This window comes from Streptomyces malachitofuscus (assembly GCF_055571035.1).
In genome coordinates this window covers 1-97,777 of record NZ_JBVIGA010000031.1, presented here as the reverse complement: position 1 = coordinate 97,777, position 97,777 = coordinate 1, and the positions used below count along the sequence as shown (strand labels likewise).

Here is a 97,777-nt window from a genome sequence, read left to right as displayed (position 1 = left end):
GCCCGCAGTGGCTGGCGCGTCCGCACCCCGCACCCCCACCAACAAGCCCCATCGCGCCAGTCCGAGGACGGACACCCCCGCCCCGGCCCCGCACCACCCACCCACCGTGGGCGCTACGCGCACCCCCACCCCACCCGCAGCTGCGCCGCAGGCGTAGGACGCACACCCCCACCCCACCCGCGGCTGCGCCGCAGGCAGCCGTGCTACTCCGTCACGTCGATCGTGTAGCGGTTCGTCTCGACGCCCGCCGCCGTGACGACCTGGACGTCCACCCGCCCCGGCTCCACCTCCGCCGGCACCGGCACCGTCAGCAGCGCGTCCGTCGGGTTGTCGAACCCGCCCGTGACCGGCACCAGCGGCACATGTACGTTCACCGCTCCCACCCGTACCACCATCCGCGACAACCGGTCGGCCCCCTGCGCACCCACCGGCACGAACCCGGCCCCCCGGATCTCGATGTCGTCCCCGGTGCGGATCGGCGCGTCCAGGTCGCCCGCCTCCCGCGCCCGCACCACCGACAGAATCACCGGACGCCCGCCCTCCGCGTACTTCCCCGCGAGGTACGTCCCGGCCGACACCAACACCACCACCGCCAGCCCCCACGGCAGATCCGGCAGCTGATCCGGCCGCCGGGCCAGCCGCACCGCCGCGAACGCCAGCGCCACACCGCTGATCACGACGTACTGGATGTCGGCGAAGCTCCCCCGCCCCCCGTCGTCGGTCAGCAGATCCGCCGCCCTGGGCCGGTGCGCGCGCACCTTCTGCAGCCGCTGCCCCTGCACCCGCAGCCCGACGACCCGCCGCACCAGCACGGCGATCCCGCAGACCACGGCGAGCACGGTCACCACACCCGCGCCACGCGCAAGCTCGAGCCCGTCGATCAGCGCGTCCCGCTCCCGCTTGCCGGAGGCGGCCGCGAGCTGCCCCACCAGCACGAGCACCGCGAACGCCAGGAACAGCACCCAGCACGCAGCCACCGCACGGGACGTGGAGAGCCGGTTGTCCTCACCGATCACCGGCGCCAGCGCGCCACCACGGGCCCGGTGGAACCACGAAGCGGCGGTGAGCGCGCCGGCCACCACCACCGCGGCCAGCAGCCCGGCGCTGCGCGCCGCGGTCCAGTCCGCGCCGATCGCCGTGAGCGCCTGTCCCAGGAGCAGCAGCACCACGGCCGCCCACACCACGACGGCGGTCCGCTGCCACAGCCGTTCCAGCCAGGCCGCGCCCTCGGCCCGTCCCCGCTCGGCGACGGCTTCCGCGGCCTGCGTCAGTTCCTCCGACACCCACTGGCGGGAGGCGGACGCGGAGTGGGCCACTGCGGCCGGCACTCCCTGCCCGGCCGCGAACTCGTCCCGCTTCAGCAGGAAGGCGGCAACGGCCCGCCGATGCCCCTCACGTGCCCCGTGCGGACAGTCGCCGCAGGTGCAGCCGCCCTCGTGCGGGCCCGCGTCCACGCCGCCCTGCCTCGCCTCCTGCACCGCCACGCCCGAAGCCGCCTTCCCCACCATCAACGATCACGACACAAGTCCCCGGTGACGCAAGCGAATTGTGCCCTACCGCACACCCTCGCCGTCCGGCAGCCCCGGTCAGTGCGAGTGAACTTCACGCCACCGGGTTGACCCGCACCCGACACCGGCCTTCGGCCCTCACTCCAGCAGATCCGGCTCGCTCCTCACTCCAGCAGATCCGGCTCGCTCCGGCTGATCTCCTGCCACATCGGCTGGTAGTTGATCCACGCCACGAGGTCCCCACCGAGCTGCTCCCGCGTCGCGACCGCCTGCCGGTGGTCGATGAGGACGGGCCGGCCCGCGGCCCTCGCCGTGAGCTGCACCTGGCAGGACCGCTCCATCGTCACGAACCACCAGGCCGCCGCGTCCACCGAGTCCCCCACGGTGAGCAGCCCGTGGTTGCGCAGCACCAACGCCTTGTGGGAGCCGAGCACCCCGGCGATCCGCCGCCCCTCCTCGGCGTCGACGGTGACGCCGCTGTAGGCGTCGTAGAGGGCGTGGTCCTCGTAGAACGCGCAGCTCTCCTGGGTGAGGGGGTCCAGCAGGTCACCGAGGGCGGCGAGGGCCCGCCCGTGCAGGGAGTGGCAGTGGGCGACGGCGACGACATCGGGCCGGGCCGCGTGCACCTGGGCGTGCACGGTGAACGCGGCCTGGTTGACGTGGTGGCCGCCCTCGACGACCTGCCCGTCCCGGTTGGCGAGTACCAGATCGCTCACGGTGACGTGCCGGAAGGGCATCCCGAACGGGTTGACCCAGAAGCAGTCGCTGAACTCCGGGTCGCGTGCGGTGATGTGTCCCGACACGCCGTCCTCGAAGCCGAGCCGCCCGAAGATCCGCAGCGCGCCCGCGAGCCGTTCCTTGCGGTGCCGGCGTTCGTCCTCGACCGATTCGTGCATGGGGGGCATGGCGAAACGCAGCTTGTCGGTGGGCAGCGGCATGGGCGGCGTGGGCCCGTGCATAAGTCCTCCCGCGGGGGGTTTGCGTACGGGGCGGAAGTTACCGGCGGGACGTCCCGGACGACAGCTCTGTTCCGTAACACCAGGCACCCACCACGCCCCGAACCGAACACCCTGACACGAACGGGGATACCCGACACAGGATGTCCGATATCAGCGCCACACTCACCCCATGAGTACGGACACGGGCACGAACTGGGCGGCCTTCACCGCGGCCGAACCCGAGCTGGCGAAGACCGTCGAGGACCGCTTCGCCGCGTACACCCACCACGTCCTCGCGACCCTGCGCAAGGACGGCTCACCGCGGACCACCGGTCTGGAGGTCCGCTTCACGAACGGGGAGCTGTGGTTCGGCATGATGCCGGACTCGCTCAAGGCACTCGACCTGCGCCGCGACCCGCGCTTCGCGCTCCAGGCGAACCCGGGTGAGGGGACGGGCATGGGCGGCGGCGACGTCCGTATCGGCGGCCGGGCGGTCGAGGTCGCCGATGACGACGCCGCGACCCGGGCCCGGTACGCCGAAGAGGTGGAACCGCCGGAGCCGTTCCACCTCTTCCGCACCGAGCTGACGGAGGTCGTACGGACCTGTGTCGAGGACGAGAAGTATCTGGTCGTCCAGGTCTGGAAGCCCGGAGAGCCGGTGCGCACCCTCAAACGGACCTGAGCCCCGCCGAAGCCGGGACTACTCCCACTCGATGGTCCCCGGCGGCTTGGAGGTGACGTCGAGGACGACCCGGTTGACGTCCCGCACCTCGTTGGTGATGCGGGTCGAGATCTTCGCGAGGACGTCGTACGGCAGCCGCGACCAGTCGGCGGTCATGGCGTCCTCGCTGGAGACCGGGCGCAGCACGATCGGGTGACCGTACGTCCGGCCGTCGCCCTGGACGCCCACCGAACGCACGTCTGCCAGCAGCACGACCGGGCACTGCCAGATGTCCCGGTCGAGACCGGCCGCCGTCAGCTCCTCGCGGGCGATGGCGTCTGCCTCGCGGAGCAGGTCGAGCCGCTCCTTGGTGACCTCGCCGACGATGCGGATGCCGAGGCCGGGTCCGGGGAAGGGCTGGCGCTGGACGATCTCGTCCGGCAGCCCGAGTTCCTGGCCGACCATCCGGACCTCGTCCTTGAACAGCTTGCGCAGCGGCTCGATCAGCTGGAACTCGAGGTCCTCGGGGAGGCCGCCGACGTTGTGGTGGGACTTGATGTTGGCGGTGCCGGTGCCTCCGCCGGACTCGACGACGTCCGGGTACAGGGTGCCCTGCACCAGGAACTCCACCGCCGGGCCCTCGTCCGCGATGATCTCGGCCTGGGCCTGCTCGAAGACCCGGATGAACTCGCGGCCGATGATCTTCCGCTTCTCCTCCGGGTCGGAGACACCCTTCAGCGCGGTGAGGAACCGCTCCTCTGCGTCGACGACCTTCAGTTGCACGCCGGTCGCGGCGACGAAGTCCTTCTCGACCTGCTCGGTCTCGCCCTTGCGCATCAGGCCGTGGTCGACGTACACGCAGGTCAGCTGGGAGCCGATGGCCTTCTGGACGAGGGCGGCGGCGACCGCGGAGTCCACACCGCCGGACAGACCGCAGATGGCGCGCTTGTCGCCGACCTGCTCGCGGATGGCGGCGACCTGCTCCTCGATCACGTTGCCCGTGGTCCAGTCGGGGGTCAGGCCCGCGCCCCGGTACAGGAAGTGCTCCAGCACCTGCTGTCCGTGCGTGGAGTGCATCACCTCGGGGTGGTACTGGACGCCGTAGAGCTTCTTCTCGTCGTTCTCGAACGCGGCGACCGGCACCACGTCCGTGGACGCCGTGACCGTGAACCCTTCGGGGGCCGCGGAGCAGGCGTCGCCGTGGGACATCCACACGGCCTGCTCCTTGGGGGTGCCCTCGAAGAGGGTGGAGGAGTTCCTGGAGACGTGCAGGTCGGTCCGGCCGTACTCGCGGGCGCCGGTGTTGTCGACCTGGCCGCCCAGGCTCTGCGCCATGAGCTGGAAGCCGTAGCACATGCCGAAGACGGGCACGCCGGCCTCGAAGATCTCGCGGTCGAGGCGGGGGGCGCCCTCCTCGTACACGGACGAGGGGCCGCCGGAGAGGATGATCGCCGCCGGGTTCCTGGCGAGCATCTCGGTGACCGGCATGGTGCTGGGCACGATCTCGCTGTAGACCCGCGCCTCGCGGACGCGACGGGCGATGAGCTGGGCGTACTGCGCGCCGAAGTCGACGACCAGAACGGTGTCGGGCGCGTTGGCAGCGGGAGACGCTGATGACACGAGGTGCCTTCCGGCGGTGGGGCGGGGGTCTTGTGCCTCCCGATTCTACCGAGGCGGTGGAGGAGCACGCCCCGGGCCGGGGCGCAAGGACCGCCCGGGAGGCCGTCTCAGCATCCGGCCCGCGTTGGACAGCCGCGGCGGACCGGGCATACTTGCCCCATGCTCACGCACCAGACCTTCGTCTTTACCTATGGCAACCGGCCCGCCGGCTGCCATGGTCGTGCTGCTTGAGCAACTGACAAGCGACTTCCCAGGCGCCCCGGGCCGACAAGGTCCGGGGCGTCTGTCGTTCTTTCTCCGGACCTCGCCGCTCCGGGGCACCTCACCCGCCCACTCACCGAGGAGCCCCGACATGACCGCCACCACGACCACGCCGCCCACCGCCGCGCCGGCCGGCACGCAGCCCGGCGAGAGGACCGGCGCCCGTACCACCGAGGCGGCCGAGCTGATCACCGGTGCCCGCGAGCGGATCGACGCGCTCGACGACCGGATCATCGGCCTCGTGCAGGAACGGATGGCCGTGTCGGCCGTCATCCAGAAGGAACGGATCGCCTCCGGCGGCCGGCGCGTGAACCTCTCCCGCGAGATGGAGATCCTCGCCACCTACCGGGACGCCCTGGGCAAGCCCGGCACCACGCTCGCGATGACGCTGCTGGAGCTGTGCCGGGGCAGGATCTGAATCCGCGTTCCCGGTACAGACGTACGCACCGCCTCTCACCCGTCCGGCGCGTGACCGGCGTCCGGGCCGCTTCGTTGGTACCGGTGTCCGTGCCAGCCAGGGGCGGGCACGAGAGAACCACGCGTGGCTCACCGGAGCGTTGAGGCGTACGGCTGGTGTCGTACGTCGTGGGACTTCGTTCCGGACGCGTGACCGGGCGGCAGGGGACAGCCGGCCCGGTCACCCGAGAGAAGGCCGGCTCCGGGGACGCCCGGAGCCGGCCGTCGCCTCAGACGCGCCTCACCACGCCGCAGTCCTCGCGGTCCGCGCCCGCCTGGGGCCGCTTCAGTTCCTTGCTGCGGTCGTACGGATCGCGCGCCTCGCCGGACGGCTCCGGACCCTCCTGCCGGTCGGTGAGGAACTGGGGACGGATGACGCCGTCGCCCTCCCGGCAGTCGTCGTTGGCTATCTCGGCGTTCTGGTCGGCGATCCAGAGGTGTCCCTCCGTGAACCGGAACCTGGCGGGATCCATGGCCGCCACCTCGATCGTGCGCCGCACGATGGCCCGGGTCACCTCGTCGCCGCCGCCGGCCCGCGCCACCGGATACACGAACGTGTAGTCCGCCTTGATCACGGCCTTCCCCGCGCTGCCACGCCCGGCCTCGACGGTCATACGGCCCCGGACCCGCACCTCCCCCACGAGTTCGACCTCGTCGGGGTCGAATCGGGTGAAGGTCCACGTCGGGTCGTTCTTCACCGTGGGCCTGCTCAGCGCTGCGCGCAGTTCCGCGAGGAGGTCCTTCTCCGCCGGGTCCACCAGGGCCAGCGCCTTCGCCGGCCGGCCGCCCTTCAGCACCGCGGGGTCGAGGTTGGCGGCGACCAGGAACTGTTTCGTCCTCTTCAGCGCCGCCTCGACCCGGGTGGCGGACACACCGCCCACGGCCTTCGCCTCCGGAAGCCGGATGGCGTCCGCCCCCGATTCCCACCGCGCGGCCGGGGAGCCGGCGTACGGGTTCTCCCGTGTGGGCACATCGGCGGGGGCGTCGGAGGGCGCGGCGCTGGGGCGGGCGGTCTCGGGGGCCAGCGGCGGGGCGGTGGACGAACCCGCCTCGTCCTGAGTGCCCCACCCGTCACCGAGGCCGCCGGGCAGCCAGGACAGCGCGGCGGACGGATTGAGGGCGACCACGGCCAGCGCGGCGGCCAGCACCACGCCCCCCGCGCTCCACACCCGGCGGCGACGCGAGGCGCGTCCGTTCATCTCCTGCCAGGCCGGACCCGTACGCCAGCCCTCGGGCTGGGCGGGTTGCGGAGCCGTCCGCTTCCTGCCCCAGCGGCGTTTCCGGCCGCCGCCGCCCGGCCTGGCCGCCTGTGCCTCGTCCATGGCCCGCAGCCGCTCGGTCACCATGCGCGCCCGCGCGGACGGCTCCTTGGGAGCGGACGCGCGAATGTCGCGCTCACTGTCCTGGACGAACTTCTCCCAGACGTCGTCCGGCAGGGACGAGGACTCCAGTGGGTCCTCCGGTCCGTTCTCCGGTCTCTTCTCTTCGGACGGCTGCTCGGCCACGGGATAGCGGACTTTCTCTCAAGGGACGGTCGTCGGCGGCCGAGCGTACGGCAGAGATCACTTCCTCCCACCAGTGATCCACCTCACATAAGAATCCTGTGAGATCCGGGACAACCATTCACAGGCTTCATTGATCAAACCACTGGAACCAAGGGCACCCGCGCCCCCGGCGCGGAGGCTTTCCCTCACTCGTTCGTGCCGCGGCCACGCGGCACACCGGACTTCCCGAGGTCTTCATGAAGCTTCGCCGTGCCATGGCCGCAGCGGTCGCGACGGCAGCGATAGCACCGGTCGCACTGCTCGCCGCCCCGGCGGCGTACGCGACCGACCCCGCGCCGACCGTGTCCGCGACCGAGTCCGCGGCCGGTGAGGACACGACGGCCACGTCCCCGTCGCCGTCCGCGACCGAGTCGGCCGACTCGACGGAGCCCGAGGCGCCGGCGGACGACACCAAGCCGACCTCCTCGACGAGCGGACCGGCCACGTCCACCTCGCCGTCCGCGACCACCTCGCCGTCGACGAGCGCCCCCGCGCCGAGCACGTCCGCGCCGGAGGAGACCCCGGACCCCGAGCCGTCCTTCTGCGAGGACACCAAGGTCGACGTCTCGATCTCCGGTCTGCCCGGCAAGATCACCGCCGACGGCAAGTGGCGCAAGTTCTCGCTGAACATGCAGAACAACTCCGACTCCGTGCTCCAGGACCTCGATTTCCTGGCCGGCGCGTCCGCCGACGCGGACGGCGCGGAGCTGTTCGAGATGGAAGAGATCTTCCTGGAGGCCTGGGACCCGGACGCCAAGGTGTGGGACCGCCTCGACGAGGGCGGCGAGGCGCTGGGCTACGTCGGTTTCACCGACGAGCTGGAGCCCGGCTACGAGGTCAACATCCCCATGCGGATCATGGTGACGAAGGCCGCCCCGATCGGTGCCGGGTTCTCGTTCGGCGCGAGCATCTACGGCGACATCGACGGCGAGTGCCTCGGCCTCGGCTACGCGTCGTACAAGTTCCAGATCGTGGCCCCCGGCACGGACACCGACGGCACCAAGCCGCAGGAAGGCGGCAAGGCGCCCGTGACGGACAAGAAGCCCGCCTCCAACACGCCGGAGGTCACCGGCAGCCTCGCCGAGACCGGTTCGAGCTCCGCCCTGCCGATGATCGGGCTGGTCGGCGGCGTCGCCGTCATGGCCGGTGCCGGTGCGGTGTTCGTGGTGCGGCGGCGCAAGGCCGGTGCGGAGGCGTAACACCGCCTGACCGCGCCCCGCGCGGCAACCCAGGACAAGGGAAAAGGACCTGAGCTCGGAGGGGGGCACAGGTCCTTTTTCCTCTTCTTCGCCGCTTCCTCTGCTCCGCCGGGCCGGCTACTTCTTCGGCGGCACCGCCGGTATCCCCAGGAAGGGCAGCTTCAGCGCACCGAACGCGTCCGCCGGGACCGCCGGGGACTTCGGCTCGACCGGCTGGAGGCGCCGGTACGGCTCACCCTGCTGCGGGCGCGGATCGGTGTCGCCCTTGTTCGGCCAGTACGACATCGCCCGCTCGGCCTGTGCCGTGATGGTCAGGGAGGGGTTGACGCCCAGGTTGGCCGAGACCGCCGCCCCGTCCACGACCGAGATACCGGGGTGGCCGTAGAGCCGGTGGTACGGGTCGATCACCCCGGTCTCACGGGAGGCGCCGATCGGGCAGCCGCCCAGGAAGTGTGCGGTCAGCGGCATGCCCGTCAGCTCGCCCACGTTGGAGCCGGCGAAGCCGTTGATCTCCGCCGCCAGCGCGGAGGCGCCGTCCGTCGCCGCCTTGATCTGCTTGGGGTTGGGGGCGCCGTGGCCCTGCCGGGCCGTGAGCAGCCCGCGGCCGATCCCGGACGGCTTGAGGTACGTCGTCAGGGAGTTGTCCAGCGACTGCATCACCAGCCCGATGATGGTCCGTTCCGACCAGCGCCGGTTGGACAGCGAACGCGCCGTCATCACGGGGTGCTTCGCCGCGTTGCCCAGCCAGCCCAGTACCCGTGCCGCACCCGAGCCGCCACCCGCGTACGGCACCTGGAGGATGGACAGCCCGCCCATCGAGTTGGAGCCCCTGCCGTAGCGGACCGGCTCGATGTGGGTGTTCTCGTCGGGGTGGATGGAGGACGTGATGGCCACACCGCGGGTGAAGTCGACCTTCGTCGCGCCGGTGGCCTTGCGGTAGCGGCGGTTGTCGGTCTGCGCTCCGACGAGGGCCTCGGAGTTGGTGCGGGTGAGTTCGCCCAGCTTGTCCGAGAGATGCGGCAACTGCCCCCCGGCCCGCATCCGGTGCAGCAGCGTCTGGGTGCCGTACGTACCCGCCGCCAGGACCACCCGTCGGGCACGGAAGGTACGGCCCTTGCCCTTGCGGCGTCTGTCGGTCGGGAGCGTGGCGATCGCGTACCCGCCCTGCGAGTCCTCCGTCACCGACACCACCGTCGTCATGGGGTGCACGACCGCGCCCGCCTTCTCGGCGAGGTGGAGGTAGTTCTCGTTGAGGGTGTTCTTCGCCCCGTGCCGGCAGCCCGTCATGCACTCGCCGCACTCGGCACAGGCCCGGCGTGAGGGACCCGCCCCGCCGAAGTAGGGGTCGGGCACCTCCTGCCCCGGCTTCGCCTTCACCGTGCCGTCGGCGTCCTCGCCGTCGCCGAAGAAGACGCCGACGGGCGCCATGTGGAAGGTGTCGCCCACGCCCATCCGCTCGGCCGCCGCCTTCAGATGCACGTCCGACGGGGTCATCGTGGGGTTGAGCCGTACGCCGAGCATGCGCCGTGCCTGGTCGTAGTACGGCTTCAGCTCGTCCTGCCAGTCGGTGATGTGCCCCCACTGCGGGTCGTCGAAGAACGGCTTGGGCGGTACGTAGAGGGTGTTGGCGTAGTTGAGGGAGCCGCCGCCGACGCCCGCACCGGCCAGGACCATGACGTTGCCCAGCAGATGGATGCGCTGGATGCCGTACATGCCGAGCTTCGGCGCCCAGAGGTAGTTCTTCAGGTCCCAGGAGTTCTTCGGCAGGGTGTCGCGGGTGAAGCGGCGGCCGGCTTCGAGGACGCCGACACGGTAGCCCTTCTCCGTGAGCCTGAGCGCCGAGACGGAGCCGCCGAATCCGGACCCCACGACGATGACGTCGTAGTCGTAGTCCTCCTGAGGCACGGGTGTCTCCTCTTCGAGTTTCGCGTGCGGGTGGTCCGTGGTGTCTCGCGCGGTTCCCCGCGCCCCTGCGTCGGTCACCTGAACCGGAACGCCTTCATCAGGCGCAGGCTGCGGCTCATGAAGGCCGCGTACTTCTCGTCGTCCATGCCCAGCGAGGGCGCCATCGGCAGCAGGCGCTGGTGGGCGACGGTCTGGGCCTCGGTGTACTTGAGGATGCCCTCGGAGCCGTGCCGGCGGCCGAGGCCGGAGTCCTTCATGCCGCCCATCGGCGACTGGACGCTGCCGTACGCGGGCGCGTACCCCTCGTTGATGTTCACGGTGCCGGTGCGCAGCCGGGCGGCGATCTCGCGGCCGCGCCGGGCGTTGGCCGTCCAGACGGAGGAGTTCAGCCCGTACGGCGTGGAGTTGGCGCGTTCGACCGCCTCGTCGTCGGAGGAGAAGCGGTAGACGGAGACGACCGGGCCGAAGGTCTCCTCGGAGCAGACGCTCATGGGGGCCTCGACCCCGTCGAGGATGGTCGGCTCATAAAAGTAGGGTCCGATGTCGGGGCGGGCCGTGCCGCCCGCGAGGACCGTGGCGCCCTTGGCGACGGCGTCCTCGACGTGCCGGGTGACGGCGTCCAGCTGGCGCTGTCCGACCAGGGAACCCATGTCGGCGCCGTAGGCGAGGGACGTGCCGAGGCGTATCGCCTTGGTACGGGCGGCGAAGCGCTCCAGGAAGGCGTCGGCGACGGACTCGTGGACGTACAGCCGCTCGATGGAGATGCAGAGCTGGCCCGCGCTGGAGAAGCAGGCGCGGACGGCGCCCGCGGCGGCCTTGTCCAGGTCGGCGTCGTCCAGGACCAGCATGGCGTTCTTGCCGCCGAGTTCGAGGGAGACGCCGACCAGCCGGGCGGCGGCGCCCTGGGCGACCTCGCGGCCGGTGCGGGTGGAGCCGGTGAAGGAGACGTAGTCGGCGTGCCGGACGACCTCGGGGCCGACGACCGGGCCCTCGCCGAGGACGACCTGGAAGACGTCGGCGGGCAGTCCGGCCTCGATCAGCAGGTCGCGGGCCCACAGCGCGGTGAGGCAGGTCTCCGTGTCGGGCTTCATCACGACCGCGTTGCCCGCGACGAACGCAGGGAGCGCGTCGCCGACGGAGAGTTCGAGGGGGTAGTTCCAGGGGGCGATCTGGCCCACGACCCCGCGCGGGTGGCGCAGTTCGGTGACCTTCGTCAGCGTCGGCATCGCGCCCGCGTGCCGCTTGGGCCGCAGGTAGGCGGCGGCCCGGCGGCCGTAGTGGCGGGCCGCGACGGCGACGGCCTGTACTTCCTCGTGGGCGTGCAGCCGGGCCTTGCCGGTCTCCAGCTGGATCAGGTCGAGCACCTCGGCCTGGCGCTCCAGCACCAGGTCGTGGAAGCGGAGCAGGACGGCGGCGCGCCGGCGCACCGGGGTCTGTGCCCAGACGACCTGGGCGGCGCGGGCCGCCTCGAAGGCCTTGGCCACGTCCTCGGGGGTCGACTCGGGCAGGTCGGCCAGCTTCTCGCCGGTGAACGGCGTGTGGTTGGCGGTCCGGCCGGAGCCGGCCACACCCTTGGTGAGCTGGGCGACCAGCTCCGGCGTGACCACGTCGGCGGCGGTACGGACCCCCTCCGGGGAGGGGGCGAGGGGGTTGGTACCGGTGATGTCCCGGGTCTGCGCGTCCGTCATGAGGCGCAGGGTATGCCCGGGCGAACGCTTTGTGTACCCGTCGGTAACAGATTCCCGCAGGGCTCACACAACGCCAGTGAACGCTGGCAACAAACGCCCTGATCAGGGCGTTGACGATCGGAGCGGCCCGGGTCGACTGCGTTTCGATCTCGAGCCGGCCCCCGCGCCCCCGAACGCCGCCGTTCGCGGCGTGGGCGGTTCAGAGCTTGTGGACGTCCCAGCTCTCGAAGACCGTGCGGGCGATCTCCCGGCCCTCCTCGGCGAAGTAGCCCTTGCCCGGGTAGACGACCCAGAGCCGGTACATGTCGCCGTCCTTGTTCCGGTAGTACATGACCTGCGCCTCGCGCACCAGGGCCGGCGTGGTGGTCGTCGTGTAGACGATGGTGTTGGTGGCCGCGTCGTGCTCCTTGTACGTGGTCTCGCGCGGCTGCCCCTCGGGCGCCGGTGAGTCGGCGATGCCCCAGCCGTACTCCCCGTCCTTGAGCTCGTTCCAGTGCGCGAAGGCCCGCTCCGACGCCGAGGCCTCGAGCTCGCCGTTCTTGTCCTCGGACTTGAGGTCGCGGTCGGTCTCGACGCGCACCATGCCGCTCGGGTCGGTGAAGGAGGCGACCGTCTTGTCCGAGTCGTCGGCCGGCTTGTCCTTCACGAAGTCCTCCGGCACGGCCAGCGCCACGCCCACCCGGTCTCCGAGATCGTGCGTCTTCCAGCCGTCGGGCAGCGGGCCCGCGAACGGTTGCGCGACCACGAGGTACACCGCCACCGCTCCCGCGACCACCGCGGCGCCCAGCCCGGCCAGCGTCCTGCGGCCGATCCGGATGCCCTTGCCGTCCCCGCCGGGGGCCGCCATCGGGGTCACCTGCGTGGGCGCCGGGGCCGGCGGGTTCGCGGCGGCCTCCAGCACGGCGCGCACCTGTGCGGCGTTCGGCCGCCGCGCCGGGTCCTTCTGCAACAGGGCGGTGATGATGTCGGCCAGCGGCCCCTGGGCGGAGGCGGGCGGTGCCGGGGTGGCGTTGAGGACGGACTGGAGCGTGGCGGGGGTGTTGCTGCGACGGAACGGCGAGACGCCCTCCGTCGCCGTGTACAGCACCACACCGAGCGACCACAGGTCGGAGGCGGGGCCGGGGCGCTGGCCCAGCACCCGCTCCGGAGCGATGTACTCGGGCGAACCGACGAAGCCGCCGGTGTCGGTCAGGTTGGTCTCGCCCTCGATCTGGGCGATGCCGAAGTCGGTGAGGACGACCCGTTCGTGCCGGCCGAGCAGCACGTTGTCCGGCTTCACGTCCCGGTGCAGCACGCCCGCCGCGTGGGCGGCCTCCAGCGCGCCCAGCACCTCCAGGCCGACCCGGGCCGCCTCGCGCGCGGAAAGGGTGCCCTCGTCCTGCAGCACGGCGCCCAGCGAACGGCCCTGGACCAGCTCCATCACGATCCACGGCCGGTCGTCGACGACCGCGACGTCATGGACGTTGACCACCGCCGGGTGGTCGAGCCGGGCGGCGGCGCGGGCTTCGCGACGCATGCGCTCGAAGGCGTTGGAACGTTCACGCTCGGGAAGGTGGTCCGGGACGCGCGGCTCCTTGACGGCGACCTCGCGGTCCACCGTCTCGTCCTTGGCCCGCCACACCGTGCCCATGCCGCCGTGGCCGAGCTTGGCGAGCAGCCGGTAACGTCCGGCGATCAGCCGCCCCGTTCCCGGGTCGGACGCCGGGGGCTGCTGCGCGACGACCTGCGTCGGTGCCGCGTAGGGGTTCCCGGGGTGCGGCACCCCCGTCCGAGGATGCGGGCTCGGCGGTTGCAGACCAAAACTGGTTGGCTCGTCGGCCCCGTTGCGGGCTCCCCCGTTGCTGCTCATGGTCCATCCATATCGCGCGAGACCCCCGCGTATCCACCGCGGACGGCCACCGGTCACAGACCCGTGACCGTCGCCGGAACTTATCTACCTTTTATTGCCCTTTGACGCCGGTCCGTGGTGAGGAACCCGACACCGAGGGCGTGGCGGCGGTCGGAGTGGCCGTCGTGGAACCGGACTCCGACGGCAGCGTCCGCTGCGGGCTCGTGGTGGGGACGGAGGTCGTGGGCGGCCGGGGCCCGGGCGCGGGCGACCGGCCGGCGGGGGTCTCCGGCGCCGTGCTCGTCGGCGTACCGCCTCCGTCGCCGTCGCGGTCCTGCAGTAGCAACGCCGCCGCGGACAGGCCCGCTCCCGCCATCGCGGCGACCGCCAGCGCGGCCACCAGCACGCCCTTCGTGGGCTGCCGCCGGACGGGCCGCTCCCCGGGGAGAACGGCCGTCGTTCCCACCGTCTCCGTGCGCCGTGCCGGGAACCGCCGGCGGGGCGGGTCCCGGTGCGGCGTCAGCGGCTCCAGGGGCGCCGTCTCCGGTGTGCGGCCCGTCACGAGGAACGCGCGCAGCATGCGTTCGGCCCGGTCCGCGTCCAGCCGGCGGTCCGGGTCGCGTTCCAGCAGACCGCGGACCACGGGGAGGATCGGCCCGGCCTCGGCGGGCGGCCGGATCTCGTCGACCACGACCGCGTGCAGCACCCCGCTCAGGGAGTCGCGCCGGAACGGCGACTCGCCGCTGAGCGCCGCACACAGCAGCGCACCCAGCGACCACAGGTCGGACTCCGGGCCCGTCCGCGCGCCGGACATCCGCTCGGGCGCGGTGTACTCGGGGGAGCCCACGAAGGAGCCGGTCTCGGTGAGCGTGGTGGAGCCGGGCATCTGGGCGATGCCGAAGTCGGTGAGGAGCACCCGGTCGGTGCCGTCCTCGAGCAGGACGTTGGCGGGCTTGAGGTCGCGGTGCAGCACACCCGAGGTGTGGGCGGCGCGCAGCGCGCCGAGCAGGTCCACACCGATCCGCGCGGCCTCCGCCGCGTCGACCGGGCCCTGCTCGGCGATGCGGTCGGCGAGGGACGGCCCCTCGATCAACTCCAGGACGATGTACGGGCGTTCGTCGTCCTCGACGACATCGTGGACGACGATGATGTTCGGGTGGCTCAGCTGGGCGAGGGCCCGCGCCTCGCGCAGGGTGCGCTCCCGCCGGCGGCGGGCCTCGGCCGCGGACAGCGTCTCGTCGACGGGCAGTTCCTTCACGGCCACGCCTCGTCCGAGCAGTTGGTCGGTGGCCCGCCAGACCACGCCCATACCGCCGCGTCCGATCCTCGCGTCCAGACGGTACCGGCCCGCGACGACACGGACTCTGTGCCGGTCGGTCCCGTTCTCCGGCTCCCCCTCGGTCACCATGGGCCCATCATGCCCCACCGGATGTGTCCGCTCCGGTACGGCGATTCGGCCAAGCGGCGCGCATTCGCCCACGCCACGGGCGTCAGGGCTCGCGCCACCCCTGAAGGATCGTCCGGAACTGCTCGCGGGTCGTGTCCCAGTCGGCAGCCGGCGAGGACATGTAGAGCGCGTACTCGACGCCGTCGCGCGAGAGGTACATCTGGTCGACCGCCCGGCGCGGTCCCGGAAACTCCGTGTCCTTGGCCAGCGCGGTCCAGCTGTACTCCAGCCGTGCGCTCTCGCGGTCGCGGTAGGTGAGGCGTTGCAGCCCCAGCCGCTGGTAGTCGACCAGACGTCCGCCGATCTGCTGGTCCAGATCGCTCAGGTGCTGGTACGGGTCGTCGAAGTCCGGGGAGTCGTCGACGGCGATGCGCAGGAAGTGCTTGCCGCCGTCGGGCGTGTAGTCGACCTGCCCGGTCGCCTCGTCGAACACCACGCGCTCCCAGTCCTCGCCGGGCAGCACGACGGTGAAACCGAGGGGGTCGTCACGGCGCACCCAGCCCTCGGGGAGACCGCCCGTCTTCTCCGTCTCGCCCGTCTTGGTGGGGCTCGGCGTCGGGCCGGTCCCGGACGTGGCGCCGCCGCGGTCGCGGTCCCACTGCTGGAGCACCACCGCCGTACCGCCGCCGATGACGGCGGCCAGGGCGACGACCAGGGCGACGCCCCGCATACGCATCTTCCGGCGCGGCGCGCCGACGGGCGGCCCGTACGGCGGCTGAGCGGTCGTGGCGCCGCCGGCCTGCGGGTACGGCGTCTGCGCCGCCGTGGGTGCCGTCTGCGGCCCGGTCCGGTACGGCGACGGCGCGGGGGCGTCCACGACCTGGGTGGGCACGTATTCCTGCGCCGCCTGCGGTCTGCGCCCCTCGGCGGCCTCGGCGAGCATCTGCTCGGCCTGCGCGGCGTCGGGCCGGGTGGCCGGATCCTTGCGCAGAAGTGCGCTGATGACGGGCGCGAGCGGGCCGGCGTGCCGCAGTACGTCGGCCTCCTCCTCGACGACGGCCTGCATGGTCGTCAGCGGCGAGGTGCGGCGGAACGGCGACCGGCCCTCCACCGCCGTGTAGAGCGTCGCGCCGAGCGCCCACAGGTCGGAGGACGGGCCGGGGTCGTGGCCGCGGACCCGCTCGGGCGCCAAGTAGTCGACCGAGCCGACGACTTCGCCGGTGCGGGTGATGGCGGTGTCGCCGTCGATCTGGGCTATGCCGAAGTCGGTGAGCAGCACCCGGCCGTCGCGGGCGAGGAGAACGTTGCCGGGCTTGACATCACGGTGCAGTACGCCGGCGGTGTGCGCGGCGCGCAGCGCGCGCAGCACCCACAGACCGATGCGGGCGGCCTCGCGGGGCTCGACGCGCTCCTGCTCCTTCACCGCGTCGGCGAGGGAGTGCCCCTCGACCAGCTCCATCACGATCCACGGACGGCCGTCGTGCTCCAGTACGTCGTGCACCGTGACCACGGCGGAGTGGTTGATCCGCGCGGCCGCCCGCGCCTCCGCACGCGTGCGCGCCAGCAGCCTGGCCTGTTCGCTGTCGGAGACGTAGAGTGCCGCCGTCAGTTCCTTTATGGCGACCGCACGGTGCAGCACCTCATCGTGTGCGCGCCACACCCGGCCCATGCCACCGCTCCCGATGGAGTCCCCGAGCCGGTAGCGGCCCGCGACGAGCGAGCCCTGCATCTGATTCACGTTGCCCCGCAATGGTCTTGACAGGGTCAGAGTAGGTACCCCCGCCCTTCCTGGGAACCGACGGCGTGCCATGGAGACCGCACTGTGATGGATGTCGCTGTCCGCGCCCGGAAAGCAACCAAAACGCCTGCGCCGACGTACGGATGTCTCGGGCCGCGCGTGTGCCGGCCGGCGTGCCCGACCGCGGTTCAGCCCGAGTACCGGTAGGTGGCCGCCGCCTGCTCGTACAGCCGTGTCACCTCGTCCCGTTGGGCCTCCGGTCCGCGCACCTGGACCACGTGGTAGCGCCCGTCGATCAGCGCCGCGAGATTGCGCACGTACAGCTCACCCGCGCTGCCGGTCCAGGTGAACTGACCCTCGGCCATGGTCCGTCCGCCCACCTCGATGGTCTTGAGGCCGGTGGAGGTGGCCCAGCTGGAGTCGCGGTAGGGCTGGAGCTCACGTTCGTCGTCGCGCTGGTAGGCCATCGGGTCGCTGCCGTACCGGTCGGCGCTGTCCCGGCCGGGTACGACGATGAGCTCGAAGTCACCACGGGAGTAGACGACCTGGCCGCTGCCGTTCTTCGCGGTGCGCTGCCAGTTCTCGGCGACGGCGACGCTGAATCCCTCCGGGTCCTTGCGCAGGGTGAAGCCGTCGGGGACCTCGGGGCCGGTGGTCTGGGTCTCGTTGGAGGCCGCGGACTCCTCGGGACGCGCCGGGGGGCTGTCCGCCGGCTTCGGCGCCTCGTCGTCCGTCCCCGGCTCGCTCGGTGCGGCGCCGGCCCTGTCCGCGGCGCCGGTGCGGTCGGCGGATCCCGCGCCCGTGTCCTGCTCACCGGCCTTCGGCATGAACAGCATCGCGTAGGCGATGGCCGCCGCCATGGCGAGGAGCACCAGCAGGAGCAGGGTGCGGCCGAGCCGGCGCGGAGACCCGGTCTCCGGTTTGGCGCGCTTGTGCCGCCCGTGGTGTGCGGGCAGCCCGGCCCGTCGCCTGCGCACCAGCTCGCCCCGGCGCCGTATGACGGGCAGCCTGCTGGTGTCGACGGCGGGGGGTGCCGCTATCACATGCACGCCGGCCTCGGGCTCGGGCGCCGACCGCACCAGCGAACGCAGCCAGCCGCGCAGTTCCTCGAAGTCGGGCCGCTCGGTGGGGTCCTGACGCAGCAGTGACTCCACGACCGGGCGGAGCGGTCCGCACTCCTCGGCGAAGGCGGGCGGCTCGGCGCACACCATCTGCACCAGCTCGGCCGTCGACTCCTCCGGGTAGGGCGCGTGCCCTTGTACGGCCCTGAACAGCAGTGAGCCCAGCGCCCACAGATCGGTGGCGGGCCCGATCGGCGCGGCCAGCTGCCAGTTGTCGTGGACGGGGCCGGCCTGCTCCGGTGCCCATCGCTCGGTGACCGGTCCGACGACGGCCATCCGCGCCTGCCGCGCCCGCTCGGCAGCCAGCGCGGTGGTCGGGCCCCGGCGCGCGGGGGCGTGCGCCACGAGGTCGTCCCAGCGTGCGCGCGGGGCGGGCGCCCCGGGGACAGCGGCGGCTTCGAGGGCGCCGGGTCCGGTGGGCCCCGTGGCTTCCCCGGGGGCGGTGCGTCCGCTGCCGGCGGCGATGGCCGGGGTGCCGCCGGTGCCGGTGCGAGGGGCGGCGCCGTTCCATCCGGTGGCGCCGACACCGTAGGGGTCGGCTATCTGTCCGGGCGGGGCCGCGGCGGGCGCCGGTCCCTCGCCCTCGGGGGCGGGCCGGGCGCCGGGCAGGGCGGCGCGGTTGCTCTGCTGGGCCTCCTGCACCCGGGCGGCGGCGCGGGCGCCGGCCCGGTAGGCGGCGATGGCGCCCGCACGGGCGGCCCGCACATCCCCCGCGCTGTCGAGGGCCCTCGGGGCCGCGGCGGGTGTGAGACCGCCCGGGGCGTCCGCCCCGCCGCCGGGCAGCCGGCCGGCCCGTGCCTCGATGGCGGCCCTGCGCGCGGCGTCCGGACCGTGGCCGGGACCCGAGTCGGCGGTGAACCCCGGCGGCCAGGAGGGGCCACGCCCGGGGCCGGGCGTTCCCGGCGCTTCCGTGCCCTGGCCCGGGTCGGCGTCCTCTTCCCTTTCCGGCACCGGGTCGTAGCCGCACAGTGCCTCCTCGGCCGCCCCGACGGCGAGACCGGTGAGCATGACCCGGCCGTCGTCGCAGACGAGGACCGTGCGCGCGGTGATGTTGCGGTGCACCCAGCCGTGGGAGTGCAGCACCCGCAGAGCCGTCAGGACGTCGGAGGCGACCTCCGCCGCCCGGTAGGGGGACAGCGGTTCCTCGGCGAGCAGTGCGGCCAGCGGACGCGCGGCGACGAGCTCACTGACGATCCACAGCGAACCGCCCTCGGCGAAGACGTCGAAGACCTGGTCCAGGCGCGGGTGGTCGGGAAGGGCGGCAGCGGCCTGCGCGGCCTCGACGGCACGCCGGACCACCGGATCGGTGGGCCGCCGCGTCCCGCTCCGCGCCGCTCCCGGCCCCGTTCCGCCGCGTCGTGCGGTCCCGTCCCGTGCGGTGAAGCCGTCGGGCAGGCCCTCGGCGTCGAGCACTTCGGCCTCGACGACCTCCGGCAGGGGAACCTGCCTGACCAGGACCTCCTGCCCGCTGTAGGTGTCGAAGGCGCGGGTCTCAGTCAGTTCGTACTCGTCGGAGGGCGGCAGCGGCAGGCGGTAGCGGTCGGCGAGAACCCGTCCCGCATAGTCGTCCACATTGCCTCCCCCGGCACTACGGTCGGTCAGTTCCGTTCGCCCTGCGGGCCGTTCCGGCTGCGTACGGTCCGCAAGCATTCACGATACGTGCCGGAGGCAACCCGCAGAGAGGGGATGCCACATCTGACTCCCCATTCCGGGAACCGCTCATGCTCAGGACTTCGGCCGGAACGTCTGCGTCAGCGTCCGCCAGGTGTCCTTGCGCTGCTCGCTGCCCCACTTGGCGGCCTTGGCCGTGTACATGAGCCCGTACCCGAGACGGTCGCCGACGACGGTTCCCCGGTCGACGGAGCGGTACTTGGTCCCGCCCTGCACATAGGTGAACTCCCAGTCGGCCGTGTTCCAGCCCCGGTACTCCACCGACTCGATACTGATCCGCTTGTACTGAGCACGCACCATGGCGCGCTCCTGGTTCTTCCAGTCGGCCACCGGGTCGTCCTTCGGCGCGGTCGTCCAGCCGATCAGCAGCTTCTGTCCGTCGGGCCCGGTGAACCGGTCACCAGCCGCCCCCGACGACTGGAACTTCCACCCTTCGGGCAGTCCGATCGCGTACCCCTGGCTCCCCCGGTACGTCTTCACGGCCGACGTGCCACCGCCGTCCCCGGACGGCTCCGCCGCCCCGCCGGCGCCCGCGCCGTCCCCTCCGGCGCCCGGTGCCGTTTCCTTCTCCGCCGGTCCGGACGCCTCGCCGTCGGTGCGGGTGCCGCCGTTCTCGTCGCCCTTGGTGTCGGCGCTGGGCGCCCCACTGGCGGCGGTGCGGTCGCCCCCGCCCGGCTTGGCGCCGGTGGCGCCCTCGTCGTCACCGCCGCTGAGCACGACGGCCAGTACGGTGCCGAGCACGGCGAGGGCCACGACCACCGCGATGACGACCAGCGTCCGCCGCGGCACCACATCGGTGAGCGACGCCCGCGGCACGGGCCTGGGCGGCAGATCCGGCGGTGTCATCACCGGCCACCCGGAACTGCGTCCGCCGGACGACGGCTCCTGCCGCCCGGTCCCCGACGCGGCCGCCCCCGATACCGGAGCCGGGTCGGTGGCGGGTGCTGAGGCGGGCGCGGAGGGGGAGGCGGCGGCCGTGGCGCCGGCCGGTGCCCCGGAGGTGCCCGCCGCCGTGGCCGAGGTCCCGGCGGCAGCGCTCGACGCCGAAGGGGCCGTGCCGCCTGCGGATTTGGCGCGTGCCGCCGCTGCGGCGCCCGCCGATCCCGCCGCCACCGCGGCCTTGCGCACGGAACGCAGCGCGCCCCGCAGCTTCTCCCCGGCCTCCTCGCCCCGCTTGCTCCGGGTGTCGCGCTCGCCTGGCTGCTCGGGCAGGGGCACGACCTTCGTCGCGTCCGCCGGCTCCGGGTCGTCCTCCCGTCGCTCGGGCGCGTGGATCACCGTGTTCAGCATGGCCCGGGCGCCGCTGTCGTCGAGCCGCTGGGCGGGGTCCTTGGTGAGCAGCCCGTGGATGACGTCCCTGAGCGGTCCGGCGTTCTTCGGCTCCTCGAGCGGCTCGGTCATCACCGCCGTGAGCGTCGCGATCGCGGACCCCTTGTCGTACGGCGGGGCGCCCTCCACCGCCGCGTACAGCAGGCCGCCCAGCGACCAGAGGTCGGCCGCCGGCCCCGGCTTGTGCCCGCGCGCCCGCTCCGGGGAGATGTACGAGGGGGCGCCGACCAGCATGCCGGTCGATGTGATGGACGGGTCGCCCTCGACCTGGGCGATGCCGAAGTCGGTGAGCACGACCCGGCCGTCGTCGGCGATCAGCACGTTCGACGGCTTCACGTCGCGGTGCAGGATGCCCTCCCGGTGCGCGGAACGCAGCACGTCGAGCACCGCGAGGCCCACCTCGGCGGCACGCCGCGGCTCCAGCAGACCGTCCTCCCGGATGACCTCGGCGAGGGACTTGCCCTCGACGAGTTCCATCACGATCCAGGGCCGGTCGTCCTCCTGCACCACGTCGAAGACGGTCACGGCGCTGTTGTTGCGGATCCGCGCGATGGCCTTGGCCTCACGCAGGGTCCGCGTGATGAGCCGCCGCTTCTCCTCCTCGTCGATGCTCGACGGGAAGCGGAGTTCCTTGACGGCGACGGTTCTTCCCAGGGTCTCGTCCTGGGCACGCCAGACCGTCCCCATGCCGCCGCGGCCGAGCACGTCTCCCAGCCGGTACCGCCCGGCGAGGAGACGTGCGCTCTTGTCCTGACGGGATGTCCCCGCCCGCTCCGCCTCCGACATGCGTCCCCTCATGCAACCCGCCCTGACAGAGCCTTCATTGTCCCTCACCCGACAAGTGCTCGACGCCCAGGGTGCCTCTGGCCGCACCTCGGGGCCGACGCCTGCGGAACCCGGGTGAAGGACGCCTTCCGCCGCCCTGCATGATGGGCCCCCGACAAGGAAGGAACCGGGATGCCGCCGCTTCGGACACTACTGGCCGTTCCTGTGTCCCTGGCCCTGCTCGCCCTGACCCCGGCCGCCTCCTCGTCCCCTGCCGCCCCGTCCGCGGACGCGCTCCTTCCGCTGCTGGTCACGCGGGGTGGCGCCCCCGCCGCGGCCCTGCTGGCCCTGGAGGGATCCGGCCCGCGCTATGCCCATGCCGGCCCGGGCATCGAGCGCGCCGATCACTTCCGCGCCGGCAGCATCACGAAGACGTTCATCGCCACGGTCGTGCTGCAACTGGCCCAGGAGGACCGCCTGTCGCTGTCCGACACCGTCGAGGAGCACCTGCCCGGCCTGGTGCGGGGAGCCGGCAACGACGGCCGCGCGCTGACCCTGCGGTCCCTGCTCACCCACACCAGCGGACTCCCCGACTTCGCCGCGGACACGCGGGGCGCCCTTCCGGTGACGCCTCTTCAAGCCGTACGCATCGCCCTCACCCACCCTCCGGCCGACCGCGGCCGCTTCTCCTACTCGAACACCAACTACGTTCTGCTCGGCATGGTCGTCGAACAGGTCACCGGCCGCTCGTACGCCGACGAGACCGAGCGTCGCGTCATCACCCCACTGGGTCTGACAGGCACCTCCTTCCCGGGTTCCCGAACCTCCCTGCCCCTGCCGCACGGCCGCTCCTACGCCGCCGACGGAACCGACGTCACCCGGCTCGACCCGCGGGTGGCCGGGGCCGCGGGCGAACTGGTGACCACGCTCGCCGATCTGGTCCGCTTCTACTCGGCCCTGCTCGGCGGTGAACTGCTGCCCCCGCACCGGCTGCGCGAGATGCTCGACACCCGCACCGCACACGGCTCGTACGGCATGGGTCTGTTTCCCCTGACGCTTCCGTGCGGCACCACGGTGTGGGGGCACAACGGGCGGATCTCCGGCAGCTACGTGCGCACCGCAGCCACGGTCGACGGCCGCCGTGTCCTCACCTTCCGGGTGAACACGGACGCGATGGCGGATCCCGGTCTCGAGTCCGCGGTGCTCGCGGCCGAGTTCTGCCCTGGCACCGAGTAGAACGAGCGGGCTTCGAACGAAGATCCCGGCACCCGCCACCCGTTCGAGTGATTCGGGGCGGCTTCGCCGGCTACAGCGGCACGATGTCCGGTGCGCCCAGCCGTGCCGCGTCCGCAGTCAGGTCGTCGGGCTGCCGCTGGGACTCCCGCTCGGCCTCCACCCGCTTCTCGTAGTGCTGCACCTCGCGCTCGATCTGGCCCTTGTCCCAGCCCAGCACCGGTGCCATCAGCTCGGCGGCCTCCCGTGCGCTGCGCGTGCCCCGGTCGAACGTCTCGATCGAGATGCGGGTGCGCCGGGTCAGTACGTCGTCGAGATGCCGTGCCCCTTCGTGCGATGCGGCGTAGGTGATCTCGGCGCGCAGGTAGTCGTCGGCGGCCCCCAACGGCTCGCCCAGGGAGGGGTCGGAGGCGATGAGGTCCAGGACCTCCTCCGCCAGGGCGCCGTACCGCTGCAGCAGGTGCTCCACCCGCACCGGGTGCAGTCCGGTGCGCGCGGCCGTCCGGGCGCGCCCGTTCCACAGCGCGTGATAGCCCTCGGCGCCCACCAGCGGTGTGTCCTCGGTGACGCAGTCGGCGACGCGCACGTCGAGTCCGTGCACCGCCGCGTCCACCGCGTCCTTGGCCATCACCCGGTACGTGGTGTACTTGCCGCCCGCCACCACGACCAGCCCCGGGACGGGGTGGGCCACGGTGTGCTCGCGGGACAGCTTGCTGGTGGCGTCCGACTCGCCGGCCAGCAGCGGCCGCAGACCGGCGTACACGCCCTCGACGTCGTCCCTCGTCAGTGGCACCGCGAGGACCGAGTTCACATGCTCGAGCAGGTAGTCGATGTCGGCGCTGGAGGCGGCCGGGTGGGCCTTGTCGAGGTCCCAGTCGGTGTCCGTGGTGCCGACGATCCAGTGCCGGCCCCAGGGTATGACGAACAGCACGGACTTCTCGGTGCGCAGGATGAGCCCGGTCGTGGAGTGGATGCGGTCCTTGGGGACGACCAGGTGGATGCCCTTGGAGGCCCGGACGTGGAACTGTCCCCGCTCGCCGACCATCGCCTGGGTGTCGTCGGTCCACACTCCGGTGGCGTTGACCACCTGCTTGGCGCGGACCTCGTACTCGCCGCCGCCCTCGACGTCCTGCACCCGGGCGCCGACGACCCGCTCGCCCTCGCGCAGGAACCCGGTCACCCGGGCGCGGTTGGCGGTCTTCGCGCCGTATGCCGCGGCCGTGCGGACGAGGGTCGCCACGAAGCGGGCGTCGTCCATCTGGGCGTCGTAGTACTGCAGCGCCCCGACCAGGGAGTCCTTCTTCAAGCAGGGGGCCGCCCGGAGAGCGTGACGGAGGGTCAGGTGGCGGTGCACGGGCAGGCCCCGGCCGTGCCCGTGGGTCATGGCCATGGCGTCGTAGAGCGCGACGCCCGCTCCCGCGTACAGCCGCTCCCAGCCCTTGTGCTGCAACGGGTACAGGAAGGGCACCGGCCGCACGAGGTGCGGGGCCAGCTTCTCCAGCAGCAGGCCGCGTTCCTTCAGCGCCTCCCGCACGAGGGCGAAGTCGAGCATCTCCAGATAGCGCAGACCGCCGTGGATCAGTTTGCTGGATCTGCTGGAGGTGCCCGACGCCCAGTCACGCGCCTCGACCAGGCCCGTGGACAGGCCGCGCGTCGCGGCGTCGAGCGCCGTGCCCGCGCCCACCACTCCGCCGCCCACCACCAGCACGTCCAGTTCGTGCTCGGCCATGGACGCGAGTGATTCGGCGCGCTGCGCCGGCCCCAGTGTCGCTGTCCTCACCGCTGCCTCCCGCTCATCGGTCGCGTCGGCCGCACCCGTCCGGCGAAGCCCGGTCTCCCACCCTCATGCCCAAATTCTGACCGGGTTGCCCGACTTCAGCCACCACGCGCCCCCAGCCTGTGGACAACGTCTGCGGAACGACTCACCGAAAACCAACCGATCAATCCCGCATATCGGTCATATTTACTCCTAGTCTGACATTGCGCTCGCCTGTCCAGTCCACAGAGCTTGCGCACCTGTCGCACTCCGGCTATTGGGAAGGACGGCCCACGCCATGCCCGCAGATCTCGCCGTCATCGGACTCGGCCCGTACGGACTGCCGCTGGCCCAGGCCGCCGTCGCCGCCGGCATCCCCACCATCGGTTACCGGACCGGCCCCGAGGCGGGTTCCCTCAGCGCCGCCGAACAGCGCCGGATGCTGGCGCAGGGCTTCCGGGTCACGGCCAACCCCACCGAGCTGGGCCGGGTGCGCACCGCCGTCATCTGCGCCCCGACCCCGCGCGGGGCGGACGGCGGCCTGGATCTCGACCAGATCGAGACCGCCGCCCGCACACTCGCCGCGCGGCTGCGCCCGCACACCACGGTGATCCTCGAGTCCCCCGTGCCACCCGGGACGACGGAGGGGCCGCTCCTGCGCCTGCTCGAGTCGGGATCGGGCCTTCGCGCGGGGCGCGATTTCCACCTCGCCCACTCCCCCAGCCGCGTCGACCCCGGCAACCGTGACTTCACCCCCGCCAACACCCCCAAGGTCATCGGGGGCCTCACCCCCGCCTGCACGGAGTCGGCCGCGGCCTTCTACGGCCGCATCACCGACAAGGTGGTGCGCGCGCGGGGCACCCGCGAAGCGGAGACCGTCCAGCTCCTGGAAACCAACTTCCGGCACGTCAACATCGCCCTCGTCAACGAGATGGCCGCCCTCTGCCACGACCTGGGCATCGACCTGTGGGACGTGCTGCGCTGCGCGGAGACCAAGCCGTTCGGCTTCCACGCCTTCCGCCCCGGTCCCGGCGTCGGCGGCCACGCCGTCCCCCAGGACCTGACCGCCCACGCGGGGCGCACCCTGCGCATGGCGGAACTCGCCCAGGAGGTCAACGGCCGTATGCCGCGCTACGTCGTGCAGCGCGCCGCCGCCCTCCTCAACGAGCACGGCAAGTCCGCGCGCGGCGCACGCGTGCTCCTCCTCGGGGTCACCTACAAGGCCGACCTCGCCGACCAGCAGGGCAGCCCGGCCCAGGAGATCGCCGTCCGGCTGATGGAGCTGGGCGCCTCGGTCAGCTACCACGACCCCCATGTGTCGTCCTGGAACGTCCTCGACCGGCCCGTCCCCCGCGCAGATTCCCTCTACGAGGCCGCCGCGGAGGCCGACCTGACGATCCTGCTCCAGCAGCACCGTACGTACGACCTTCAGGGACTGTCGGTGAAGGCCCAGCTGCTGCTGGACACGCGGGGGGCGACGCCCACGGGGGCGGCGCATCGGTTGTGAGAGGGGCGCGCGAAGGGCGGTGTGCCACGGGGGTTGGTGGTGGGCGGGACGCCGCGCGGGTACGGTGGAGGACAGGTCGAGCCCGCCCCAGAGGGCACTGCGGCAGGCTCCGGGATGATGCACGGGTGTCCGCGCCCTAGTCCTCTTGGGGGCGGCCGCTCACAGCCCAAGAGTGGAGCCCGCCGCAGCGGCTACTGCGACAGGCTCCGGGATGGTTCACGGGTGTCCGCCCCTACTTCTTCTGGGGGCGGCCGCTCACCATCCGAAAATCCGCAAGATCCACCTCCTCCGGCACTTCACCGTCCACAGACGGATCCGGTCCCAGCGAGTGGGCCTGCGGTGGCGTCCCATGGGCGCCCCCTTCCACGACACCGCCCAGTAGCCCGGTGGACGGTCCGTCGGAATCGGGCCGGGCCCCGAGGGCGGGGTCCGGACCAGGTCCTTGGAAGGGGGCTCCCAGAAGAACTGGGGCGCCGTTGAGGACACTAGCGGCCTCAACCGGGTGCACCAGCGCGAACAGGGCCCCAGTGCAACCGCGCGCCCCTACGTCGCCACACGCGCTCCCGCAGATCTCCTTCAGGCACGCGAAAGGGCCGGTCACCTTCCGGGTGACCGGCCCTTTCGTCTGCCGTGAGAGGCTCGCGCAGCGGTTACCGCCGGTGCTGCGAGTCCGCCACCGTCACCTCGACGCGCTGGAACTCCTTCAGCTCGCTGTAGCCGGTCGTGGCCATCGCGCGGCGCAGGGCGCCGAAGAGGTTCATCGAGCCGTCGGGGGTGTGGGACGGGCCGGTGAGGATCTCCTCCAGCGTGCCCACCGTGCCGAGGTCCACCTTCTGGCCGCGCGGCAGCTCCTCGTTGACGGCCTCCATGCCCCAGTGGTTGCCCCGGCCCGGACCGTCCGTCGCGCGGGCCAGCGGGGAGCCCATCATCACGGAGTCCGCACCGCAGGCGATCGCCTTGGGCAGGTCGCCGGACCAGCCGACCCCGCCGTCCGCGATGACGTGCACGTACCGGCCGCCGGACTCGTCCATGTAGTCACGGCGGGCGGCGGCCACGTCGGCGACCGCGGTGGCCATGGGCACCTGGATGCCCAGCACGTTGCGCGTGGTGTGCGCGGCGCCGCCGCCGAAGCCGACCAGGACGCCCGCCGCACCGGTGCGCATCAGGTGCAGGGCGGCCGTGTAGGTGGCGCAGCCGCCGACGATCACCGGGACGTCGAGCTCGTAGATGAACTGCTTCAGGTTCAGCGGCTCGTGCGAACCGGAGACATGCTCGGCGGAGACCGTGGTGCCGCGGATGACGAAGATGTCCACGCCCGCGTCGACGACGGCCTTGGAGAACTGGGCGGTGCGCTGCGGGGAGAGCGCGGCGGCGGTGACCACGCCCGAGTCGCGCACCTCCTTGATGCGCTGCCCGATCAGCTCCTCCTTGATGGGCGCGGCGTAGATCTCCTGCAGACGGCGGGTGGCCGCCTCGGCGGGCAGGCCGACGATCTCGTCCAGCAGCGGCTGCGGGTCCTCGTAGCGCGTCCACAGGCCCTCGAGGTTCAGCACGCCGAGGCCGCCGAGCTCACCGATGCGGATCGCCGTGGCCGGCGAGACGACCGAGTCCATGGGAGCGGCCAGGAACGGCAGCTCGAAGCGGTAGGCGTCGATCTGCCAGGCGATCGAGACCTCCTTCGGGTCCCGCGTACGGCGGCTGGGGACGACGGCGATGTCGTCGAAGGCGTACGCCCGGCGGCCGCGCTTGCCGCGCCCGATCTCGATCTCAGTCACGTCTGTGGCCTTTCCCTGATGCGTTGCAGCGCCTTCCAGTATCCCGTACGGCCGCGGCGCCCACCGCCCCGGACGTCACGCGAGGACGGCCCCGGATGCTCCGGAGCCGCCCTCGAGAAGCCCGCCGCTACTGGCGGCTGTAGTTCGGCGCCTCGACCGTCATCTGGATGTCGTGCGGGTGGCTCTCCTTGAGACCGGCCGACGTGATGCGGACGAAGCGGCCCTTGGACTCCATCTCGTCGATGGTCGCGGCGCCCACGTAGCCCATCGTCTGACGCAGACCGCCGACGAGCTGGTGCAGCACGTTGGCCAGCGGGCCGCGGTAGGGCACCTGGCCCTCGATGCCCTCGGGCACGAGCTTGTCGTCGGAGGCGACCTCGGCCTGGAAGTAGCGGTCCTTCGAGTACGACCGGCCCTGCCCCCGGGACTGCATGGCGCCCAGCGAGCCCATGCCGCGGTACGACTTGAACTGCTTGCCGTTGATGAACTGCAGCTCGCCGGGGGACTCCTCGCAGCCCGCGAGGAGGCTGCCCAGCATCACGGTGTCGGCGCCGGCGGCGAGCGCCTTGCCGATGTCGCCGGAGTACTGCAGTCCGCCGTCGCCGATCAGCGGGACGCCCGCCGCGCGGGCCGCGAGGGACGCCTCGTAGATGGCCGTGACCTGCGGAACGCCGATTCCCGCGACGACCCGAGTGGTGCAGATGGAGCCGGGGCCGACGCCCACCTTGATGCCGTCGACACCGGCGTCGATCAGCGCCTGGGCGCCGTCGCGCGTGGCCACGTTGCCGCCGATCACGTCGACGCCGACGCTCGACTTGATCTTCGCCATCCAGCTGAGGGCGTTGCTGTTGTGGCCGTGCGAGGTGTCGACGACCAGGAAGTCCACACCGGCCTCGGCGAGCGCCTGGGCCCGCTCCAGGGCCTCGGGGCTGGCGCCCACGGCGGCGCCGACGATGAGGCGGCCCTCCGCGTCCTTGGCGGCGTTAGGGTACTGCTCGGCCTTCACGAAGTCCTTGACCGTGATCAGGCCCTTGAGGACACCCGCGTCGTCGACCAGGGGAAGCTTCTCGATCTTGTGGCGGCGCAGCAGCTCCATCGCCTCGACGCCGGAGATGCCGACGTGCCCGGTGACCAGCGGCATCGGGGTCATGACCTCGCGTACCCGACGGGAGCGGTCTGTCTCGAAGGCCATGTCGCGGTTGGTGACGATGCCGAGCAGCTTCTTGTTGCCGTCGGTGACCGGGACGCCGCTGATGCGGAACTTCGCGCACAGGGCGTCGGCCTCGCCGAGCGTGGCGTCCGGGTGGATGGTGATGGGGTCGGTCACCATGCCGGACTCGGAGCGCTTCACCAGGTCGACCTGGTTGGCCTGGTCCTCGACGGAGAGGTTGCGGTGGAGCACGCCGACGCCGCCCTGACGGGCCATGGCGATCGCCATGCGGGACTCGGTGACCTTGTCCATCGCGGCCGAGAGCAGGGGGATGTTCACCCGGACGTTGCGGGAGATGCGGGACGAGGTGTCGACCGCGTTGGGGAGCACCTCGGATGCGCCCGGCAGCAGCAGCACGTCGTCGTAGGTCAGCCCGAGTGTCGCGAATTTTCCGGGCACTCCGTCGACGTTGGCAGTCATGACACCTTCCCCAAATGGCCTTGATCGGTGCGGATGCCCATGCTAACGGGAAGCGGAGGTGTCTCATTCCACGGTTCGGCACGGCTCCCGGCTTCGTATGTTCGTACGGGAACGGCTGATCTTCCGTTCATATGGCGTTCGTATGCCGAAGCGGCCGCGCGGCGGCGGGGGGTTACTGCTCCGCCAGGGCGCGCAGCCGGCTCAGCGCGCGGTGCTGGGCCACGCGGACGGCGCCGGGTGACATTCCCAACATCTGTCCAGTTTCCTCCGCCGTGAGTCCCACGGCGATGCGCAGCAGGATCAGCTCGCGCTGGTTCTCGGGCAGGCTGGCCAGCAGCTTCTTGGCCCACTCGGCGTCGCTGCTGAGCAGGGCGCGTTCCTCGGGGCCGAGGGAGTCGTCGGGCCGCTCGGGCATCTCGTCGGAGGGCACGGCGGTCGAACCGGGGTGCCGCATCGCCGCGCGCTGGAGGTCGGCGACCTTGTGGGAGGCGATGGCGAAGATGAACGCCTCGAAGGGCCGGCCGGTGTCCTTGTAGCGGGGCAGTGCGAGAAGCACCGCGACGCAGACCTCTTGCGCGAGGTCCTCCACGAAGTGCCGGGCATCGCCGGGCAGCCGTGACAGCCGCGTGCGGCAGTAACGCAGCGCGAGGGGATGGACATGGGCGAGCAGATCATGCGTGGCCTGCTCGTCTCCGTCGACAGCGCGATGGACGAGCGCACCGATCGCCCCTTGGGCAGTGCCCGCCTCGTCGTCGCGCATCGGTCCATGGTGCCTTGCGGACGTCGGGTCCGCGGCACCGTGTCCCTGGTTGTGCACCGAAGCGTTATGAGCAGGTGCGCCGGAACTCATACCCTGCGCCCTCCCCTTCCGCTCGACCGACTCGTCCCCGAGGAACTCCACACCTCAAGGATGCGGCATCCGCGGCGAAACAAGCAGCGGGCGTCTTCCGGCCACCGGGGACGCCCTGGTGGGCGTGGTTTCCGGCGTGGTTCCCGCGGAGTACGCGGCCGTCCCGGGGACCTGCCGTGCGCCCTCGTCGGCCCGGCGTCCGGTCGCACGCGGTGGGACGGCGCGCGGGCCCGGACCGCCGGTGCGGCACCGCACGGGGTGCCCGGCCGCCGCCTCGGGCGCCCTCGCACGAGGGCAGAAGCTGTACGGCGACACGCGTACGCGCGAAGCCGATCCGGGAAGCGCCACGAACGCGGGGCACCGGCACGCCACCGCGGGCAGGCGGCACCCGGACGTCCGGCCGCGCACCAGGAGCAGACCCGCGTTCGCGCCACCCGGCGAGCAGGACACCCGCACACACGGACAGCGGCGCCCGCACGGCCACCGGACGACCGCAGCACACCGTGCCGCGGACACCTCGGCGTGACATCCGCACGCCCATCGGCGTGCGCCGCGCGACAGGCAGCCGCATCGGGGCGCGCCGCGCGGAACACACCCGCGTCACCGCGCGCCCGTGGCACCCATGCGTTCCCGGCGCCGCCCGCGCCCCCGTCCGGGGCGGGGGCGTCCATGGGCCCCCGTTCGCCGGGCTGCGCTCGATGCCGCGCACCGCATCCGGCCCGGCCCGAAGGGCGGGCCCTAGCGCACGAGACCCCACCGGAACCCGAGCGCCACCGCGTGGGCCCGGTCCGAGGCACCGAGCTTCTTGAAGAGCCGACGCGCGTGCGTCTTGACGGTGTCCTCGGAGAGGAACAGCTCGCGGCCGATCTCGGCGTTGGACCGGCCGTGGCTCATGCCTTCGAGGACCTGGATCTCACGCGCGGTGAGCGTGGGCGCGGCACCCATCTCGGCCGAGCGCAGCCGGCGCGGGGCGAGCCGCCAGGTCGGGTCGGCAAGCGCCTGCGTGACCGTGGCGCGCAGCTCCGCGCGGGAGGCGTCCTTGTGCAGATAGCCGCGCGCACCCGCGGCCACCGCGAGCGCCACACCGTCGAGGTCCTCGGCGACGGTGAGCATGATGATGCGCGCTCCCGGGTCGGCGGACAGCAGGCGCCGGACCGTCTCGACGCCGCCCAGACCGGGCATGCGTACGTCCATCAGAATCAGATCCGAGCGGTCGGCACCCCAGCGGCGGAGGACTTCCTCGCCGTTGGCCGCCGTCGTCACGCGCTCGACACCGGGCACGGTCGCGACCGCGCGGCGGAGCGCCTCTCGGGCAAGCGGGGAGTCGTCGCAGACGAGGACGGAAGTCATGGCCGCCCTCCGCAGCTGATGCGCGTCACCTTGAGCCTCCAGGCTGGTACGAAATCGTCACCTGTGCGGTCGACCGTCTCGGACGCCCGCCCGAGCGCTTGTTCCTTCAACCGCCTCGCACTCTCAACGACGGTCACTCGAAAGAGTTACGGGGCCGTCTGCCATCTTCGGCACTCTACGTGAGGAGGCGTTCACGGTGCAGACATGCGCGGCGGACCCCCGGACTTTCACCACAACTCATGCCCCATTCAGACCCATTTCTTCCCCTTTGATGGTGTCCGGGGCTAGATTCGCAATGAGTCATATTTTCATCTCCTTGGATCGTAGTTGTACGGTCGTGGACACCGGATCCGCCCAGAACGGCTACAAGGGGTCACGCAATGGCAGATTTCTCCCGCCTTCCCGGACCGAACGCGGACCTGTGGGACTGGCAGCTCCTGGCTGCCTGCCGCGGGGTGGACAGCTCGCTCTTCTTCCACCCGGAGGGCGAGCGTGGTGCGGCTCGAAGCGCTCGCGAGAACTCGGCCAAAGAGGTCTGCATGAGGTGCCCGGTGCGCGCCGAGTGCGCCGCACACGCGCTGGCGGTTCGTGAACCGTACGGCGTGTGGGGCGGCCTGACCGAGGACGAGCGCGAAGAGCTGATGGGGCGGGCGCGCAACCGGCTGGTGTCGGCGTCGGCCGGCACCGGGCACGCCACCGCCCCGAACAACTGAAGGAACGTTTCTCCAGAAAACAATCGGGCACGCGTGCGTGCCCTTGTTCTGTCACCGTGCCGCGGCAGCCGCCAGCTTCTCCAGCGTCGCGGTGACCGCGGGCACCTGAGCGAGGTCCGGCAGGGTGAGCGCGACGATCTCCCTCCGTACGGCCGGCTCCAGCGCAACGGTGCGCACGCCCCGGGGCCGTACGGACTCGATGGCCAGCTGAGGCAGGACCGCGACCCCGAGCCCCGCGCCCACCAGTCCGGCGACCGCCGGATAGTCGTCGGTCGCGAAGTCGATGCGGGGGGTGAAGCCGGCCGTTTCGCACACCTCGACCAACTGTCCCCGACAGCGCGGACAGCCGGCGATCCAGGGCTCGTCGGCGAGTTCACCGATGGCGACGGACTCCGCGCGGGCCAGCCGGTGCCGTTCCGGCACGAGGCCCACCAGCCGGTCCGACAACAGCGGCCGTACGACGAGGTCGTCCCACTCCTCGGCGCCCGCCGCCCCCTCGTACCGGAAGGCGAGGGCCACATCGCAGTCGCCCTCGCGCAGCATCTCCACGGAGCGCGGCGGCTCCGCCTCCTCCAGGGACACGCGCGTGCCCGGGTGGGCGTCCCGCAGAGCGGCGAGGGCCGTCGGGACGAGCGTGGAGCTACCGCTGGGGAAGGAGACGAGCCGGACCCGGCCCGCGCGCAGCCCGGCGATCGCCGCGACCTCCTCCTCGGCCGCGGTGAGTCCGGCGATGATCCCGGCGGCGTGCCGTACCAGCGCCTCGCCCGCCTGCGTCAGGCGCATCTCACGGCCGCTGCGGATGAGCAGGGGCGTTCCGACGGAGGCCTCCAGGGCCTTCATCTGCTGGCTGACGGCGGGCTGGGTGCAGCCCAGCTCGCGGGCCGCCGCGGAGAAGGAACCGGTGGCGGCCACGGCGCGCAGCACGCGGAGATGGCGGGCTTCAATCACACCACAAGAATAAGCGGTCCTTTGGTGCGGCGCCGAATACTGCATCGACGCTTTGACTCGTATCGCTTACCGTGCGACGCATGAAGCTTCTGTCGGTGAACGTGGGACAGCCCAAGACCGTTCCGTACACGGAACACCGCGACGGTGTGACCGGTATCGACAAGCGGCCCGTCGACGGGCCGGTGCGGGTGGCGGCGCCCGGACCGAAGGGGATCGGCGCGAGCGGCCTGGACGGCGACGCCGTGTGCGAGACGCGGCACCACGGCGGAGACGACCAGGCGGTGTACGCCGTGGCCCGCGAGGATCTCGACGCGTGGGAGCGCACGCTGGGGCGCGCGCTGGCGAACGGCTCGTTCGGCGAGAACCTCACCACGGAGGGCATCGACGTGTCCGGCGCCCTGATCGGCGAGCGCTGGGCCGTCGGGCCCGACGTGGTCCTGGAGATCACCTCGGGGCGCATCCCCTGCCGCACCTTCCAGGGCCACATGGGTGAGAAGGGCTGGGTGAAGCGGTTCACGGAGCGAGGTGCGCCGGGGGCGTATCTGCGGGTGATCCGGCCCGGTGAGATACGTGCGGGCGACGCCGTACGGATCATTCACCGCCCGGATCACGAGGTGACGGTGGCGTTGCAGTTCCGGGCGGTGACGACCGAGCGGACGCTGCTGCCGCGACTGGAGGAGGCCGGTGAGGCCCTGCACCCGGAGGCGGCGGCCGCGGCACGGCGGTACCTGGAGAAGTACGGGACGCAGCAGTCGATCTGACGCACCCTCACCCCCACAGGTCGCAGGAGGCCGGGCGGTGCCGCCTCCCGGCCGGCCACTGTCACTGAGCGGGCGGAGCGCGCGGCACCCGACGGCAGCACTGAGCGGACGACTCCGCTCCGGGTAACTACTCTTGCGCCATGACAACGGCTCTGATTACGGGATCGACGGCTGGGATCGGTGCCGCGTTCGCGCGGCGGCTGGCGGCCGACGGACATGACCTGGTGCTGGTGGCCCGCGACACCGGCCGGCTGCGCGAACAGGCCACCGAGTTGCACGACCGCCACGGCATCGAGGCGGAGGTGCTGACCGCCGACCTGGCGGAGGACAAGGGCATCGAGGCGGTGGCCGAGCGTCTCGGCGACCGCAGGAACCCCGTCGACCTGCTGATCAACAACGCCGGCTTCGGCCATAAGGGCCGCTACCTCGAGGTCCCCGTGTCCGACGAGCTGACGATGCTCAAGGTGCACTGCGAGGCGGTGCTCCGGCTGACATCGGCGGCGGTGGAGGCGATGAAGGAGCGCGGGCGCGGAGGTGTCGTCAACGTCGCCTCGACCGCCGCGTTCGTGCCGCGCGGGACGTACGGGGCGTCGAAGGCGTGGGTCGTGCAGTTCACCCAGGGCGCGGCCGTGGACCTCGCCGGCCACGGTGTCCGCCTGATGGCGCTGTGCCCCGGCTTCGTACGCACCGAGTTCCACGAGCGGGCGGGGATGGGCACGGACAACATCCCGAACTGGATGTGGCTGGACGCGGACAAGGTCGCCTCGGCGGCGCTGGCGGACCTGGCCCGGGGCAAGTCGCTGTCGATCCCCGACCCCCGGTACAAGGCCCTGATGGGGGCGGCGAAGCTGGTGCCGCGCGGGCTGCTGGGCGGGATCTCGTCGCGGACCGGGCGGAAGTACGGACCGCGGTAGCCCGGCGCGGGCACGGCCACAGCGGGACGAAGCCCGCTCCCCGGAGGAAAATGGGTCGTGACAGGACCGAACCCGGACCCAGGGGGCACCGGAGGCGAGTGTCATGACCTTCGTACAGCTCATCGACTGCAGGACGAGCCGGTTCGAGGAGATGGACCGGCTCATGGACCAGTGGGTCGAGCAGACCAAGGGGAAGCGGACGGCGACCCACGCGGTGGTCGGCAAGGACCGCTCGGACGCGTCGCACGTCGTCGAGATCGTGGAGTTCCCCTCGTACGAGGAGGCGATGCGGAACTCGCAGCTCCCGGAGACCGACCGGATCTTCCGCGAGATGGTGGCACTCTGTGACGAAATGCCCACGTTCACGGACCTGAACGTGGTGCGCGACGCGCAGCTGAACACGGACTCCGCGCGGCGCTTCTTCGAGGTGCTGACCACGGCGGACGACCTGTCCCCGATGACCGGACTGGTCGAGGAGCACTACCACGACCACGATCCGGCCAACGAGCAGGACGTCATCGGCCTCGATCACCTCCGGCGCGAGATGGACGTGTGGCGCGGCGGCTTCGACTTCTCCTTCCGTATCGAGGACCAGATGGCCGAGGGGGACCGGGTGTGCACCCGGTGGAGCTGGAAGGGCACCCACAAGGCCGACTTCCTCGGTATCCCGGCAACGGGGAAGGACGTCTCCATGACGGGCACGACGATCTTCCGCTTCGGCGGCAACGGCAAGATCGTCGAGGGCTGGTGGCAGTACGACCGGCTGGGGCTGATGGCACAACTGGGGGCGCTGGAGCCGACGGAGCTGTAGCGGCCCGAGCGGTGCTGGTCCGCGGCGGGGAGTGGCAGCAGGCTGCCGCTCCGGCGGTCCTCGTCGTCCCCGGCCCGCGTCAAGCGCAGCCCGAAAGCCGTCTCCGTGAGAGCCTCTGGCACGCCACACCGACAGCGCAGCGGCGACCATGCCGCTGTCGTGTGCGACTGATAGGACCGATTCGACAGGGTGCCGACGGGTGGTCAGGGTCGACGGTGATGTCCAGGCCGGACGAGTAGCCCGACCCGTCCTCCGCGTCGGACCGACGCTGCGATCCGGCCTCCGGCCAGACGCACAAGGCGCGCCACCGGTACTGGTCCTGCTCGGCACGCTCGGCCGAGAGGACGACCGCGCATGCGCAGCCGGTGTGACGTACGTCCGGTTTCGTGCAGCCCCGCCGCAGTCCGCCCCGTAAGGCACGCATCTTCTTGCGTGATGGTGCATCAGGGAGCGGGCGTGAGCCCGGGTTGTGCCGGTGCGGACTGCGTCGGCGACGGGGCACCCGGGGGCGGCTGGAGTTCCTGCTGGGCCCAGGCTCCCGCGACCACCGTGGCGAACGCGGTGGCGGCGGCGACGAGGACGGTGCCGAGGGGCACGGTGACGGAGGACAGCCGGCGGAAGTTGCGCACCTGGGACCATTTCAGGGCGGCGGCCTGGGCAAGCCGCCATTCCCAGACCAGCCCCAGCACCATGCAGGGGACCAGGATCTGACCGGCCAGGACACCGCAGGTCACCGCTGTGTCGTTCCACGACGGGTTCACCGTGTACGCGACGTCCGCGGTGAGGGGGGTCACGACCAACAACTCGGCGGGCAGCACCACCGCCATGAGCATCGCCGCCTTGGCGATCGGGGTGCTGCCCCGCAGCAGCGCGTAGAAGTAGCCGAAGACGAAGCCGTACAGCGCCCAGTGGGCGAACCTCAGCAGCTTGGAGATCTCACCGAGGGCGAACGGCGTGGAAGCGTCGCGGCCCACCGCCTCCGTGAACAGAAGCTGGTAGGTGGCCCACGGCAGGGCGAGCAGCTGCATGAGCAGCGCGCCGCGCAGGCCCTCCTTCCCCGGCGGAGCTCCGGCGCTCGTCCCCAGCGCGAACCGTTTCGCGCGGGCCAGCCGCGTCGCCGGGTCTCCGCACCGACCGGGCACGTCCAGTTTCCTCCAGCGGTCGTCGAAGTCCGTCACGGGCATGTCCTCGGCGAGCGTCGAGCGTGCCGTTCGCTGGAAGTCGGCCCGGGTGTCCCACAGGAGCTGGGTGCGCACCCAGCGGTTCATGAAGGGTGCGTGCGCCCGCTTCTCGACCCGCCGGAACTTGGCGGCGGTCACGCCCGATCCGACGGGGATCAGCAGCCACGAGCCGAGAGCCGCCCACAGCACGGCGAGCGCCACGCCCCAGATGATCAGGGTGCGCAGGCTCGGGTACCCCAGGGCCATGAGCACGGCACAGACCAGGAGCACACGACCGACCGGCTCGATGGCGCGGCCCCGGTCCCTGAGTCCACCGCGCCGCAGCAGGTACACGAGCTGGAGGGCCACTCCGCAGAACGCCATCACGCAGAGCGGAAGCCCCACGTACCCCGTGAAGGGGGAGGACGGGAAGCCCTGATCGCCGAAGATCCGCTCGGCCACGGCGGACGCCAGGAACGGGCCCGTCAACAGGGTCCAGAGAAAGATGCCGCTCAGCGCCCGGTCCAGTGGCCGCACAGTGTGTCCCAGTACCGGTCCCAGCAGGGACGTGAGCCACACGACGGGCGGCCAGGTGCAGGCCAGTACGGCAACCGTCTCATGGACCGTCCACGGCACGTCGCCGTCGTCCAGCACCGGGGAGTGACCGGCCCAGTGGACCAGGCCCGTGAGCCACAGCAGCGTGCCCGCCGTGGCGGCCCAGCGCCGCCCGACGCGTCCCCCGCCATGACGCAGGACGAGCGCCACGGTGATTGCCAGGGCACCCGTGACCGCCGGCAGAATCCACCCCGTGAGGTTCGGTGTCGTCCCGCTGGCCATCATGGCGGGCAGGAGCAGCAGGGGCGTCGCACCGCTCGCGGCGAGCATGCGGCCGGAAGGCGGCCCGCCCGTGGCCAGACGATGGCTGAACCACCATCCGGCCACAGGCAGGACATACCACAGCCACAGGCCCAGCACGGCACTCGGCTCCCAGTCCCCCACGAAGGCGATGTCCGGGGTGTCGTCCGACGGAATCGTCGCCGGATGGAACAGCACGGGCTCCGGGACGCCGAACGCGAGGAGGCAGGCGATCACCGCGAGCACCATGGCGGCCGTCCACCACCTCCCTCGCACGGCAGGGCCGACGAGCCGTGCGACCAGCAGTGCCGCGACAACACCGATTCCGCAGGCGGCGACCCCGAAGGCCGTGACCCGCTCGAGCCGCAGCGGCCACCACCGCAGTGTGAACGGCTCGGTCGTCTCCAGGGTCCTGCTCAGCCGGACCGAGCGGGTGACCGCCGGCTCTTCCTGCGAGGCGCCCGTCACCTTCCACGTGACCGTGTCGGGTGACTGTGACTCCACCGGTCCGCGGATTCCCGTGAAGGACCAGCGCGGAGCCTTCACTTCGACCGTCCAGTCCCCGGGGAGGCCTGCGGGCTGGCCCTCCAAGGCTCTCGCCATGTCGATGTCGATGAGCCGGGTCACCAGGCCGGGGACGACCGACTCGTATGTGGCGGTACCCGTCTCCACCCGTACGGGGCTCCGGGGCGACTCCTGCCGTACCCTCGTCGTCGGGTCGCCCAGGCGGGCATCCGTCAGTTCGCTCGGGCTCGGGAAGTAGCCGCCGCAGAATGCCGTCCCCTCCTTCCGTACCGCGGCCAGGGCTTCACTGTCGGGGGCAAGGGTGTACGTGCAGCGCTCGCGGATCACCACTTCGTCACGCGACGCGTTCCACGCGACCTCGATGGCGAGTTTTCCGGCGCGTTCCCGGTTCTCCCCACCACCATCCGCCGGTGCGGCACCGGTCAGGCAGAGCAGGGACAGCAGCACACCCGCGCACGCGCCCAGCGCCCTCGTCCATGCCATCCCATGCCCCCCGTGCGCGGCAGAGAGCACCCGTCGACGTCTCCCCACCGGACGCCGGCCCCGAGACTCTGCGGCTCCCTGATGATGGCCCCGTGCGCCCTCCCCCGGAGCCCTTTCGGCGGGAATCTCCCCTTGACGGGGATCGGGGTGGTTCGTGCGCGAGGGCTGGGGGGTGGGCCGTGAGGGCCCGTGGGTGAGCTGAAGGATCTCCAGGCGCAGGCCCGCGTGCTCGAGGACGATCTCCGGGCGTGGACCGAGAGCCGAAGTTCCGCCGGACGCGTTGCGCGGTGAGTACGACAAGGCCGTCGCGGCGGAGCGCGAACTGTCCGAGGCGGATCTCGTCAACTGGCGTCCCGAGAAGAAGGCAGGCGGGCGACGCAAGAAGAGCGAGTGAGCAGGGCAGTGCCCTTCGGGCATGAGTGAGGGGCGGTGGGGAGTGCAAAAGCCTCCCCACCGCCCCTCGTTCGTCTCAGACGCCTGCGGCCATCCGCACGAACGCCGTCCACTGGGCAAGGGGGACACTGAGGGACGTTATGTCCGGTCGCTTGGAGTCCCGGATCATCACGGCCGAACCGGCATCGGCGATCTCAACACAGTCACCGCCGCTTCCAGAGCTGTAGCTGCTCTTGAACCAGCTCAGCCTGTCAGCGGCAGGCTCGGGGCTGCTTGCCTTCATTGCTCTCCCAACAGCTTCGTGATGAAGGTCAGCGACTCCCGAGGAGTGAGCGCCTGCGCTCGGAGAACGCCGTACGTTGCTTCCAAGGGACTGACCTTCTTGGGCGCGGTGTACAGGATGCTCGCCTCCTGCACCTCCATGTAGCCCATCCTGCTCTGGTCCTTGAGGTGGATCAACGTGAAAGCCCCACCCAGACCGGCATGTTCGTCCCGGTCCGTCGGCATGACCTGCATCTCGACGTTGCGCTCCTGCCCGTACAACAGCAGTTGTTCCAGCTGTCCACGCAGCACCTCTCGACCACCAACCGGGCGGCGAAGTGCCTGCTCCTCAATGACGAAGCTCAGGAGAGGTGCAGGCCGCCGGGAGAAGAGCTTCTGCCTTTCCAACCGGGCCGCCACACGCTGCTCGATGACCTCGGGGTCCAGCAGTGGCCGCCACATGGTGAAGACCGCCCGTGCGTACTCCTCTGTCTGGAGAAGCCCCTTGACGACGTGGTTGTCGTACGCGTGCAGCTCGACCGCCTCGGCCTCCATCTCCGCGTACCGCCGGAAGAACCCCGGATACCGAGCCTTCGCCACCTCCCCCTTCATGGCCACCAGCAACCCCCGACCGCCCACCTCCCGGTCCACCGCGTCCACCAGCTCCGGCCGTGGAATCCGCCGCCCCTGCTCCACCGCCGCGATCTGCGCCTCGCCGTACCCGACCCGCTCGCCCAACTGCGCCTGCGTCAGCCCCGCGGCCTCCCGCAGCAGCTTCATCTGCCGTCCGAAGCAGCGCAGGAACTCCCCGGTGGAATCGGCGCCCGCGCCGCCCTCCACGCCCGCACCCGAGTCCGCTCCCGACTCCATCGCACCCGCCCCCTCAGCACACCCGTCCAACGGTCACCCGTGCTCGCACCGTAGGCCGGACGCACCGCCACCTTGCCCGCCATCGCCCAAGTTCCGGCTTACGGGTGAACCCCCGGCCTACCATTCCGGCAAGGAACCGGCACCGGAATGCCGAAGGGATGCCCGTGGCACAACTTGTCCGGCAGCAGCGTGTGAACGCGGATGTGGGGTATCACGCCTTCGCGCTTCAGGAGTCCGACGACGGTGAACTGCCGATGCCGTTTCCGGACGACTATGAGTCCGGCGTGTTCCTGAACGGATTTCCCGGGCGCCTCGATTTCTACAGCGGTGGCCACACCCACACCGCCACGCTGATCGTGGAGGTGTGGGACGGGCCGCCCCCCGAGCAGGACCCCTCGGCCTGGGACGAACAGGGCGAGGCCGAGTTCGAGTCGACCAGCGGAAAGGTGGCAGTCTGGTCGGGGAGCGTGGGGCGTACGGAAACCTTCGCGCTGGGCTCTCCGGGTGCGTGGCCCGTGCGGGCGCACTGCGTCGGCCGTGCCGAGGCCGCCGCCCTGTCGGAGGGTGAGGGCACGGGGCACGACGTGGAGAGGTATCTCCTGCAGTTCTGGCCTGCCAAGCCGTGACCGCGGTTCGGACGGGGCGGCCGGATGCCGTCCCGCCCGCCCCCGCCGCCGGGTTCAGGAACGGATCTTCACGAGGAACCCGTCGTCCATCCCGTCGATGATGCGACTCTTTGCATAGAGGCTGCGCAGGATATTGCCGCCCGCCAGGTTCTCAGCCGCGGGGATCGGCTTCACGGAGAAGGTGAACTTCTTCGCTTCCGAGTCGTGGTCCGCCTCCGCGGCACCCTCGTAGGTGGTGGCGAAGGGGTACTCGTCGCACTCGAGCTTGCCGCCCTGGGTGTAGTTGGCGCCCCAGTAGCGCTTGCACTGCTTGACCGCCGCCCTATCGGACGGTCAGAAGCTCCAGCTGTAGAGACGACCACCCGTACTCACCGCCGACGCCGCGAGCCGGGCGACTCTCTGCAGGACCGACAGCAGATCATCGTCGGTCATGTCGTCCCCGTCGTCAGATCTGAGCCTCGTGGTCCAGCGGGCTGCCAGCTCCTCCAGCTCGGTGGAACCGGCGTCGGCCAGCGCCCGGGTCAACCGCTGCGGCAGAGCGAACACCTCAACGCCGTCGTTCAAGGGGGGAGTGACCCACTCCGGCCACGACCACCCAAGGAGTTGCTCAAGCGGCGGGATGTCGGCCGAGGGCTGCGCGAAGTACATGTCCCACTCGGCGATGGCACTGTCCGGCTCGATGAAACGGCAGGACACGGACTCGAAGGCCCGACCAGGCCCCCGCAGGCACGTCGCAGCGGCAGTCTCGTCGTCAGGAGCGAGGAAGAACACTATGTCGTGGGCCATCCCGCCAGGATGGCGCCCGCCGTCCAGCGCGGTGACCGGAATCGCGACCAGGTGACGCCTGTCTCGCGCCTCACGACGGCCTGGAGCGAAGACGCCACGCGTCCGGCATGGTCAGAGGCGCCTGGCAGGATGCCCGCCATGGCATCGAGAGACGACAGCGACGAGGCGTACGTGATCGGTCTGTGCGACGGCATTCTCGGCGAAGTGGCCCTGACGCAGCACCGGTTCGACTGGCTGCTGGGCGACCCGGGTGCCGGGGGCCGGCGGGTCAGGCTGCCGGTCGACGCCTACTGGCCCGGCCACCGACTCGTGGTCGAGTACCGGGAACTCCAGCACGACCAGCCGGTGCCGCACTTCGACAAGCCGGACCGGCTCACCGTGAGCGGTGTCCACCGGGGCGAGCAGCGGGCCCTGTACGACGCCCGCCGCGACACCGAGATCCCGGCTCACGGGCTGCGGCTGGTCGTGGTCCGGCCCGCCGACCTCGACGCGGACGGGCGCGGGCGGCTGCGGCGCAACGAGGAGGCCGACCTGGGGGCGCTGCGAGCGCTCCTGGCCCGGGAGAGCGACGAGGACCGGGTCACCGACGCCTTCCGTGCCTGGTTGCTCGACCAAGGGTGGACGCCGGTCGAGCCCACGGACCGCTGGACCGACCTCGAAGCCGTGCGCGGCGAGGAGCGGCTGATCTGCGAGGCCAAGGGCCGCACCCAGGAGAAGGGCATCGACGCGGACATCGCCTACGGGCAGCTGCTGCGCCGCATGGCCGGCCAGGACGCCCGCATACGGTACGCCCTCGTCGTGCCGTCCTCGTCCGTGAAAGCCGTCCAGCGAGTTCCGGCGCACGTCCGCGCGCTGCTGCGGATCGACGTGTACGAGGTGACGGACGACAACGGAGTGCGTCCGCTGCCCGCGTGAACACCCGCGCCCCGACAGGCTCGACACCGTCACCCTCCGCCCCGACAGACGGCCGCCGTGGGGGCGTCACTGCTCGTGGGCGGGGGTGCGGGCCCGGGATCTTCGGGGCATGACCACTTCCCCCCGCCAGGAGCGGCGGTCCACGCTGCCGCTCCCGCTCGCCGATCAGACGGTGTTCTCGTTCCGCTTCACCGCCTCCCCGCGCGGTGCCCGGCTCGCCCGCCGGCTCGCCTCCTGCCAGATGGACGCCTGGGGCTGGCGCTACGGCACCCCGGCGCACGACTCCGTGGAGCTGATCGTCGCCGAGCTGGCGAACAACGCCGTGACCCACGGACGCGTGCCTGGCCGGGACGCCGAACTGTTGCTGACGGCCGACCGCGACGACGGGCTCGTACGGGTGGAGGTGAGCGACACCCGCGGGGAGCGCGGACCGCGCGTGGGCGGCGGCGATCCCGGGGCGGAAGGGGGCCGGGCCCTGCTGCTGGTGGCCGCCCTCGCCGACACCTGGGGAGTCGGAGGACGGACCGGCGGGCCCGGCAAGACGGTGTGGGCCGTGGTCGGCGTCCCGAAGGGCACCACACCCCTCGACGTCCTGCCTGCGGCCCCGTCGGGGGACTCCCACGGGACATGTGCCGCTGACGACGCCGATCCGGCCGGAGCGGAGACCGGGCGGACCGCCTGGCAGGACGGATGCTCACACGGCTCGAGGTCGACGGATTCAAGAACCTGCCGGGACTGACGGTCGGACTGGGCCCGTTCACCTGTATCGCGGAGGAGAACGGCACGGGCAAGTCCACCCGCGCGGCTCGCGGAGGCCACCCTCGCCGCACGGCTGGGGGACGCCGAGGGGGCACGGGCCGCCCTGGCGGAGCCGGTGCGCTTGCTGCTGCGCCAGGACGGTTGACGCACCGCCCTCGCGCCCGTCCCTGTCTCTGCCTCCGAGGCTCGCCAAGTCTCGACCTGCGCGTTACCCCGAATGGGTCTATATATGACATACAGCGTCAGAAGGGGCAGACGATGCGAAGATTCACTGTGGTGGCCGCCTGTGCGGCAGTGACCCTGGTGGGTGGGACGGCCGTCGGCGGTTGTGCCGTCGAGGACGACAGTTCCACCCCGGCCCCGGACAAGGGCACCCCCACTGCTGAGCGGCAAGGAGCCGACGAGCAGGGCGAGGAGCCGCAGGGCGGGCGGGTGGAGGACGGCGACGAGCGCGACGATCTCGTCAGTTTCCAGATCGACGACCGCTCGCAAGCGGGGTTCGACGACATCTGGGTCACCTGGACCATCACGAACCGGAGTTCGGAGAAGTCGGACTACACCTGGGAGTGGGAAGCCGTCGGCCCGGACGGTGAACGGCTCTACAACTCCACCGAGTTCGTCACCGACGTACAGCCGGGGCAGACGGCGACGGGTGAGTCCCCCACCACGCTCAAGACCCCGGGCGTGAAGATCAACATCACGGAGTTCGAGCGCAGCAAGGCCTGGTGAGCGGGCAGCTAGTCGCCGCCACCTCCTCCGCCGCCCCCGTCGCCGCCGCCTCCCCCGTCGCCGCCGCCTCCCCCGTCGCCGCCGCCGCTGCCGCCTCCGCCGCTGCCGCCTCCGCCGCCGCCGTCTCCGCCGTCGCTGCCCCAGCCGTCGCCACCGCCGGGCTCGTTGTCGTCGCGGCCCCTGCCGAGGTTGCTGAACCACGGGCGGTCCCACATGACGTCGTCCGTGTCGTCGTACTCGCGGGTGGGGCGGAACCTGGCCGTGCCCGTGGTGTCGCCGAGGCCGAAGGAGACCGCGGCCGCGTGGGCCATCACGGCGTCCAGGGGGTCGGGGCTCTCGTGGCGCACGTCGGCCAGCGGCAGGAGCACGGCGCCGGGGGCGGGGACCGAACCCCGCGGGGGACGGGTGAGGAGGGCGATCCGGGTGCCGTCGCGCAGGAGCGACGAGCTCACCGCGTTCTCGCGGCGCAGGGTCCAGCTCCGGTCGGGCAGGCGGATCTCGACCTTGCTCTTCGACTTGCGGAACTTCTTCCGCAGCTCCAGCCGCGCGGGCAGGTCACCGACGGTCAGGCTCAGTCCGCCGGCCGGGTCGGCGGAGTCGGGGCGGTAGCCGTGGGGCGCCCTCAGCCGTACGGCCGGAGCGTGCGGACCCCAGACGTCCACGCGGACCGAGCGCCGGTCCACGGCGACGGTCACGGTGCCGGCGGGGCCCGGTGCGTACCGTCGTGCGATCCACAGCGGTACGCCCTCCGCGTGCGCCCGCGCGGCGAGGGCGGCCACCTGGCCCGGGCCGCCGCACCTGCGGACCGCCAGTTCGCCCAGCGCGTGGGCGAAGGCCGCGGCCTGACGCGTCTTCAGGGGAGTGGTGGTGCCGGTGACACGGGTGACCGGGACGAGGCCGCGCTCCTGCGGCAGGGATGCCAGCGGACGTTCGCTGCCACCGCCGCCGAGCCAGCTCCCCCGCAGGAACGCCTCCGCCATGGCGCCGAGGTTCAGCTCCTCCAAGGGAGTCGTCCTGCCGCCCCTGCGCAGGCCGCCCTCGGCCAGTTCCACGGTCCGCGCCAACGGGTTGCGGGACCGTTCCCCGTAGAGCACCTGGTTCATCGCCCTCCCCCTCCCCTGCCGCCGCTCCGGTCGCTGTGTGCAGAGACTGTCCCGGGGCTCCTTCGGTTCCATGATCGGAAGGTCATGGGTACGGCGAAGGCCCGGCGCCCCCGTTCCGGGGTGCCGGGCCTTCACTCGGGTTCACTCGGGTTCTGGCGACCTTACGGCGTCGTCAGTGGGCGTGGCCGTGGCCACCGGCGGCGGCCGGCTCCTCCTCTTCCTTCTTCTCGACGACCAGGGTCTCGGTCGTGAGGAGCAGGGAGGCGATGGAGGCGGCGTTCTCCAGGGCGGAACGGGTCACCTTGACCGGGTCGATGACGCCGGCCTTGACCAGGTCGCCGTACTCGCCGGTGGCGGCGTTGTAGCCGCTGCCCTTCTCGAGCTCGGCGACCTTGGAGACGATGACGTAGCCCTCGAGGCCGGCGTTCTCGGCGATCCAGCGCAGCGGCTCGACGGCGGCCTTGCGGACCACGGCGACACCGGTGGCCTCGTCGCCGGTCTTGTCGAGGTTGCCCTCGAGGACCTTGACGGCGTGGACCAGCGCGGAGCCACCACCGGAGACGATGCCCTCCTCGACCGCGGCGCGGGTCGCGGAGATGGCGTCCTCCAGACGGTGCTTCTTCTCCTTCAGCTCCACCTCGGTGGCGGCGCCGACCTTGATCACGCACACGCCGCCGGCCAGCTTCGCGAGACGCTCCTGGAGCTTCTCGCGGTCCCAGTCGGAGTCGGTGGTCTCGATCTCGGCCTTGATCTGGCCGACGCGACCCTCGACGTCCTCCTTCTTGCCGCCGCCGTCGACGACCGTGGTGTCGTCCTTGGTGACGGTCACGCGACGGGCGGAGCCCAGCACGTCCAGACCGACCTGGTCGAGCTTGAGGCCGACCTCCTCGGAGACGACCGTGGCGCCGGTGAGGACGGCCATGTCCTGCAGCATCGCCTTGCGGCGGTCACCGAAGCCCGGAGCCTTGACGGCGACCGCGTTGAAGGTACCGCGGATCTTGTTGACGACCAGGGTCGACAGCGCCTCGCCCTCGACGTCCTCGGCGATGATCAGCAGCGGCTTGGAGGCGTTGGCCTGGATGACCTTCTCCAGCAGCGGCAGCAGCTCCGCGATGGAGGAGATCTTGCCCTGCGTGATGAGGATGTACGGGTCGTCGAGGACGGCCTCCATGCGCTCCTGGTCCGTCACGAAGTACGGCGACAGGTAGCCCTTGTCGAAGGCCATGCCCTCGGTGAAGTCCAGCTCCAGACCGAAGGTGTTGGACTCCTCGACGGTGATGACACCGTCCTTGCCGACCTTGTCCATGGCCTCGGCGATGAGCTCGCCGACCTGCTGGTCCTGGGCGGACAGCGCGGCGACGGCGGCGATGTCGGACTTCTCGTCGATCGGGCGGGCCGAGGCGAGCAGGTCCTCGGAGACCGCGGCGACGGCGGCGTCGATGCCCTTCTTCAGGGCGGCCGGGGAGGCGCCGGCGGCGACGTTCTTCAGGCCCTCGCGGACCAGCGCCTGGGCCAGCACGGTGGCGGTGGTGGTGCCGTCACCCGCGATGTCGTTGGTCTTGGTCGCCACCTCCTTCACCAGCTGCGCGCCGAGGTTCTCGTACGGGTCCTCGATCTCCACCTCGCGGGCGATCGTGACACCGTCGTTGGTGATGGTGGGGGCGCCGAACTTCTTGTCGATGACGACGTTGCGGCCCTTCGGACCGATCGTCACCTTCACCGTGTCGGCAAGCTTGTTGACGCCGCGCTCGAGGGCGCGACGGGCGTCCTCGTCGAACTTCAGGATCTTCGCCATGGCAGCGGGAGCCCTCTCGGAAATCTAGGTGAAATCACCGCGCCCCCGGTCACCCGGCTCCTTGTCGGATGCTGGGGCCAGGGGCGCGGTGTCGAGCAAAAGTGCTTGCTTCGAGGTCGGGTTCTCCGGGGGGTTGTCCCCGGGGTTCCCTTACTTCTCGACGATCGCGAGGACGTCGCGGGCCGAGAGGACGAGGTACTCCTCGCCGTTGTACTTGACCTCGGTGCCGCCGTACTTGCTGTACAGAACGACGTCGCCGACCTTCACGTCGAGCTCGACGCGCTTGCCGTCCTCGATGCGGCCCGGACCGATGGCCAGGACGACGCCCTCCTGGGGCTTCTCCTTGGCGGTGTCCGGAATGACCAGGCCCGAAGCCGTGGTCTGCTCGGCGTCGAGCGGCTGGACCACGATGCGGTCCTCGAGCGGCTTGATGGCAACCTTGGAGCTGGCGGTCGTCACGATCCGACCTCCCCCTTCGGAGATCTCACGGGGTTAACTGTCTGAGGTGGCGACCAGGTGGATCCGTCGTCGCGGGTGCCGGACCTGCCCGTCGCGTGTTTGGCACTCTCCAGGGGGGAGTGCCAGACCTGAGACTATGACTGCGGTTAGCACTCGGTCAAGCGGAGTGCCAATTGCCGTGCGGCGCGTCGGGGGTGGGGGCGTCTTTCGGCACGGGATCGTGCAGCTGGCGGTGTTGCAGTAACCGTCACCGGGGGCTGCCGCCCCCGGGCCCCGCTTCGGCCCTGAACGGGCCTCGTCCTCAAGCGCCGGACGGGCTGGAAGGTGAGCGGTGCTCGCCAGGAAGCGTCGATGAGGCGGCTTCACCCACGTAGTCCTCCAGGCGCCCCACCCTCAACCCCCGTTCCCGCAACTCCCCCAGCAGTCGTACCGTCCGTTCCGCCAGTGACAGCGTCGGCGCCTCGCCCGACGGTACGGAGACGATGTCGCCGGGGTTCAGGCGGTGGGGGCCGCGGGTGTAGGTGAGGTGGCCGTCGGGTTCCAGGACCGCCCGCCACAGGACCACCGCGGCGATGCCGCAGTCGGCGGCGGCGCGCAGGGTCGTGGTGTCGTACGTGCCGTAGGGCGGGCGGAAGAGGCGGGGGCGGATGCCGAAGCGGGACGTGAGCTTGCGCTGCTGACCGCAGATCTCGGCGCGCTGTCCGGCGTAGGGCAGACCGCGCAGGGCGGCGTGGTCGAGGGTGTGGTTCTGCAGGCTCGCGCCGACCGCGCGCAGGCGGGCGAAGTGGGCGTAGCCGGGGCCCATCACGCTGTCCGTGAGGAACATGCTGACGGGGAGCCGGCGCTCGCGCACCAGGTCGATGAAGCGGGGGTCGCGTTCGGCGCCGTCGTCGTAGGTGAGGAAGACGACCTTGTCGTCGGTCGGGATGCGGTCGATCACGGGCGGGAGGTCGCGACGGGCGCTGCCCGTCGCCCCGGCCGGTGCGGACCTCCGGCCGGTGCCGTCCGGTGCGGACGCCCCGCCCGCTGCGTCCGGCGACGCGCATCCGGTGGTCAGGGCCAGCAGGGCGGTGCCCGCCAGAAGGGCGGCCGCCGGGGCCCTGCTCCGGCTCACAGGTAGTCCTCCAGTCGCGCCACCGCGTATCCCTCGGCGGTGACCTTGTCCAGGAAGCGGCGGACCATGTCCGGCATCGTTCCCTTCCAGTCCTCGCGGCCGCGGAAGTGGGAGAGGACGATGTCGCCGGGGTGCAGCGAGCGGTCCCACTCGCGGTACTCCCAGTGGTCGACGAAGACCTCCTCGTTCCAGAGGGGGACGTGGGTGATCCCGCAGGCCTTCGCGGCGCGCAGGGTGTTCTTGTCGTAGTTGCCGTAGGGCGGGCGGAAGAGGGCGGGGCGCTTGCCGTAGCGCTTCTCGATGACCTTCTGCATGCCGCAGATCTCGCGCTTCTGGCGGGCGTGGGACAGGGCCGGGAGGTAGGGGTGGTGCAGGGTGTGGTTGTGCAGGCCGACGCCCCTGTCCTGCATCTTCTTGAAGTAGCCGTAGTCCTCCTTGACGAGGTAGTCGCTGAGGAAGGCGGTGTAGGGGATGTTCAGCTCGCTCATCATCCGCAGGAACGCCGGGTCCTTCTCCTCGCCGTCGTCGATGGTGAGGAAGAGGATCTTCTGCTTCGTGGGGACGGTGGTGAAGACCGGCGGGAGTCCCAGCCGGCGGTGGCCGTCGACCTCGAAGCCGTCCCGGGTGGTGATCCTCGGCTTCTTCTCCGGGGGCGACGGGGCGGTCAGGGGCACCCGTTTCAGGCCCCAGCGCTTCGCGGCGGCGACCCTCGCGGCGTGCGCGGCGCGCAGCTTGGTGGCGTAGGAGTCGAGCGCGCGGGCCGGTGGCGCCTGGAGGGGCTGTTGGCCGCCCGCGGGTTCGACGTCGGCGCCGTCCTGTCCGCAGCCCGAGGCGATGGTGGCGAGAGCAAGGACGGCGAGGCCGATCCGAGCACCACGCGACGGCAGCTTTTTATCGTTTTGTCCTACTGCTCGCATGGGGCCGGATCCTCGCAGCCGGACGGTCCGAACCCGGCCCGACACCGCGGCCGGAGGCGTACGGTCCACCGACTGGCCCACAATGACCCGGTGAACGACCTCGCCCCCCTCCTCACCCCCGAAGGCCGCGCCCTCCTCGACGAGGTGCGCGACACCGACCCGGCGCACGAACTCGCCGTCGCGACCCGGCTGCGCCGCGAGCACCCCGCCGAACTGGTGTCGGCGGCGCTCGGCCAGGCGCGGCTGCGGCAGCGTGCGGTGGCGAAGTTCGGTGAGCGGGACGCGGCACGGATGTTCTTCACGCCCAACGGGGTCGAACAGTCGACCAGGGCGAGCGTCGCGGCGTACCGGGCGGAACGGTTCAGGGAGCTCGGTGTGACCTCCGTGGCCGATCTGTGCTGCGGGATCGGCGGGGACGCCATCGCGCTGGCCCGCGCCGGGATCCGGGTCCTGGCGGTGGACCGTGATCCGCTCACGGCGGCGGCGGCCCGGGCGAACGCCGACGCGCTGGGGCTCGCGGAGCTGATCGAGGTGCGTGAGGCGGACGTCACGGAGGTGGACACGGCCGGGTACGACGCCGTGTTCGTCGACCCGGCCCGACGGGGCGGGCGGGGCCGCATCTTCGACCCCGAGGCGTACTCGCCCCCGCTGTCCTGGGCGGTCGAGGCCGCCCGTACGGCGCCCCGCGCCGCCGCGCTCAAGGTGGCGCCGGGCATCCCGCACGAGGCCGTCCCCGGCGACGCGGAGGCCGAGTGGATCTCGGACGGCGGGGACGTGAAGGAGGCGGTGCTGTGGTTCGGCACCGGCCGGGAGAACCCGGTCCGCGCGACGCTGCTCCCGGGCCCGCACACCCTCGCGTCCCGCGGACTGCCCGACCCCGCCGTCCGCCCGCCCGGCCGGTACCTGTACGAGCCGGACGGCGCCGTGATCCGGTCCCATCTGGTCGCGGAGGCCGCCGCGGAACTCGACGGCGGGCTCATCGACGCGACCATCGCCTACATCACCGCGGACGAGCACCGCCCGACGCCGTACGCCGGCGCCTACGAGATCACCGACCGGCTCCCCTTCAACGTCAAGAAGCTGAAGGCGCTGCTGCGGGAGCGCGGCATCGGCACGCTGACCGTGAAGAAGCGCGGCTCGGCGGTCGAGCCGGAGGAGCTGCGCCGCAAGGTGCTGCCCAAGCCGGCGGGTTCCGGGTCCGTCACGGTCTTCCTGACCCGCGTCGCCGGCGCGCCGACGATGCTGCTGGGACACCCCGTGCGCTGACCGGGCCCGCCGGGCACCCGCCACGCTCATCAGGCCCGCCGGCCACCCCCACCGCACCGAGCAGGCCCGCCGGCCACTTCATCGCACTGACCCGCCACGCCCAACACGCCCGCCAGGCACCCCCGCCGCACCGATCAGGCGCCCTCCTCCGCCGCCCGGCGCAGCAGCAGGTCCCGTTCGGGTGCGTTGTGGGTCAGTGACGCCGCCCGTTCGAACTCCGCCCGTGCCTCCTCCCGGCGGCCGAGACGGGCCAGCAGGTCGCCGCGGACACTGGGCAGCAGGTGGTAGTCCCGGAGTGCCGGTACGTCGGTCAGGGCGTCGACGAGGGGCAGTGCGGCGGCGGGGCCCTCGGCCATGGAGACGGCGACCGCGCGGTTGAGTTCGACCACCGGGGAGGGGGCCCGGGCGGCGAGGAGGGCGTACAGGGTGGCGATGCGGGGCCAGTCGGTCTCCTCGTAGCGGTACGCGTGCGCGTGGCAGGCGGCGATGGCCGCCTGGAGCGCGTACGGGCCCGGGGCGCCGGCGGCGGTGGCCTCGGCGCGGGAGAGGGCGGTGACGCCGCGGGCGATGAGCATGCGGTTCCAGCGGGCGCGGTTCTGGTCCTTGAGGAGGACCGGTTCGCCGTCCGGGCCGGTGCGGGCGGCGGCGCGGGAGGACTGGAACTCCAGCAGTGCGGTGAGCCCGTGGACCTCGGGTTCCTTCGGCATCAGCGCGGACAGGACGCGGGCCAGCCGCAGCGCGTCCTCGCACAGCGCCGGGCGCAGCCAGTCGTCGCCGGCCGTGGCCGCGTACCCCTCGTTGAAGATCAGATAGATGACGTCCAGGACCGAGCCGAGGCGGGCCTCCCGGTCGGGTCCGTACGGCACCTCGAAGGCGACGTTCTTCTTGGCCAGGGTGCGTTTGGCGCGCACGATCCGCTGGGCCACCGTCGGTTCGGGCACGAGGAAGGCCCGGGCGATCTCCGCCGTGGTCAGGCCGCCGAGCAGCCGCAGGGTGAGGGCGGTGCGGGCCTCGGCGGACAGCACCGGGTGGCAGGCGGTGAAGACGAGACGCAGCAGGTCGTCGTCGATGTCGGCCGGGTCGGCAGGCTCCTCCGGCGGGGCCGTCACCATCGACTGGTCCCGGCCGATCTCGGCCAGCTTGCGGGCGTAGGTCTCGCGGCGGCGGACGAGGTCGACGGCGCGGTTGCGGGCGGTGGTGGTGAGCCAGGCGCCCGGGTTGTCGGGGACGCCGTCCGCCGGCCACCGCTCCAGCGCGGCGACCAGCGCGTCCTGCGCGAGTTCCTCGGCGATTCCGACGTCCCGGACGATCCGGGTGACGGCGGCGACGACGCGCGGGAACTCCATGCGGAACACGGTCTCGACGGTCGGGGCCGGGTCGTGGGGGCCGGCGGTGGGCTGTGGTGTCACAGCCCACCATCAGACACCCGTACGGCGACCGGGCCAAGGAGGATCTTCGGCGCGCGGGCCGGTCAGGCCTCCACGACCTCCCGGACCTCGCAGGTCACCGTCCAGTGCGGCTCGTGCACCTTCAGGAAGCGCTTGGTCCACTCGATCGCCTCGGCCTTGTCCTTGGCCTGCAGCATCGCGTAGCCGCCGATGACCTCCTTGGACTCGGTGAAGGGTCCGTCGGTCACCGACAGCCGGCCGCCCTCGTAGTGCACCCGGGTGCCCTGGGCGGTCGGGGTGAGTCCGGCGGTGTCCAGCAGGACCCCGGCCTTGGTCATCTCCTCGATCAGCTCGCCCATCCGCTGCATCAGCTCGGGGCTGGGTCCGCCTTCGGGGGCGTTGTTCTCGTCGATCCGGATCATGGAGAGATAGCGCGGCATGGTGACTCCTCGTGTGGTGCGGACCGGGTCGTTCCCGGTCTCTCACCCCTGCGTCGAACGAGCAGCCCAGGAATCGACACCCCCGCCGAAATTCTCTCGCGCCCACCGCGTCACTTCAGCGAGGCCCAGAGCTCCCGCGCCTCCGGTTCGTCGGCCACGACGCGGTTGGGGTCCCAGGGCGCGGGCCGCACCGGCATGGTCACGGTCGTCACAGCGGCGGACGTCAGACCCTTCAGGCTCTGTCCGAAGCGGGTCAGCTCGCCGAGCGAGTCCAGGCCGGTGTCGGTGGTGAGGCTGCCGGTGACGGCGTCGGCGACCTCGTACAGCTCGGCGGGACCGGTCAGCAGGTCCTGCTCCGCGATCTGTTCCAGCAGCGCCTTCACCAGCTGCTGCTGGAGCTCGATGCGGCCGAGGTCGCTGCCGTCGCCGATGTCGTAGCGGGTGCGGGCCAGCGCGAGCGCCTCGGTGCCGTCGAGGTGGTGGGTGCCGGCCGCCAGTGTGAGGTGGCTGCGGTCGTCGTCGATGTCCTCCTCCGTGGTGACGGTGACGCCGCCGAGCGCGTCGACCAGCCGGGCGAAGCCGGAGAAGTCGATCTCGATGTAGTGGTCCATCCGGACGTCCGTGAACGACTCGACGGTCTTCACCGCGCACACCGGACCGCCCACCTCGTAGGCGCTGTTGAACATCGCACCGGAGACCGGCCGCGTCGAACCCCCGTCGGGCAGCGGGCAGGCGGGCCGGTCGACGAGGGTGTCGCGCGGGATGCTGACCACGGTGGCGGCGGTCCGGCCGGGGTCCAGGTGGACGACCATGGCGGTGTCGGAGCGGGCGCCGCCGCTCTCACCTCCGCCGAGCGCCTGGTTCTCCTCGCCGCTGCGCGAGTCCGAGCCGAGCACCAGGATGTTCAGGGACCCGGTCGGCAGGGGCTCGGCGGTGGCCGACGGGTCCGGTGACGGGGCGGTCATGGGCTTGGCGGGGCGGTCGTCCCCCAGGGCGTTGTTGATGTCGACGCCGCGGATGTTGTCGTTGAGCTGCCAGTACGCCCAGCCGGCCGCTCCGGCGCCGAGGACGAGCAGGCCCGCCAGCGCGAGGCCGGTGATCTTCAGCACCCGCGTCCGCCGGCCGGTCCGTATGCCGGGGGTGTCGTCCCCTTCGCCGCCGGTCCCGCCGTCCCCTGCCCCGTCGCTCCCCTGATGTCCCGTCACAAGCAGGAACATAAGTCCGAATTATGACGAGCAACGACCACGGGACAGTTTTCTTGTGAAATTCTAAGACTTCAACCACCTGGGCACGGGCCGAAACTTTCGCCGCGCTCAGGCCTCGGCCGGCGCGGCCGTGCTGCTCCTGACCACCAGACTCGTCGCCAGCTCGACCCGGGTCGCGGCCGGGGTGTCGTCGCCCTTGCCGAGGTCGAGGACCAGCTTGGCCGCCGCCTCCGCCATCTCCGTCAGCGGCTGCCGTACGGTCGTCAGCGGCGGACCCACCCAGCGGGCCACCGGCAGGTCGTCGAACCCGACCACGCTCAGGTCCTCCGGGATCCGCAGCCCCAGCTCGCGCGCCGCCTCGTACAGCCCGAGCGCCTGGAGGTCGTTGCCGGCGAACACCGCGGTGGGCCGGTCCTCACGACGCAGCAGGGCGAGGCCCTGCCGGTAGCCGGCCTCGTGGTGGAAGTCGCCGGTCGCGATCAGCTCGGGGTCCACCGGGAGCCCGGCGGTCTCCAGGGCGGCCCGGTAGCCGTCGATACGGGCGCGGCTGCACATCATCCGGGAGGGTCCGCTGATCGCGCCGATCCGCGTGTGGCCCAGCTCGACCAGATGCCGGGTGGCGGCGAGTCCGCCCTGCCAGTTGGTCGCGCCGATGGAGGGCACGTCGGTGCCCGGGTCACCGGCCGGGTCCATGACGACGAACGGGATGGAACGGCTGGTCAGCAGGGCCCGACCGGACTCGTCGAGGCCGGACAGCACGAGGATCACGCCGTGCGGGCGGCGCGCGGCGACCTGGTCGGCCCAGGTGCGCCCCGGGGTGAGCCGCCCCGCGCTCTCGGAGAGCACGACGCTCAGTCCCGCGTCCCGGGCGACGTTCTCCACCCCCCGGATGACCTCCATCGCCCAGGCGCTCTCCAGTTCGTGGAAGACCAGGTCGATCAGGGGCGAGCGGGTGGCCTCGGCGCGGCGGCGCCGGTAGCCGTGGGCGCGCAGCAGTTCCTCGACCCGGCTGCGGGTGCCGGGGGCGACATCGGCACGACCGTTGAGGACCTTCGAAACAGTCGGTGCGGAGACGCCGGCCTCGCGCGCGATCTCGGCGAGCGTCGCGGTCTGCGTGCTGCGCGCTCGTGTCCGGGTTTCAGCGGGCTGCGGGGAAGTCATGGCGGCGATCGTATCCCTGCCGGACCTCCTGACGAAGACCTCAGCGCCTGCCGATTTCCCGGAACATTCGTTATGAACAACGAAACATTCGCCGTCTGCCCGTGGGATTGCGTGCCCCCAGGCGGCAGGAGCCGCCCGGTTTCAGCCGCTCCCCAGCGACTCGAACCGCCACCGGTGCACCGGACGGGTGATCAGCTCCTCGCCCGGCTCCGGAAGTTCGGGCAGGTCCGCGTCGTAGGGGGCGTCCCACCAGGTGATCACCAGAACGCGGTCCTGCGGGGCGCGGAAGGTCTCGCGGCGCAGGGGGCGGCGGGCGAGCTCCCGCGCCTGCTCCTCGGTCCAGGCCACCAGGTCCGCGCCCCGGCCGGGGACCGCGCGGGCCTCCCACATCAGTGCGACCGTCATGCGTACAGGTTCTCCTCGCCGACCTCATGGACGTGGTCGTGTCCGGGGACGTGGGGGTCCGTGACCGGCAGGGAGGAGTCGGCCGACAGGTCCCAGTCGGAGGCCGGGCGGCGCCGGGCGACCATTTCGGCACCCAGCGCGGCGACCATCGCCCCGTTGTCCGTGCACAGCTTCGGGCGGGGCACCCGCAGCCGGATGCCCGCCGCGTCGCAGCGCTCCTGGGCCAGCGCCCGCAGCCGGGAGTTGGCGGCGACCCCGCCGCCGATCATCAGATGGTCGACCCCCTCGTCCTTGCAGGCCCGCACGGCCTTGCGGGTGAGGACGTCCACGACCGCCTCCTGGAAGGACGCCGACACGTCGCGCACCGGCACCTCCTCGCCCGCCGCCCGCTTGGCCTCGATCCAGCGGGCCACGGCCGTCTTCAGGCCGGAGAAGGAGAAGTCGTACGCCGGGTCGCGGGGGCCGGTCAGTCCGCGCGGGAAGGCGATCGCGTCCGGGTCGCCCTCGCGGGCGTAGCGGTCGATCACCGGGCCGCCGGGGAAGCCGAGGTTCAGCACCCGGGCGATCTTGTCGAAGGCCTCGCCGGCCGCGTCGTCGATGGTCGCGCCGAGGGGGCGGACGTCGGAGGTGATGTCCGTGGAGAGCAGCAGGGAGGAGTGGCCGCCGGAGACCAGCAGGGCCATCGTCGGCTCGGGCAGGGCCCCGTGCTCCAGCTGGTCGACGCAGATGTGGGAGGCGAGGTGGTTCACGCCGTACAGGGGCTTGCCGAGGGCGTAGGCGTACGCCTTGGCCGCGGAGACGCCGACCAGCAGCGCCCCGGCGAGTCCGGGGCCGGCGGTGACGGCGATGCCGTCGAGGTCGCGGGCGCTGACGCCCGCCTCCTTCAGCGCGCGGTCGATGGTGGGGACCATCGCCTCCAGGTGGGCGCGGCTCGCCACCTCGGGGACGACGCCCCCGAAGCGGGCGTGCTCGTCGACGCTGGAGGCGACGGCGTCCGCCAGCAGGGTGGTCCCGCGCACGATGCCGACACCGGTCTCGTCGCAGGAGGTCTCGATCCCCAGTACCAGAGGTTCGTCAGCCATGGATGTCGGTTCCTTGTACGCCGTTGCCGTCGACGGGGTGCGCCGGGTTCACAGAGGTGGACGGGTCGGTCAGCCGCATCACCAGGGCGTCCACGTTTCCCGGCTGGTAGTAGCCGCGCCTGACCCCGATGACCTCGAAGCCGAAGCGCTCGTAGAGCTTCTGGGCCCGGACGTTGTCGATCCGGCACTCCAGCATCACCTCCGCGCACTCGAACGCGGTCGCCGCCCGTAGCAGTTCGGTCAGCAGGCGCGAGCCGAGGCCGGTGCCCCAGTGGTCCCGGGTGACGGCGATGGTCTGGATGTCGGCACCGGCGGTGGAGCCGTCGTCGGACTCCGCACCGGAGGTGGTGAGCCCGGCGTAGCCGACGATCCGGTCGCCCTCCTGGGCGACGACGTAGCGCCGGGTGGCCCCGGGCCCGCGCGCATGGGCCAGCTCGGACCAGAACATCCCGCGCGACCAGGCGTCCTCGGGGAACAGGTCCCGCTCCAGCTCCAGCACGGAGTCGATGTCCCACCAGCGCATCTCGCGCAGCACGGCAGTGTCGGTTCCCGTCACTTGGGGGTGACCACCTTGTAGTTCTTGGGGACCTGGGCGTCGGGCCGGCGCAGATACAGCGGCCGGGGCGCGGGCAGTTCCGCACCGGCGGCGAGCCGCTGCGCGGCCAGCCGGGCCAGGGCGGCGGCGGACACGTGCTGGGGCTCGTGCGCCTGGGGGAAGGTGTCCGGGTACAGCAGCGCGCCGGCGCCGACCGCGGGCAGGCCCGCGACCTGCCCGGCGATGTCGGCGGGCCGGTCCACGGCGGGCTCGGTGAGACGGGTGCGGGAGTCGGCGTAACGCGCCCAGTAGACCTCTTTGCGGCGGGCGTCGGTCGCCACGACGAAGGGGCCCTCCAGGTCGGCCGCGTAGGCGAGACCGTCCAGCGTGCACAGACCGTGCACGGGGACACCGAGCGCGAGCCCGAAGGTGTCCGCGGTCATCAGACCGACCCGCAGCCCGGTGTAGGGGCCGGGCCCGATGCCGACGACGATGCCGGTGACGGCGTCCAGCCGCAGGCCGGCCTCGGCGAGGACCCGGTCGATCGCCGGGAGGAGCAGTTCGCCGTGCCGGCGGGCGTCCACCTGGCTCGACGAGGCGATGACGTCGTCTCCGTCGTGCAGCGCGACGGTGACGGCTGGGGTGGCGGTATCCAGAGCGAGCAAGAGCACGCAAACAGCCTACGGCTCCCGCGCCCCGGCCACGGCCGCACCGGCCGGACGGTCACGGACTGCTACCGTCCGTCCACGTATGTACATAACGGAGCAGAGCGGGACAGAGGTGACGGCGGTGGCAGGCACCAGCTCGATGATCGTGGCGGGGCTGACCGCGGCGGCCCTCGCGACGATCGGCTACCTCGGCCACCAGGCGGCGGTGACCGTCCCGCCCGAGCTGCGCCGCCCGGCGGCCGGGGCCGCGGGAACCGTGCGCAAGGCGTTCCCGGACCAGGAGCGCCCCGCCGCGCTGCCCGCCCGGTCGGGGACGGGCAAGCGGGTCGTGTACTCCCTGGACGCCGACCGGGTCTGGCTGGTGGATGAAGGGGGCGAGGTGCGGCGCTCCTTCGGGGTCAGCCCCAGCACGGTGGACCCGGCGCCGGGCTCCTACCGGGTGACCTCCCGCTCCGGGGAGGTCACCGGATCGGACGGTGTCCCCGTCGAGCACGTCGTGCGGTTCGCCAGTGTCGAAGGCACGGCGATCGGGTTCAGCGCGGCCGTGGACGGCTCCGCACCGGTGCTCGACCCCGGGGAGCGAACGGGCGGCATCCGCGAGACCCGTGCGGACGGTGCGGCGATGTGGACGTTCGCGACGATCGGGCGGACGGTCGTCGTCGTGCCGTGAGACGGGGCTACGCCGCCTCGCGGTGGCCGCGCACCTGCCCGGAGTGCGGGGGCTCGGGGGCGCGGGGCGGCGTGGAGACCGCCGCGGCCGCGGCGCACGCGGCGAGCAGATCGCGCATGGGCACCTGGGGAAGCGACTGCGGCTGCGCCGTGGACTCACGGGAGTTCTGGGGGGCCGGCATGGACGCCTCCTGTGGGCCGGGGGCGGACGTAGTTAGGTAGACCTAACCACGAACTGGATACCATGTGACCACGCCGGAGACCCCGAAGGCAACACTTTGCCGACGTCTTGTCGGAACGTACGCCGCGGCGGTCTCCGGCGACCGGCCCGGCGGCCGGAACCGCCCGTCAGGCCGACAGGGCGCTCAGGCCGGTCCCCGCCCAGCGCTCGCCCAGGCCGGTCACGGTCACCCGCCGCACCTCGTCCGTGGTGTCGCCGACCGCCCGGTGGATGACGATCTGGAGGCGGTCGTCGGTCAGCTCCTCGACCTTGCCCTCGCCCCACTCCACGGCGATCACCGACTCCGGCAGCGAGACGTCGAGGTCCAGGTCCTCCATCTCGTCCAGCCCGCCGGAGAGCCGGTACGCGTCGACGTGGACCAGCGGGGGCCCGTCCCCCAGCGACGGGTGCACGCGGGCGATCACGAACGTCGGCGAGGTGACCGCGCCCCGTACGCCGAGCCCCTCGCCCAGCCCCCGGGTCAGCGTCGTCTTGCCGGCGCCGAGTTCGCCCGAGAGCAGCAGGAGGTCACCCGCCCGCAGCAGTTTGGCGAGCCGGCGCCCCAGTTCGCGCATCTGCTCGGGGGAGGTGACGGTCAGCTCGACGGAGGGCGCGGCCGGCCGCGGTTCAGCCGGGTTGTGCGGTGCTGCTTCCATAGCCACCCACGGTAGCCGCAGCGGGCACCGCACCCGCGCGGGCGAGCAGGTCGGCGAGGCGGTCGGTGACCACCTCCGGGTGCTCCAGCATCACCAGGTGCCCGGCGTCCGGCACCAGCACCAGCTCCGCGTCGGGGAGCAGACCGGCGATCTCCTCACTGTGCTCGCTGGGCGTGACCAGGTCCTGCACCCCCGACAGCACCAGCACCGGCAGTCCGGCGAAGTGGGCGAGGGCCTCCGTCTTGTCGTGGTCGTTGAACGCCGGGTAGTACTCGGCGACCACGTCGATCGGCGTGCCCTCGATCATCCGCTCGGCGAACCGGGCGACGGCGGGATCCACGTCACGGGACGCGAACGAGTACCGCTTGATGACCCCGGCGAACAGGTCCGCGGTGGCCCGGCGCCCCTTCTCCACCAGCTCGGCGCGCTGTCCCAACGCCTTCAGCACACCCGGCAGCACCCGCCGCACCGCGTTGACGCCGGCCACCGGCAGGCCGAAGTTGACCTCCCCGAGCCGCCCGGAGGACGTACCGACCAGGGCGACGCCCACGCACCGCTCCCGGATCAGCTCCGGGTACTGGTCGGCGAGGGCCATCACCGTCATGCCGCCCATGGAGTGACCGACCAGCACGACGGGCCCCTCGGGCGCCGCCGCGTCGATGACGGCCTTCAGATCGCGCCCCAGCTGCTCGATGGTGACCGGCTCGCCGCGCTCCGCCTGCGCCGCGCCCCGAGCCGAACGGCCGTGGCTGCGCTGGTCCCAGTACACGGCCCGTACGACGCCCCGCAGCGCGGCCCGCTGGAAGTGCCAGGAGTCCTGGTTGAGGCAGTAGCCGTGACTGAAGACGACGGTGACCGGGGCCGGGGCCTTGCGGCCGAACAGCCGGCGGCGCCGCGCGGGCGTCGCCTCCGGGTCGGGGTCGGCGTCGTCGACCTCGTAGTACAGCTCCGTGCCGTCGTCGGCGTACGCCCTGCCGGGGGTGCCGCGCAGGGAGCCGTACGGTCCGGCGGAGTCCAGGGCGAGCCTGGCCTTCTTCCGCATGCCCCGGCCGACCGTCATCCGCTCTATGGCGACCCCCGCGGCGGCTCCGGTGGCGAGCACGCCTATCGCGACGCCGGCGACACCGGTGGCCCGGCGCCAGCCACTGCGGGACACCTCGGCCGCGGAGGCGGCGGCCCCCGCGATGCTCTCGCTCACGTACCGCTCCCCTCGTGTGCGTCATCGACATGGACGCGCGGAACGCGGGATCCGATCCGGGTGACGATCTCGTACGCGATGGTCCCGGCCGCCTGCGCCCAGTCCTCGGCGGTGGGCTCGCCGCGGTCGCCGGGGCCGAAGAGGACGGCCTCGGCGCCCGGCCCCGGGTCGTCACCACCCAGGTCGACGACGAACTGGTCCATGGCGACCCGCCCCGCGACCGTGCGCCACTTGCCCTCGACGAGGACCGGCCCGGTGGAGGAGGCGTGGCGCGGGATGCCGTCCGCGTAGCCGAGCGGCACCAGGCCGAGGGTGGTCGCGCCGGGGGTGACGTAGTGGTGGCCGTAGCTGACGCCGTGGCCTTCGGGAACACGCTTCACCAGCGCGAGCGAGGCGGCGAGGGTCATCACCGGGCGCAGTCCGAAGTCGGCGGGGGTGCCGATCTCGGGGCTGGGCGAGACGCCGTACATCGCGATGCCGGGACGCACGAGGTCGAAGTGGCTCTCGGGGAGGGTGAGGGTGGCGGGCGAGTTGGCGATGTGACGCACCTCGGGGTCGACGCCCTGCCGCTCCGCGTACGCCACCATCTCCCGGAAGCGGGTCAGCTGGGCGGTGATGGAGGGGTGCCCCGGCTCGTCGGCACAGGCGAAGTGGGACCACAGGCCGGTGATCCGCAGCAGTCCCGCGGCTTCGGCGCGCAGCGCGCCCGCGACCAGCTCCGCCCAGTCGCCGGGCTGGCAGCCGCCGCGGCCGAGCCCGGTGTCGGCCTTGAGCTGCACCCGCGCGGGCCGGCCCGCCAGACGCGCCGCCCGGGTGACCTCGTCCAGCGCCCACAGGCCGCTCAGGGACACGTCGATCCCGGCCTCGACCGCCTCCCGCCAGGGTCCCCCGGGCGTCCACAGCCAGCACATGATCCGTACGTCGTCCGGCAGCCCGGCCCCGGGCGCACGCAGCGCGAGCGCCTCCTGCGGGGTGGCGGTGCCCAGCCAGGCGGCCCCGGCCTCGACGGCCGCCCGGGCGCACGCGACGGCGCCGTGCCCGTACCCGTCGGCCTTGACGACGGCCATGAAGGCGGCACCGGGCGCACGCTCCCGCAGTGCCCGCACATTGGCCCGCACGGCTGCCAGATCGATCTCGGCACGGGCCCGCACTGTCTCGTTCATCGGCCCCAGTCTCTCAGAGCCCTCCACCGCGCCTTCTCGTCCGTCACCACCAGCCCCTCCGGCGCTCCAACCCAGCCCCTCCGGCGTTCGAGGAGCGGGGTCTGGGGCGGAGCCCCAGGTCGGGACGGGAAGGGGCGGCGGGGGCGAAGAAACCGCCGCGCTCACGCACCGCACCCACCGCCGCGCTCACGCACCGCCCCTCACCCCCGCACCACACTCCGCCACGCCCCCACGATCCCCGACGCCACATCCTGCGCCCCCACCGGCGCCCCGTCCGCCCGCAGCCGCCCCGCCAGCCCGTGCAGATACGCCGCCACACTCCCCGCGTCCAGCGCCGACAGCCCCGCAGCCAGCAGCGACCCCCCGAGCCCCGACAGCACATCCCCGCTGCCCGCCGTGGCCAGCCACGACGTCCCCGTCGGATTCACCCGCACGGGCCCCCCGCCGACACCGGCCACCAGGGTCGTGGACCCCTTCAGCAGCACCGTCGCCGAGTACCGCCCCGCCAGCTCCCGCACCGCGGACAGCCGCCCGCCCTCGACCTCCTCCCGCTCCACACCGAGCAGCGCGGCGGCCTCCCCCGCGTGCGGGGTCATCAGCGTCGGCGCACGGCGCGCCCGTACCGCCGCCGCGTCCGCCAGCCGCAGCCCGTCCGCGTCGATCAGCACGGGCACGTCCGCCGCGAGCACCTCCGCGACCGTCGCCGCGTCGTCCCCGGCGCCGGGGCCGACCACCCAGGCCTGCACCCGCCCCGCGTGCTTCGGGCCCCGGTCCGACACGAGGGTCTCGGGAAAGCGCGCGATCACGGCCTGCCCGGCCGGACCGACGTACCGCACGGCCCCCGCACCGCCCCGCAGCGCGCCCGCCACCGCGAGCACCGCGGCACCCGGATAGCGGGCGGATCCGGCGGCGATGCCGACCACACCCCGCCGGTACTTGTCGCTCTCCGCGGCCGGCACCGGCAGCAGCCGGGCCACGTCCGCGTGCTGCAACGCCTCCAGCTCCGGCTCCCGCGGGAGCGCCAGCCCGATGTCGACCAGCCGCACCGACCCGGCGTACTCCCGCGCCGGATCGATCAGCAGCCCCGGTTTGTGCGTCCCGAAGGTCACCGTGAGATCCGCGCGGACCGCCCTGCCCCGTACCTCCCCGCTGTCGGCGTCGACCCCGCTGGGCAGATCGACGGCGACCACGGCCGCCCGCCCCCGTTCGGCGGCCTCGGCGAGCGGCACGGCCGCCGGGCGCAGCCCGCCCTTGCCGCCGATCCCGACGATGCCGTCGACGACGAGATCCGCCCGTTCGACCAGGTCCTCGGCGCCGTCCGAGCCCGTGACCCGGCCCCCGGCCCGGCGCAGCGCCTCGAGCCCGCCTGCGTGGGCCCGCCCCGGCGTGAGCAGCACCGCGCTCACTCCCGCGCCGCGCCGGGCCAGCCGAGCGCCGGCGTACAGGGCGTCGCCGCCGTTGTCCCCGCTGCCGACCAGCAGCACGACCCTGCTGCCGTACACCCGCCCCAGCACATCCGCGCAGGCCGCGGCGAGTCCGGCGGCGGCGCGTTGCATCAGCGCCCCCTCCGGCAGCCGTGCCATCAGTTCCCGCTCCGCCGTCCTGACCGTCTCCACGCTGTACGCAGTCCGCATGGGTCCGAGTCTCCCGTACGGGCGGGGCCGGATCCCGTATCGGCGGAGCCGTCCGCTTGACGCATTGCCATGCCCTTGCCAAACTCTCCGCCCCCCCACCGGATGAATCGATTCAGTCGAATCGGTTCGACGACGGAAGCAGAGGACCCATGGGACGCAGAGCCGCACTCCTCGCAGCAGCGGGCGCCACCGCGCTCCTCACCGCCGCCGGCACGCTGACGGCCCCCGCGACGGCTGCCGCCGCCGCGACCACGACCGCCGCCCCGGCTCCCGCCCGCGCCGCGGCCTGCGGTGACGGCTCGTACCAGGCCGAGGCGGTACGCAACGGCAGCACCTGGACCGCCCGGCGCGGCAGCAGCACGGTCTACACCGGCGGCGACATGCGCGCGGCCGTCCAGGCGGCCATCGGCAGCCTGTCCCCCGGCCGCACCAGCAAGGAACGGGTCGTGGTCCGCGGCTCGGGCTCCCTCTCCGCCGGTTCCCGCATCTCCCTGCCGAGCTACACGGTCCTCGACGTCTGCGGCACCATCGACGTCACCGGCAGCGGCTCCGGCGACCAGGCCCCGGTCTACTCCCGCGGCACCCGGGACATCGAGGTGCAGCACCTCAATGTCACCGGCGCCCCGCTGTACGGCATCTTCCTGCGCAACGTGCAGAACGTGGTCCTCGGCCAGATCGACATGCGCCTGTCGCGCGGCCTCGGCGTCCGCATCGACAACCGCGGCGACACCGGTCAGTGGACGCGCAACGTGCGCATCGACAACGTGTACGTCTCCGGCGCGTCCAGCCATGCCGTGGAGACGTACGGCGTCGACGGGCTGACCATCGGCACGGTGACCGCCCGCAACGTCGGCGAGTCGGGCCTGCTGCTGAACCAGACCGTCAACGCGACGGTCGCCAAGGTGGACGCGGAGAACGCCGGCTCCGGCACCGGGTACGCGGCCTTCCGCATGGCCAACCGCAACGGCCGCATCGGCAGCTCCTACGCCACCAACATCCGCGTCGGCGAGGTCGTCGCGCGCGGCGGCGGACGCGGCGTGTTCTGCGTCTCGGAGAGCGGCGGCGCGACGATCGACAGGATCACGCTCTCCGACACCGGCAACAACGCGATCCTGATCGAGAACTGCTACAACGTCACCCTCGCCGCCCAGAGCGGCACGGTCACCGGCGGCGGCGAGATCCGTCTCGCGGCGCGCTCGGAGTTCCCGAACAACCGGGACATCACCGTCCAGAACCTCACGGTGACCAACTCCTCGATCCGCGAGAGCCCCTGCGGCGAGAACACGACGTTCCGCAACAACCGTCTGGTGAACAGCAGCCAGTCGGTCTGCTGACGGAGACGGGGTGCGGCTCACCGAGCCGCACCCCGTGCGTACGTCCTGCGCGTGCCGTCTCAGGTCGTGCTGAGCATCCCCGCCCGCAGCCGCTTCAGCGTGCGGGAGAGCAGGCGCGACACGTGCATCTGGGAGCAGCCCAGCCGCTCACCGATCTCCGCCTGCGTCAGCTCCTCCACGAACCGCCAGTGGACGATCTTGCGCTCGCGCTCGTCCAGGTCGGCGATCATCGGGGCGAGCGCGTGGAAGTCCTCGACCAGTCCCAGCGCGGCGTCCTCGGTGCCGATGAAGTCCGCGAGCACGCTCTCGCCGTCCGGCTCGCTGCCGATGGCGGCGTCCAGCGAGGCGGAGTTGTAGCCGTTGGAGGCGATGCGGGCCTCGTTGACCTCTTCCTCGGTCAGGCTCATCAGCTGCGCGAGCTCGGCGGTCGTGGGCGTACGGCCCAGCCGGCTGCGCAGTTCCTCGGTGGCGCGGGCGAGCTGCACCCGGGCCTCCTGAAGCCGGCGCGGCACATGCACGGACCACGAGGTGTCCCGGAAGAACCGCTTGATCTCGCCGACGATGTAGGGGATGGCGAAGGAGGTGAACTCCACCTCGCGGGAGAGCTCGAACCGGTCGATCGCCTTGATCAGCCCGATCATGCCGACCTGGACGATGTCCTCCATCTCCTCCGGCCCGCGGCTGCGGAACCGGCCCGCCGCGTAGCGGACGAGGGACATGTTCATCTCGATCAGCGTGTTGCGCGCGTACTGGTACTCGTGCGTGCCCTCTTCCAGCTCGGTCAGACGGCGGAAGAACTGCTTGGACAGCTCTCGTGCGTCCTGCGGCGCGACCTGGCCGGGTTCGGCGACCTCCGGCAGCTCGGTCACGCTCTGAGCTCGGTCGGTCCGCGCCATCGTCGACGTCACAGTCACCCCTCCTCGTGGATCGGCCCCGCTCCGGGCACCGGCTACTCGCGTTTACCCCCGTCCGGCCGATACACGCACAGAAAATTACCGACGGCGGTTCCGTACCAAGCGTACGAGGGTGAAGACGATGGTGAGCACGGCGGCCACGACGAGAAACACATCACCCCATACCGGCACATCCACCCCGACCCCGGGGAAGGCGGACACCGGTCTCACCCTTCCGCGACGACGACCGCCGAGGCCACCCCGGCGTCGTGACTGAGCGACACGTGCCAGGACCGTACGCCCAGTTCCGCGGCGCGGGCGGCGACCGTCCCCTTGACCCGCAGGCGCGGCTGCCCGCTGTCCTCGCACCACACCTCGGCGTCGGTCCAGTACAGCCCCGCGGGCGCCCCGAGCGCCTTGGCCAGCGCCTCCTTGGCGGCGAACCGCGCGGCGAGGGAGGCGACACCGCGCCGCTCACCGCTGGGCAGCAGCAGTTCGCTGTCCAGGAAGAGCCGCCGGGCCAGTCCGGGCGTCCGCTGCAAGGACGCCGCGAAACGCTCGACCTCGGCCACGTCGATCCCGACTCCGATGATGCTCATGGGCAAACCCTACGGCGCCCCGCCGGACCGGCCCCGCGAAACCCCTACAGGGTGTCGCCGAGCCCGACGCATTTGCGCTGCTGCGCAATGGGCTCCACGGAACCGTTCAGCTCGACGAGGATGCCGCCGACGTCCTGTCGCGGGCCGTCGTAGGTGACCTCCACCGCCGGGGAGCGCCCGTAGGTGGTGAGCACGCTCACCCCGTCCGCCTTCAGCCGGCCCTCGTCCAGCACCCAGTCGACGCCGTCGGCCGTCACACAGAGGTTCACGTTGGGCTGGAGTTCGGCGACCCCGCAGCGGAGCACCAGCGAGCGGTCGCCCCAGGAGGCGACACCGTCCCCGAGGGCCCAGTCCCGCGACCGGCCGCCGGCCTTCTCGGGCAGCCGGTCCACGACGTCGGAACACTCCGTCTCCCCGCCCCGCGGCGCGGAGTCGATCCGGTGGGAGTCCACCACCAGGAAGGCGGACACCAGAGCCGCCGCGGCAAGCCCGGCCACCGCCACCCGCATCGGGGTGAACGCCCTGCGCAGACTCCGCCGACGCGGTTCCCGCGTCTCTTCCCGTTCCGCCTGTTCCACGGCCCCATCCTTCACCACCGTGTCCCGCGGCCGCACACCCGCCCCCGCCCGGGCCCCGGCGTGACCGCCGCCTACTCCACCGTCACCGACTTGGCCAGGTTGCGCGGCTGGTCCACCTCGTTGCCCCGGGCGGTCGCCAGCTCGCACGCGAACACCTGCAACGGCACCGTCGCCACCAGCGGCTGGAGCAGCGTCGGGGTCACCGGGATCCGGACCAGGTGATCCGCGTACGGCACCACCGCCTCGTCGCCCTCCTCCGCGATGACGATCGTCCGCGCACCGCGCGCCCGGATCTCCTGGATGTTGGAGACGATCTTGTCGTGGAGGACGGACCGGCCCCTCGGCGACGGGACGACCACCACCACCGGCAGATCGTCCTCGACCAGCGCGATCGGCCCGTGCTTCAGCTCGCCCGCCGCGAAGCCCTCCGCGTGCATGTAGGCGAGCTCCTTCAGCTTCAGCGCCCCTTCCAGCGCCACCGGGTAGCCCACGTGCCGGCCCAGGAACAGCACGGTGTTCTTCCCCGCCAGCGACCGGGCCAGTTCCCGCACCGGTTCCATGGTCTCCAGCACCCGGTCCACCGCACCGGCGATGGACGACAGGTCCCGCACCACCGCGCGGATCTCGTCGGCCCACTTGGTGCCCCGCACCTGGCCCAGGTACAGGGCGACCAGATAGCAGGCAACCAGCTGGGTCAGGAACGCCTTGGTCGAGGCGACCGCGACCTCCGGCCCGGCGTGCGTGTACAGCACCGCGTCCGACTCGCGCGGGATCGTGGAGCCGTTGGTGTTGCAGATCGCCAGGACGTGCGCGCCCTGCTCGCGGGCGTGCCGCAGCGCCATCAGCGTGTCCATGGTCTCGCCGGACTGCGAGATGGCGATGACCAGGGTCTGCTGGTCGAGGATCGGGTCCCGGTAGCGGAACTCGCTCGCCAGCTCCACCTCGCACGGGATCCGCGTCCAGTGCTCGATGGCGTACTTGGCGATCAGCCCGGCGTGGAAGGCCGTACCGCAGGCGACGATGACGACCTTGTCGGCCTCGCGCAGCACCCCCGCCGGAATCCGGACCTCGTCCAGCGTCAGCGAACCCGACCCGTCGATGCGGCCCAGCAGGGTGTCGGCGACCGCCTTCGGCTGCTCGGCGATCTCCTTGAGCATGAAGGAGGCGTAGCCGTCCTTCTCGGCGGCGGAGGCGTCCCAGTCGACGTGGTACTCGCGGACGTCGGCCGCGGCGCCGTCGAAGCCGGTGACGGTGACCGCGTCCCGGCGCAGCTCGACCACCTGGTCCTGGCCCAGCTCGATCGCCTCACGGGTGTGCGCGATGAAGGCGGCGACGTCGGAGGCGAGGAACGCCTCCCCGTCGCCCACGCCCACCACCAGCGGCGAGTTGCGGCGCGCGCCGACGACCACGTCCGGCTCGTCGGCGTGCACGGCGACCAGGGTGAAGGCGCCCTCCAGCCGCCGGCACACCAGCCGCATCGCCTCGGCGAGGTCGGCGCAGGCGGAGAACTCCTCGGCCAGCAGATGGGCGACGACCTCGGTGTCCGTCTCGGAGCGCAGCTCGTGACCGCGCTCGGCCAGTTCCTCACGCAGGGCGGCGAAGTTCTCGATGATGCCGTTGTGGACGACGGCGACCCGGCCCGCGGTGTCGATGTGAGGATGGGCGTTGGCATCGGTCGGACCGCCGTGCGTGGCCCAGCGGGTGTGTCCGATCGCGGTCGTCCCGGCCGGCAGCGGCCGGTCGGCCAGCTCCTTCTCCAGATTGACCAGCTTCCCGGCCTTCTTCGCCGTGGCCAGTCCCCCGTCGGCCTGTACGGCGACGCCCGCCGAGTCGTAGCCCCGGTACTCCAGTCGCTTCAGTCCGGCCGTCACGACGTCCAGCGCCGACTGCGGCCCCACGTATCCCACGATTCCGCACATGCCCGGCAGCCTACGGTCCGTCAGCAGCCGGAAAGGGCCGCTGCGTGCCCGAAATCGGAAATTCCCACCGGTGCACGAGGCACCGGTGGGAAGGGAACGCGGGGAGCGTCAGCCGAGCTTGCTCAGCTGGGCGGCGACGACGTCCGCCGGGACGTCGAAGTCCTCGCCGGTGGCCATGGCGGCCAGGTTCACGGCGCTGAAGGAGGCCAGGGTGGAGCCCTTGCGCACCACGACGATCTTGTTCGGCGCCTTGACGCCCTCGTCGGCGGCCACGGTCAGGGTGATCGCGGTGCCCTCGTCGCCACCCTCGGGCGCGGCGGTGGTGGCGACCTCGACGACCTCGGCCTCCTCACCGACGACGGTGGCCTTGAAGCCGCCCGCGCACTTCTCGGCGGCGGTCGCCAGACCCTTCATCGCCTGCGCGGCGCCCTCGCCCTCGTAGGAGGCGAGGTTGATCAGCATCTTGTCCACGTCGAGGGAGGCCAGCAGGGCGTCCTCCGGCTTCGTGCCGGCAGAGGGCTTCACGGGCTCACCCGTCCAGGAGCGCTTCACGGTCGCGGCGGGCTCGCCCTGGGCCACGCCGGCCTGCGCGTGGGCCAGCGGGAGACAGGCGGCATCGTCCGACGTCACCTGGTCCTTGGCGATGTCGTCCGTCGCCGGGAGCTTGGTGGCGACCTTGCCGCTCTTGACGTCCGCCTGGGCGAGCGCGGCCTTCTCCAGCTCGGCGGCGGTGGCTGCCTTGCCCACCGGCGCGGCGGAGGCGGTCGAGTCGGCCTTGCCCTTGCCCTCGTCGGCCTTGTTCTCCTCGGAGCCACCGCAGGCGGTGACGAGCAGGGCGAGCGCGGCGGCGGAGGCGGCGAGCGCGGTACGGCGGACGGCGGTGGTTCTCACGTGGGAGCTCTTTCTCGAAGGCGCGGAGGGATCCGCAGCGCACTGCGCGCACTGTAAACGGATCCCACACACAGCCACCGCACAGTTGATCATCGAATGATCACCCGGTATGCGACCGTGACAACCGCGTGATCATGGACGACTACGGGCGACCGCCGTACGTGACGCAGCCCACCTGTCGCCCCGTTCGAACTCCGTTAACAATGGACTGTGATCTCTCCGGTCTCCTCGATGCCCCGGAGCGCCCACCGGCAGCGGCCGGAGGCGACTCCCTACGTCGACCTCACCCGCGCCGAGTGGAGCGCGCTGCGCGACAAGACCCCGCTGCCGCTGTCGGCGGCCGAGGTCGAACGGCTGCGCGGCCTCGGCGACGTCATCGACCTCGACGAGGTGCGGGACATCTACCTGCCGCTCTCCCGGCTGCTCAACCTCTACGTCGGCGCCACCGACGGCCTGCGGGGCGCGCTGAACACCTTCCTCGGCGAACAGGGCTCCCAGTCGGGCACGCCCTTCGTCATAGGGGTCGCGGGTTCCGTGGCCGTCGGCAAGTCCACGGTGGCCCGGCTGCTGCGCGCCCTGCTGTCCCGCTGGCCGGAGCACCCGCGCGTGGAGCTGGTCACCACGGACGGGTTCCTGCTGCCGACCAAGGAGCTCCAGGAACGCGGTCTGATGTCGCGCAAGGGATTCCCCGAGTCCTACGACCGCCGGGCGCTCACCCGTTTCGTCGCCGACATCAAGGCGGGCAAGGCCGAGGTCACGGCCCCCGTCTACTCCCACCTCATCTACGACATCGTCCCCGGCGAGAAGCTCACCGTGCGCCGCCCGGACATCCTGATCGTCGAAGGGCTCAACGTCCTCCAGCCGGCTCTGCCCGGCCAGGACGGCCGGACCCGCGTGGGGCTCGCCGACTACTTCGACTTCAGCGTCTACGTCGACGCCCGCACGGAGGACATCGAGCGCTGGTACCTGCACCGCTTCAAGCGGCTGCGTGAGACCGCGTTCCAGGACCCCTCCTCGTACTTCCGCAAGTACACCCAGGTGTCCGAGGAGGAGGCGCTCGACTACGCGCGCACGATGTGGCGCACCATCAACAAGCCGAACCTGGTGGAGAACATCGCGCCCACGCGGGGCCGGGCCACTCTGGTCCTGCGCAAGGGCCCCGACCACAAGGTCCAGCGCCTCAGCTTGCGCAAGCTGTAGGCGGCGGTGCGGGCGGGTTTGCGGTGCCGGTGCTTGCAGGTACCCGGCGTGGGTGTGGGCCGGGGGTGTCTGCGCAGCCCGGCGTCGGCGGGGTGCCGTCGCGCCCACCCGTGCCGCCCTGCGGCACGACTGCCCGCGGAAGCGGCGGAGAGCCGCCGGTCTGCGGGAGGGGACGGGACGGGGGTGTTCGCCCGCAGTGGCTGGCGCGTCCGCGCCCCGCACCCCCACCAGAAAACCCCATCGCGCCAGTCCGAGGACGGACACCCCCGTCCCGGCCCCGCACCACCCACCCACCGTCGGCGCTACGCGCACCCCCACCTGAGGGAAAGCGGCGCCGCAGGCATACGACCCCGCCCCGCGGCCGGCCGCTAACCCAGCGCCGACTTCACCGCATCCGCCAGACGCCCCGCCACCGAGCGGGCCTGGTCGATGTCCGCCGCCTCGACCATGACGCGGACCAGCGGCTCCGTCCCCGAGGGCCGCAGGAGCACCCGCCCCGTCTCCCCCAGCTCGCGCTCCGCCTCACCGACCGCCGCCGACAGTTCCGCCGACGTCTTCACCCGGGACTTGTCCACGTCCGGCACGTTGATGAGCACCTGCGGGAGCCGCTCCATCACCGAGGCCAGGTCCCGCAGCGTACGCCCGGTCCCGGCGACCCGCGCCGCCAGCAGCAGACCGGTCAGCGTGCCGTCACCCGTCGTCGCGTGGTCGAGGATGATGACGTGCCCGGACTGCTCGCCGCCGAGGGCGTAGTCCTTGTCCTTCATCTCCTCCAGCACATACCGGTCGCCGACCGCGGTCTGCACCAGCCGGATCCCCTCCCGCTCCATGGCGAGCTTGAAACCGAGGTTGGACATCACCGTCGCGACCACGGTGTCGGACCGCAGCGCGGACCGCTCCCGCATCGCCAGCGCCAGCACCGCGAGGATCTGGTCGCCGTCGACCTCCTCACCGGTGTGGTCCACGGCCAGGCACCGGTCGGCGTCACCGTCGTGCGCGATACCCAGCGCCGCCCCGTGCTCGACGACCGCGGCCTTCAGCTGGTCGAGGTGCGTCGAGCCGCACCCGTCGTTGATGTTCAGCCCGTCCGGCTCCGCACCGATGGTGACGACCTCGGCCCCGGCCCGCGTGAACGCCTCGGGCGAGACCTTCGCGGCGGCACCGTGTGCCTCGTCGAGGACGATCCGCAGACCGTCCAACCGGTTCGGGAGCACGTCGACGAGGTGGGCGACGTACCTGTCCAGCCCTTCCTCGTAGTCCCGCACGCGGCCGACGCCCGCGCCGGTCGGGCGGTCCCAGGGGGCCCCGGTGCGGTGCTCCTCGTACACGGACTCGATGCGGTCCTCCAGCTCGTCGGCGAGCTTGTGACCGCCGCGGGCGAAGAACTTGATGCCGTTGTCCGGCATGGCGTTGTGGCTGGCGGAGAGCATCACACCGAGGTCGGCGCCGAGCGCGCCGGTGAGGTGGGCCACCGCCGGCGTCGGCAGTACACCGACGCGCAGGACGTCCACGCCCGCGCTCGCGAGGCCCGCGACGACGGCGGCCTCGAGGAACTCCCCGGAGGCGCGCGGATCACGCCCGACCACCGCGGTGGGCCGGTGCCCTTCGAACGTGCCCGCCTCGGCCAGCACGTGCGCCGCGGCGACGGACAGGCCGAGCGCCATCTCCGCCGTCAGGTCCGCGTTGGCGACACCGCGCACGCCGTCCGTGCCGAAGAGTCGTCCCACTTGTCCTCCTGAGGATGCGTCAGTATCGACAGCCGAGCCAGAGCCCCGTCACGAGGGTCCTGCCGAGGCGTTGGACCCGGCCGTACGGCCGACGGTTGTGCCACTGACGAAGCTTGTGATGTGTTCGACGGTCGTCATACGAATGCGGCTCCGCGGCTCCGGACCCACACCGTTCCCGAGCCCGCCCGCCCGCACGCCGCAGCGGCGGCAGCGGGCGCGGGCACGGGCGCGGCGACACCCGACCATTCGATCACATTAGCGTTTGAGCGCCTTGTGCCGTTATACGCCCACGGCAGTGAATAAACGAACGCCCCGGCAGCACTGTGGCGTGCCGCCGGGGCGTTCGGAGTACGCGCGAGCGCCCTGTGCTTAGCGCTTGCTGTACTGCGGGGCCTTGCGGGCCTTCTTCAGACCGGCCTTCTTGCGCTCGACCGCACGGTCGTCGCGCTTGAGGAAGCCGGCCTTCTTCAGCGGGCCGCGGTTGTTGTCGACGTCCGCCTCGTTCAGCGCACGGGCGACACCCAGACGGAGCGCACCGGCCTGACCGGAGACACCGCCACCCGCGATGCGGGCGATGACGTCGTAACGGCCCTCGAGCTCGAGCACCTTGAAGGGCTCGTTGACTTCCTGCTGGTGCACCTTGTTCGGGAAGTAGTCCTCGAGGGTGCGACCGTTGATCTTCCACTTGCCGGAGCCCGGGACGATCCGGACGCGGGCGATGGCGTTCTTGCGGCGGCCCAGGCCGGCGGCCGGCTGGGGCTCACCGAAGCGGGAGGCCATGGACTCCGAGGTGTACTCGCCCTCGACGGGGGCCTCGGACTCGGTGGTGTAGCTGTCGATGTCAAGCTCTTCGAGCGGCTGCTCGGCAGTGGTCTCGGCCACGATTCTCCTCAGATTCTCTTCAGTCTTAGGGGTGGCCGGACTTACTGCGCGACCTGGGTGATCTCGAACGGCACCGGCTGCTGGGCAGCGTGCGGGTGCTGGTCGCCCGAGTAGACCTTCAGCTTCGAGAGCATCTGACGGCCCAGGGTGTTCTTGGGGAGCATGCCCTTGACGGCCTTCTCGATGGCCTTCTCGGGGTTCTTCTCGAGCAGCTCGTCGTAGCGGACGGAGCGCAGACCGCCCGGGTAACCCGAGTGGCGGTACGCCATCTTCTGGGTCCGCTTGTTGCCGGAGAGGTGCACCTTGTCGGCGTTGATGATGATGACGAAGTCACCGGTGTCGACGTGGGGCGCGTAGATGGGCTTGTGCTTGCCGCGCAGGATGGAGGCCGCAGTGGAGGCCAGACGACCCAGGACGACGTCCTGAGCGTCGATGACGTGCCACTGGCGCGTCACATCGCCGGGCTTGGGGCTGTACGTACGCACGGTTCGTAGCCTTCGCTTCTTCAGTGAATGGTCCTGACAAGGTCACCGAAGACGATCACGACAGCCTTGACCGCACCACGGTGACGCAAACCGCGTGCTGGTCGCTGGTCATCGGTCCGGTGGACCGGTGTAAGGGCCCCTCACGTGAGAATGAGCAAGCCACTACACACAACGAACATGCAGAATACCCATGCTCGACCGGACGGGTCAAAACGAGCCCCGCCCTCGTCGGCCTACACCGGCCTTACGGCCGAACGCCGCCCCCTCGGCTCCTCCGGGGGCGCCTCCGCAGCCCCGCCCGCCCCTCGCGCCCCCTCCGCCGCGCGGACACAGTGGTACGCGACCGTCACCGCCAGCACACCCAGTGTGAGGGCGTCCCGGAACGCCCGCCGCTTCCCCGACTCCAGCCACGGCCAGGTGATCCCCGGCAGCTGCGGCACCAGGGCCAGCCAGAACCAGGGCCGCCGGGCCACCGCACCGGCGTACGGCAGGCCGGCGAGCAGCAGCGGAAGGACGACCAGGAGGTAGTGGTTGTAGGAGGGCCGCGAGACGAGGAACGCCGACAGCATCAGCCCCGCCGAGGTCTCCGCCAGCCGCAGCGCCACCGGCCCCGGTCCCCGCCAGCGCCGGTACGCGCACACCACACCCGCCGCCCCCGCCACCAGGGCGAGCGCCGTGGCCGGGCCCTGGGGCACCCCGAGCCGGGGCAGCACGGCCGCCGGCGAGGCCTCGTAGAGCCGCAGGAACGCGTCGTCGCCGGTGAACAGGAAGGGCAGGGTGCGGGTGAGGAAGCCCGTGGGGTCGGGCAGGAACAGCGCGGCGACCACCGAGGTGACCACCGGCACCAGGACCACCAGGGCCAGCGCCGCCCACCGCCGCGCGAAAAGGAACAGCAGCGCCATCGGCAGGAGCAGCGGCTTCAGCGCCACCGCCACCCCGATGACCGCACCCGCCGCGACCCACCGGCCCCGGCTCGCCAGCAGCAGGCACAGCGGCAGTGCCAGCACCGCCGTCACCGTCCAGTTCCCCAGCCGCACCAGCTGTCCGAACGGTGCGAAGCCCGCCGCGAGGGCCAGCAGCCCGAGGGCGGCGAGCCTGCTGCGCAGCGGCACACGGTGCAGCAGCAGCGCACAGGCCCAGCCCAGGGCGAGGGCGACGGTCACCGCCACCGGCACCAGCACGTCGAGCACGGACCGCGGCAGCAGAGCCTGCGGGACGGCGGCCATGACGGCGCTCGGAAAATAGAGGAAGCGCCGATCGTCGTACGGCGATTCCCCGTCCATCCAGGTCCGCGCGGCGTCCACGACGATCCCGTTGTCCATGCCTCCGTCCGAGGTCACCAGCACCGTATGAACCGTCAGCGCCCCGAGCACGGCCACGAGTCCGGCCCACACGGAGCCGCCCGCAGGTCGCACCAACCACCCGGAGATGTCGCTTTTGCCCGTCACCATGCGCGCAACGCTAGGGCCTGCCCGCCCGGTTGAGGCGGACCAGCACACCCCTTGCCCCGTCTAAGATGCGGCCCATGAGCTTTGGGCAGGGGGGACCTCCACAGCAGTGGGATCCCTGGACACCGAATTCCCAGCAGCCGTGGAGCGGCGGCAGTGCCGGCCAGTCACCCGACTGGGCGGCGCTCGCCGACGCGTCGGAGGCCCGCGCCAAGCGGCGCCGGCTGCTCTTCATAGGCGGCGGCGCACTCGCCACCGTCGCGATAGGCACGGCGGTGGCGGTCGCCGTCGTCTCGGCCAACGGCAGCAACCAGGCCTCCCCGGGCACCTCCTCACAGCTTCCCGGGGCCTCCGACCTACCGAGCCCCACGGGCACGGTCCCCTCGTTCGCCCCGACGAGCGCCCCGCCGCCGCTGGACCCGAAGGACTTCATCGCCAGCGCGAAGAAGGACAAGGCCCCGCTGAGCCCCGACATCCTCTTCCCGGGCACACAGCTGACCATGGGCGAGACGGTGTACAAGAAGGGCCCGACGGCCGACACCAAGAACTGCGCCTCGGCCGCGAAGGCCACGCTCCCCAAGGTCCTCACCGCCAACGACTGCACCCGCCTCATCCGGGTCACCTACACCAAGGACAAGGTGGCCGTGACGGTCGGCGTGGCCGTCTTCGACACCGAGGCCCAGGCGACCGAGGCCAAGCAGCAGGCCGACAAGAAGAGCATCATCAAGTCGCTGTCGGGCGGCGGCGTCAAGGACTTCTGCGTCGGCGCGGTGTGCCGCTCGACGACCAACTCCTACGGCCGTTACGCCTACTTCACCCTCGCCGGCTTCACGGACGGCAAGGACGTGACGACGAAGGACAAGGCCGTCTTCTCCACCGGCGACGACCTCCAGGAGTTCACGTTCCGTCAGATCCGCCGCAGAGGCGAGGCCCAGGCATCGGCGGCGGCGAACGAGTAGCGCCGCCGCCGGGACGGAGTCAGCAGCAGCCGGCCGCCGGCAGGGACCGCTTGTTGCGGGCCTCCCTGCTGCGGGCGGCCAGCAGCTCGTCGGCCGGGTAGCCGACCTCCTCCAGGGTCAGACCGTGCGGGCGTACGACATGGACGGCGGAGTCCCGTACGCCCGCCGCGAGGACCTTCCCGGGCCAGTCCGGCGGACGGTGGCCGTCGCCGACGAACAGCAGCGCGCCGATCAGCGAGCGCACCATGTTGTGGCAGAAGGCGTCCGCGCGGACGGTCGCGGTGATGATCCCGTCCGCGCCCCGCTCCAGGCTCAGCTCCTGGAGCGTACGGATGGTCGTCGCGCCCTCGCGCCGCTTGCAGTACGCGGCGAAGTCGTGCTCCCCCAGCAGCCCGCGCGCGGCCTCGTTCATGGCGTCGACGTCGAGCGGCCAGTCGTGCCACAGCACATGGCCGCGCAGCAGCGGGTCCACTCCCCCGGGGTTGTCGGTGACCCGGTAGGCGTAGCGCCGCCAGACCGCGGAGAACCGCGCGTCGAACCCGGCGGGCGCCTCCCTCAGCGCCCACACCCGCACGTCCCTCGGCAGCCGTCCGGCGAGCCGCTTCAGCAGCTTCGGGTGGTGCTCGGCCCACACCTCCCGCGGCAGATCGACGTGCGCGACCTGGCCCCGGGCATGGACACCGGCGTCGGTCCGCCCCGCCACGGTCAGCTCGTACACCGTCCCGCCGGACCGCGTCACGGTCCGCAGCGCGTCCTCGATCTCCCCCTGCACGGTCCGCCGGCCACCGGCCTGCTTGGCCCAGCCGGAGAACTCGGTCCCGTCGTAGGACAGGTCCAGACGCACCCGTACGAACCCTGGCTGCACTTCGTCACTCACACGGAGATCCTCTCACCCGCACGGACACACGAAAGCGGGCCCGCCCCTCGAAAGGGACGGGCCCGCTCAGGCAGAGCCTCAGGCGTCCTTGGACTCGTCGTCCTTGGTCTCCTCGGCCGGGGCCTCGACGGCCTCGTCCTTCTTGAGGGCGTCTTCCTTGACCGCACGCTTCGTCGCGGCCTCGGCCTCGCCGACCGCCGACTGCTGCACGGTCAGCGCCTCGACCAGCTCGATGACGGCCATGGGCGCGTTGTCGCCACGGCGGTTACCGATCTTGGTGATGCGGGTGTAGCCACCGGGACGGTTCTCGTACCGCGGGCCGATCTCGGTGAAGAGCGTGTGGACGATGCTCTTGTCCGTGATGACCTGGAGCACCTGACGGCGGTTGTGAAGGTCGCCCTTCTTCGCCTTGGTGACCAGACGCTCGGCGTACGGACGCAGCTTGCGCGCCTTCGCCTCGGTGGTGGTGATGCGGCCGTGCTCGAAAAGCGCCTTCGCGAGGTTCGCGAGCATCAGCTTCTCGTGCGCGGCGCTGCCGCCCAGACGGGCACCCTTGGTGGGCCTCGGCATGATGAATCTCCTGTGTGTCTGCCCCGGCCGTATCAGGTACCGGGGTCAGTATCCGAGCAGGCGGTCGCCTGTCGGAGATCCGGGGCGCCTTGTCAAGCGCCCCGGAGGGTCCGCGCCCCGTAGGGGCGCGGGGAACTGCGCGACCAGCCGCAACCGGCCCGCAGCCGCAGAACCGGCCTCCTCGCGGAGCGCTCAGTACTGCTCGGTCTCCACGAAGCCGGCATCCGCGTCGTCGTCCGCGCCGAACGCGTCCGCCGCAGCGGTCGGGTCGAACCCGGGAGGCGAGTCCTTGAGCGCCAGGCCCATGCCGGCCAGCTTCGCCTTGACCTCGTCGATGGACTTCGCACCGAAGTTGCGGATGTCCAGCAGGTCCGCCTCGCTGCGCGCCACGAGCTCACCCACGGAGTGGATGCCCTCACGCTTGAGGCAGTTGTACGACCGGACGGTGAGCTCCAGCTCCTCGATCGGCAGCGCCAGATCGGCGGCGAGGGCGGCGTCCGTCGGGGACGGACCCATGTCGATGCCCTCGGCGTCGATGTTGAGCTCACGCGCCAGACCGAACAGCTCGACCAGGGTCTTTCCGGCCGACGCCATGGCGTCACGCGGGCGCATGGCCTGCTTGGTCTCGACGTCGACGATCAGCTTGTCGAAGTCGGTGCGCTGCTCGACACGGGTCGCCTCGACCTTGTAGGTGACCTTGAGGACCGGCGAGTAGATCGAGTCGACCGGAATACGACCGATCTCCTGGCCGACCTGCTTGTTCTGCACAGCCGAAACGTAACCGCGGCCACGCTCGACCGTCAGCTCCATCTCCAGCTTGCCCTTGCCGTTGAGCGTGGCGAGGACGAGGTCGGGGTTGTGCACCTCGACACCGGCCGGGGGCGCGATGTCGGCGGCGGTGACCAGACCCGGGCCCTGCTTGCGCAGGTACATCACGACCGGCTCGTCGTGCTCCGAGGAGACGACCAGCTGCTTGATGTTGAGGATCAGGTCGGTGACGTCCTCCTTGACGCCCGGCACGGTGGTGAACTCGTGCAGGACGCCGTCGATGCGGATGCTGGTGACAGCAGCGCCGGGGATCGACGACAGGAGGGTGCGGCGGAGGGAGTTGCCGAGGGTGTAGCCGAAGCCCGGCTCCAGCGGCTCGATCACGAACCGGGAGCGGAATTCGTCGACGACCTCTTCGGTCAACGAGGGACGCTGAGCGATCAGCATGTGTGGATCAGATCCTTCTTTCGTGGACGCCCGCTATTTGACGTCCGACGGAAACCGCACCCGGTGAAAAGTGCGGGTACTGCAAGGGTACGGGCGATACGGCCCTGGTGAGCCGTACCGCCCGGAACCCGAAGCCGAATGAAGCGGCCGTGCGTCAGACGCGGCGGCGCTTCGGCGGGCGGCAGCCGTGCTGCGACCATGCGGGGGACGACCCCCGCACCCCCAGCAGGGAGCCGACCGACCGAGCCGTTACGTCAGACGCGACGGCGCTTCGGCGGGCGGCAGCCGTTGTGCGGGGTCGGGGTGACGTCCTGGATGGAGCCGACCTCGAGGCCCGTGGCCTGCAGGGAACGGATCGCGGTCTCACGACCGGAGCCCGGGCCCTTGACGAACACGTCGACCTTGCGCATGCCGTGCTCCTGGGCGCGGCGGGCAGCCGACTCGGCGGCCATCTGCGCGGCGAACGGCGTGGACTTCCGGGAACCCTTGAAGCCGACGTGGCCGGCGGAGGCCCAGGAGATCACGTTGCCGGACGGGTCCGTGATCGAGACGATCGTGTTGTTGAACGTGCTCTTGATGTGCGCGTGGCCGTGAGCGACGTTCTTCTTTTCCTTGCGGCGCACCTTCTTGGCAGCGCCCTGACGTCCCTTGGGGGGCATCTCTTAACTCCTACGGGAGGTGGTCGGTCCTACAGCGAAGACCGTGGACAGGCGTCCGCTGCGGACTACTTCTTGCCCGGCTTCTTCTTGCCGGCAATGGCGCGACGCGGGCCCTTGCGGGTACGCGCGTTGGTGCTGGTGCGCTGACCGCGGACGGGCAGACCGCGACGGTGACGCAGACCCTGGTAGGTGCCGATCTCGACCTTGCGGCGGATGTCGGCCTGGATCTCGCGACGGAGGTCACCCTCGGTCTTGATGTTGTTGTCGACGTACTCGCGGATCGCGACGAGCTGCTCCTCGGAGAGGTCGCGAACGCGGGTGTTCGGGTCGACGCCGGTGGCGGCCAGCGTCTGCTGCGAAAGGGTCCGGCCGATGCCGAACACGTAGGTGAGGGCGATCTCCACGCGCTTTTCGCGCGGGATGTCAACACCGGAAACGCGTGCCATTCAATGGCTCCAGTTGATTGTCGGAGGTCTTCCACAGGGCCGGATCCCAGCCGCCGTACCAGGTACGAACTGGGTCCCCGGCCTCCGAGCCGGGGGTGTCGAGCCGTACACGGCTCGGGACCTGCGTATGAACGTGTGCTGCTCGCGTCGCGCGAAGTTCTGCGGAAGGCGCAGAGGGGTGGATCAGTGCTGCGGTCAGCCCTGGCGCTGCTTGTGGCGCGGGTTGTCGCAGATGACCATGACCCGGCCGTGACGGCGGATCACCCTGCACTTGTCGCAGATCTTCTTGACGCTCGGCTTGACCTTCATGGGATGTGAGGTTCTCCGGGTCAGTGCCATCACCCCGGCGGACCGGGGCGCGGGCAAGATCTACTTGTACCGGTAGACGATCCGGCCACGCGTCAGGTCGTACGGAGACAGCTCCACCACGACCCGGTCGTCAGGGAGGATGCGGATGTAGTGCATACGCATCTTGCCGCTGATGTGTGCCAGGACCTGGTGGCCGTTCTGGAGCTCGACCTTGAACATGGCGTTCGGAAGAGACTCGACGACAGTGCCCTCGATCTCGATGGCACCTTGCTTCTTGGCCACGCTTCGCCCTTCGAATCGACTACCTTGATCGACTCCGGCGTGCACCGTGTGAGCACATGCAGACATGCGGGTGCACCAGAGCCGACGAGTCAGTCTACGTCAGCGCACCCGGAAACACGAATCGGGAAAGCCTGCCCCACCGAGCTGATCCTTAACCGAGCGGATCCGGGGCGGCCGTGATCCCCATCTCCGCCAGCTTGGCCTTGCCGCCGTCGGGAGCCGTCAGGACCAGCGGTCCCTGCTCGGTGAGGGCGACGGAGTGCTCCCAGTGCGACGACCAGGTGCCGTCCGTGGTGATCACGGTCCAGTCGTCGGAGAGGACCTCCGTCTTCGGGGTGCCCAGCGAGACCATGGGCTCGATGGCGAGGCAGAAGCCGGGGACCAGCCGGGGGCCCTTGCCCCGCTTGCGCTCGACGTAGTTCAGCAGATGCGGGTCCATGTGCATCTCGGTGCCGATGCCGTGGCCGCCGTAGTCCTCGATGATCCCGTACTTGCCGCCGCCCGGCTTGGGCTGGCGGCGGATGTACGTCTCGATCGCCCGGGAGACGTCGACGAGCCGGTTGCCCTGCTTCATGGCCGCGATGCCGGCCCACATCGACTCCTCGGTCACCCGGGACAGCTCGATCAGCTCCGGGGAGTGGCCGGAGCCGACGAACGCCGTGTAGGCGGCGTCACCGTGCCAGCCGTCGATGATCGCGCCGCAGTCGATGGAGATGACGTCACCGTCCTTGAGGACGACGTCGTCGGAGGGGATGCCGTGGACCACGACCTCGTTCACGGAGGTGCAGATGGTCGCCGGGAAACCGCCGTAGCCGAGGAAGTTCGGCTTGGCGTTGTGCTCGGCGAGCACCTTGCGGGCGACCTGGTCCAGATCCTTCGTCGTGGCCCCGGGCACGGCGGCCTCACGCGTGGCCGCGTGGATGGCGGCGACGACCAGCCCCGCCTCACGCATCTTGGCGATCTGCTCAGGGCTCTTGATCTGCACCATGGGGACGACGGCCTTTCTGGGACCAGAGGGAAGGACGAACGTGTCCAACGATACGGGCACGCTCCACGGCCGACCGCGCCGCCGTCCCCCGCTGCCGACCGCGAGCGCCGGGCTGTGCGATCCGCCCGCCCCGACAGTCCACAGCCGCGGCCCTCCTGCGAAGGACCGCGGCTGCAATCGAAGAACAAGAACTACTGACCGCGCTTCAGCGCCTCCAGCGCCCGTCCGGTGACCTCGTCGACCGGACCCATCGCGGAGATGGTCACGACCAGCCCCTGGGCCCGGTAGTAGTCGATGATCGGCTCGGTCTGCGTGTGGTAGACCTCCAGCCGCGTCCGCACCGTCTCCTCGGAGTCGTCGTCGCGCTGGTACAGCTCACCACCACAGGTGTCGCACACGCCCTCCTGCTTCGGTGGGCTGTACGTCACGTGGAACACGTGCGCCGAGTCCTTGCGGCAGACCCGCCGGCCGGCGATCCGCTTGACGACCTCGTCCTCGGGGGCTTCCAGGTCGAGTACGGCGTCCAGCTTGATGCCCTCGGTCTGCAGCAGCTCGTCCAGCGCCTCGGCCTGCGACACGTTGCGCGGGAAGCCGTCCAGCAGGAAGCCGCCCTCGGCGTCGGGCTGCTCCATGCGGTCCTTGGCCATGGCGATGGTGACCTCGTCGGGGACGAGATTGCCCGCGTCCATGTAGGACTTCGCGAGCTTCCCGAGCTCGGTCTGCCGGCTGATGTTGGCGCGGAACAGGTCACCTGTGGAGATGTGCGGGATGCGCAGTTTCTCGGCAAGGCGGGTGGCCTGCGTACCTTTTCCAGCACCCGGCGGCCCGACGAGGACGATTCGCATCAGCGGAGGAACCCTTCGTAATTGCGCTGCTGGAGCTGGCTCTCGATCTGCCTCACCGTTTCGAGACCCACACCCACGATGATCAGGATGCTGGTCCCGCCGAACGGGAAGTTCTGGTTTGCCCCGAAACCAGCCAACGCCATTGTCGGCACGAGAGAGATCAGGCCCAAGTACAGCGAACCCGGCCAGGTGATCCGGTTGAGTACGAAGCTCAGGTACTCAGCGGTCGGTCGGCCAGCCCGGATGCCCGGGATGAAGCCACCATACTTCTTCATGTTGTCGGCGACTTCCTCGGGGTTGAAGGAGATCGCGACGTAGAAGAAGGCGAAGAAGACGATGAGCAGGAAGTACAGGATGATGTGCGGCGTCGCTCCCGGGTCCGCCAGGTTCTTCTCGACCCAGGTCTTCCAGCCGGCGTTGCCGCTCGAGAACTGGGCGACCAGCGCCGGGATGTAGAGCAGCGACGCGGCGAAGATGACGGGGATCACACCCGCCTGGTTCACCTTGAGCGGGATGTACGTCGACGTACCACCGTAGGACCGGCGGCCGACCATGCGCTTGGCGTACTGCACGGGGATCCGGCGCTGGGCCTGCTCGACGAAGACGACCAGACCGACCATGACGAAGCCCACGAGCATGACGGTGCCGAACTCGATCCAGCCGTCCGCGAGGCTGCCCTGCTCCTTGATGGCCCACAGGGCGGAGGGGAAGGTCGCGGCGATCGAGATGAACATCAGGATCGACATGCCGTTGCCGATGCCGCGGTCGGTGATGAGCTCACCGAGCCACATGACCGCGGCCGTACCGGCGGTCATGGTGATGACCATGGTGATGGTGACGAAGATCGACTGGTCCGGGACGATCTCGCTCGCGACCGGGCAGCCCTGGAACAGCGCGCCGCTGCGGGCGGTGGCCACCAGGCCGGTGCCCTGCAGGATGGCGAGCGCGACGGTGAGGTAACGGGTGTACTGCGTGATCTTCGCCGTACCGGCCTGCCCCTCCTTCTTGAGGGCTTCCAGGCGCGGGATCACCACCGTCAGCAGCTGCAGAATGATGGCCGCGGTGATGTACGGCATGATGCCCAGCGCGAAGATCGTGATCTGGAGCAGCGCGCCGCCGCTGAACATGTTGACCAGACCGAACAGACCCGAATTGGCTTCGGCGTTGTCGATACAGGTCTGGACGTTGCGGTAGTCGACGCCCGGAATGGGAACGTTGGTACCGACGCGGTACACCACGATGATGCCGAGCGTGAAGAGCAGCTTCTTGCGCAGGTCGGGCGTCTTGAACGCCCGGGCGAACGCGGTGAGCACGGTGCCTCCTGCGACCCCCCGCGCAACTGCGTCAAGGGTGACGGTCTTGAGATTCCGACTAAGGACGAATACGTAACGGTCAACTGCCGCCCTGAGTGCCCGCTTGGGGCCCTCGAGGTCAATGGGCAGCGCAGGCCACCTTACCGGCGACCATGCCGCCCTAGGAACGACCAACCGGGGATACCCCAAATGTGGGGTATCCCCGGTCGGGATCGCTCTACGTCATCGAGACACCTGAAGTGATCAGACGAGCTCGGTGACGGTACCGCCGGCGGCGGTGATCTTCTCCTTGGCGGAGCCGGAGACGGCGTCGACCGTCACCTGCAGCGCCACGGAGATCTCGCCCTGGCCCAGGACCTTGACGAGGCTGTTCTTGCGCACGGCGCCCTTGGCGACCAGGTCCTCGACCGTGACCTCCCCGCCCTCGGGGTAGAGGGAGGCGAGCTTGTCCAGGTTGACGACCTGGAACTCGGTCTTGAACGGGTTCTTGAAGCCCTTCAGCTTCGGGAGACGCATGTGGAGCGGCATCTGGCCACCCTCGAAGCGCTCCGGAACCTGGTAGCGGGCCTTGGTGCCCTTGGTACCACGACCGGCCGTCTTACCCTTCGACGCCTCACCACGACCGACACGGGTCTTGGCGGTCTTGGCGCCGGGGGCGGGACGGAGGTTGTGGATCTTGAGCGGGTTCTGCTCCGCCATGATCAGTCGACCTCCTCGACCGTCACGAGGTGGCGGACGGTGTGCACCATGCCGCGGAACTCGGGACGGTCCTCCTTGACGACCTGCGTGTTGATGCCCTTGAGACCAAGGGAGCGCAGGGTGTCACGGTGGTTCTGCTTGCTGCCGATGTAGGACTTGACCTGCGTGATCTTGAGCTGCGCCATGACCTACGCACCCGCCCCGGCACGCGCACGGAGAAGAGCCGCGGGAGCGACGTCCTCGAGGGGCAGACCACGGCGGGCCGCGATCTCCTCGGGACGCTGCAGGCCCTTGAGGGCCTCCACGGTCGCGTGCACGATGTTGATCTGGTTGTCGGAGCCGAGCGACTTCGACAGCACGTCGTGGATACCGGCGCACTCGAGCACGGCGCGCACCGGACCACCGGCGATCACGCCGGTACCCGGGGACGCGGGCTTGAGCAGCACGACGCCGGCAGCCTTCTCACCCTGGATGGGGTGCGGGATGGTGCCCTGGATGCGGGGGACCTTGAAGAAGTGCTTCTTGGCCTCCTCAACGCCCTTGGCGATGGCGGCCGGCACCTCCTTGGCCTTGCCGTATCCGACACCCACGGTGCCGTCACCGTCGCCCACCACGACCAGCGCGGTGAAGCTGAAGCGACGACCACCCTTCACAACCTTGGCGACACGGTTGATCGCGACGACGCGCTCAACGTATGCGGTCTTCTCGGCGGCAGCTGCGCCGCCGTCACGGCCCTTCCGGTCCCGCCGCTCGCCGCCACCGGCACCGCCACCGCGGCGCTGGGGTCCAGCCATTGGAATTACCTCTCTCTGTTTCCGCTAGCTACGGAACCGGCTCAGAACTTCAGTCCGGCTTCGCGGGCGGCGTCCGCCAGGGCAGCGATGCGCCCGGCGTACTGGTTGCCACCACGGTCGAACACGACGGCCTCGACACCGGCGGCCTTGGCGCGCTCGGCGACCAGGGCGCCGACCTGCTTGGCCTGCGCGGACTTGTCGCCCTCGCCACCGCGGACGGACGCGTCCAGGGTGGACGCCGACGCCAGGGTGTGACCCTTCAGGTCGTCGATCACCTGCGCCACGATGTGGCGGTTGGAACGAGTCACGACCAGGCGAGGACGCTCGGCGGTGCCGGCGACCTTCTTGCGGATCCGGATGTGACGACGCTTGATAGCAGCACGCTTGTAGGCGTCGCCCTTGAGGATCTTCTGCCCGTATGCCATGGCTTACTTACCCGCCTTTCCGACCTTGCGGCGGATGACTTCGCCCTCGTACTTGACACCCTTGGCCTTGTACGGGTCGGGCTTGCGCAGCTTGCGGATGTTGGCCGCAACCTCGCCGACCTTCTGCTTGTCGATGCCCTCGACCGAGAAACGGGTGGGGGCCTCCACCTTGAAGGTGATGCCCTCGGGGGCCTCGACCGTGATCGGGTGGCTGTAACCGAGGGAGAACTCCAGGTTCGAACCCTTGGCGACAACGCGGTAACCGACACCGCTGATCTCGAGCTTCTTCACGTAACCCTGGGTCACGCCGGTGATCATGTTCGCCACCAGCGTGCGGGACAGGCCGTGCAGGGCCTTGTTCTGACGCTCGTCGTTGGGGCGGGTGACGTTCAGCACGCCGTCCTCACCCTTGGCGATCTCGATCGGCGCCACGACGGTGTGGGTCAGCGTGCCCTTGGGGCCCTTGACCGAGACCGTACGGCCGTCGATGGTGACGTCCACGCCGGCGGGAACCGCGATGGGGAGCTTGCCGATGCGCGACATAGCTGTTTCCTCCGTTCCCTTCCGCTACCAGACGTAGGCGAGGACTTCCCCACCCACGCCCTTCTTGCCGGCCTGCTTGTCGGTGAGGAGCCCGTGCGACGTGGAGATGATCGCCACGCCGAGGCCGCCCAGCACCTTCGGCAGGTTGGTGGACTTCGCGTACACCCGGAGACCGGGCTTGGAGATCCGCTTGATGCCCGCGATGGAGCGCTCACGGTTGGGGCCGAACTTCAGCTCCAGGACGAGGTTCTTGCCGACCTCGGCGTCCTCGACCTTCCAGCCCGTGATGAAGCCCTCCTGCTGGAGGATCTCCGCGATGTGCGACTTGATCTTCGAGTGCGGCATCGCCACGGAGTCGTGGTACGCCGAGTTCGCGTTCCGCAGACGCGTAAGCATGTCTGCGATCGGATCAGTCATGGTCATGAATTGGCCTTCGGCCTCTCTCGCCGGGGTTTCCTGGTGCGCCATCCCTCTCCCCGATCCGAGACGGGACGGGTGCGGCGCGGTGGACCTACGGCGTAGTAAGCAAACATTGGCGGGCAGCTGCCCGCGTGGCGTACGGGCACGGCAGGTGCCCAACCCCACAAGCCTAAGCCATGCGGAGTGGGCCTCCTGCCGGTCCCCTTGCTTACCGAGAGCCCTGGGAGTCCGGAATTACCGGGACTACCAGGAGCTCTTGGTCACGCCCGGCAGCTCGCCACGGTGAGCCATCTCACGAAGGCACACGCGGCACAGGCCGAACTTGCGGTACACGGAGTGCGGACGACCGCAGCGCTGGCAGCGGGTGTAGCCGCGCACTCCGAACTTGGGCTTGCGAGCAGCCTTCGCGATGAGAGCCTTCTTCGCCATCTCGCTCACGCCTCCTTGAACGGGAAGCCGAGGTGACGGAGAAGGGCGCGGCCCTCTTCGTCGTTGGTCGCCGTGGTGACCACGGTGATGTCCATACCCCGGACACGGTCGATCTTGTCCTGGTCGATCTCGTGGAACATGACCTGCTCCGTGAGACCGAAGGTGTAGTTGCCACGGCCGTCGAACTGCTTGGGGGACAGACCGCGGAAGTCGCGGATGCGCGGCAGCGCGAGCGACAGGGTGCGGTCCAGGAACTCCCACATGCGGTCGCCACGGAGCGTGACGTGGGCACCGATCGGCTGGCCCTCACGCAGCTTGAACTGCGCGATGGACTTGCGGGCCTTGGTCACGGCCGGCTTCTGACCGGTGATCGTGGTGAGGTCGCGGATGGCGCCCTCGATCAGCTTGGAGTCGCGGGCGGCGTCGCCCACACCCATGTTGACCACGATCTTGACGAGGCCGGGCACCTGCATGACGTTCTCGTAGGAGAACTGCTCGCGCAGCTTGCCCGCGATCTCCTCGCGGTACTTCGTCTTCAGACGCGGAGTGGTGGTGGTCGTCATCAGATGTCCTCACCCGTCCGCTTGGCAACGCGGATCTTGTTGCCTTCGTCGTCGAAGCGGTAACCGACGCGCGTGACGACCTTGTTGCCGTCCTTCTCCACGACCAGCTGGACGTTGGAGACGTGGATCGGGGCCTCGGTGGTCACGATGCCGCCGGCCTGCGAACCGCGAGCGGTCGGACCGGCCTTGGTGTGCTTCTTGACCCGGTTGACACCCTCGACCAGGACGCGCTCGTCGCGCGGGTAAGCGGCAATGACCTTGCCCTGCTTGCCCTTGTCCTTGCCGGTGATGACCTGGACCAGGTCGCCCTTCTTGATCTTCATGCTCACAGCACCTCCGGCGCGAGGGAGATGATCTTCATGAACTTCTTCTCGCGCAGCTCACGGCCCACGGGGCCGAAGATACGGGTGCCGCGAGGGTCGCCGTCGTTCTTCAGAATGACGGCGGCGTTCTCGTCGAAGCGGATGTACGAGCCGTCCGGACGGCGGCGCTCCTTGACGGTGCGAACGATGACCGCCTTGACGACGTCACCCTTCTTCACGTTGCCACCGGGGATCGCGTCCTTGACGGTGGCGACGATGACGTCACCGATGCCCGCGTAGCGGCGACCGGAGCCACCGAGCACACGGATGCAAAGGATCTCCTTCGCACCAGTGTTGTCGGCGACACGCAGTCGCGACTCCTGCTGGATCACGTCTATCTCCTGTTTGTCTGCCGGTTCCCCGGGGGCCGATCACATCGGCCCCCGGAGCCTGGCGGAACTGTCCTGCGGGGGATGCCCCGCAGGAACGTACTGTGTGGAATTCCCTTGCGGGAATTACCTACTTGGCCTTCTCGAGGATCTCGACGATGCGCCAGTGCTTCGTGGCGGACAGCGGCCGGGTCTCCATCAGGAGGACGCGGTCACCGACGCCGGCAGCGTTCTGCTCGTCGTGGGCCTTGAGCTTGCTCGTGCTGCGGATGACCTTGCCGTACAGCGCGTGCTTCTTGCGGTCCTCGACGGCGACGACGACGGTCTTGTCCATCTTGTCGCTGACGACGATGCCCTCACGCGTCTTGCGGAAGCCACGGGCCTCAGTGTTCGTCTCAGTCACGTTGTTCTCGCTCATCAGGCGTTCTCCACCGTTTCGATGCCCAGCTCACGCTCGCGCATCAGGGTGTAGATCCGCGCGATGTCCTTGCGGACCGCCTTCAGACGGCCATGGTTCTCGAGCTGTCCGGTCGCCGCCTGGAAGCGGAGGTTGAACAGCTCTTCCTTGGCCTCGCGAAGCTTCGCAAGAAGCTCCTCGTTGCCCAGCTCGCGCAGCTCGGACGCCTTGGTACCGGCCGACATCACGCTTCACCTGCCTCGCGCTTGACGATCTTGCACTTCATCGGCAGCTTGTGAGCCGCACGGGTCAGGGCCTCGCGCGCGATCTTCTCGTTGGGGTACGACAGCTCGAACATCACGCGTCCGGGCTTGACGTTGGCCACCCACCACTCCGGGGAACCCTTACCGGAACCCATGCGGGTCTCGGCCGGCTTCTTGGTGAGGGGGCGGTCCGGGTAAATGTTGATCCAGACCTTGCCGCCACGCTTGATGTGACGGGTCATCGCGATACGAGCCGCCTCGATCTGGCGGTTCGTCACGTACGCCGGGGTCAGCGCCTGGATACCGTACTCGCCGAACGCAACCTGCGTGCCACCCTTCGACATGCCGTTGCGCTTGGGGTGGTGCTGCTTGCGGTGCTTGACCCTACGGGGGATCAGCATGTCGGTCAGGCCTCCGTTCCGGTGCTCTCAGCCGGAGCGGCAGCCGGAGCGTCGGCCTTGGGGGCCTCGGCAGCGGGAGCCTGCTGCGGCTTGCGACCGCGACCGCCACGCTCGCCACCGCGGCCACCACGGGCCGGGCGGTCAGCGCCACCACGGGCCGGGCGGTTGCCGGCGCGGGCAGCGGCGTTCTCGGCGCGGACCTCGGCGATGTTCTTGACGTCGCCCTTGTAGATCCAGACCTTCACGCCGATGCGGCCGAAGGTCGTCTTGGCCTCGAAGAAGCCGTAGTCCACGTTCGCGCGGAGCGTGTGCAGGGGCACACGGCCCTCGCGGTAGAACTCCGAGCGGGACATCTCGGCGCCGCCGAGGCGGCCACCGCACTGGATCTTGATGCCCTTGGCGCCCGCCTTCATCGCCGACTGCATGCTCTTGCGCATGGCGCGGCGGAAGGAGACGCGGGAGGAGAGCTGCTCGGCGACGGCCTGGGCGACCAGCTGAGCGTCCGTCTCGGGGTTCTTGACCTCGAGGATGTTCAGCTGGACCTGCTTGCCGGTGAGCTTCTCGAGGTCGCCGCGGATGCGGTCGGCCTCGGCGCCACGGCGGCCGATGACGATGCCCGGACGAGCGGTGTGGATGTCCACACGCACGCGGTCACGGGTGCGCTCGATCTCGACCTTGGAGATGCCGGCGCGCTCCATGCCGGACGTCATCATCCGACGGATGGCGACGTCTTCCTTGACGTAGTCCTTGTACAGCTTGTCGGCGTACCAACGCGACTTGAAGTCGGTCGTGACACCGAGCCGGAACCCGTGCGGGTTTACCTTCTGGCCCATTACCGGGTTCCTTCCTTGCTGCTGACGACCACGGTGATGTGGCTGGTCCGCTTGCGGATCCGGTAGGCACGGCCCTGGGCGCGCGGACGGAACCGCTTCAGGGTCGGGCCCTCGTCGACGTAGGCCTCGGAAATGAAGAGGCTGTCGACATCGGTGTGGTCGTAGTTGTGCGCGGCGTTGGCGATGGCGCTGTCCAGCACCTTGCCGACCGGCACGCTCGCGGCCTGCGGGGCGAAACGCAGGACCGCCTGAGCCTCCGTGGCGTCCATGCCACGGATGAGGTCCACCACGCGGCGGGCCTTCATGGGCGTGACGCGGATGTACCGCGCCTGGGCCCTGGCTTCCATGGTTGTCCCTTCAGTGTCTGTCATGGTCGATTGCACCCCGCCGACTAGCGGCGCTTCGACTTCCGGTCGTCCTTGACGTGGCCCCGGAAGGTGCGGGTCGGCGAGAACTCGCCGAGCTTGTGGCCGACCATCGACTCGGTGACAAACACCGGGATGTGGGTCTTGCCGTTGTGCACCGCGATCGTGTGGCCGAGCATCGCCGGGACGATCATCGAGCGGCGGGACCAGGTCTTGATGACGTTCTTGGTACCGGCTTCGTTCTGGACGTCCACCTTCTTCATCAGGTGGTCGTCGACGAAGGGTCCCTTCTTCAAGCTACGAGGCATCTCAACCCGTCCTTAGCGCTTCTTGTTCGTCTTGCGGCGGCGGACGATGTACTTGTTCGACGCCTTCTTGGGCGAACGAGTACGGCCTTCCTTCTTGCCCCACGGGGACACAGGGTGGCGGCCACCGGAGGTACGGCCCTCACCACCACCGTGCGGGTGGTCAACCGGGTTCATGACGACACCACGGACGGTCGGGCGGACGCCCAGCCACCGCTTGCGGCCTGCCTTGCCCCAGTTGATGTTGCTCTGCTCGGCGTTGCCGACCTCGCCCACAGTGGCGCGGCAGCGGACGTCGACCAGGCGGATCTCGCCGGACGGCATGCGCAGGTGGGCCATCTGGCCCTCCTTCGCGAGCAGCTGCACCGAGGCGCCGGCGGAGCGGGCGAACTTGGCGCCGCCGCCGGGACGCAGCTCGATGGCGTGCAGCGTCGTACCGACCGGGATGTTGCGCAGGGCAAGGTTGTTGCCCGGCTTGATGTCGGCCCCGGGACCGTTCTCGACGCGGTCGCCCTGGTTCAGGCCACGCGGCGCGAGGATGTAGCGCTTCTCGCCGTCCGCGTAGTGCAGGAGCGCGATGCGCGCGGTGCGGTTGGGGTCGTACTCGATGTGCGCGACCTTCGCCGGCACGCCGTCCTTGTCGTGACGACGGAAGTCGATCACTCGGTAGGCGCGCTTGTGGCCACCGCCCTGGTGGCGGACGGTCACACGACCGGAATTGTTACGGCCGCCCTTGCTGTGCAGGGGACGGACCAGCGACTTCTCCGGCGTGGACCGCGTGACCTCGACGAAGTCGGCGACGCTGGAGCCACGACGGCCCGGAGTCGTCGGCTTGTACTTGCGGATACCCATTTCTCAGTCCTCGTCCGATATCGAACGATCCTGACCGCTTACGCGGTCGGACCGCCGAAGATGTCGATACGGTCGCCCTCGGCGAGGGTCACGATCGCGCGCTTGGTCGCCGCACGCTGGCCGAAGCCGGTGCGGGTCCGCTTGCGCTTGCCGATGCGGTTGATCGTGTTGACCCCGGTGACCTTGACCTCGAAGACCGCCTGGACGGCCTGCTTGATCTGGGTCTTGTTCGCGCTCGGGTCAACGAGGAACGTGTACTTGTTCTCGTCGATCAGCGCGTAGCTCTTCTCCGACACGACCGGCTTCAGCAGGACGTCACGGGGGTCCGTGTACGCCTTGCTCACCGGGGTGACGACGGTGTTCTTGCCTTCGGCCTCATGGCGGCGCGCCTTGGCGACGCGACGGGCCTTGGCCGCCTTGGCGGCCTTCGAGGCGATCGAGGGGTGACGGGCAGCCATCAGACCTCGCTCCCTTCGTTGTCGTTGGCCTTGTTCGGGCCGGCGACGAAGGACTCGAAAGCGGCCTTGGTGAAGACCACGTCGTCCGAGACGAGAACGTCGTACGTGTTCAGCTGGCCCGGCTCCAGGATGTGGACCTGGGGCAGGTTGCGGGCGGACAGCCACGCGGCCTCGTCGGCGCGGTCGACGACCAGGAGCAGGTTCTTGCGCTCCGAGATCTTGCCGAACAGCGTCTTGGCGGCCTTCGTGGAAGGCGTCTCACCCTCGATCACGCCGGTGACGACGTGAATGCGGTTGTGGCGGGCCCGGTCGGTGAGGGCGTGGCGCAGGGCCGCGGCCTTCATCTTCTTGGGGGTCCGCTGCGAGTAGTCACGCGGCTGCGGGCCGTGGACGACGCCACCGCCGGCGAACTGCGGAGCGCGGGTCGAGCCCTGACGGGCGCGGCCGGTGCCCTTCTGGCGGTACGGCTTGCGCCCACCACCACGGACTTCACCGCGGGTCTTGGTCTTGTGGGTGCCCTGGCGGGCAGCGGCCAGCTGCGCGACGACGACCTGGTGGATCAGCGGGATGCTGACCTTCTCGACGTCGAAGATCTCCGCGGGGAGCTCGACGGTACCGGCCTTGTCGCCCGCCGGCGAAAGGATGTCAACAGTGCTCATCGGTTACCTCAGGCCCCCTTGGCCGCGGTGCGGACCAGGACGAGGCCGCCGTTCGGACCGGGAACCGCGCCCTTGATGAGCAGCAGACCCTTCTCCGCGTCAACGGCGTGGACGGTCAGGTTCTGGGTGGTGACCCGCTCGTTGCCCATGCGGCCCGCCATACGGAGGCCCTTGAACACACGGCCCGGGGTGGCGCAGCCACCGATGGAACCGGGCGAGCGGTGCTTGCGCTGGGTACCGTGTCCGGCGCCGAGGCCACGGAAGTTGTGGCGCTTCATGACACCGGCGAAGCCCTTGCCCTTGCTCTTGCCGGTCACGTCGACCTTCACGCCGGCCTCGAACACCTCGGCGGTGACTTCCTGGCCCAGCGTGTACTCGGAGGCGTCCGACGTGCGGATCTCGACGAGGTGACGACGGGGGGTGACGTCGGCCTTGGCGAAGTGACCCTTGAGGGGCTTGTTCACCTTGCGCGGGTCGATCTCGCCGAAGGCGATCTGGACCGACTCGTAGCCGTCGACGTCGTTCGTACGGACCTGGGTGACGACGTTGGGGCCGGCCTTGACGACGGTGACCGGAACAACACGGTTGTTCTCGTCCCACACCTGCGTCATGCCGAGCTTCTCGCCCAGGATGCCCTTGATCTGCTTAGCCATCTCTTCAGATCACCGGCCTCAGAGCTTGATCTCGATGTCGACACCGGCCGGGAGGTCGAGTCGCATCAGAGAGTCAACGGTCTTGGGGGTCGGGTCGAGGATGTCGATCAGGCGCTTGTGCGTGCGCATCTCGAAGTGCTCGCGCGAGTCCTTGTACTTGTGCGGCGACTTGATGACGCAGTACACGTTCTTCTCAGTGGGCAGCGGCACCGGGCCCGCGACCGACGCACCAGTGCGAGTCACCGTCTCGACGATCTTCTTCGCCGAGGAGTCGATGACCTCGTGGTCGTAGGCCTTGAGCCGGATGCGGATCTTCTGTCCCGCCATGGCTACTTCGTAGTCCTGTCTCTCTTTACGCTCTGGACCCGGCAGGGATCCCTTTGACTCCGACCCACGCGGTCGGGCGTGTCGCACTCCCGCTGACACAGATGTCCCTTGTTCGAACATCCCTGCGGGATTGACACGGCCCTACCAGAACCGTGGACCGGGGGCGAAAGGCCCACCGGGTGCCTGGCCGGCGCCGCACGTACGCTTCCCGGAAGATTCCCGTACGTCCGCCCCTGCACCTTTCGGTGCAATGCGTGGGACGACGAGTACTGTGGGACTCGCTTCCGGTCCTCCCGGCGGGAGGCGCGCAGCATCAACGCTCGACCGAGCAACTCCGACAGTCTGCCATAACGGGCGGGGGCCTGGCCAATCGGGCGGAAGACATTACCCCGCGAGTGACCTGGATCAAACAGGGCGGCGCCGGTCAGCCCGGTTTGGCGACCGTGAGGATCACCGCCGCGTCCTCCAGGGCCTCCAGGCCGTGGCGGGCCGGGGGGATGGCGATGAGGTCGCCGGTACGGCCCTCCCAGTCGGTGTCGCCGCTGGTGAGGCGGACGCGGCCGCGCAGGACCAGCAGGGTGGCCTCGCCGGGGCTGTCGTGTTCGGCGAGGCCCGTACCGGCGGTCAGCGCGAGCAGCGTCTGGCGCAGGGTGTGCTCGTGACCGCCGTAGACGGTGGTGGCGCTGCGGCCGTTGGGCGCGGCGGCGGCGCGTTCCAGGTGTTCGCGGGCCAGTGCGTCGAGGGAGAGCTTCTGCATGCCCTCAACCCTTCCCGGCGGGGCCGTGGGGTCACCAGGGCCATGTGGGGCACATCGTGTCGTCCGACCCGTCCGGCCGTGGGGCGGTACGGTGCTCTCCTTGCTCCGTGATACTGGCGCGGTGCCGCCGACACCGCCGCCGCCCCTGCCGGGGCCCGTCACGCCCGATCCGCCGGAGCCGATCGCGCGCCCGCTGCTCACCCAGTCCTGGCTGGACCTGACGTTCGTGCACTGGGCGGTGGACCCGGCCGACGTGGCCGGTCTGCTGCCGCCGGGCACCGTGCCCGACACGCTGGACGGGGTCACGTACGTAGGTCTCGTGGCGTTCCGCATGCACCGCGTGGGGTGGCTGCGCCTGCCGGGGATTCCGTATCTCGGGGACTTCCCGGAGACCAACGTCCGCCTCTACTCCGTGGACGCGCACGGGCGGCGCGGGGTCGTCTTCCTCTCCCTGGACGCCTCCCGGCTGATCCCGGTGGCGGTCGGGCGCCTGGGGTTCGGGATGCCGTACGTCTGGTCCCGGATGAGCGTCGACCACCTCGGCGGTGGCACCGTCCGGTACACCGGCTCCCGGCGGTGGCCCGGGCCGCGCGGCGCCGGCGGGCGGCTCACCGTGCGCCGTGGCGAGCCGATCGGGGAGCCGACCGAGCTGGAGCACTTCCTCACCGCGCGCTGGGGCATGCACGGTGTCTTCTTCGGGCGGTCGCTGTACCTGCCCAACGCGCATCCGCGCTGGCCGCTGCACCGGGCGGAGCTGGTGGAGTGCGAGGAGGACCTGGTCACCGCGGCCGGTCTGCCGCGGCCGGCCGGGAGGCCGGTGAGCGTGCTGTACTCACCGGGCGTCCCGGCCCGCTTCGGACGGCCGGCCCGTCCGGGCGGGATTCCCACGCCGTGACGGCGTGCTGCGGCAGGCCCGCGCGGGGCGGACGCGGCTGCGTCAGATGACGCCCTGCGCGAGCATCGCGTCCGCCACCCGCTCGAAACCGGCGATGTTCGCGCCGGTCACGTAGTCGCCGGGAGCGCCGTAGCGCTCGGCGGTCTCGGCGCAGGTGGTGTGGATGTCGGTCATGATGCGCGCCAGCTCGTGCTCGACCTGGTCGGCCTTCCACGAGGTGCGCGAGGCGTTCTGCGTCATCTCCAGCGCGCTGACCGCGACGCCGCCCGCGTTGGCGGCCTTGCCGGGACCGAAGGCGACGCCGGCCTGCTGGAGCAGGTCGACGGCCTCGGGCGTGGTCGGCATGTTCGCGCCCTCGGAGACCGCCTTGACGCCGTTGCGGATCAGGGCGGCGGCGTCGTCCGCGTTCAGCTCGTTCTGCGTGGCCGACGGCAGGGCGACGTCCGCGGGGACCTCCCACACCCGCCCGCCGGGCACGAACCGCGCGGAGGCGCCCCGGCGCTCGGCGTACGTGCTCACGCGGCCGCGCTCGACCTCCTTGATCTGGCGCAGCAGCTCCAGGTCGATGCCCTTCTCGTCGACGACGTAGCCGCCGGAGTCGGAGCAGGTCACGGGGTTGGCGCCGAGGGCGGCCAGCTTCTGGATGGTGTAGATCGCCACGTTGCCGGAGCCGGAGACGACCGCGGTCTGCCCCTCCAGGTCCTCGCCGCGGGCCCGCAGCATGGCCTCGGCGAACAGCACGTTGCCGTATCCGGTCGCCTCCGGGCGGATCAGCGAGCCGCCCCAGCCGGCGCTCTTGCCGGTCAGCACGCCGCCCTCCCAGCGGTTGGTGATCCGCCGGTACTGGCCGAACAGGTAGCCGATCTCGCGGGCGCCGACACCGATGTCGCCGGCCGGGATGTCGGTGTACTCACCGATGTGCCGGTACAGCTCGGTCATGAAGGACTGGCAGAAGCGCATGACCTCGGCGTCGCTGCGGCCCTGCGGGTCGAAGTCGCTGCCGCCCTTGCCGCCGCCGATGCCGAGCCCGGTCAGCGCGTTCTTGAAGATCTGCTCGAAGCCGAGGAACTTGATGATCCCGAGGTTCACCGAGGGGTGGAACCGCAGGCCCCCCTTGTACGGGCCGAGGGCGCTGTTGAACTCGATCCGGAAGCCCCGGTTGACGTGGACCCGGCCGTTGTCGTCCGTCCACGGCACCCGGAACATGATCTGCCGCTCCGGCTCCACGAGCCGCTCCACGAGTCCGGGCACCGCGTACTCGGGCCGGGCCGCGAGCACCGGGGCGAGCGTCTCCAGCACCTCGCGCGCGGCCTGGTGGAACTCGGGCTCCGCGGGGTTGCGGCGCTCGACCTCGGCGCGCAGCTGGTCGAGGGAGGTCTTGGGGTCGGGGCGTGAGGTCACGGAGTCCCTTTCTGGCACGGCTGACACCGGTGGCAGCACCGGTGATGAGCGCTCGGCGCCGTTGCCGCGCGCGGGACAGCGGCCGCCCCGGTTGTATACGACAGGACGGCCGACCCTCCCAGTGTTACTCCTGTGTTAACGGGATACCAAGGGCCGGGCGCGATTGTCCGCTATCTGGACAGCGCGCACGGAGTGCGGATGAGCCCCCGGGTTGCGTCCCCCTTCAGGCATACCTGCACACATCCTCCACACCACCCCTGAGGCTCTCGTGGCGGCGCGGGCAGGCACCGTACGGGGCGTCGCCGATCCGGCGGAACGGGAGAACAGGGGCATCACGACGGGTGGGGCAGCTGTGCGGCCGGTAACCGATGACACTGACGACACGGCGGCCGACGACAGTCCCGACCTCGTCCGTCCCACCGACGGCGCGGCGCCCGTGGCTCCCGGCCAACTGGTGACCGTACGCAATCACCCCTGGGTGGTGACGGAGGTGACCCGTTCCGCCCTGACCACCGACGACCCCACCCGCAGCGCCGGGGCCTCGTCCTGAGCCATACGCCAGTGCGCCCCGCTCCCTGTGGCAACCAGGCGCGGGGCGTGTACCGCTGAAGGGTCAGCGCTCCGACGCATACATCACGAAGCTCGCCCACACATCTCGCGGAAGCAAGAGCCGAGGGCCTGCCACATTCTTGGAGTCGCGGACGTGGATGGTGCGGGGCGCTATCGCGATCTCAACGCAAGAGTCGCCCTCGGGACCATCGCTGTAACTGCTCTTGAACCATGCCAGTTCGGAGGCATCACCGGCAGCAGTCTCGCGGATCATTCTTCCATACCTTTCTTCGTGGGTTACTCGCGGTCATTCGTAGGATCGGGAGACCCGGGGGCATCGGGTGTGGCTGTCATATTTCTGCCGCTGTAGTG

General features: G+C 71.0%; 102 protein-coding genes and 1 pseudogene. 20 read left to right on the top strand and 83 right to left on the bottom strand.

Going from position 1 to position 97,777, the window contains the following annotated elements:
* Nucleotides 1-203: 203 nt before the first annotated feature.
* The gene (locus tag ACZ44S_RS34240) at nucleotides 204-1,484 is read right to left on the bottom strand and encodes a hypothetical protein (RefSeq protein WP_466936342.1); all 1,281 of its coding nucleotides are present in this window, start codon (nucleotides 1,482-1,484) and stop codon (nucleotides 204-206) included.
* A 188-nt stretch (nucleotides 1,485-1,672) separates the two neighbouring features.
* Nucleotides 1,673-2,467 (bottom strand): class II aldolase/adducin family protein, encoded by a 795-nt coding sequence (locus ACZ44S_RS34235; protein WP_466936339.1) that lies wholly within the window; start codon nucleotides 2,465-2,467, stop codon nucleotides 1,673-1,675.
* 169 nt (nucleotides 2,468-2,636) lie between these two features.
* Between ACZ44S_RS34235 and ACZ44S_RS34230 the strand changes: the two genes are divergently transcribed.
* Entirely contained in the window at nucleotides 2,637-3,128 is a 492-nt protein-coding gene (locus tag ACZ44S_RS34230) for a pyridoxamine 5'-phosphate oxidase family protein (RefSeq protein ID WP_466936336.1), read from the top strand.
* Between the two features lie 18 nt (nucleotides 3,129-3,146).
* Here the strand turns inward: ACZ44S_RS34230 and guaA are convergent, their stop codons facing one another.
* On the bottom strand, nucleotides 3,147-4,727 hold the full coding sequence (gene guaA / locus ACZ44S_RS34225) for a glutamine-hydrolyzing GMP synthase (RefSeq protein WP_466936333.1): 1,581 nt from the start codon (nucleotides 4,725-4,727) through the stop codon (nucleotides 3,147-3,149).
* A 352-nt stretch (nucleotides 4,728-5,079) separates the two neighbouring features.
* On the opposite strand from guaA, the gene ACZ44S_RS34220 reads away from it, so the two are divergent.
* Nucleotides 5,080-5,406, top strand: a complete 327-nt coding sequence (locus ACZ44S_RS34220) for a chorismate mutase (RefSeq protein ID WP_466936330.1) — start codon at nucleotides 5,080-5,082, stop codon at nucleotides 5,404-5,406.
* 268 nt (nucleotides 5,407-5,674) lie between these two features.
* Here the strand turns inward: ACZ44S_RS34220 and ACZ44S_RS34215 are convergent, their stop codons facing one another.
* Nucleotides 5,675-6,949 carry a hypothetical protein gene (locus ACZ44S_RS34215; RefSeq protein ID WP_466936327.1) on the bottom strand — a complete coding sequence of 425 codons (1,275 nt, stop codon included), beginning with the start codon at nucleotides 6,947-6,949 and terminating at the stop codon, nucleotides 5,675-5,677.
* A gap of 236 nt (nucleotides 6,950-7,185) precedes the next feature.
* On the opposite strand from ACZ44S_RS34215, the gene ACZ44S_RS34210 reads away from it, so the two are divergent.
* A complete protein-coding gene (locus tag ACZ44S_RS34210; protein ID WP_466936324.1) occupies nucleotides 7,186-8,187 on the top strand; it encodes an LAETG motif-containing sortase-dependent surface protein in 1,002 nt (333 codons plus the stop codon).
* A 117-nt stretch (nucleotides 8,188-8,304) separates the two neighbouring features.
* On the opposite strand, the gene ACZ44S_RS34205 is transcribed toward ACZ44S_RS34210, so the two are convergent.
* The 7 genes from ACZ44S_RS34205 to ACZ44S_RS34175 all read right to left on the bottom strand — a co-directional run bounded on the left by ACZ44S_RS34205 (nucleotide 8,305) and on the right by ACZ44S_RS34175 (nucleotide 21,640).
* Nucleotides 8,305-10,092, bottom strand: coding sequence for a GMC oxidoreductase (locus tag ACZ44S_RS34205; protein WP_466936321.1), 1,788 nt, complete (start codon nucleotides 10,090-10,092; stop codon nucleotides 8,305-8,307).
* 74 nt (nucleotides 10,093-10,166) lie between these two features.
* A complete protein-coding gene (locus ACZ44S_RS34200) occupies nucleotides 10,167-11,780 on the bottom strand; it encodes a succinic semialdehyde dehydrogenase (protein ID WP_466936318.1) in 1,614 nt (537 codons plus the stop codon).
* 199 nt (nucleotides 11,781-11,979) lie between these two features.
* Nucleotides 11,980-13,629, bottom strand: coding sequence for a serine/threonine-protein kinase (locus ACZ44S_RS34195; protein WP_466936315.1), 1,650 nt, complete (start codon nucleotides 13,627-13,629; stop codon nucleotides 11,980-11,982).
* A 91-nt stretch (nucleotides 13,630-13,720) separates the two neighbouring features.
* Nucleotides 13,721-15,016 carry a serine/threonine-protein kinase gene (locus ACZ44S_RS34190; protein WP_466936312.1) on the bottom strand — a complete coding sequence of 432 codons (1,296 nt, stop codon included), beginning with the start codon at nucleotides 15,014-15,016 and terminating at the stop codon, nucleotides 13,721-13,723.
* 82 nt (nucleotides 15,017-15,098) lie between these two features.
* Nucleotides 15,099-16,724 carry a serine/threonine-protein kinase gene (locus ACZ44S_RS34185; protein WP_466936309.1) on the bottom strand — a complete coding sequence of 542 codons (1,626 nt, stop codon included), beginning with the start codon at nucleotides 16,722-16,724 and terminating at the stop codon, nucleotides 15,099-15,101.
* 197 nt (nucleotides 16,725-16,921) lie between these two features.
* Nucleotides 16,922-19,426: a protein kinase gene (locus ACZ44S_RS34180; protein WP_466936306.1), complete on the bottom strand. Its 2,505-nt coding sequence runs from the start codon at nucleotides 19,424-19,426 to the stop codon at nucleotides 16,922-16,924.
* A 153-nt stretch (nucleotides 19,427-19,579) separates the two neighbouring features.
* Complete coding sequence (locus ACZ44S_RS34175; protein WP_466936303.1) at nucleotides 19,580-21,640, bottom strand: serine/threonine-protein kinase; 2,061 nt, start codon at nucleotides 21,638-21,640, stop codon at nucleotides 19,580-19,582.
* 171 nt (nucleotides 21,641-21,811) lie between these two features.
* Between ACZ44S_RS34175 and ACZ44S_RS34170 the strand changes: the two genes are divergently transcribed.
* A complete protein-coding gene (locus ACZ44S_RS34170) occupies nucleotides 21,812-22,855 on the top strand; it encodes a serine hydrolase domain-containing protein (RefSeq protein WP_466936300.1) in 1,044 nt (347 codons plus the stop codon).
* Between the two features lie 70 nt (nucleotides 22,856-22,925).
* On the opposite strand, the gene ACZ44S_RS34165 is transcribed toward ACZ44S_RS34170, so the two are convergent.
* The gene (locus tag ACZ44S_RS34165) at nucleotides 22,926-24,632 is read right to left on the bottom strand and encodes a glycerol-3-phosphate dehydrogenase/oxidase (protein WP_466936297.1); all 1,707 of its coding nucleotides are present in this window, start codon (nucleotides 24,630-24,632) and stop codon (nucleotides 22,926-22,928) included.
* Nucleotides 24,633-24,906: 274 nt separating this feature from the next.
* Between ACZ44S_RS34165 and ACZ44S_RS34160 the strand changes: the two genes are divergently transcribed.
* Complete coding sequence (locus ACZ44S_RS34160; protein WP_466936294.1) at nucleotides 24,907-26,115, top strand: nucleotide sugar dehydrogenase; 1,209 nt, start codon at nucleotides 24,907-24,909, stop codon at nucleotides 26,113-26,115.
* Nucleotides 26,116-26,765: 650 nt separating this feature from the next.
* Here the strand turns inward: ACZ44S_RS34160 and ACZ44S_RS34155 are convergent.
* From ACZ44S_RS34155 to ACZ44S_RS34140, 4 genes are all read right to left on the bottom strand, one after another.
* Nucleotides 26,766-27,890, bottom strand: a complete 1,125-nt coding sequence (locus tag ACZ44S_RS34155; protein ID WP_037939546.1) for a GuaB3 family IMP dehydrogenase-related protein — start codon at nucleotides 27,888-27,890, stop codon at nucleotides 26,766-26,768.
* Nucleotides 27,891-28,017: 127 nt separating this feature from the next.
* Nucleotides 28,018-29,520, bottom strand: coding sequence for an IMP dehydrogenase (gene guaB, locus ACZ44S_RS34150; protein ID WP_466936291.1), 1,503 nt, complete (start codon nucleotides 29,518-29,520; stop codon nucleotides 28,018-28,020).
* A 172-nt stretch (nucleotides 29,521-29,692) separates the two neighbouring features.
* Nucleotides 29,693-30,280 (bottom strand): sigma-70 family RNA polymerase sigma factor, encoded by a 588-nt coding sequence (locus ACZ44S_RS34145; protein ID WP_006130726.1) that lies wholly within the window; start codon nucleotides 30,278-30,280, stop codon nucleotides 29,693-29,695.
* Nucleotides 30,281-31,108: 828 nt separating this feature from the next.
* Nucleotides 31,109-31,720, bottom strand: coding sequence for a response regulator transcription factor (locus ACZ44S_RS34140; protein ID WP_003948568.1), 612 nt, complete (start codon nucleotides 31,718-31,720; stop codon nucleotides 31,109-31,111).
* Nucleotides 31,721-32,100: 380 nt separating this feature from the next.
* On the opposite strand from ACZ44S_RS34140, the gene ACZ44S_RS34135 reads away from it, so the two are divergent.
* Nucleotides 32,101-32,433, top strand: a complete 333-nt coding sequence (locus ACZ44S_RS34135; protein ID WP_190161148.1) for a WhiB family transcriptional regulator — start codon at nucleotides 32,101-32,103, stop codon at nucleotides 32,431-32,433.
* 51 nt (nucleotides 32,434-32,484) lie between these two features.
* Here the strand turns inward: ACZ44S_RS34135 and ACZ44S_RS34130 are convergent, their stop codons facing one another.
* Nucleotides 32,485-33,381, bottom strand: coding sequence for a LysR family transcriptional regulator (locus ACZ44S_RS34130; protein WP_466936288.1), 897 nt, complete (start codon nucleotides 33,379-33,381; stop codon nucleotides 32,485-32,487).
* A gap of 80 nt (nucleotides 33,382-33,461) precedes the next feature.
* Here ACZ44S_RS34130 and ACZ44S_RS34125 point away from each other — a divergent pair, with 80 nt between their 5' ends.
* The 3 genes from ACZ44S_RS34125 (at nucleotide 33,462) to ACZ44S_RS34115 (ending at nucleotide 35,867) form a co-directional block, all read left to right on the top strand.
* Nucleotides 33,462-34,142 (top strand): MOSC domain-containing protein, encoded by a 681-nt coding sequence (locus ACZ44S_RS34125; protein WP_466936285.1) that lies wholly within the window; start codon nucleotides 33,462-33,464, stop codon nucleotides 34,140-34,142.
* 140 nt (nucleotides 34,143-34,282) lie between these two features.
* A complete protein-coding gene (locus tag ACZ44S_RS34120) occupies nucleotides 34,283-35,056 on the top strand; it encodes an SDR family NAD(P)-dependent oxidoreductase (protein WP_466936282.1) in 774 nt (257 codons plus the stop codon).
* Nucleotides 35,057-35,159: 103 nt separating this feature from the next.
* A complete protein-coding gene (locus ACZ44S_RS34115; protein WP_466936279.1) occupies nucleotides 35,160-35,867 on the top strand; it encodes an ester cyclase in 708 nt (235 codons plus the stop codon).
* Between the two features lie 443 nt (nucleotides 35,868-36,310).
* Here ACZ44S_RS34115 and ACZ44S_RS34110 read toward each other — a convergent pair whose 3' ends face one another.
* The 3 genes from ACZ44S_RS34110 to ACZ44S_RS34100 all read right to left on the bottom strand — a co-directional run bounded on the left by ACZ44S_RS34110 (nucleotide 36,311) and on the right by ACZ44S_RS34100 (nucleotide 40,414).
* Complete coding sequence (locus ACZ44S_RS34110; RefSeq protein WP_466936277.1) at nucleotides 36,311-38,890, bottom strand: hypothetical protein; 2,580 nt, start codon at nucleotides 38,888-38,890, stop codon at nucleotides 36,311-36,313.
* A 469-nt stretch (nucleotides 38,891-39,359) separates the two neighbouring features.
* Complete coding sequence (locus tag ACZ44S_RS34105; protein ID WP_466936274.1) at nucleotides 39,360-39,566, bottom strand: DUF397 domain-containing protein; 207 nt, start codon at nucleotides 39,564-39,566, stop codon at nucleotides 39,360-39,362.
* Nucleotides 39,563-40,414: a helix-turn-helix domain-containing protein gene (locus tag ACZ44S_RS34100; RefSeq protein ID WP_466936272.1), complete on the bottom strand. Its 852-nt coding sequence runs from the start codon at nucleotides 40,412-40,414 to the stop codon at nucleotides 39,563-39,565. Before ACZ44S_RS34100 ends, ACZ44S_RS34105 begins: the two co-directional genes overlap by 4 nt.
* Before the next feature lie 164 nt (nucleotides 40,415-40,578).
* On the opposite strand from ACZ44S_RS34100, the gene ACZ44S_RS34095 reads away from it, so the two are divergent.
* Nucleotides 40,579-41,040 (top strand): hypothetical protein, encoded by a 462-nt coding sequence (locus ACZ44S_RS34095; protein WP_466936269.1) that lies wholly within the window; start codon nucleotides 40,579-40,581, stop codon nucleotides 41,038-41,040.
* 54 nt (nucleotides 41,041-41,094) lie between these two features.
* Here ACZ44S_RS34095 and ACZ44S_RS34090 read toward each other — a convergent pair.
* Both ACZ44S_RS34090 and ACZ44S_RS34085 read right to left on the bottom strand, forming a co-directional pair.
* A pseudogene (locus ACZ44S_RS34090) lies at nucleotides 41,095-41,337 on the bottom strand (NucA/NucB deoxyribonuclease domain-containing protein); the annotation flags it as partial.
* A gap of 36 nt (nucleotides 41,338-41,373) precedes the next feature.
* A complete protein-coding gene (locus tag ACZ44S_RS34085; protein ID WP_466936266.1) occupies nucleotides 41,374-41,826 on the bottom strand; it encodes a hypothetical protein in 453 nt (150 codons plus the stop codon).
* Nucleotides 41,827-41,964: 138 nt separating this feature from the next.
* Between ACZ44S_RS34085 and ACZ44S_RS34080 the strand changes: the two genes are divergently transcribed.
* The 3 genes from ACZ44S_RS34080 to ACZ44S_RS34070 all read left to right on the top strand — a co-directional run bounded on the left by ACZ44S_RS34080 (nucleotide 41,965) and on the right by ACZ44S_RS34070 (nucleotide 44,229).
* Nucleotides 41,965-42,741, top strand: a complete 777-nt coding sequence (locus tag ACZ44S_RS34080; protein ID WP_466936263.1) for a hypothetical protein — start codon at nucleotides 41,965-41,967, stop codon at nucleotides 42,739-42,741.
* 109 nt (nucleotides 42,742-42,850) lie between these two features.
* On the top strand, nucleotides 42,851-43,480 hold the full coding sequence (locus tag ACZ44S_RS34075) for an ATP-binding protein (RefSeq protein ID WP_466936259.1): 630 nt from the start codon (nucleotides 42,851-42,853) through the stop codon (nucleotides 43,478-43,480).
* A gap of 278 nt (nucleotides 43,481-43,758) precedes the next feature.
* Nucleotides 43,759-44,229, top strand: coding sequence for a hypothetical protein (locus ACZ44S_RS34070; protein ID WP_466936255.1), 471 nt, complete (start codon nucleotides 43,759-43,761; stop codon nucleotides 44,227-44,229).
* Between the two features lie 8 nt (nucleotides 44,230-44,237).
* On the opposite strand, the gene ACZ44S_RS34065 is transcribed toward ACZ44S_RS34070, so the two are convergent.
* The 5 genes from ACZ44S_RS34065 to ACZ44S_RS34045 all read right to left on the bottom strand — a co-directional run bounded on the left by ACZ44S_RS34065 (nucleotide 44,238) and on the right by ACZ44S_RS34045 (nucleotide 49,617).
* Complete coding sequence (locus ACZ44S_RS34065) at nucleotides 44,238-45,332, bottom strand: hypothetical protein (protein ID WP_466936252.1); 1,095 nt, start codon at nucleotides 45,330-45,332, stop codon at nucleotides 44,238-44,240.
* Between the two features lie 172 nt (nucleotides 45,333-45,504).
* Nucleotides 45,505-47,127, bottom strand: a complete 1,623-nt coding sequence (gene groL, locus ACZ44S_RS34060) for a chaperonin GroEL (RefSeq protein WP_466936248.1) — start codon at nucleotides 47,125-47,127, stop codon at nucleotides 45,505-45,507.
* Between the two features lie 150 nt (nucleotides 47,128-47,277).
* The gene (gene groES, locus ACZ44S_RS34055) at nucleotides 47,278-47,586 is read right to left on the bottom strand and encodes a co-chaperone GroES (RefSeq protein ID WP_073932713.1); all 309 of its coding nucleotides are present in this window, start codon (nucleotides 47,584-47,586) and stop codon (nucleotides 47,278-47,280) included.
* A gap of 301 nt (nucleotides 47,587-47,887) precedes the next feature.
* Nucleotides 47,888-48,700 carry a polysaccharide deacetylase family protein gene (locus tag ACZ44S_RS34050; RefSeq protein ID WP_466936245.1) on the bottom strand — a complete coding sequence of 271 codons (813 nt, stop codon included), beginning with the start codon at nucleotides 48,698-48,700 and terminating at the stop codon, nucleotides 47,888-47,890.
* A complete protein-coding gene (locus ACZ44S_RS34045; protein ID WP_466936242.1) occupies nucleotides 48,697-49,617 on the bottom strand; it encodes a polysaccharide deacetylase family protein in 921 nt (306 codons plus the stop codon). The genes ACZ44S_RS34050 and ACZ44S_RS34045 overlap by 4 nt, the downstream gene beginning before the upstream one ends.
* A gap of 90 nt (nucleotides 49,618-49,707) precedes the next feature.
* Between ACZ44S_RS34045 and ACZ44S_RS34040 the strand changes: the two genes are divergently transcribed.
* A complete protein-coding gene (locus tag ACZ44S_RS34040) occupies nucleotides 49,708-50,883 on the top strand; it encodes a THUMP-like domain-containing protein (RefSeq protein ID WP_466936239.1) in 1,176 nt (391 codons plus the stop codon).
* Nucleotides 50,884-51,017: 134 nt separating this feature from the next.
* Here the strand turns inward: ACZ44S_RS34040 and ACZ44S_RS34035 are convergent, their stop codons facing one another.
* The 8 genes from ACZ44S_RS34035 to tsaB all read right to left on the bottom strand — a co-directional run bounded on the left by ACZ44S_RS34035 (nucleotide 51,018) and on the right by tsaB (nucleotide 57,770).
* A complete protein-coding gene (locus ACZ44S_RS34035; RefSeq protein ID WP_466936236.1) occupies nucleotides 51,018-52,292 on the bottom strand; it encodes an RNA polymerase sigma factor in 1,275 nt (424 codons plus the stop codon).
* 62 nt (nucleotides 52,293-52,354) lie between these two features.
* Nucleotides 52,355-52,711, bottom strand: coding sequence for a YciI family protein (locus tag ACZ44S_RS34030; RefSeq protein ID WP_466936233.1), 357 nt, complete (start codon nucleotides 52,709-52,711; stop codon nucleotides 52,355-52,357).
* Between the two features lie 110 nt (nucleotides 52,712-52,821).
* On the bottom strand, nucleotides 52,822-53,928 hold the full coding sequence (locus tag ACZ44S_RS34025; RefSeq protein WP_466936231.1) for an LCP family protein: 1,107 nt from the start codon (nucleotides 53,926-53,928) through the stop codon (nucleotides 52,822-52,824).
* 96 nt (nucleotides 53,929-54,024) lie between these two features.
* On the bottom strand, nucleotides 54,025-55,077 hold the full coding sequence (locus ACZ44S_RS34020) for a LacI family DNA-binding transcriptional regulator (RefSeq protein ID WP_466936228.1): 1,053 nt from the start codon (nucleotides 55,075-55,077) through the stop codon (nucleotides 54,025-54,027).
* A gap of 141 nt (nucleotides 55,078-55,218) precedes the next feature.
* Nucleotides 55,219-55,482, bottom strand: a complete 264-nt coding sequence (locus tag ACZ44S_RS34015; RefSeq protein WP_466936225.1) for a hypothetical protein — start codon at nucleotides 55,480-55,482, stop codon at nucleotides 55,219-55,221.
* On the bottom strand, nucleotides 55,479-56,564 hold the full coding sequence (gene tsaD / locus ACZ44S_RS34010; RefSeq protein WP_466936222.1) for a tRNA (adenosine(37)-N6)-threonylcarbamoyltransferase complex transferase subunit TsaD: 1,086 nt from the start codon (nucleotides 56,562-56,564) through the stop codon (nucleotides 55,479-55,481). Before tsaD ends, ACZ44S_RS34015 begins: the two co-directional genes overlap by 4 nt.
* Nucleotides 56,557-57,120: a ribosomal protein S18-alanine N-acetyltransferase gene (rimI, locus tag ACZ44S_RS34005; protein WP_466936219.1), complete on the bottom strand. Its 564-nt coding sequence runs from the start codon at nucleotides 57,118-57,120 to the stop codon at nucleotides 56,557-56,559. The genes tsaD and rimI overlap by 8 nt, the downstream gene beginning before the upstream one ends.
* The gene (gene tsaB / locus ACZ44S_RS34000; RefSeq protein WP_466936216.1) at nucleotides 57,117-57,770 is read right to left on the bottom strand and encodes a tRNA (adenosine(37)-N6)-threonylcarbamoyltransferase complex dimerization subunit type 1 TsaB; all 654 of its coding nucleotides are present in this window, start codon (nucleotides 57,768-57,770) and stop codon (nucleotides 57,117-57,119) included. Before tsaB ends, rimI begins: the two co-directional genes overlap by 4 nt.
* Nucleotides 57,771-57,888: 118 nt before the next feature.
* On the opposite strand from tsaB, the gene ACZ44S_RS33995 reads away from it, so the two are divergent.
* Entirely contained in the window at nucleotides 57,889-58,437 is a 549-nt protein-coding gene (locus ACZ44S_RS33995) for a hypothetical protein (RefSeq protein ID WP_466936213.1), read from the top strand.
* Nucleotides 58,438-58,444: 7 nt separating this feature from the next.
* Here ACZ44S_RS33995 and ACZ44S_RS33990 read toward each other — a convergent pair whose 3' ends face one another.
* From ACZ44S_RS33990 to ACZ44S_RS33970, 5 genes are all read right to left on the bottom strand, one after another.
* Entirely contained in the window at nucleotides 58,445-58,618 is a 174-nt protein-coding gene (locus ACZ44S_RS33990; RefSeq protein ID WP_466936210.1) for a hypothetical protein, read from the bottom strand.
* A 166-nt stretch (nucleotides 58,619-58,784) separates the two neighbouring features.
* Entirely contained in the window at nucleotides 58,785-59,312 is a 528-nt protein-coding gene (gene tsaE / locus ACZ44S_RS33985; protein ID WP_466936208.1) for a tRNA (adenosine(37)-N6)-threonylcarbamoyltransferase complex ATPase subunit type 1 TsaE, read from the bottom strand.
* Complete coding sequence (locus ACZ44S_RS33980) at nucleotides 59,284-60,510, bottom strand: alpha/beta fold hydrolase (RefSeq protein WP_466936205.1); 1,227 nt, start codon at nucleotides 60,508-60,510, stop codon at nucleotides 59,284-59,286. The genes tsaE and ACZ44S_RS33980 overlap by 29 nt, the downstream gene beginning before the upstream one ends.
* Nucleotides 60,507-61,673 (bottom strand): alanine racemase, encoded by a 1,167-nt coding sequence (gene alr / locus ACZ44S_RS33975; RefSeq protein ID WP_466936202.1) that lies wholly within the window; start codon nucleotides 61,671-61,673, stop codon nucleotides 60,507-60,509. The genes ACZ44S_RS33980 and alr overlap by 4 nt, the downstream gene beginning before the upstream one ends.
* A gap of 200 nt (nucleotides 61,674-61,873) precedes the next feature.
* Nucleotides 61,874-63,307: an NAD(P)H-hydrate dehydratase gene (locus tag ACZ44S_RS33970; protein ID WP_466936198.1), complete on the bottom strand. Its 1,434-nt coding sequence runs from the start codon at nucleotides 63,305-63,307 to the stop codon at nucleotides 61,874-61,876.
* 149 nt (nucleotides 63,308-63,456) lie between these two features.
* On the opposite strand from ACZ44S_RS33970, the gene ACZ44S_RS33965 reads away from it, so the two are divergent.
* Entirely contained in the window at nucleotides 63,457-64,641 is a 1,185-nt protein-coding gene (locus ACZ44S_RS33965; RefSeq protein ID WP_466936195.1) for a hypothetical protein, read from the top strand.
* 59 nt (nucleotides 64,642-64,700) lie between these two features.
* Here the strand turns inward: ACZ44S_RS33965 and ACZ44S_RS33960 are convergent, their stop codons facing one another.
* The 5 genes from ACZ44S_RS33960 to ACZ44S_RS33940 form a co-directional block, all read right to left on the bottom strand.
* A complete protein-coding gene (locus tag ACZ44S_RS33960) occupies nucleotides 64,701-65,537 on the bottom strand; it encodes an RNA polymerase sigma factor SigF (protein WP_466936347.1) in 837 nt (278 codons plus the stop codon).
* 224 nt (nucleotides 65,538-65,761) lie between these two features.
* On the bottom strand, nucleotides 65,762-66,133 hold the full coding sequence (locus tag ACZ44S_RS33955; protein WP_466936192.1) for a holo-ACP synthase: 372 nt from the start codon (nucleotides 66,131-66,133) through the stop codon (nucleotides 65,762-65,764).
* A gap of 44 nt (nucleotides 66,134-66,177) precedes the next feature.
* Nucleotides 66,178-66,711, bottom strand: a complete 534-nt coding sequence (locus ACZ44S_RS33950) for a DUF3515 family protein (RefSeq protein WP_466936189.1) — start codon at nucleotides 66,709-66,711, stop codon at nucleotides 66,178-66,180.
* Nucleotides 66,712-66,782: 71 nt separating this feature from the next.
* Complete coding sequence (glmS, locus tag ACZ44S_RS33945) at nucleotides 66,783-68,630, bottom strand: glutamine--fructose-6-phosphate transaminase (isomerizing) (RefSeq protein ID WP_466936186.1); 1,848 nt, start codon at nucleotides 68,628-68,630, stop codon at nucleotides 66,783-66,785.
* A 108-nt stretch (nucleotides 68,631-68,738) separates the two neighbouring features.
* Nucleotides 68,739-69,521, bottom strand: a complete 783-nt coding sequence (locus ACZ44S_RS33940) for a hypothetical protein (RefSeq protein ID WP_466936183.1) — start codon at nucleotides 69,519-69,521, stop codon at nucleotides 68,739-68,741.
* 231 nt (nucleotides 69,522-69,752) lie between these two features.
* Here ACZ44S_RS33940 and coaA point away from each other — a divergent pair, with 231 nt between their 5' ends.
* The gene (gene coaA, locus ACZ44S_RS33935) at nucleotides 69,753-70,721 is read left to right on the top strand and encodes a type I pantothenate kinase (protein ID WP_466936180.1); all 969 of its coding nucleotides are present in this window, start codon (nucleotides 69,753-69,755) and stop codon (nucleotides 70,719-70,721) included.
* A gap of 368 nt (nucleotides 70,722-71,089) precedes the next feature.
* On the opposite strand, the gene glmM is transcribed toward coaA, so the two are convergent.
* The 4 genes from glmM to ACZ44S_RS33915 all read right to left on the bottom strand — a co-directional run bounded on the left by glmM (nucleotide 71,090) and on the right by ACZ44S_RS33915 (nucleotide 75,266).
* Nucleotides 71,090-72,448, bottom strand: a complete 1,359-nt coding sequence (gene glmM, locus ACZ44S_RS33930) for a phosphoglucosamine mutase (protein ID WP_466936177.1) — start codon at nucleotides 72,446-72,448, stop codon at nucleotides 71,090-71,092.
* Between the two features lie 369 nt (nucleotides 72,449-72,817).
* Nucleotides 72,818-73,330 (bottom strand): 30S ribosomal protein S9, encoded by a 513-nt coding sequence (gene rpsI / locus ACZ44S_RS33925; RefSeq protein ID WP_190166837.1) that lies wholly within the window; start codon nucleotides 73,328-73,330, stop codon nucleotides 72,818-72,820.
* Nucleotides 73,331-73,371: 41 nt separating this feature from the next.
* Complete coding sequence (gene rplM, locus ACZ44S_RS33920; RefSeq protein WP_190166836.1) at nucleotides 73,372-73,815, bottom strand: 50S ribosomal protein L13; 444 nt, start codon at nucleotides 73,813-73,815, stop codon at nucleotides 73,372-73,374.
* A gap of 233 nt (nucleotides 73,816-74,048) precedes the next feature.
* On the bottom strand, nucleotides 74,049-75,266 hold the full coding sequence (locus tag ACZ44S_RS33915) for a glycosyltransferase 87 family protein (protein WP_466936174.1): 1,218 nt from the start codon (nucleotides 75,264-75,266) through the stop codon (nucleotides 74,049-74,051).
* A 74-nt stretch (nucleotides 75,267-75,340) separates the two neighbouring features.
* Here ACZ44S_RS33915 and ACZ44S_RS33910 point away from each other — a divergent pair, with 74 nt between their 5' ends.
* Nucleotides 75,341-76,222: a hypothetical protein gene (locus tag ACZ44S_RS33910; RefSeq protein WP_466936172.1), complete on the top strand. Its 882-nt coding sequence runs from the start codon at nucleotides 75,341-75,343 to the stop codon at nucleotides 76,220-76,222.
* A 19-nt stretch (nucleotides 76,223-76,241) separates the two neighbouring features.
* On the opposite strand, the gene truA is transcribed toward ACZ44S_RS33910, so the two are convergent.
* The 32 genes from truA to ACZ44S_RS33750 all read right to left on the bottom strand — a co-directional run bounded on the left by truA (nucleotide 76,242) and on the right by ACZ44S_RS33750 (nucleotide 94,560).
* On the bottom strand, nucleotides 76,242-77,099 hold the full coding sequence (gene truA, locus ACZ44S_RS33905; protein ID WP_466936169.1) for a tRNA pseudouridine(38-40) synthase TruA: 858 nt from the start codon (nucleotides 77,097-77,099) through the stop codon (nucleotides 76,242-76,244).
* A 78-nt stretch (nucleotides 77,100-77,177) separates the two neighbouring features.
* Nucleotides 77,178-77,669 (bottom strand): 50S ribosomal protein L17, encoded by a 492-nt coding sequence (rplQ, locus tag ACZ44S_RS33900; RefSeq protein ID WP_125504720.1) that lies wholly within the window; start codon nucleotides 77,667-77,669, stop codon nucleotides 77,178-77,180.
* A 192-nt stretch (nucleotides 77,670-77,861) separates the two neighbouring features.
* Complete coding sequence (locus tag ACZ44S_RS33895) at nucleotides 77,862-78,884, bottom strand: DNA-directed RNA polymerase subunit alpha (RefSeq protein WP_003966937.1); 1,023 nt, start codon at nucleotides 78,882-78,884, stop codon at nucleotides 77,862-77,864.
* Between the two features lie 254 nt (nucleotides 78,885-79,138).
* The gene (gene rpsK, locus ACZ44S_RS33890; protein WP_003956432.1) at nucleotides 79,139-79,543 is read right to left on the bottom strand and encodes a 30S ribosomal protein S11; all 405 of its coding nucleotides are present in this window, start codon (nucleotides 79,541-79,543) and stop codon (nucleotides 79,139-79,141) included.
* A 65-nt stretch (nucleotides 79,544-79,608) separates the two neighbouring features.
* Nucleotides 79,609-79,989, bottom strand: a complete 381-nt coding sequence (gene rpsM, locus ACZ44S_RS33885) for a 30S ribosomal protein S13 (RefSeq protein ID WP_004984507.1) — start codon at nucleotides 79,987-79,989, stop codon at nucleotides 79,609-79,611.
* Between the two features lie 195 nt (nucleotides 79,990-80,184).
* A complete protein-coding gene (rpmJ, locus tag ACZ44S_RS33880) occupies nucleotides 80,185-80,298 on the bottom strand; it encodes a 50S ribosomal protein L36 (RefSeq protein ID WP_003974245.1) in 114 nt (37 codons plus the stop codon).
* A gap of 60 nt (nucleotides 80,299-80,358) precedes the next feature.
* Nucleotides 80,359-80,580: a translation initiation factor IF-1 gene (gene infA, locus ACZ44S_RS33875; protein WP_003948620.1), complete on the bottom strand. Its 222-nt coding sequence runs from the start codon at nucleotides 80,578-80,580 to the stop codon at nucleotides 80,359-80,361.
* A 151-nt stretch (nucleotides 80,581-80,731) separates the two neighbouring features.
* On the bottom strand, nucleotides 80,732-81,568 hold the full coding sequence (gene map / locus ACZ44S_RS33870; RefSeq protein ID WP_190166832.1) for a type I methionyl aminopeptidase: 837 nt from the start codon (nucleotides 81,566-81,568) through the stop codon (nucleotides 80,732-80,734).
* 191 nt (nucleotides 81,569-81,759) lie between these two features.
* Nucleotides 81,760-82,413 (bottom strand): adenylate kinase, encoded by a 654-nt coding sequence (locus ACZ44S_RS33865; RefSeq protein WP_190166831.1) that lies wholly within the window; start codon nucleotides 82,411-82,413, stop codon nucleotides 81,760-81,762.
* Complete coding sequence (secY, locus tag ACZ44S_RS33860) at nucleotides 82,413-83,726, bottom strand: preprotein translocase subunit SecY (RefSeq protein WP_466936164.1); 1,314 nt, start codon at nucleotides 83,724-83,726, stop codon at nucleotides 82,413-82,415. Before secY ends, ACZ44S_RS33865 begins: the two co-directional genes overlap by 1 nt.
* A 243-nt stretch (nucleotides 83,727-83,969) precedes the next feature.
* The gene (gene rplO, locus ACZ44S_RS33855; protein ID WP_004927223.1) at nucleotides 83,970-84,425 is read right to left on the bottom strand and encodes a 50S ribosomal protein L15; all 456 of its coding nucleotides are present in this window, start codon (nucleotides 84,423-84,425) and stop codon (nucleotides 83,970-83,972) included.
* Between the two features lie 2 nt (nucleotides 84,426-84,427).
* Nucleotides 84,428-84,610 (bottom strand): 50S ribosomal protein L30, encoded by a 183-nt coding sequence (rpmD, locus tag ACZ44S_RS33850; RefSeq protein WP_003974250.1) that lies wholly within the window; start codon nucleotides 84,608-84,610, stop codon nucleotides 84,428-84,430.
* A gap of 3 nt (nucleotides 84,611-84,613) precedes the next feature.
* Complete coding sequence (gene rpsE, locus ACZ44S_RS33845; protein ID WP_004927232.1) at nucleotides 84,614-85,219, bottom strand: 30S ribosomal protein S5; 606 nt, start codon at nucleotides 85,217-85,219, stop codon at nucleotides 84,614-84,616.
* A 41-nt stretch (nucleotides 85,220-85,260) separates the two neighbouring features.
* Nucleotides 85,261-85,644, bottom strand: a complete 384-nt coding sequence (rplR, locus tag ACZ44S_RS33840) for a 50S ribosomal protein L18 (protein WP_004927235.1) — start codon at nucleotides 85,642-85,644, stop codon at nucleotides 85,261-85,263.
* 3 nt (nucleotides 85,645-85,647) lie between these two features.
* On the bottom strand, nucleotides 85,648-86,187 hold the full coding sequence (gene rplF, locus ACZ44S_RS33835) for a 50S ribosomal protein L6 (RefSeq protein ID WP_033272455.1): 540 nt from the start codon (nucleotides 86,185-86,187) through the stop codon (nucleotides 85,648-85,650).
* A 24-nt stretch (nucleotides 86,188-86,211) separates the two neighbouring features.
* Nucleotides 86,212-86,610, bottom strand: coding sequence for a 30S ribosomal protein S8 (rpsH, locus tag ACZ44S_RS33830; RefSeq protein WP_004984520.1), 399 nt, complete (start codon nucleotides 86,608-86,610; stop codon nucleotides 86,212-86,214).
* A gap of 240 nt (nucleotides 86,611-86,850) precedes the next feature.
* Nucleotides 86,851-87,036 carry a type Z 30S ribosomal protein S14 gene (locus ACZ44S_RS33825; protein ID WP_003948630.1) on the bottom strand — a complete coding sequence of 62 codons (186 nt, stop codon included), beginning with the start codon at nucleotides 87,034-87,036 and terminating at the stop codon, nucleotides 86,851-86,853.
* 5 nt (nucleotides 87,037-87,041) lie between these two features.
* Nucleotides 87,042-87,599 carry a 50S ribosomal protein L5 gene (gene rplE / locus ACZ44S_RS33820; protein ID WP_006130773.1) on the bottom strand — a complete coding sequence of 186 codons (558 nt, stop codon included), beginning with the start codon at nucleotides 87,597-87,599 and terminating at the stop codon, nucleotides 87,042-87,044.
* Nucleotides 87,599-87,922: a 50S ribosomal protein L24 gene (gene rplX, locus ACZ44S_RS33815; protein ID WP_053674523.1), complete on the bottom strand. Its 324-nt coding sequence runs from the start codon at nucleotides 87,920-87,922 to the stop codon at nucleotides 87,599-87,601. The genes rplE and rplX overlap by 1 nt, the downstream gene beginning before the upstream one ends.
* A 2-nt stretch (nucleotides 87,923-87,924) precedes the next feature.
* Nucleotides 87,925-88,293 (bottom strand): 50S ribosomal protein L14, encoded by a 369-nt coding sequence (gene rplN, locus ACZ44S_RS33810; RefSeq protein WP_003998823.1) that lies wholly within the window; start codon nucleotides 88,291-88,293, stop codon nucleotides 87,925-87,927.
* Between the two features lie 127 nt (nucleotides 88,294-88,420).
* A complete protein-coding gene (gene rpsQ, locus ACZ44S_RS33805) occupies nucleotides 88,421-88,708 on the bottom strand; it encodes a 30S ribosomal protein S17 (RefSeq protein ID WP_023587024.1) in 288 nt (95 codons plus the stop codon).
* Complete coding sequence (gene rpmC, locus ACZ44S_RS33800) at nucleotides 88,708-88,932, bottom strand: 50S ribosomal protein L29 (protein ID WP_007494763.1); 225 nt, start codon at nucleotides 88,930-88,932, stop codon at nucleotides 88,708-88,710. Before rpmC ends, rpsQ begins: the two co-directional genes overlap by 1 nt.
* Entirely contained in the window at nucleotides 88,932-89,351 is a 420-nt protein-coding gene (rplP, locus tag ACZ44S_RS33795) for a 50S ribosomal protein L16 (RefSeq protein ID WP_004984526.1), read from the bottom strand. Before rplP ends, rpmC begins: the two co-directional genes overlap by 1 nt.
* Before the next feature lie 5 nt (nucleotides 89,352-89,356).
* Nucleotides 89,357-90,184 (bottom strand): 30S ribosomal protein S3, encoded by an 828-nt coding sequence (rpsC, locus tag ACZ44S_RS33790; protein ID WP_055570325.1) that lies wholly within the window; start codon nucleotides 90,182-90,184, stop codon nucleotides 89,357-89,359.
* The gene (gene rplV / locus ACZ44S_RS33785) at nucleotides 90,184-90,531 is read right to left on the bottom strand and encodes a 50S ribosomal protein L22 (RefSeq protein ID WP_006130776.1); all 348 of its coding nucleotides are present in this window, start codon (nucleotides 90,529-90,531) and stop codon (nucleotides 90,184-90,186) included. Before rplV ends, rpsC begins: the two co-directional genes overlap by 1 nt.
* 44 nt (nucleotides 90,532-90,575) lie before the next feature.
* Nucleotides 90,576-90,857, bottom strand: a complete 282-nt coding sequence (gene rpsS, locus ACZ44S_RS33780) for a 30S ribosomal protein S19 (RefSeq protein ID WP_108954814.1) — start codon at nucleotides 90,855-90,857, stop codon at nucleotides 90,576-90,578.
* Between the two features lie 12 nt (nucleotides 90,858-90,869).
* Complete coding sequence (gene rplB, locus ACZ44S_RS33775; protein WP_142193687.1) at nucleotides 90,870-91,706, bottom strand: 50S ribosomal protein L2; 837 nt, start codon at nucleotides 91,704-91,706, stop codon at nucleotides 90,870-90,872.
* Between the two features lie 38 nt (nucleotides 91,707-91,744).
* The gene (gene rplW, locus ACZ44S_RS33770; protein ID WP_466936158.1) at nucleotides 91,745-92,164 is read right to left on the bottom strand and encodes a 50S ribosomal protein L23; all 420 of its coding nucleotides are present in this window, start codon (nucleotides 92,162-92,164) and stop codon (nucleotides 91,745-91,747) included.
* Nucleotides 92,164-92,823 (bottom strand): 50S ribosomal protein L4, encoded by a 660-nt coding sequence (gene rplD / locus ACZ44S_RS33765; RefSeq protein ID WP_190166827.1) that lies wholly within the window; start codon nucleotides 92,821-92,823, stop codon nucleotides 92,164-92,166. The genes rplW and rplD overlap by 1 nt, the downstream gene beginning before the upstream one ends.
* Before the next feature lie 8 nt (nucleotides 92,824-92,831).
* Nucleotides 92,832-93,476, bottom strand: a complete 645-nt coding sequence (rplC, locus tag ACZ44S_RS33760; RefSeq protein WP_190166826.1) for a 50S ribosomal protein L3 — start codon at nucleotides 93,474-93,476, stop codon at nucleotides 92,832-92,834.
* 18 nt (nucleotides 93,477-93,494) lie between these two features.
* A complete protein-coding gene (rpsJ, locus tag ACZ44S_RS33755; protein ID WP_003948644.1) occupies nucleotides 93,495-93,803 on the bottom strand; it encodes a 30S ribosomal protein S10 in 309 nt (102 codons plus the stop codon).
* Between the two features lie 424 nt (nucleotides 93,804-94,227).
* Nucleotides 94,228-94,560, bottom strand: a complete 333-nt coding sequence (locus tag ACZ44S_RS33750; protein ID WP_466936155.1) for a cupin domain-containing protein — start codon at nucleotides 94,558-94,560, stop codon at nucleotides 94,228-94,230.
* Nucleotides 94,561-94,681: 121 nt separating this feature from the next.
* Between ACZ44S_RS33750 and ACZ44S_RS33745 the strand changes: the two genes are divergently transcribed.
* Entirely contained in the window at nucleotides 94,682-95,455 is a 774-nt protein-coding gene (locus ACZ44S_RS33745; protein WP_466936344.1) for a YqjF family protein, read from the top strand.
* Nucleotides 95,456-95,497: 42 nt separating this feature from the next.
* Here the strand turns inward: ACZ44S_RS33745 and gdhA are convergent, their stop codons facing one another.
* The gene (gene gdhA / locus ACZ44S_RS33740; protein WP_466936152.1) at nucleotides 95,498-96,856 is read right to left on the bottom strand and encodes an NADP-specific glutamate dehydrogenase; all 1,359 of its coding nucleotides are present in this window, start codon (nucleotides 96,854-96,856) and stop codon (nucleotides 95,498-95,500) included.
* A gap of 352 nt (nucleotides 96,857-97,208) precedes the next feature.
* On the opposite strand from gdhA, the gene ACZ44S_RS33735 reads away from it, so the two are divergent.
* The gene (locus ACZ44S_RS33735; protein ID WP_466936149.1) at nucleotides 97,209-97,406 is read left to right on the top strand and encodes a hypothetical protein; all 198 of its coding nucleotides are present in this window, start codon (nucleotides 97,209-97,211) and stop codon (nucleotides 97,404-97,406) included.
* A 63-nt stretch (nucleotides 97,407-97,469) separates the two neighbouring features.
* Here ACZ44S_RS33735 and ACZ44S_RS33730 read toward each other — a convergent pair whose 3' ends face one another.
* Entirely contained in the window at nucleotides 97,470-97,679 is a 210-nt protein-coding gene (locus ACZ44S_RS33730) for a DUF397 domain-containing protein (protein WP_466936146.1), read from the bottom strand.
* Nucleotides 97,680-97,777: the final 98 nt, after the last annotated feature.

What these genes read in the sequence shown, in the direction of transcription:
- ACZ44S_RS34235 (WP_466936339.1), bottom strand. Translation starts at nt 2,467, where the DNA reads ATGCACGGGCCCACGCCGCCCATGCCGCTGCCCACCGACAAGCTGCGT.
- ACZ44S_RS34230 (WP_466936336.1), top strand. Translation starts at nt 2,637, where the DNA reads ATGAGTACGGACACGGGCACGAACTGGGCGGCCTTCACCGCGGCCGAA.
- ACZ44S_RS34220 (WP_466936330.1), top strand. Translation starts at nt 5,080, where the DNA reads ATGACCGCCACCACGACCACGCCGCCCACCGCCGCGCCGGCCGGCACG.
- ACZ44S_RS34210 (WP_466936324.1), top strand. Translation starts at nt 7,186, where the DNA reads ATGAAGCTTCGCCGTGCCATGGCCGCAGCGGTCGCGACGGCAGCGATA.
- ACZ44S_RS34200 (WP_466936318.1), bottom strand. Translation starts at nt 11,780, where the DNA reads ATGACGGACGCGCAGACCCGGGACATCACCGGTACCAACCCCCTCGCC.
- ACZ44S_RS34195 (WP_466936315.1), bottom strand. Translation starts at nt 13,629, where the DNA reads ATGAGCAGCAACGGGGGAGCCCGCAACGGGGCCGACGAGCCAACCAGT.
- ACZ44S_RS34190 (WP_466936312.1), bottom strand. Translation starts at nt 15,016, where the DNA reads ATGGTGACCGAGGGGGAGCCGGAGAACGGGACCGACCGGCACAGAGTC.
- ACZ44S_RS34185 (WP_466936309.1), bottom strand. Translation starts at nt 16,724, where the DNA reads ATGCAGGGCTCGCTCGTCGCGGGCCGCTACCGGCTCGGGGACTCCATC.
- ACZ44S_RS34175 (WP_466936303.1), bottom strand. Translation starts at nt 21,640, where the DNA reads ATGTCGGAGGCGGAGCGGGCGGGGACATCCCGTCAGGACAAGAGCGCA.
- ACZ44S_RS34170 (WP_466936300.1), top strand. Translation starts at nt 21,812, where the DNA reads ATGCCGCCGCTTCGGACACTACTGGCCGTTCCTGTGTCCCTGGCCCTG.
- ACZ44S_RS34160 (WP_466936294.1), top strand. Translation starts at nt 24,907, where the DNA reads ATGCCCGCAGATCTCGCCGTCATCGGACTCGGCCCGTACGGACTGCCG.
- guaB (WP_466936291.1), bottom strand. Translation starts at nt 29,520, where the DNA reads ATGACTGCCAACGTCGACGGAGTGCCCGGAAAATTCGCGACACTCGGG.
- ACZ44S_RS34145 (WP_006130726.1), bottom strand. Translation starts at nt 30,280, where the DNA reads ATGCGCGACGACGAGGCGGGCACTGCCCAAGGGGCGATCGGTGCGCTC.
- ACZ44S_RS34140 (WP_003948568.1), bottom strand. Translation starts at nt 31,720, where the DNA reads ATGACTTCCGTCCTCGTCTGCGACGACTCCCCGCTTGCCCGAGAGGCG.
- ACZ44S_RS34135 (WP_190161148.1), top strand. Translation starts at nt 32,101, where the DNA reads ATGGCAGATTTCTCCCGCCTTCCCGGACCGAACGCGGACCTGTGGGAC.
- ACZ44S_RS34125 (WP_466936285.1), top strand. Translation starts at nt 33,462, where the DNA reads ATGAAGCTTCTGTCGGTGAACGTGGGACAGCCCAAGACCGTTCCGTAC.
- ACZ44S_RS34120 (WP_466936282.1), top strand. Translation starts at nt 34,283, where the DNA reads ATGACAACGGCTCTGATTACGGGATCGACGGCTGGGATCGGTGCCGCG.
- ACZ44S_RS34115 (WP_466936279.1), top strand. Translation starts at nt 35,160, where the DNA reads ATGACCTTCGTACAGCTCATCGACTGCAGGACGAGCCGGTTCGAGGAG.
- ACZ44S_RS34110 (WP_466936277.1), bottom strand. Translation starts at nt 38,890, where the DNA reads ATGGCATGGACGAGGGCGCTGGGCGCGTGCGCGGGTGTGCTGCTGTCC.
- ACZ44S_RS34105 (WP_466936274.1), bottom strand. Translation starts at nt 39,566, where the DNA reads ATGAAGGCAAGCAGCCCCGAGCCTGCCGCTGACAGGCTGAGCTGGTTC.
- ACZ44S_RS34100 (WP_466936272.1), bottom strand. Translation starts at nt 40,414, where the DNA reads ATGGAGTCGGGAGCGGACTCGGGTGCGGGCGTGGAGGGCGGCGCGGGC.
- ACZ44S_RS34085 (WP_466936266.1), bottom strand. Translation starts at nt 41,826, where the DNA reads ATGGCCCACGACATAGTGTTCTTCCTCGCTCCTGACGACGAGACTGCC.
- ACZ44S_RS34080 (WP_466936263.1), top strand. Translation starts at nt 41,965, where the DNA reads ATGGCATCGAGAGACGACAGCGACGAGGCGTACGTGATCGGTCTGTGC.
- ACZ44S_RS34075 (WP_466936259.1), top strand. Translation starts at nt 42,851, where the DNA reads ATGACCACTTCCCCCCGCCAGGAGCGGCGGTCCACGCTGCCGCTCCCG.
- ACZ44S_RS34070 (WP_466936255.1), top strand. Translation starts at nt 43,759, where the DNA reads ATGCGAAGATTCACTGTGGTGGCCGCCTGTGCGGCAGTGACCCTGGTG.
- ACZ44S_RS34065 (WP_466936252.1), bottom strand. Translation starts at nt 45,332, where the DNA reads ATGAACCAGGTGCTCTACGGGGAACGGTCCCGCAACCCGTTGGCGCGG.
- groL (WP_466936248.1), bottom strand. Translation starts at nt 47,127, where the DNA reads ATGGCGAAGATCCTGAAGTTCGACGAGGACGCCCGTCGCGCCCTCGAG.
- ACZ44S_RS34045 (WP_466936242.1), bottom strand. Translation starts at nt 49,617, where the DNA reads ATGCGAGCAGTAGGACAAAACGATAAAAAGCTGCCGTCGCGTGGTGCT.
- ACZ44S_RS34030 (WP_466936233.1), bottom strand. Translation starts at nt 52,711, where the DNA reads ATGCCGCGCTATCTCTCCATGATCCGGATCGACGAGAACAACGCCCCC.
- ACZ44S_RS34025 (WP_466936231.1), bottom strand. Translation starts at nt 53,928, where the DNA reads ATGTTCCTGCTTGTGACGGGACATCAGGGGAGCGACGGGGCAGGGGAC.
- ACZ44S_RS34020 (WP_466936228.1), bottom strand. Translation starts at nt 55,077, where the DNA reads ATGACTTCCCCGCAGCCCGCTGAAACCCGGACACGAGCGCGCAGCACG.
- ACZ44S_RS34015 (WP_466936225.1), bottom strand. Translation starts at nt 55,482, where the DNA reads ATGACGGTCGCACTGATGTGGGAGGCCCGCGCGGTCCCCGGCCGGGGC.
- tsaD (WP_466936222.1), bottom strand. Translation starts at nt 56,564, where the DNA reads ATGGCTGACGAACCTCTGGTACTGGGGATCGAGACCTCCTGCGACGAG.
- ACZ44S_RS33990 (WP_466936210.1), bottom strand. Translation starts at nt 58,618, where the DNA reads ATGCCGGCCCCCCAGAACTCCCGTGAGTCCACGGCGCAGCCGCAGTCG.
- tsaE (WP_466936208.1), bottom strand. Translation starts at nt 59,312, where the DNA reads ATGGAAGCAGCACCGCACAACCCGGCTGAACCGCGGCCGGCCGCGCCC.
- alr (WP_466936202.1), bottom strand. Translation starts at nt 61,673, where the DNA reads ATGAACGAGACAGTGCGGGCCCGTGCCGAGATCGATCTGGCAGCCGTG.
- ACZ44S_RS33970 (WP_466936198.1), bottom strand. Translation starts at nt 63,307, where the DNA reads ATGCGGACTGCGTACAGCGTGGAGACGGTCAGGACGGCGGAGCGGGAA.
- ACZ44S_RS33965 (WP_466936195.1), top strand. Translation starts at nt 63,457, where the DNA reads ATGGGACGCAGAGCCGCACTCCTCGCAGCAGCGGGCGCCACCGCGCTC.
- ACZ44S_RS33960 (WP_466936347.1), bottom strand. Translation starts at nt 65,537, where the DNA reads ATGGCGCGGACCGACCGAGCTCAGAGCGTGACCGAGCTGCCGGAGGTC.
- ACZ44S_RS33955 (WP_466936192.1), bottom strand. Translation starts at nt 66,133, where the DNA reads ATGAGCATCATCGGAGTCGGGATCGACGTGGCCGAGGTCGAGCGTTTC.
- glmS (WP_466936186.1), bottom strand. Translation starts at nt 68,630, where the DNA reads ATGTGCGGAATCGTGGGATACGTGGGGCCGCAGTCGGCGCTGGACGTC.
- coaA (WP_466936180.1), top strand. Translation starts at nt 69,753, where the DNA reads ATGCCCCGGAGCGCCCACCGGCAGCGGCCGGAGGCGACTCCCTACGTC.
- ACZ44S_RS33915 (WP_466936174.1), bottom strand. Translation starts at nt 75,266, where the DNA reads ATGGTGACGGGCAAAAGCGACATCTCCGGGTGGTTGGTGCGACCTGCG.
- ACZ44S_RS33910 (WP_466936172.1), top strand. Translation starts at nt 75,341, where the DNA reads ATGAGCTTTGGGCAGGGGGGACCTCCACAGCAGTGGGATCCCTGGACA.
- rplQ (WP_125504720.1), bottom strand. Translation starts at nt 77,669, where the DNA reads ATGCCGAGGCCCACCAAGGGTGCCCGTCTGGGCGGCAGCGCCGCGCAC.
- ACZ44S_RS33895 (WP_003966937.1), bottom strand. Translation starts at nt 78,884, where the DNA reads ATGCTGATCGCTCAGCGTCCCTCGTTGACCGAAGAGGTCGTCGACGAA.
- rpsK (WP_003956432.1), bottom strand. Translation starts at nt 79,543, where the DNA reads ATGCCCCCCAAGGGACGTCAGGGCGCTGCCAAGAAGGTGCGCCGCAAG.
- rpsM (WP_004984507.1), bottom strand. Translation starts at nt 79,989, where the DNA reads ATGGCACGCGTTTCCGGTGTTGACATCCCGCGCGAAAAGCGCGTGGAG.
- rpmJ (WP_003974245.1), bottom strand. Translation starts at nt 80,298, where the DNA reads ATGAAGGTCAAGCCGAGCGTCAAGAAGATCTGCGACAAGTGCAGGGTG.
- map (WP_190166832.1), bottom strand. Translation starts at nt 81,568, where the DNA reads ATGGTGCAGATCAAGAGCCCTGAGCAGATCGCCAAGATGCGTGAGGCG.
- ACZ44S_RS33865 (WP_190166831.1), bottom strand. Translation starts at nt 82,413, where the DNA reads ATGCGAATCGTCCTCGTCGGGCCGCCGGGTGCTGGAAAAGGTACGCAG.
- rplO (WP_004927223.1), bottom strand. Translation starts at nt 84,425, where the DNA reads ATGGCGGAGCAGAACCCGCTCAAGATCCACAACCTCCGTCCCGCCCCC.
- rpmD (WP_003974250.1), bottom strand. Translation starts at nt 84,610, where the DNA reads ATGGCGCAGCTCAAGATCACGCAGGTCAAGTCCTACATCGGCAGCAAG.
- rpsE (WP_004927232.1), bottom strand. Translation starts at nt 85,219, where the DNA reads ATGGCTGGACCCCAGCGCCGCGGTGGCGGTGCCGGTGGCGGCGAGCGG.
- rplR (WP_004927235.1), bottom strand. Translation starts at nt 85,644, where the DNA reads ATGGCATACGGGCAGAAGATCCTCAAGGGCGACGCCTACAAGCGTGCT.
- rplF (WP_033272455.1), bottom strand. Translation starts at nt 86,187, where the DNA reads ATGTCGCGCATCGGCAAGCTCCCCATCGCGGTTCCCGCCGGCGTGGAC.
- rpsH (WP_004984520.1), bottom strand. Translation starts at nt 86,610, where the DNA reads ATGACCATGACTGATCCGATCGCAGACATGCTTACGCGTCTGCGGAAC.
- ACZ44S_RS33825 (WP_003948630.1), bottom strand. Translation starts at nt 87,036, where the DNA reads ATGGCGAAGAAGGCTCTCATCGCGAAGGCTGCTCGCAAGCCCAAGTTC.
- rplE (WP_006130773.1), bottom strand. Translation starts at nt 87,599, where the DNA reads ATGACGACCACCACCACTCCGCGTCTGAAGACGAAGTACCGCGAGGAG.
- rplX (WP_053674523.1), bottom strand. Translation starts at nt 87,922, where the DNA reads ATGAAGATCAAGAAGGGCGACCTGGTCCAGGTCATCACCGGCAAGGAC.
- rpsQ (WP_023587024.1), bottom strand. Translation starts at nt 88,708, where the DNA reads ATGAGCGAGAACAACGTGACTGAGACGAACACTGAGGCCCGTGGCTTC.
- rpmC (WP_007494763.1), bottom strand. Translation starts at nt 88,932, where the DNA reads ATGTCGGCCGGTACCAAGGCGTCCGAGCTGCGCGAGCTGGGCAACGAG.
- rplP (WP_004984526.1), bottom strand. Translation starts at nt 89,351, where the DNA reads ATGCTGATCCCCCGTAGGGTCAAGCACCGCAAGCAGCACCACCCCAAG.
- rpsC (WP_055570325.1), bottom strand. Translation starts at nt 90,184, where the DNA reads ATGGGCCAGAAGGTAAACCCGCACGGGTTCCGGCTCGGTGTCACGACC.
- rplV (WP_006130776.1), bottom strand. Translation starts at nt 90,531, where the DNA reads ATGGAAGCCAGGGCCCAGGCGCGGTACATCCGCGTCACGCCCATGAAG.
- rpsS (WP_108954814.1), bottom strand. Translation starts at nt 90,857, where the DNA reads ATGCCTCGTAGCTTGAAGAAGGGACCCTTCGTCGACGACCACCTGATG.
- rplB (WP_142193687.1), bottom strand. Translation starts at nt 91,706, where the DNA reads ATGGGTATCCGCAAGTACAAGCCGACGACTCCGGGCCGTCGTGGCTCC.
- rplW (WP_466936158.1), bottom strand. Translation starts at nt 92,164, where the DNA reads ATGGCTGCCCGTCACCCCTCGATCGCCTCGAAGGCCGCCAAGGCGGCC.
- rplD (WP_190166827.1), bottom strand. Translation starts at nt 92,823, where the DNA reads ATGAGCACTGTTGACATCCTTTCGCCGGCGGGCGACAAGGCCGGTACC.
- rplC (WP_190166826.1), bottom strand. Translation starts at nt 93,476, where the DNA reads ATGGCTAAGCAGATCAAGGGCATCCTGGGCGAGAAGCTCGGCATGACG.
- rpsJ (WP_003948644.1), bottom strand. Translation starts at nt 93,803, where the DNA reads ATGGCGGGACAGAAGATCCGCATCCGGCTCAAGGCCTACGACCACGAG.
- ACZ44S_RS33750 (WP_466936155.1), bottom strand. Translation starts at nt 94,560, where the DNA reads ATGCAGAAGCTCTCCCTCGACGCACTGGCCCGCGAACACCTGGAACGC.
- ACZ44S_RS33730 (WP_466936146.1), bottom strand. Translation starts at nt 97,679, where the DNA reads ATGATCCGCGAGACTGCTGCCGGTGATGCCTCCGAACTGGCATGGTTC.